Below are 110,747 nucleotides of genomic sequence, written 5' to 3' on the forward strand. Positions count from 1 at the left end.
TCAACGGTCAGGTCATCGGCGAAATGCCGGTCGCCCGTGGCATCCGGCACATACTTCACGGTGACAACGATCCTCAAGCTCACGCCGGCTCTCCTACTGCAATCGTCTTTTACTGGGCGGCTGTGCTGCTGCGTCGGTAAACGCCTCGTACCAGGCAGCATAGGCGCCTGAAGCGGACTCTTCCGGTCGGGGCGGCCCGCGCTCCGATCGAAATATTACTCGTCAGTACACCCATATCGTGCCCACTGAGCAAGCGCTTTGAACTGTGACGTTGCCAACGCTCCGTAACCGCCCGGAGCTGGGAACTCTCAGTCGCGCAGCGCGTTGAAGCGGCCCTGGTGGTAGAGGAGCGGGCGGCCCGCTCCGGGCAGGTCCCCGCAGACGGCCTCGGCGAGCACGATGCGGTGGTCGCCCGCGGGCACCCGGGCGATCACCTTGCAGACCAGCCAGGCCAGCACGCCGTCGAGGACCGGAACGCCCTCGGGCCCCTCGGTCCAGCGGGTGGGGGCGCCGAAGCGGTCGGCCCCGCTGCGCGCGAAGGTCCCCGCGAGGTCGGCCTGGTCCTCGCCGAGTATGTGCACGCCGACGTGGCCGGCCTCGGCGACGGTGGGCCAGCTGGAGGCGCCCACGCCGATGCCGAAGGAGATCACGGGCGGTTGGGCGGAGACGGAGGTGAGGGAGGTCGCGGTGAAGCCGACGGGCGCGCCGCCCGCCGCCGTGATCACCGCGACGCCCGCGGCGTGCTGCCGGAAGACGGAGCGGAGGAGGTCGGGGCCGGCCGGCAGGGCGGTGCGAAGGTCCGGGGTGACCGTCATGGAACTGTCCTTCTGCGGGAGAGTGCGAGCGGGGTCCGGGGCTGCGTCAGAAGACACGACAACGAGCGCTCGCACAGCGCGCGAGATCGACGTGGACCCGCTGGTGGAGAAGGAGTTCCGGCGGCATAAGGTCAGACTGACGATACGTGGCGCGCGCAGTCAAGTGCGTACCGTCATCTGGGAGATGCGTCACCCCGGCACCACCGTGGGTGAGGGCGTCACACCGCCGCGCCGAGCGCGGCGATGACGTCCGCCTTGCGCGGCTGGCCCGCCGCGCGGCGCACCTCGCGGCCGCGGGCGTCGAGGACCAGGACCGTGGGCGTCTTCACCACGCCGACGGCGCGGACGAGGTCGAGCCTGGCCTCGGCGTCGATCTCGACGTGCGAGACACCGGGGACCAGCGCGGCGACCTCGCCGAGCACGCGCCGGGTGGCCCGGCAGGGCGCGCAGAAGGCGCTGGAGAACTGGACGAGCGTCGCGCGCTCCCCCAGCTCCGCACCCAACTGCCGGGCACCGAGCGTCACTTCGCTCACGGTCACTCCTGTCCTCCTTTGTCCGTCGTTCATCCCTCGTCCCGGGTACAGCGCTCAAACGTCTCCGCGCATTCCGGCCAACGTGACCAGGATCTCGCGCGACGCCGGAACCAGGACTGGCCACCCGGCCGTTCTTGGGGCACGATCTGCGCAAGCCGCAATACCTACGGCTCCGTAACTTAACGCCGGGAACCGTCCCACCCAGCACGTTCCCCAGGCACTTCAGAAGGGTCCTCCCCCTCCATGGCAGAGCTCGTCTACCGTCCGGTCATCGGCGCCGCGAAAACGATGTTCAAGGCGCTCGACCTGAAGATCGACTGCAAGGGCTCGGAGAACATTCCGCGCTCGGGCGGAGCCGTCCTGGTCAGCAATCACATCAGCTACCTGGACTTCATCTTCGACGGCCTCGCCGCGCTGCCGCAGAAGCGTCTGGTCCGGTTCATGGCGAAGGAGTCGGTGTTCCGGCACAAGATCTCCGGTCCGCTGATGCGCAGCATGAAGCACATCCCCGTGGACCGTTCGCAGGGTGAGCACGCGTACCAGCACGCGTTGCAGTCGCTGCGCGCGGGCGAGGTCGTCGGGGTGTTCCCGGAGGCGACGATCTCGGAGTCGTTCACGCTGAAGAGCTTCAAGACGGGTGCGGTGCGGCTGGCGCAGGAGGCCGGGGTGCCGCTGATCCCGATGGCGCTGTGGGGCACGCAGCGGGTCTGGACGAAGGGGCGTCCGCGCAACTTCAAGCGGCAGCACATCCCGGTCACGATCCGGGTGGGCGAGGCCATGGAGGCGCCGTCCGACCAGTACGCGGGCGCGATCACGCGCCGTCTGCGCAGCCGGGTGCAGGAGTTGCTCGAAGCGGCGCAGCGGGCCTATCCGGTGCGCCCCAAGGGTCCGCACGACACGTGGTGGATGCCGGCGCATCTGGGTGGCACCGCCCCGACCCCCGAAGAGGTCAAGGCCGCCGAGGCGGGCTGAGCCGGACGACGGGCCGAACGCGCCGGGCACGGCGGCCGGTTCGGCCCTCTTCGCGTCACGGGGCGAGCGCGTCGGGAAGGCTCTCCCAGAGACGCGGGCGGTCCGGGGCGGCGCGCAGCGCGTCGAGCACCGCGGGATGCGGCGCGTCGAAGAGCCACGGGTAGTCCGCCTCGCCCGCCCCCGGATCGGGCACCCACGCCAGCCGCTCCCCCGTCAGGGAGAACCGGGCGTCGACCCCCGGCTTGTTCCCCCGGCAGTCCTGCCGGTGCCAGGCGCCGCGGAACCGCACGGCGACGAGGCCGTGCACGCACCAGCCCGTCCCCGCGTCGTGGGTGAGCCGCTGGTAGCAGAGCGCCGCGGGGATGTCCTCGGCGCGCAGCAGAGCCGTCAGGGCGTGCGCCTTCGCGTGGCAGATGCCGGTGCCCTGGTCCAGGACGTCGGAGGCCCGCCAGGTGACGCGCGGGTCGCCGCTGTCGGCGGAGTGCGGGATCGCGTCCCGTACGTGCTCGTACGCGGCGCGCGCGTACGCGTAGGAGTCGACGGACCCCTTGGCGAGGCGCGCGGCCGTCTCCCGGATCAGCGGATGATGATGGTCGACGACGTCGTCCGCCGCCAGATAGGCGGAGAGGTCGGGATTCTGCTGGATCAGCTGCATGGCACGCGAGCATAAGGACGCGGCCGACCGCCGGTCAATACTTTTACGGTCGACCGCATACTTATGCGATTGCTAACGGGCCATCTCTTCCTTGAGGGCCGCGACGAACCCGTCGACGTCCTCCTCGCGGGTGTCGAAGGCGCACATCCAGCGGACGTCACCGGCCGACTCGTCCCAGAAGTAGAAGCGGTAGTGCTTCATCAGGCGCTCGGCGACGTCGTGCGGGAGGCGGGCGAAGACGCCGTTGGCCTGCACGGGGTGCAGGATCTCCACGCCGTGCACCGCGCGCACGCCCTCGGCGAGGCGCTGGGCCATCTCGTTGGCGTGCCGGGCGTTGCGCAGCCACAGGTCCTTGGCGAACAGGGCCTCCAACTGCACCGACACGAAACGCATCTTGGAGGCGAGCTGCATGGACAGCTTGCGCAGGTGCTTCATGTGGCGCACGGCGTCCTGGTTGACGACGACCACGGCCTCGCCGAAGACCGCGCCGTTCTTGGTGCCGCCGAGGGACAGGATGTCGACGCCCACGGCGTTGGTGAACGTCCGCATCGGGACGTCCAGGGACGCCGCCGCGTTGGCTATCCGGGAGCCGTCGAGGTGCACCGTCATGCCGTGCTGGTGGGCGTGGTCGCAGATCGCGCGGATCTCCCCGGGCGTGTACAGCGTGCCCAGTTCGGTGGACTGGGTGATCGAGACGACCTGCGGCATCGCGCGGTGCTCGTCGTCCCAGCCGTACGCCTGCCGGTCGATGAGGTCGGGGGTGAGCTTGCCGTCCGGGGTGGGGACGGTGAGCAGCTTCAGGCCGCCCATGCGCTCGGGGGCGCCGCCCTCGTCGACGTTGATGTGCGCGGACTCGGCGCAGATCACCGCGCCCCAGCGGTCGGTGACCGCCTGGAGCGCGACGACGTTGGCCCCCGTGCCGTTGAAGACCGGGAAGGCTTCGGCGGTCGGGCCGAAGTGGCTGCGGATGATCTGCTGGAGATGCGCCGTGTAGTCGTCCTCGCCGTACGCGACCTGGTGCCCGCCGTTGGCGAGGGCGAGCGCCGCCAGCACCTCGGGGTGGGTGCCCGCGTAGTTGTCGCTGGCGAATCCCCTGGTGGTGGGGTCGTGATGGCGGCGGGCGTCGGTCTTCGGAGGGTTCACGGCTTCTCGGTCAGCCACAGACGGGTCCCGTTCACTTCGGCGGCGGGCCGGTCCCAGACGCCGGCGATGGCCTCGGCCAGCTCCTCGACGTCCGTGAAGCCCGCGAACTTCGCGTTGGGGCGCTCCGCGCGCATCGCGTCGTGCACCAGCGCCTTCACCACCAGGATGGCAGCCGCCTGGCGCGGTCCGGCATCGCCCCCGGCCTTGCGGAACGCGTCACCGAGGGCGAGCGTCCAGGCCTCGGCGGCGGCCTTGGAGGCGGCGTACGCGGCGTTCCCGGCGGTCGGCCTGCTGGCGCCCGCCGCGCTGATCAGGAGGTAGCGCCCGCGCGCCGAGCGGCCGAGGGCCTCCTGGAAGGCGAGCGAGGTGTGCTGCACGGTGCGGATCAGCAGCTTCTCGAGCAGGTCCCAGTCGGCGAGGTCGGTCTCGGCGAAGGAGGCGCTGCCGCGCCAGCCGCCGACGAGGTGGACCACGCCGTCGACCTGGCCGAAGTCCTTCTCCACGCGCTCCGCCCACGCACGGGTGGCCCGCAGGTCGAGGAGGTCGACGGTGTCGCCGACGACGGTGGCGCCGCCGTGCGCGTACCGCGCCTCGTCGACGGCCTCGGCCAGCCGCTCGGGGTCCGCGTCGGCGCCGATGACGGTGGCGCCGGCCTCGGCGAGCCGCTTGAGCGCGGCGCGGCCGGCGGGTCCGGCCGCCCCGGCGACCGCGATCACGGCGCCGTCCAGCGTGTCCTTGGCGGTGACATCGGTGGGGGTGTCGGTCATGACAGTCGCCTCCTGTACGGGGTCGCTCACGCGGCCACCTGCTCGGCGCCGGCCGCGGTGATGCCCTTCGTCGAGGCGATCACGGTTTTCAGCTTCTTCGAGAGGGCCTCATAGAACATGCTCAGCGGAAACTCGTCGGGAAGCACGTCGTCCACGAGCTTGCGCGGCGGGAGCGAGACGTCCAGGGCGTCGGGGCCCTTGGCCCAGCGCGAGCCCGGGTGCGGGGCGAGATAGGTGGAGACCAGGTCGTAGGCGGCGAACCAGTGCACGAGCTTGGGGCGGTCGATGCCGTCGCGGTAGAGCTGCTCGATCTCGCCGCACAGCCGGTTCGTCACCTCGGGGGCGCGCTGCCAGTCGATGTGCAGCTTGTTGTCCGTCCAGCGCACCACGTCGTGCTTGTGCAGGTACGCGAAGAGGAGCTGGCCGCCCAGACCGTCGTAGTTGCGCACGCGCTCGCCGGTGACGGGGAAGCGGAACATCCGGTCGAAGAGGACCGCGTACTGCACGTCGCGCCCCTGCGTGACGCCGTCCGCCTCCAGCTTCACCGCCTCCTTGAAGGCCGTGAGGTCGCAGCGCAGCTCTTCGAGCCCGTACATCCAGAACGGCTGCCGCTGCTTGATCATGAACGGGTCGAAGGGCAGGTCGCCGTGGCTGTGGGTGCGGTCGTGGACCATGTCCCACAGGACGAACGCCTGCTGGCAGCGGTCCTGGTCGCCGACCATCTGCTGGATGTCGGCGGGCAGTTCGAGGCCCAGGATGCCGACGGCGGCCTCCGTGACGCGGCGGAAGCGGGCCGCCTCGCGGTCGCAGAAGATGCCGCCCCACGAGAACCGCTCGGGGGCCTCGCGCACGGCGATGGTCTCCGGGAAGAGCACCGCCGAGTTCGTGTCGTAGCCCGAGGTGAAGTCCTCGAAGGTGATGCCGCAGAAGAGGGGGTTGTCGTAACGGGTCGCCTCCAGCTCGGCGAGCCAGTCCGGCCAGACCATCTTGAGGACGACGGCCTCCAGATTCCGGTCCGGATTGCCGTTCTGCGTGTACATCGGGAAGACCACCAGGTGCTGGAGGCCGTCCCGGCGCTGCGCGGCGGGCTGGAAGGCGAGGAGGGAGTCCAGGAAGTCGGGCACGGCGAAGCCGCCGTCGGCCCAGCGGCGCAGGTCCCCCACGAGCGCGTCCAGGTACGCGGCGTCGTGCGGGAGGAGCGGGGCGAGCCGACCGACCGCCGTCGCGACCCGGTCGACGGCCCGCTCGGCGTCGGCCGCCGACGGCGCGCCCTCGGCGCCGAGATCGATGGACCCGTCCTTGTCCTGCCAGGTCCTGATCTCCTCGACGGCGTCCTTGAGCACGGGCCAGGCCGGGTGCTCCACCACCCTGTCGCCCTGCCCCTGGACCGGAGGAAGCGTCTCCCCCATGGCCTTCTGCACAAGAATTTCCGTCATCTCTCATCCTCCACGGGAGAACCTCGCGTATGGACACCGTATGCATGCAAGGTTCTCTGCCACAAGAGGAGACTCGGGAAATTATCCTGCCCGACCCCCTGCATCACCGTCGTTTTTCCTGTCGCGACCGCTTGAAACGATGATCTCGACCACATCCGCGAGGGCGGTGCGGGCGTCGTCGAGCAGTTCGGGGAAGCCGAAGAAGCCGTGGAACATGCCCGGGAAGCGGCTCTCGGTGACCGGGACCCCGGCGTCCCGCAGGGCGCGCGCGTACGCCAGCCCCTCGTCGCACAGGGGGTCGCAGCCCGCCGTGACGACGTGCGCGGGCGGCAGCCCGGTGAGGTCCTCGGCGAGCAGCGGGGAGACACGGGGGTCGGCCGGGTCGCCGTCGGGGCCGAGGTACTGCTCGCGGAACCAGGCGCAGTGCGTGGCGGTGAGGAAGTAGCCGTCGGCGTTGGTGTCGAACGAGCCGGTCTTCTGCCGGGCGTCGGTCGCCGGGTAGACGAGGAGCTGGCGGGCGATGGCGGGGCCGCCCTCGTCCCGGGCGATCTGGGCGACGACCGCCGCGAGGTTCCCGCCCGCGCTGTCCCCGGCGACGCTCAGCGCCGCCGGGTCCGCGCCGAGTCCGGCGGCGTGGTCGGCGACCCAGCGCACGGCGGCGTACGCGTCCTCGACGGCGGCGGGGAACCGGTGCTCGGGCGCGAGCCGGTAGTCCACGGACACCACCACGGCCCCCGCGTCGCGGCACAGGGCGCGGGCGGTGGAGTCGTGGCTGTCGAGGCCGCAGACGACCCAGCCGCCGCCGTGGAAGAAGACGACGACCGGGCGCGGACCGGCGTCGCCCTCCGGCCGGTAGATCCGTACGGGGACGGGCGGGCCGTCGGCGGCGCCCGGTATCTCCCGGTCCTCGACGCCGCCCACGACGGGCGGGGGGAACGGCGCCGCCGGTGCGGCCGCGAGGATCCTGCGGGCTTCGGCGGCGTCGGTGACGGCGCCGCCGATGTCGGGGAAGAGGGCGGTCATCGCGTCCACGAGCGGTCGGGCTTCGGGGGCGAGGCGGTCCGGGGTGGTCACGGGGGCTCCTTCGGGGTGGGCGGCGGTGGGCGGGCGCCGGCGCGGGCGGCACCCGGGTGGTCCGGCGGGTCCCCCGCACCCTGAGGGCGCGGGACGGGCCACGGGCTCGGTCCGGGCGACGGCTCGGTACGGCCTCCTGCCCCTATCCCCGTCGCCGGAAGTGCGGAATCACTGTCTCTCCCCATTGCCGCAATGTCTCCAGGCAGGCCGACTGCGGCACGGTGCCCATCTGGATCAGGCACATGACCTCGTCGGCGCCGGCGTCGCGGAGGCGTTCGACGTGGGCGATGGCGTCCGCCGCCGTCCCGTAGGCGTGGTCGGCGCGGAAGGTGGCGGTGGCGTTCGGGCGGACCGGGATGTGCTGTTCGTGAAGGCGGGCCACGACCTGCTCGGCGGCCCTGCGCATCTCGGCGGCCTCGTCGGCGCCCTCCACGACGGCCTCGTCGGGGATCCCCGCACCGCCGTACCAGTGCCCGATGGACTGGGCGAAGAAGCGCTGGCCGCGCACGCCGACGGCCCGGGCCGCCTCCCGGTCGTCGAGGACGATCGTGGGGCACAGCACCGCGAAGTGGTCGTTGACCACGGAGGAGACCAGGCGCTCGCCGGTCCTGGCCGCCCGCGCCGCGTCGTAGGCCCGGCGCATGTCGGCGATCGACTCCGGCCCGGCGAAGCCCATCACCAGGGCGCCCACGCCGAGTTCGGCCGCCTGGCGCAGGGTCTCGGTGCGGCTGCACGCCAGGAAGAGCGGTGGGTGCGGGGTCTGCGCGGGGCGCGGCAGGATCGGGTGCGGGTCGATGTCGAGGAGCGGGCCGTGGTGCTCCAGCTCGTCCTTCTCCCACGCCTTGCCGATGATGCGCAGCGCCTCCTCGACCTCCTCGGTCGTGCGGTCCGGGTCGACACCGCACAGCGAGGTCTCCTGCCGGGTGCCGCCCCGGCCGGCGCCGAGGTCGAGCCGCCCGCCCGACAACAGGTCGAGCGTGGCGGCGCGTTCGGCGACACGCGCGGGGTGGTTGAAGCGGAACGGCATGCACACCACGCCGTGCCCGACGCGGATGCGGGAGGTGCGGGCCGCGACCCAGGTCAGGAAGATCTCCGGCGCCGACATGTGGGCGTACCACTTGAGGGAGTGGTGCTCCACCGCCCAGATCCGGTCGAAGCCCATCTCCTCGGCGAGGACGGCCTGTTCGACGCAGTCGTGGAAGAGCCGGTGCTCGCGGTCGACCGTGGGGTCGGCGAGCTGTGCCTCGAAGATGACGGAGAACTTCACTGTTCCTCCCGGGGGTCGAGCCGTGTCGGTGGAGCGTCGTCTCCCTATGACTGAAAGGTATATGACGAAGTGTCAGACAAGGGAAGGGGCGGGAGCGGGCGGAGTTCCTCCGCCCGGTGTCCCGCCCGGGGTGTGGCTCGGCGTGTCAGCCGGCGGCGAGCAGGTTCAGCGTGTCGACGACGCGGTTCGAGAAGCCCCACTCGTTGTCGTACCAGGCGACCACCTTGACGTGGCGGCCGTCGACGCGCGTCAGGGCGGCGTCGAAGACGGACGACGCGGGGTTGCCCACGATGTCGGACGAGACCAGCGGCTCCTCGGTGTACTCGAGGACCCCGGCGAGCGGGCCCTCGGCGGCGGTGCGGTAGGCGGCGAGGACGTCGTCGCGGGTCACGTCGCGGGCGACCGTCGTGTTGAGCTCGACGATCGAGCCGACCGGGACGGGCACGCGGATCGAGTCGCCGGACAGCTTGCCGTCCAGGCTCGGCAGGACGAGGCCGATCGCCTTGGCGGCGCCGGTCGTGGTCGGCGCGATGTTGACGGCGGCCGCGCGGGCCCGGCGGGCGTCGCGGTGCGGGCCGTCCTGGAGGTTCTGCTCCTGCGTGTAGGCGTGCACGGTCGTCATGAAGCCGTGCTCGATGCCGGCGAGGTCGTCGAGGACGGCCGCGAGCGGCGCCAGGGCGTTCGTGGTGCAGGAGGCGTTCGAGACGATCGTGTGCAGGGCCGCGTCGTAGGAGTCGCTGTTCACCCCGTAGGCCAGCGTGATGTCGGCGCCGTCCGACGGGGCGCTGACCAGGACCTTCTTCGCGCCCGCGTCGAGGTGGGCGCGGGCCGCCGTCGCCGAGGTGAAGCGGCCGGTGGACTCCAGGACGATGTCGATGTCGAGCTCGGCCCAGGGCAGCCGGGCGGGCTCCCGCTCGGCGAGCACCTTGATGCGGCGGCCGTCGACGACGAGCGCGTCCCCGTCGGCGGACACCGGGCGGCCGAGCCGGCCCGCCGTCGAGTCGTAGGCGAGCAGCCGGGCGAGCGCGGTGGGCTCGGTGAGGTCGTTGACGGCGACGACCTCCAGGTCCGAGTCGCGCTCCAGGAGCGCGCGCAGGACGTTGCGTCCGATGCGGCCGAATCCGTTGATGGCGATGCGGGTCATGCGGGTGACTCCCGTCGGTCCGACGGGGCCGGGGCGTGCGGGACGTCCGGCCCGTCCGGGGTGGGGTGCTGGGGTCGCGGCCCGCCCGGCGCCCTTCGGCGGCCGGTCGCGTTCCGCCCGTCCAGCGGGAACACCACCAGAGTCGCTCGCCGCGGGCACCGGCGACAGCGGCGGGAATGCCAAGGTCCGCAAGGATCCCGCCACGCCCGTCCGCGCGGTCCGCCGGGCTCTCCGAGGGGCTGTCGCGGGCACGATGAGGGGCCGTCGCGGGGCGGTGCGGGGCTGTCGCGGGGCGGTGCGGGGCTGTCGCAAGGCTGTCGCCGGACCGGGCGCAGGACCGTTGCGGAGCCACCGCCCGACCGCCCCAGAGCCGCCACGGGGCTGCCCAACGGCACGGGCTAGTCACGGACTGCCGCCCGCAGGGGGCTGGTCGGCGAGGGGGGCCTGAGGGTTGGCCCGGGACGCCCGGAGGGCTATTCGCCGCGGGCGAACGTGCGCCGGTACTCGGTCGGCGTGGTGCCCAGGATGCGCTGGAAGTGCAGCCTGAGATTGGCCCCCGTGCCCAGGCCGGCATCGGCGGCGATCTGCTCGACGGCCAGCTGGGAGCGTTCGAGGAGTTCGCGGGCCAGGTCGATGCGGGCCCGCATCACCCACTGCATCGGGGTGTACCCGGTGTCCTCGACGAAGCGCCGGGAGAACGTGCGCTCCGACACCGCCGCGTGCCGCGCGAGGACCTGGAGCGTCAGCGGGTCGCCGAGGCGGCTCAGCGCCCATTCCCGGGTGGCGGCGAACCGTTCGCCGAGCGGCTCGGGCACGCTGCGCGGCACGTACTGGGCCTGGCCGCCACTGCGGTAGGGGGCGGCGACCAGCCGCCGGGCCGCGTGGTTGGCGGCGGCCACGCCGAGGTCGGCGCGCAGGATGTGCAGGCACAGGTCGATGCCGGAGGCGGCGCCCGCCGAGGTCAGCACGGAGCCCTCGTCGACGAAGAGGACGTTCTCGTCGACCCGGACCCGCGGGTACTGCTCGGCGAGCGCCTGCGTGTAGTGCCAGTGGGTCGTGGCCCGGCGCCCGTCGAGCAGGCCCGTCGCGGCGAGCGCGAAGGCGCCCGTGGAGATCGCGGCGAGCCGGGCGCCCCGGGTGTGGGCGGCGCGCAGCGCGGCGACGACGGCCGGGGGCGGCGCCTCCCGGTCCGGGAACCGGTATCCGGGCACGAACACGATGTCCGCCCACTCCAGCGCCTCCGGACCGTGGGCGACGGCGTAGGATAGGCCGTCACCGCCGGTGACGAGACCGGGCGCGGGACCGCACACCCGCACCTCGTACGGCATGCTCGCGCGGGTCGTGAAGACCTGGGCGGGAATCCCCACGTCCAGGGGTTTCGCCCCGTCGAGGACGAGGACGGCGACGCGGTGGCGGCGGGCGGAGTCGGACACCCGTCCGAGATTACGGGTCGTGCCCGGCCCGCCGGGCGGGAGCGCGCCGCACCGCCCGGCGGGCCTGCCCTAGGCTGGGCCCCGCTTTCGTCCCCGTCGCCCGACCCCGCACCTGGAGTTCGCCGTGCCCGACGCCGTCCCCGCCTACCCGTACGCCGAGCAGCCGCAGGAGGCGCACCCGCTGCTCGCCCCGGTGCTCGGCCTGCTCGGCACGTGGCGCGGGCGGGGCCGCGGCGGCTATCCGACGCTGGACGGCGACTTCACGTACGCGCAGGAGGTCGCCTTCGGCCACGACGGGCGTCCCTTCCTGCACTACACGGCCCGCGCCTGGCTGATCGACGCGGACGACGCGCCGTTGCGGCCCGCCGCCCGCGAGAGCGGCTGGTGGCGGCTCCAGCCCGACGGCCGCGTCGAGGCCCTGATCACGCAGCCGACCGGCATCGCGGAGATCATGGCGGGCACGGCGGACGGCACGGCGGTCGCGCTGGCCACCGAGGACGTGGCGCTCACGCCGACCGCGAAGGAGGTCACCGCGACCACCCGCCGGTACACGCTCACCGAGGGCGGCACCCTCGACTTCGTGCACGAACTCGCCGCGGTGGGCCGGCCGTTGCAGCACCACCTGACGGCCCGGCTGCACCGCGCCGCACCCTAGGGCCCCTTGCGCCCGGGCCCCCCGCGAACTTCAATGCGGACGCATGCCCACACCTCGCCTCCCGCAGACCGCCTGGGCCGTGCTCGGCCTGCTCTCCTTCCCGGGCGAGCGGACCGGGTACGAGCTGAAGAAGTGGGCGGACTCCTCCCTGCGGTTCTTCTACGGAGCGCCCGCGTTCAGCCAGATCTACGCGGAGCTGCGCCGGCTCGAAGGGCTCGGCTACGTCACCTCACGGCGCTCGGGGCCCGACGAGCCCCGGGCGAAGCGGGCGTACGCGATCACCGGGGAGGGGCGGGCCGCGCTGGCCGCGTGGGCGGCGGGCACCGACGCCCCGGGCGCCGTGTCGCTCAAGCACCCGGTGCTGCTGCGGGTCTGGCTGGGACACCTCGCCGAGCCGGAGCGGCTGCGCGCGCTCGTCGCCGAGCACGTCGCGCACACCGAGCGGGAGCTGAAGGGCGTACGGGAGGCGCTCGCGCGGGCGGACGGGGTGGAGGCGTGGGCGCATCCGCAGATCGCGCTGCGCTGGAGCGAGCGCCGGCTGGAGGCCGAAGGAGAGCTGGCGCGGGGCATGTTGGCGGATCTGGCGGCGCTCGGCCCCGGTCAACCCGCGCCGGACCCGCCCACGTGCGGGTGACCTGGCCGGGCCGCGCGGCGGCCGGACGGTAGGACGGTCGGCGACCCCGTCCCGCACCACCAGGAGCGCCCGCCGTGAGCACCCGAGCCGTCCTCGTCGCCGCCCTCGTCACCGGACTGATCCTCGGGATCGCGGGAACCCGGCACGGCGACTCCGGGCACCCGGGGCGCACCGGGCAGGTCGCGGAGTCCGGCCGTTAGGCTGCGGCTGGGAGAGCCGTCACCTGGGTACGTAAGCGCGTGACAGCAGAGCCGCCGTCGACGGAAGCGAGACCGCCTTGAACTTCCTCACCATCGGGCATCGCGGAGCGATGGGTGTCGAACCCGAGAACACCCTGCGATCCTTCGTCGCCGCCGAACGGGCGGGCCTCGACCTCATCGAGCTCGACCTGCACCTGAGCAAGGACGGCGCGCTCGTCGTCATGCACGACGCCGACGTGGACCGCACGACGGACGGCAGCGGCCCGATCGCCGAGCAGACCCTCGCCGAGCTGCGCACGCTCGACGCGGGGCGCGGTGAGCGCGTCCCGGTCTTCGAGGAGGTCCTGGACGCGGTGAGCGCCCCGCTCCAGGCCGAGATCAAGACGGTGACGGCGGCCCGGGCGCTCGCCGAGGTGATGCTGCGCCGCGACCTGGTGCACCGGGTCGAGGTGATCTCCTTCCACGACGAGGCGGTCGCGGAGATCGCCCGGCTGGTGCCCGGGGTGCGGACCGCTCTCGTCGCGAGCCGCTACGGCACCGACGTCGTCCAGCGGGCGGTGGCCGTCGGCGCCACGACCCTCGTGCTGAACATCCGCCGGCTCACCCAGGAGATCGTCGAGCACGCCCGCAAGGCCGACCTGAGGATCATCGGCTGGGTCGTGAACACCCAGGACGACCTGCGCCTCGTACGGGCGCTCGGGCTGGACGGCGCGACCACCGACTATCCGGAGATCAAGCGCACGGGCCGGTTCACCGCGTAGCCCCGGCGCGGCTCAGACCAGCGGCTTGACCAGCAGCTCGAACTGGAGGTCGGGGCGCTGGGGCACGCCGAAGCGCTCGTCGCCGTACGGGAAGGGGGTCATCCGTCCCGTGCGGCGGTAGCCGCGGCGCTCGTACCAGGCGATGAGCTCGTCGCGTACGGAGATCACCGTCATGTGCATCTCGCGCACGCCCCACGCCGCGCGCGCCCGGCGCTCGGCCTCCGCGATGATCTGCTTGCCGAGGCCCGCGCCCTGGAGGGCGGGGCTGACGGCGAACATGCCGAAGTAGGCGGCGGTGTCCCGGTGCTCCAGCTGGCAGCAGGCGACGAGCGTGCCGTCGCGCTCCACGGTGAGCAGCCTGCTGTCCGGGTCCTTGACGACCGCGAGCACGCCCTCGGGGTCGGTGCGCTGCCCCTGGAGGATGTCCGCCTCCGTGGTCCAGCCGGCCCGGCTGGCGTCCCCCCGGTAGGCCGACTCGATGAGTGCCACGAGCGCGTCGGCGTCCTCGGGAACGGCATCACGGTAGGTCAGGGGGGCGGTCATGGGGGACTCTCCGATTCTCGTACGGGTGCGGGCCGGTCGGCGCCGTCGAGGTTAACCCGGGCGCACTACTGTGCGTCGGCATGGTTCATGTACTGAGCAGCAGGGTTCTGGTCCGGCCGGTCGATCCGGAGCGGTCGCGGTGGTTCTACGGCGATGCGCTGGGGCTCGCCGTGTACCGGGAGTTCGGCACCGGCCCGGAGCGGGGCACGGTGTACTTCCTCGGCGGCGGCTTCCTGGAGGTGTCGGGGCGGGCCGAGGAGGCGCCGGTGCCGCATCTGCGGCTGTGGCTCCAGGTCGCGGACGTGCGGGCCGCGCACGAGGAGCTGACGGCGGCCGGGGTGCACGTGCTGCGCGAGCCGGTGCGCGAGCCGTGGGGGCTGGTCGAGATGTGGATCGCGGATCCGGACGGGCACCGCGTCGTCCTCGTGGAGGTGCCGGCGGATCATCCGATCCGGTACCGGCCGGGGATCTAGGGGCCGCCGCGTGCCGCCGCCGGCGCGCCGTCCTCCGAACGGCGCAAGCGACGGCCCGCCCCCGTCCGGAATGTGGGCACCGGCCGGGGGCGCTGACGTGCGGCGATCCGGGTCAGGCCGGAGGATGGCGCTGATCCGGGGATTCGGCGGCGCCGATCCGGATAGACGCAACACCGGCACGGCCCTCGCAGTCCAGTCCAGGAGAAAGCCGAGATGACCGCTCCCCGGAACACGAACGCCTCCCGTCCCTCGCATGTCCCGCGGATCCTGATCGTCGGCGGCGGTTTCGCCGGGATGGAGTGCGCGCACAAGCTGGAGAAGGAGCTGAAGCCCGGCGAGGCCGTGCTGAAGCTCATCAGTCCGATGGACCACCAGCTGTATCTGCCGCTCCTGCCGCACGTCGCGTCCGGGGTGCTGACCCCGCAGTCGGTCGCCGTCCCGCTGCGCCGGATGCTGCGGCGCACCGCGATCCTGCCGGGCGGCGCGGTCGGCGTCGACCCGAAGGCGAAGGCCGTCGTCGTACGGAAGATCAACGGCGAGGAGATCGTCGAGCACTACGACCACCTGGTCCTGACGCCCGGCAGTGTCACCCGCCAGTTCGACATCCCGGGCGTCGACGAGCACGCGGTGGGCGTGAAGACCCTCGCGGAGGCGGCCTGGATCCGCGACCACGTGATCTCCCAGCTGGACCTCGCCGCCGCCAGTTCCGACCCGGCCGAGCGCGCGGCGCGCCTCCAGTTCGTGGTCGTGGGCGGCGGCTACGCGGGCACGGAGACGGCCGCGTACCTCCAGCGGCTGACGACGTCCGCCGTGAAGCGGTATCCGGGGCTCGACCCCGAGGACATCAAGTGGCACCTGGTCGACGTCGCCCCGAAGCTCATGCCCGAGCTGGGCGACCGGCTCGGCGACAAGGCCATGGCGATCCTCCAGCGGCGCGGGCTGCACGTCTCGCTCGGGGTGTCCGTCGCGAAGGCCACCGAGAGCACGGTGACGCTGACGGACGGCCGGGAGCTGCCCTGCCACACGCTGATCTGGACGGCCGGCGTCGCGCCGAGCCCGCTGGTCGCCACGCTCGGCGCGGAGACGAACCGGGGGCGGCTCGTGGTGACGCCCCGGCTGACGGTGCCGGGGCTCGACGGTGTCTTCGCGCTCGGTGACGCCGCGGCCGTGCCCGACCTCGCCAAGGGCGGCGACGCGATCTGCCCGCCGACCGCGCAGCACGCGATGCGGCAGGGCTGGGCGGCGGCCCGCAATGTGCTCGCGGCGGTGCGCGGCACCCCGCTGGCGCCGTACCGGCACAAGGACCTCGGGCTCGTGGTCGACCTGGGCGGCATCCAGGCCGTGTCGAAGCCCATGGGGGTCCAGCTGACCGGGCTGCCCGCCCAGGTCGTCGCGCGCGGCTACCACCTGGGGGCGCTGCGGACGCTGACGGCCCGGTTCCGCACGGCGGCGAACTGGGGGCTGAACGCGGTCGCCGGCGACGACTTCGTCCGCACCGGGTTCCAGCGGCACCGGCCCGCCACGCTGAAGGACTTCGAGATGACGGACGCGTACCTGTCGCCGGAGGAGATCCACGCGGCGGTCAGCGCGCAGGTCGCGGGGCGGGCGATGACGCCGCAGCGGCCCGACCTGCCGATCGCGCAGCTCCCCGAGTAGCCGCGGCCCGGCGGCGGCGCGGGCCCCTCGGGGTTCCCCCGCCGCGCCGGGCCCGCCGCGCCGCGCTCAGGCCCGGCCGCCGCCCAGCCGGCCCTCTAGCTGGAGCAGCAGTTCGCCGAGCAGCGCGGCGAGTTCGTTCTCGCGGCCGCCCGCGAGTCCCGCCAGCACCGACGCCTCGTAGGCGAGCTGGCGCGGCAGCACCTCGTCGACGAGGGCGCGCCCCTCGTCGGTCAGGCTGAGCTGTGAGACGCGCCGGTCGCGCGTGTCGGGGCGGCGGGCGACGAAGCCGCGTTCCTGGAGCAGCTTCAGCCGCTTGGTGACGGCGGCGCCGGACGCGAACGTCTCCCGGGCCAGATCGCCGGGGGTCAGTTCGCGTCCCGTGCGCCGCAGGGTGCCGAGCAGGTCGAACTCGGGGCGGGTGAGCCCGGCGCGCCGCAGCGGGGCGTCCTCGGCCTGCTGGAGCAGCGCGGCGCAGCGGTTGATCCGGCCGATGATCTCCATCGGGGCGGTGTCGACGTCGGGGCGCACGGCCTGCCACTGCCGTACGACCGACGACACGGTGTCGGCCACCGCGTGCGGCTGCGCGTCCGCGCCCTGCTCCGTGCTCATGCTTGCCCGACCTGCCCTTTCGACGGTCCCGACGGCTTCGTGCGCCGTCGGTACCCCCAGTGTCGCCGATCCGTGCCGCATGAGTGTTTCACCTGCAAAACACCGCGTGTGCTCCCCTGCGCCGCCTTAAGCCCCCGCGCACCGGGGCATCCCCTCGACAGCGGCACGAATACCGCGGACAAGCGCGGGCCATGGGCAGTAGAGGGCAAGGGGGACCCGGGGTGCACGGATCGCTGTCGGCCGCCTGGCTGCTCGTCGCGCTGTGCGCGGCGACCGGCGCGTACTGTCTGCTGCGTCTGCGCAGCGGCGTGGAGGAGCAGCGCCGCACGGCGGGCGGCGAGGCGCTGATGGGCTTCGGCATGGCGCTGATGGCGGTGCCCGCCGCGGTCCTCGCGCCGCCGCGCTGGGCCTGGCTGCTGTACGCCGTGGTGTTCGGCGGGGCGGCCCTGCGGGCGCTGTGGACGTCCCGCGCGGCGCCCGGGCATCACCTGCACCACCTCGTGGGGACGTTCGCGATGGCGTACATGGCGCTGGCGATGGCGCTGCGACCGGAGGCGCACGCCCATCACGGGGGCACGGGCGCGCCGGTGCTGACCGGGCTGCTCCTCGTGTACTTCGCCGGGTACGTCCTGTGGACGGGCGCCCGGCTGGTCCCGCCGGTCCCGGTCCCGGGGGGTGCCGTCCCCGGCGGTGTCGTCTCCGGTGGTGCCGTCCGCGGTGGTTCGTCCGGCGGCGCGGTGCCGGGGCGCACGGCACCGGGCGGTCCGGTGCCCGGCGGCTGGGGCGACCGGCCGGAACTGGCGCGGGCCTGCCGGCTGTCCATGGGGATCGGGATGCTGGCGATGCTGCTGGCCATGTGACGCCCGGGGAGCCGGCGCGCACCGACTCCGCGCGCCCCCTCCGGGACCCACCTGCGGAGCCCCGCGCGCGGCCGAACGAAACCGTGGCGTACATCACTTGACGCCTCAGGCCGTATCGGGCGTCGCGTGCGCCTCATAGGGTGACGCCCATGACGGTCCCCGTAGCGCTGTTGCTGCTCGGCACCCTCGCCGCTGTCGTCGCCCCGCGTCTCCTCGCCCGCGCCGACTGGCCCGAGCGGGAGCCGATCGTCGCGCTGTGGGTGTGGCAGTGCGTGGTGGCGGGCGTCCTGCTGTGCTGCGCCCTGTCGATGACGCTCAGCGCGGCCGCCGCCTGGAAGGCCGTGCGCGGGCACGTGTTCGCCCCGGCGCCGCACTCGGTCGTGGCGGCCTACGGGCCCGGCGGCACCGGCCCCTGGGCGGGCGCCGTCGCCGTGACGCTGGCGCTCGGCGGCGCCTGGACGGCGGCGATGCTGGTGCGCGAGGTGCACCGGGCGCGGGCGCGCAAGGCCCGGCGCCGGGCCGAACTGCTGGTGCGCGCGCCGCTGTTGCCCGGCGAGGAGCCCGGCGCTGACCGGCTCGTCGTCCTGGAGGGCGAGCGGCCCGACGCCTGGTGGCTGCCCGGACAGACGCCCCAACTGGTCATCACCACGGCCGCGTTGCGTCGCCTGAAGGGCCGTCAGCTCGACGCGGTGCTCGCCCACGAGATGGGCCACGCGCAGTGGCGGCACGACTGGCTGCTGCACTGCTCGGGCGCCCTGGCGTCCGGCTTCCCGCAGGTGCCGGTGTTCGCGGCCTTCCGCGACGAGATGCACCGGCTGGTCGAGCTGGCCGCGGACGATGTGGCCTCGCGCCGCTTCGGCCGGCTGACGATCGCGCTGGCCCTGGTCGAACTCAACGAGGACCGCGGGGTGTTCTCGGGGCCCTGCCCGACGCCGCAGGCGCACGTGCCGCAGCGGGTGCACCGGCTGCTCGCGCCGCAGTCCCGGCTGACCCCGGCCCGCCGCCTGCGCCTGACGGCGGCGGCGGCGCTCGTCCCGCTGGTCCCGCTGCTGGTGACGTTCGTGCCGGGGCTGCGGGCCCTGGGGTAGAGCGCGGCGGCCCGGGCCGCCGCGCAGGGGGACGGCGCGGGCCGCGTCGGGCTGGATCGGGCCCCGCCGCATGAGCGAGGATCGGCGCATGCACCCGGCACCGCCCGCCTCCCCGTCCGAAGCCACGCCTGCGACCCGGGGCCCGTCCGCGGCGCGCGGGCCGCTGCTCCTGCTCACCCTGCTGCTCTTCGCGCTGCTCCTGGCCCTGGTGGCGGCCCGCTGGAACCCGCTGATGGACGGGGACGCGGACCTCTCCGCCGCACTGCACCGGCGGGCCGTCGCCGAACCGGGCGTCACCCGGGCCCACCGCATCCTGTCGGACTGGGTCTGGGACCCCTGGACGATGCGCGCCCTGTGCGCCTTGGTCGTCGTCGCCCTGGTGTGGCGGCGCCGCGACCCGGTGCTCGCCGCATGGCTGGCGGTGACCTGCCTGCTCGGCACGCTGCTGCAACAGGCCCTCAAGGCGCTGGTCGACCGGCCGCGCCCGGTGTGGCCCGACCCGGTGGACTCCGCGCACTACGCGGCGTTCCCGTCGGGGCACGCGATGACGGCCACCGTCGTGTGCGGGCTGCTGCTGTGGCTGCTGCGCCGCAGCGGCACGGGCGGCGCGTGGTGGTGGACGGCCCTCGCCCTCTCCGTCGTCTCGGTGCTCGGCGTCGGCCTCACGCGGTTGTGGCTCGGGGTGCACTGGCCGTCGGACGTGGCGGGCGGCTGGCTGCTCGGGGCGTTCACGGTGCTGCTGTCCACGGCCGCGTACGAACGCCGGAAGGCCACCCGAGCGCAGTCCTGAGGGATCCGCCTCCCTTGTAAAGATATCTTTAGAAAGCTATCTTTAGATGCATGGAGGAACCCGTCGCACCGCAGCGCACCATCCACCTCGAAGACCCCCGCGCCCTGCGCGCCTACGCCCATCCGACCCGGATGAAGCTGGTCGGCCTGTTGCGCGTCGAGGGCCCGTTCACGGCCACCCGGGCCGCGGAGCTGACCGGCGAGTCCGTCGCCAGCTGCTCGTACCACCTGCGCATGCTCGCCAAGTACGGCCTGGTCGAGGAGGCGGAGAGCGACGGCGGACGGGACAAGCCGTGGCGGGCGACGGCTCATTACACCGACTGGCAGGGCGTCGAGGGCGAGGCCGCCGAGGCGCTGAGCACCACGATGGCGCAGCGCTACGTCGAGACGATGACGCACGCCCTGCGGACCCGGGGGCGGTTGACGCCCGCCTGGCGCGAGGCGGAGCAGTTCGGCGACGACGTGCTGTATCTGACGGCGGCCGAACTCGTCGATCTCACCCGGCGGTTCAAAGAACTGATGGAGCCCTACGAGGACCGGTTCGACGACCCCGCCAGGCGCCCGGAGGGCGCGCAGCCGGTGACGATGCTGCGCGTGGCGTTCCGCGACCGCCGAGAGGGGACGCCCTCATGAGCCAGCCCGCCCTGCACGAGTACGTCCACGCGGCCCGCGCCGCCGACCTGCGCGCCGAGGCCCGCGCCCACCGGCTGCGCCGGGAGGCCGCCGCCGGGCGCGGGGCGCGCGGGGTGGCGCCGGTGCGCCACCGGGTCGGCTGGCTGCTGATCGAGACGGGCCTGCGGTTCCTGCGCCCGCCGGCCCTGCCCCGCCCGGCGGGGAGGTGAGGACCCGCCCGCCACCGGTGTGGATCCGCCGTCGGAGGCGGGCGGGCGTCTAGTCGGCCTGCTGCTCGCCGGAGCGGTGCGGCCAGGAGGTGTGGGTGTACGCGTGCAGGTGGTCACGCTCGTGACCCGGTGCGAGGGTGCACCGCAGGGAGTCCCCCGGTTTGCGGATGAAGCAGAGGCCTGGGATGACGGTCCAGTCCTCCTTGTTCTGGGATCGCGCCGACGTGCTCATGCCTGTCTTACGCCCCCGCTCGGCGTGCCGGATGCACTGTTCACTCGCCAGATCGCCTTTCGTGAGGTGGCCGCCGCCGGGGGCACAGGAGTGCGAAACCCGGGGCGGGGCAGGAGGGGATCATGAAGGCTCCGGTCGTCCCCGCTGCCGCCGGCAGCCCGGCGGGCCGGTGCGTGGAGTCGCGGAAGGGCCACTGACCATTCACCCTGGACCTATGCTCAGCGCCCCGATAGTCGTCCATCCGCCGCTCGGTACCGGCGGCCGGCGGGTCACCGCGCGCGGACGGATCCTCGGCCTGGCCCACAGCGACGGCGACGTCCTGGAGTTCCTGCGGCGCGCGGGGCTCGACCACGCCGAGGCGCTGCTCGACGATCCCGCCTGGGTGAAGTGGCGCGGCGGGCGCGCGCACCACTACGAAGCGGCCTGACCGCACGCGGCGGCCCGAACGCCGGTGGCCCCGCCGTCGACACGGCGGGGCCACCGGGCACGGTCCGGCTCACGGAGGGATCAGGAGTCCGGCGTCATGACTGCGGCGGCGGCCCGTCCTGGTTCCGGTCGCCGCCCAGCTGCTCCTTGAGCTTGTCCTGGGCCGTGTCGACCTGGCTGCTGTACTTGCCCTGGGTCTTGCCGTCGACGAAGTCACCCGCCTTGTCGACGCCCTTGCCGGCTTGGTCCTCGTGCCCCTTGAGCATCTGCTTGAGCTTGTCCATCACGGACATGGTCGGCCTCCTAGGTTCGAGTCCTGGAACCAGGATGCGGTGGGGCCGCCCGTGCCGCATCCTGGGCCGCGCACCTGGGTGAGGGCGACGCCGAGCACCGAGACGACGGAGAGGGCGTGGGCCGCCCGGCACGCCGACCGCGCCCGGAGCGCCTCGATTCCCGCCGTTCCCCCGTGGGCCGCCCTCGCGGATCGCTACCTTGATTCCATGCCGAGCAACGACAGTCCCCGCCTGATCCCGACCGGTAGCTGCTGGTGCGGATGCGGGCGTGCGGTGGGTGCCGGACGGTTCTTCGCCCCGGGGCACGACAAGATCGCCGAGGCCGCGCTCATCGCCCTCGCATACGAGGGAAGCGTCCCGCACTTCCTGCACGCCCACGGGTACGGGCCGCACCGCTCCGTCACCGAGGACGCGGTGGAGAGGAAGGACTGGGTCGAGTGCGACCGGTGCACGACGCGGCCCGGCTACCGGGGCGCGCCCGCCAGCGTCGCGAACCACCGGCGCAAGTACCACTGACCCCGGCACCGCCCCCGTGACGGGGAGCGGCCCGCACCGCAGGGGGCGGCAGCGGGGTGCCCGAGATCGATGTCGCGTTTCGGGGCGGGTGCGCGGCCCGTGTTCCGCTCGTGCCTACGATGAGTCCGTGACCAAGGGAACCCCCCGGGACACAGCCCCGCTCCGGCGTCAGCGGCAAGCCCCCAGGAGTCGAACGATGGACGACCTCGCGCGATGGCTCACTCTTCAGCTCGACGCGGACACCGGCCGGGCGAGCGGCTGGCACGCTCTGGACTGCGACATCCACGCGCACCTCGAAGGCGACGCGGAGTCCGTGAAGGCGACCATGTCGATGTTCCACGAAGCGCCCGGCGCGGTCTGCGACTGCGGGATCCCGGCCCGGATGCTGCGCGAGATCGAGGTGAAGCGGCAGCTGCTCGCCCTGCACCGCCCGGTCGAGGACGCCGACGAGCCGCGGGAGCGCTGCGCCGAGTGCGGGGCGGGCCGCGGGAACGAGCCGGGCCACCCGTGCGCCACGCTCCGGCTCCAGGCCGCGGTGTACGACCAGCGCCCCGGCTACCGGGAGGGGTGGCGGCCGTGAGACCCCCGGGGCGGGACGTGTCCGCCGACCGGGCGACCCCGGCTCCGGGCGGCGCCGACACCGCCCGGAGCCGGTTCGCGGAACCGGCCGTACTCGGACGATCCCCCGCGGAGCCCGAATACGGCCGGTCCACCTCTGCGCGCCGCGGCCTTGAGGCCGGGCCCGGATGCGCTGAGTATAGTTGGCTGAGAGCCAGTCAACGCAGGAGTTAAGAATGTCCCCCCGCAGCGCATCGGTCAATGAGGAGTTGCGCCGGCGTTCCCGGGAGCGGATCCTCCAGGCGACGCTGGAGCTGGTCGGGGAGCGGGGGTACGACGCGACGACGCTCGGCGCCATCGCGGACCGGGCCGGTTCCGCCCGGGGCCTGGTCTCGTACTACTTCCCCGGCAAGCGGCACCTGCTCCAGTCCGCCGTGCACCGGCTGATGAACCGGACGCTCCAGGAGGCCCTGGAGCGGGAGCCGCGCCCGGCCGACGACGACGGGGACGAGCGGCTGGCCCGGGCCGTCGACGCGATTCTCGGGCTCGCCCGCGATCAGCCCGTGCTGATGCGCACGCACATGGCCGGGATCCTCCAGGCCGAGGGGTTCGTGCAGTGCCCGGAGCAGCAGCGGCTCGCGGCGCTGCTGCGCGACACCGTCACCCGGCACGGGACGCTGGACGTCGACCGGGACTATCCGCTGCTGCGCGCCCTGCTGATGGGCGCCGTCTTCGCCGCGCTGGTGCCGGGCGCGCCGATGCCGGTGCGGACGCTGCGGGCCGAGCTGTTCCAGCGCTACGGACTGGGGTGGGAGGCGGGCTTCCCGCCGGACGGCGGTCACCAGGACCTGCCGTCCGACGAGAGTCCCGCGCACGGCCGGGCGGCCGATTTCTCCCGCTACTTCGAGCCGCTGTCGCCGCTCGCGGCGGAGCGGGATCAGTCGAAGTAGTCCGGCTGCGTCTGGGTGTTGAGCTCGTCCAGCCGGACCCGCCGGGCCGGATCCGTGCGCCGGTCGCTGAGCTTCAGGACGTCGAAGCCCTTCACGATGTCGTTGGAGTAGATGTAGCCGTTGTAGTAGTACGCGGACCAGGAGCCGCCGACGGTGAGGGTGTCGGTGGTCAGCGGGCCCCGCTCGAAGTAGGCGATCTCCTTGGGCCGGGTGGAGTCGGTGAAGTCCCAGACCGAGACGCCGCCCTGGTACCAGGCCTGCACCATGAGGTCCTTGCCCTTGACCGGGATCAGTGAGCCGTTGTGCGCGACGCAGTTCTCGGTGTCGGCCTGGTGGCGCGGGATCTTGTAGTAGCCCCGGAAGACGAGCCGGCTCCTGTCGCCCTTGCCGACGATGTCGTAGATGCCGTCGGCGCCCCGGTTCGGTCCGACGGTCGCGTTGCAGGTGGCCGCCCCGCCGCCGCCGAGTTCGTCGGTGAAGACGACCTTCTTCGCGGTCTGGTTGAAGGTCGCCGAGTGCCAGAACGCGAAGTTGACGTTGTCCTGGACCCGGTCGACGACCTTCGGCCGCTCGGGGTCCTTGATGGAGAACAGGATGCCGTCACCCATGCAGGCGCCGGCCGCCAGGTCCTTGGCGGGCAGGACCGTGATGTCGTGGCAGCCGGTGGTCTTGGAGACGCCGGGGTTGGTGGGCGCGCCCGGGTTGCCGCCGCCGTCGGGCCCCTCGCCGGGGAAGAGGACGGGGAAGCCGACCAGGGCCGCCTTCTGCGGGGCCTTGCGCGGCACCTTGATGACGGAGATGCCGTCGTGCGGCGGCTGGCAGTCGGGGAACGAGGCGCTGGGCGAGTACGAGGAGACGTACACGTAGACGTTCTTCTTCTCCGGCACCAGTGTGTGGGTGTGCGAGCCGCACGCGGTCTCGACGGCGGCGACGTACCGGGGGTTCCGCTTGTCGCTGATGTCGAAGACCTTCATGCCCTCCCAGGACGACTTCTCGGTCGCGGGCTGGGTGGTGGAGGCGCAGGAGTTGTCGCTGCGGGAGCTGTCCGTGGACAGGAAGAGCAGGTTCCCGGAGACGGAGATGTCGTTCTGGGAGCCGGGACACAGGACCTGCGCGACGGTCTTCGGCGCCTTCGGGTCGCTGATGTCGAAGATGCGGAAGCCGTCGTAGTTGCCGGCGAAGGCGTACCGGCCCTGGAAGGCCAGGTCCGAATTGAAGCCGGGCAGCGCGTCCTTGGGGATGTTGGTGAGGTGCTCGATGTTGGCGGAGTGGGCGACCTCGTCCTGGCCGGGTGTCTCACCGGCGGCTATCGCCGCCTCGGCCTGTGCCTGCGCGCTCTTCGAGATGCCGCGCGGTGCGGTGGAGCGGTCCCCCGGGTCGGGGGTCGCCGACGCGGGCCCGGCGGCGAGCAGGGCCGCCAGGAGTCCGGCGGCGGCCGTGGCGGCTCCGAGGCGTCTTGCGCGCGTTCGGGCGAAGCTGTGCAACAGGGTCACTGTCGTCTCCCTCGTCTCCCTCGTCGATGGTGGTGTCGTTCGTTCGCGAACGGTTCACCCATCCCCCGAGTATCGTCTTCGCCATGCACAGATCAACAGATGGCAACGCACTCGTCATGAAAGTTGCTGTGCCCGCGCTGTTCGCGGCACTCGCGCTGGGCGCGACCGGCTGCGACGCGGGGGACGACGCCCGGGCCGACTCCCCCGCCCCGGCCGGGAGTTCGGTGATCGCGCCGGGGAAGCCGGGCGAGGCGGCGGAGACCCTGTCCGCGCGCGACGCGGAGGAGCGCAGGCCGGACGACCGGCCCAACTCCGCGGACGTCGGCTACGCGCAGCTGATGATCCACCACCACGAACAGGCGCTGGCGATGGCCGAACTCGCCCCGGAGCGGGCCCGGTCGGCGCGGGTGAAGCGGCTCGCCGAGCGGATCACGGCCGCGCAGGGACCGGAGATCGCGACGATGCGCGCGTGGCTGAAGAAGTACGGGAAGCCGGAGGCCCCCTCGGGTCACGGCGCGCACGACGCGATGCCGGGGATGGCGACCGGGGCGCAGTGGACGGCGTTGCGGGCGGCGCGCGGCGCGGCGTTCGACGCGTTGTTTCTGAAGCTGATGATCACGCACCATCAGGGCGCGGTGACCATGGCCACGGAGGTCAAGAGCGACGGGAACGACGTGGTCGTCGAGGAGATGGCGGACGACGTGATCGCGCAGCAGACCGCGGAGATCTCCCGCATGCGCGAGATGTCATGATCCCCGCCGTCCCCGTCCGCCCGCGCGAGTCGCCCTGACTTCCGCGCGCCCGCACGGGACGCCCCGCCACGCGCTCACGCGCCGGGTCAGCGCCGGTGGTGGCGGGGGGTCAGCAGTCCGGCGTCCCTGGCGCCCGCGATCAGCCGCAGGGACTTGCGCCGGCTGCGGCCCGTCGCGCACATGACCGCGAGGACCGGGTCGCCGCCCTCGCTCTGGGCCGCGCGGTAGGTCTCGGCGACGGCGCGGCGGCCCTCGACCCCGCGCGGCAGGGCGGCGCGGGCCCGGCGGGCACCCGACTCCCCCGCCTCCGGGGAGGCGGCGGCGGGCGCGGGGGCGGGGGCGGTGAGGTCGTGCGGGTCGGCGACGCTCCGGCAGGCCTCCTGGAGCGGACCCTCCCACCACGGCGCGAGGGAGGCGAACTCCGCCGCGGAGAGCGGCGGTTGGGCCCGTACGTCCTCGATGGAGATCCGCCCGTCGGCCAGCACGGCGAGGACGTCGATCCGCGTGCCCCGGTCGAGGGTGAGGCGGACCTGGAACCACGGTGAGGGACAGGAGCGCGCGACGTCGTCCCGGAGGGCGCCCGCCACCGACCCGTGGCCCTGGATCTCCCATCGCGGCTCTGCGGGAACGGCATCGTTCAGTCGATAGTGATCAGCGACGTCGAAGAATGAACTTTCCAGCACCAACGCACAGTAACCGTTCGATCACACTTGATCATGAACGGCACGCAGAGAGCCGTGCACCGGACCCTCCCCGCTCCCGGCGCGCGGTGCCATGCTGGGAGTCGGGGAGCATCGCGCAGCACCGGCAGAAGGAGCCGCACGTGCCGCACATCGCCGTCGTGGGTTCGGGGCCGAGCGGGGTCTACGCCGCCCAGGGCCTCGTCGAGCAGCTGCGCGTCCCCGGCCTCCGGGTCGACGTACTCGACCGGCTGCCCTGCCCGTACGGGCTCGTGCGCTACGGCGTGGCACCGGACCACGAGAAGATCAAGTCGCTCCAGGGCAGTCTGCGCAAGGTGCTGGAGGACGACCGGGTGCGGTTCCTCGGCGGGGTCGAGGTCGGACCGGCGCTGCCGCCCGCGCGACTGCTGGAGCTGTATCACGCGGTGGTGTACTGCGTGGGCGCGGCGGCCGACCGCCGGCTCGGCGTGCCGGGTGAGGACCTGCCCGGCAGCTGGTCGGCGACCGACTTCGTCGCCTGGTACAGCGCGCATCCCGACGCGCGCGACGACGGTTTCGTGCGGGGCGTGCGCGCCGCGGTCGCGGTCGGCGTCGGCAATGTCGCCGTGGATGTCACCCGGATGCTGGCCCGCGGCGCCGCCGAGCTGGCGCCCACCGACATGCCGCAGGCGGCGCTGGACACGCTCGGCGCGAGCGAGGTGCGGGACGTGTACATGGTGGGCCGGCGCGGCCCGTCCCAGGCCCGCTTCACCACCAAGGAACTCCGCGAGCTCGCCTCCCTCCCGGACGTCCAACTCATCGTCCACGAAGAGGAGTTGGCGGTCGACCCGGCCTACACCGACCCGTCGGCGCTGCCCGCCGCGAACCGGCGCAACGTGGAGGTGCTGCGCGGCTGGTGCGCCCTGCCGCGCGAGGAGCGGCGGCGCCGGATCCATCTGCGGTTCTTCCTGCGGCCGGTCGAGATCCTCGGCCGGGACGGGCGGGTGGCCGGGGTGCGGTTCGAGCGGACCCGGCCGGACGGCGCGGGCGGGGTCGTCGGCACCGGGACGTTCGAGGAGATCGGCGCGCAGCTGGTGCTGCGGTCGGTGGGGTACCGCGGGGTGCCGCCGGCGGGGCTGCCGTTCGACGCGGAGCGCGGGACCGTGCCGCACCTGGCCGGACGGGTGCTGCGCGCGGGCCGGGTGTCGCCCGGCGAATACGTCGCGGGCTGGATCAAGCGCGGGCCGACGGGTGTCATCGGCACCAACCGGCCGTGCGCGAAGGAGACCGTGGCCTCCCTGCTCGACGACGCCCCGGCGCTCGCCGCGCGGACCCTCGCCCAGGATCCGCTGGCGGGCCTCGTCGCCGCGGGCCTGCGGCCGGTCGACTGGGCGGGCTGGCTCGGCATCGAGCACGCCGAGGCCGCGGCGGGGCGCGCGCTCGGCCGCGGACCGGTGAAGATCCCGGACTGGGCGGGGCTGTTGCAGGCGGCCGCCGCACGCCCGTAGCGGGCTGCCGCCGGGTACCTCGCGCCGGATGGGGGCGGGACGGTGGTGGTCGTCCGGCGCCGCTGGTCCACGACGGCGGTCGGGCGGTCGGCGGACACCCGCCCAACGTCCGGCGCGGTGCGTCGAGTTCGGTCCCGTGAGCACCCGGCCGCATCTCCACCGGGCAGGGCGCCCGGTCGGGCCCGGGCCCCGCCCTGTTCGCGCATGGTCACGCGCACCCCCACATGGCCGGAGTGTCGTAGGCATGTGGTGGGATGGAGCGAGTAGGGGGAAGCAGACGCCGACAATGGCTCGTCTGCGTCAGGATGCCAGGACCGCGCACGACAGAGCGCGGGACGTCACGGGGGCCGGGGAGATCGATGCAGGCGGTCGGAGCGGACGATCCGGAGCGGATAGGCCCGTATCGGGTGGTGGGCCGGCTGGGCGCCGGCGGCATGGGGCGGGTCTACCTGGCCCGTTCCAAGGGCGGCCGCGCGGTCGCGGTCAAGGTGGTGCGTCCCGAGCTGGCCGAGGACCGGGAGTTCCGGCAGCGGTTCGCGCGGGAGGTCGCCGCGGCCCGCCGGGTGAACGGCGTGTTCACGGCCGGGGTGGTCGACGCGGACGCCGAGGGCGACTCGCCGTGGCTGGCCACCGCCTATGTCCCCGGCGTGTCGCTGGACGACGCGGTGGCCCGGCACGGCGCGTGGGACGTCGGTCCCGTGACGACGCTGGCGGCCGGTCTGGCGGAGGCGCTGGAGGCCATCCACACGGCGGGGCTCGTGCACCGCGACCTGAAGCCGTCGAACGTCCTCCTGGCGGCCGACGGGCCGCGCGTCATCGACTTCGGCATCTCGACGTCGACGGAGTCGAGCGCGATCACCCGGACCGGAGTCGTGATCGGGACGCCCGGCTTCATGTCGCCCGAGCAGCTGACCGGCGAGCGGGTCGGACCCGCCAGCGACGTGTTCGCGCTGGGCGCGGTCCTCGCGTTCACGGCCTCCGGATCGGGCCCCTTCGGCAGCGGCTCGGCGCAGGGCCTGATGTACCGGATCGTGCACGGCAGCCCCGAACTCGACGCCGTTCCCGCCGCGCTGCGCCCCCTGATCGCACGCTGCCTGGCCAAGAGCCCGGACGCCCGGCCGCGGATCGACGAACTCCTGGCGCAGCTGACGGACACGGAGGGCGCGACCCGTACGTCCCTGCTGTTCACGACCGCGGCCTGGCTTCCGGCGGGCGTCGCCGAGGCGGTCCGCGTGGTGCGCGACGGCGCGCCGGAGAGCCCCGCAGGCGACGCCCAGGCGCCGCCCCGCACCCCGCCGCACGGCGCGCCCGCCACGACCGGGCCGCACCCGCCGGCCCCGCACGGCGCGCCGACGCCGCCGCCCGCGTACGTGCCCACGGCGTTCGACGCCGGCCCGGGCACGGGCGCCCCCCGAGGGGTCTTCGGGCCGGCGACCCCGCCGCCGATGGCCCAGCCGACGTGGGGCACCCCCGCCCCCGGGACCTGGACGACGCCGGTGCAGGGCGTTCCCGGCCGGCCGCCGCGGGGCTCGTCGGGCCGGCGCGGCGCCATCGTGGCCGGCTCGGTCGTCGCGGGTGTCCTGGCGATCGGGCTGATCGCCTGGCAGTCGAACAATGTCTTCGACTCGTCGTCGGGCTCCGACTCCGGCTACGGCGGCTCGTCGCCGAGTGATACGTCCGGCGCGCCGTCGTACTCCGACCCGCCGAGCCCCGCGTCCTCGGCGCCCGCCCCGGCCGCGTCGGACAGTCCGTCGGCGAGCGGCCGCAAGACCGGCCTGTCCGGGCAGTGGGACGGCAACTACGTCTGCAACCAGGGCATCACGGGCCTCGCGCTCACCATCGAGCAGCACGGCGGCAGCGACGTCGACGCGGTGTTCTCGTTCTACCCCGCCCCGTCCAACCCGGAGGTGCCGCGCGGCTCGTTCGCGATGAAGGGGACCTTCAAGGACGACGTCCTCACGCTGAAGGCCACGCGCTGGATCAACCGGCCGGACAACTTCGATCCGGTCGACCTCAAGGCCACCTACGACGCGTCGACCCCCGATCACCTGGACGGCGAGATCTCCGGGGCGAGCTGCACCACCTTCTCCACCCAGCGCTCCTGAACCCAGCGCTCCTGACCGCCGCGGACGGCCGGGGGGCGCTGTCCGGGGGCGGGTCTCAGGACATGCTGCCCCGGCACACCGTCCCCGGCGCCGGGGTGCGGCCCGTGCGCAGGTAGCGGTCGACCTTCTCCACGACGCAGCGGTTCTGCGGGTAGGTGCCGTGGCCCTCCTCCTGCGCCGTCAGGAGGACGCCGACGCCGTCGCCCAGGGCGCCGGCCATGTGGCGGGCGCCGGAGTAGGGGGTGGTCGGGTCGCCTCTGCCGCCGACCACGAGGACGGGGGCCGCGCCGTCGGCGCCCACCGGGCGCGTGCGGTGCTCGCCGTGGAACGGCCAGTCGTAGCAGAGGTACACGCCGATGGACCAGGCCGCGCCGAAGACGGGTGAGGCGGCTCTGACGCGGGCCTCGTCCCGGGCCAGACGATCGACGCCGGGGCGCAGGCTGGAGTCCGCGCAGGTGATCGCGATCTGGGCGCCGCGGTTGTGATCGCGCGGCGTCGCCGCCGGGTCGGCGGCGCCGGTGGCGTCCGCGCCGCTGCTCAGCGGACGGGCGTCGTTGCGGTCGATCAGCGCGGTGAGGGCGTCGGCGAGCCGCCCCCAGCCGTCCGTGCCCCGGTCGAGTTGCTCGCTGACGGCGTGGGCGAGGCCGACGGCGTCGAGGGTGCGGCCACCGCCGGCCGGGGCGGGCTTCTTCTTCAGACGGTCGGCCAGACGCGCCATGCGCCGGGCGGCGTCCTCGGGTCCGTCGCCGGTCGGGCAGTCGTGGATCCGGGCCGCGCAGTGGGTGGCGAACCGGTCGAACGCCGCCTGGACCGCCTTCACCTGGGAGATCTGCTGCTCGTCGAGGTCCTCGGTCGGATCGACGGACGCTTCGAGGACGAGCCGCCCCACGTGCGACGGGTAGAGGTGGGCGTAGACCGCGCCGAGCGCCGTTCCGTACGAGACGCCGAAGTAGTGCAGCCGCTCGTCGCCGAGGAGGTAGCGCATCAGCTCGAGATCGCGTGCGGTGAACGAGGTGCCGACGTACGGGAGGACCGCCCCGGAGCGCGTGGCGCAGGCGGCGACGCTGTCGAAGCCGGTGTCGTGCGCGGTCTTCCCGCAGCGCACGGGAAGGGTCGCGCCGACGCCGCGCGGGTCGAAGGAGACCAGGTCGTAGCGGTCGAGGAGCGCCTCGTACTGGTTCATGAACCCGGGCAGCGCGCTCACGCCGGAGATGCCGGGCCCGCCGAAGTTCAGGACGAGCGAGCCGATGCGCCGGGCGTTCGGGCCGGTGGCCCTGCGGCGGATCAGGGCGACGTCGATCGTCCTGCCCTCCGGTTTCCGGTAGTCGAGCGGGGCCCGCATGGTGGCGCAGTCGTAGCCCGTGCGGGCGGCGGACGGCGACGTGCAGCGGGACCAGCGGAGGTGCTGGCCGGTGGTGAGCGCGGCGGGCAGGCCGGCGGGCGGGTTGTGCGCGGTGAGCTCCGTCCGCGGCTCCGGGCTCCGGTCGGACGTGCCGTGCTGGAGCCAGGTGCTGAGGACTCCGATGGCGGCGAGCAGGATCCCGGCGACGATGTACACCCCCGTCGAGGGGTACGGGCTGCGGCTTCGTCCCGGCTGTGCGCCACTCATCGAACTCCCCGCGCTCCCGCCCCTGGACGCCGGGCCCGTGTCCGCGCGCCCGTCCTCGTGATCGACCGATCGTACGACCTCCCGATCGCCGGACGGGTGCGGGGTGCGGGCCCGCCAGGACGCCTGCGGGGCTACTGCGCCGTGGTGCCGGTGGGCATGAAGGAGGGATGAGCCTCTCACGCCGCAGGGAGCGCCTGCGGATACGACGTCTCGTCCGGCGCAGCGAGACGGAACTGGACCACCGGAGATCGCGGGTGCGGCGCAGGGCGGGGCTGCGCCGGGGCGGGCTCGTCCTGGCCGTGGTCGTCGTGGCGGTTCTCGGTGTGCTGCTCCCCTGGCTGATCTGGCGCGGTCCGTACGTGCTCGACGCGAAGTACCTCGACCGGTCGAAGCTGTCGGACGGATCGGCGGCGCTGGTGACCGGGCTGCGGACCGCGCTGGTCGGTCTGGTCGCGGCGCTGGGCGCCGGCGTCGCGCTGCTGTACACCGCGCGGACGTATCGGCTGACCCGGCGCGGCCAGATCACCGACCGTTTCACCAAGGCGCTGGAGCGGCTGGGTTCGACGGACGTCTACGTCCGGGTCGGCGGCGTCCTGGCCCTGGAACAGATCGTGCGGGACGCACCCGATCAGGCGGCCGCCGACGCGGCCCGGGTGCTGGGCCACTTCATCCGCGAACGGGCTCCGCGCGCCCGCGCCGAGGGGCCGGGCCCGGAGCCGCTGCCCGACCAGCCCGACGCGGACGTGCAGGCGGCGCTCACGGCCGTGACCCGGCCGCGGTTCCGCAAGTACCTGCACACCTACGAGGAACTGAATCTGCGGGGGGTGCACCTGGCCGGGGCCGACCTTCGCCGGTCGGATCTGACCGACGGCGCCCTGGGGGGCGTGAACCTCGCCGGGGCCAACCTGACGGGCGCCACCTTGACGACCGCCGACCTCCGCCGGGCGACGCTCACCGGAGCGGTGCTGTCCGGTGGCGAACTGATGTGGGCGTTGCTGGACGACGCGGACCTGAGCGGCGCGCGGCTGGCAGGGGCCATGCTGCTCGGAGCCACGCTGCGGCACGCGAGGCTCGACGGCGCCGACTTGCGGGACGCGACCCTGGTCGACGCGCAGCTCGAAGGTGCCTCGATGGTGCGGGCGAACCTGCGCGGGACGATGCTCCACCGCGCGGACCTGACCGGGGCGACCCTGACGGGCGCCGGCGCGCACGAGGCGAGGGGCCTGACGCCCGGGCAGTTCGAGAGCGTCGGCACGGACGAGGTGGTGTTCTGGTGGTAGCGGGGGCCCGCGGACGGCTCCGGAGCACGGGTCGCGCCGGGCCGGGCCCCGGGGGTTCGTAGGCGATCTCCGGCAGGTCCCGGGGCGCGACACGTCCCGGCAACACCGGCGCAATCAACAAAACGTTCAAGGCGATTACGTTTTCGTGCTGCCGCCCCTCCCGCTGTCCCCCGGGACTCCCCTGGCCTTGGAGCACGCATGCCACAGACCCATCCTGTCGATCAGGTCCCACCCGTACGCCAGTTGGCGGCGTTCGGGATGCAGCACGTCCTCGCCATGTACGCGGGCGCGGTCGCCGTCCCGCTGATCGTGGGCGGCGCGATGAAGCTGCCGCCCGCGGACCTCGCGTACCTGATCACCGCCGATCTGCTGGTGTGCGGGATCGCGACACTCATCCAGTGTGTCGGCGTGTGGCGGTTCGGCATCCGGCTGCCCATCGTGCAGGGGTGCACGTTCGCGGCCGTCTCACCGATGGTGCTGATCGGGACGACCGGCGGCGGGCTGCCCGCCATCTACGGCGCGGTGATCGTCGCCGGGCTCGCGATGATGCTGCTGGCGCCGGTCTTCGGACGGCTCCTGCGCTTCTTCCCGCCCGTCGTGACCGGCACCGTCATCCTCGTCATCGGGCTGTCGCTGCTGCCCACCGCGGGGACGTGGGCGGCCGGTGGGGCCGGCGCGAAGGACTTCGGGGAGCCGAAGAACCTCGCGCTCGCCGCGTTCGTCCTGCTGCTCGTGCTCGGCGTGCAGCGGTTCGCGCCGCCCGCCCTCAGCCGCGTCGCGGTGCTCGTCGGCATCGTCGTCGGCACGGCGGTGGCGATACCCACCGGGTTCACCGACTTCGGCGCGGTCGGCGACGCGAACTGGGTCGGGATCAGCACGCCGTTCCACTTCGGGGCGCCGGAGTTCCACGGCGCGGCGATCGTGTCGATGCTGATCGTGGCGCTGGTGACGATGACCGAGACGACCGGCGACTTCATCGCGGTCGGCGAGATGACCGAGCGCCCGGTGGACCGGCGCGCGCTCGCCGACGGCCTGCGCGCCGACGGCTTCTCGACCGTCCTCGGCGGCGTCTTCAACACCTTCCCGTACACGGCGTTCGCGCAGAACGTCGGCCTGGTCGGCATGACGAAGGTGCGCAGCCGCTGGGTGGTGGCCGTCGCGGGCGGCATCCTCGTGGTGCTCGGCCTGCTGCCGAAGCTGGGCGCGGTGATCGCCGCGATACCGTCGCCGGTGCTGGGCGGCGCGGGCCTCGTGATGTTCGGGACCGTCGCGGCGAGCGGCCTCAAGACCCTCGCCGCGGTCGAGTTCGAGGGCACCAGCAATTTGACGGTGGTCGCCGTGTCCGTGGCACTCGGCGTGCTGCCGGTCGGGGTGCCGACGCTCTACGAGAAGTTCCCCGACTGGTTCCAGACGGTGATGGACAGCGGGATCAGCGCGGGCTGCATCACGGCGATCGTCCTGAACCTGCTCTTCAACCACCTGCCGGGGAAGGGCGGTTCCACGCCCGCCGAGCCGGTGGCGGCGGGCGACGCACCGGTCGTGCCCGCCCAGCCGGCAGGGAGCGCGCGGGCCTAGGGCCGGTCCTCCGAACTCGCCGACTCCCGTCGTCGTCCGAGGACGCGCCCTGGGAGATCCGTCAAAGGGGTGGCCGCGGTGTGCGGCCGCCCCCGCGGCACGTCCGGGCTCAGGCGGCGAGCCGCTCCTGCTGGCGGCGCGCGGCGGCCAGGACGCTGTCGAGGAGCCCGGGGAACAGGGCGTCGAGATCGTCCCTGCGCAGCCCGTTCAGCTTCGTGGTGCCGCGGTAGACCTGGCGGATCACCCCGCTCTCGCGCAGCACCCTGAAGTGGTGCGTGGTCGTCGACTTGGTGACGGGCAGATCGAAGTGCGAGCAGGACAGCTCGGCGCTGCGCGCGGCGGCCAGCTCGCGGACGACCGTGAGCCGCATCGGGTCGGACAGCGCGTGCAGCACCCCTTCGAGCCGGATCTCCTCGCGGGGCGGGTGCGCGAGCGTGCGGGTTCCGGTGGCGGGCGGTGCTGCGGTCGGCATGGCGGCTTCCCCTTCGCGTGCGGCGGCGCGCGACGACGTACGGGCAGGTCGCGCGGGGCCGGGTCCCGGTGCGGGATCTCTCTGTCGAGCGGCTCACCGCCCATTGTACGAGAACCATCGTAGTTTGACATTCGCCGTACTACGATGGTTACCGTACGAGGGGAGCGGTCGGACACCTCGTGTCCGGGCCCCGCGCACGTCGAGTCCGTATGTCGATTCCCTGTGATCCCTATGAATGGAGTGTGCCGTGAGCGCGCTGTTCGAGCCCTACACCCTCCGGTCGCTGACCGTCCCGAACCGCGTCTGGATGCCGCCCATGTGCCAGTACAGCGCCGCGCCGGAGGGCCCGCTGACCGGCGCCCCCGGGGACTGGCACTTCCAGCACTACGGCGCCCGCGCGGCCGGCGGCACGGGCCTGATCGTCGTCGAGGCCACGGCGGTGAGCCCCGAGGGCCGCATCTCCCCGTACGACCTGGGCATCTGGAACGACGCGCAGGTCGAGGCGTTCCGCCGGATCGCCTCCTTCCTGAAGGCGCAGGACACGGTCGCGGGCATCCAGCTCGGCCACGCGGGCCGCAAGGCCTCCACCGACCGTCCCTGGGTGGGCGGCGCCCCGGTCGGCCCGGACGCGCACGGCTGGCAGGCCGTCGCGCCGAGCCCCCTCGCCTTCGACGAGCGGCACCCGGTGCCCACCGAGCTGACCGTCGACGGCATCAAGGAGATCGTCGGGCAGTTCGCGGACGCGGCGCGGCGCTCCCTCGACGCCGGTTTCGAGGTCGTCGAGATCCACGGCGCGCACGGTTACCTGATCGGCCAGTTCCTCTCCCCGCACTCGAACAGGCGGACCGACGAGTACGGCGGTTCCTACGAGAACCGCACCCGGTTCGCCCTGGAGGTCACCGACGCCGTGCGCGCCGTGTGGCCCGAGGAGCTGCCGGTGTTCTTCCGCATCTCCGCGACGGACTGGCTGGACGGGCAGGAGGGCTGGACCGCCGACGACACCGTCCGGTTCGCCGCCGAGCTCCAGCGGCACGGCGTGGACCTGATCGACGTGTCGTCCGGCGGCAACGCCTCCGGGGTGCGCATCCCGGTCGGCCCCGGCTACCAGGTGCCGTTCGCCGCGCGGGTGCGCAACGAGGCCGGGGTTCCGGCCGCCGCCGTCGGGCTGATCACCGAGGTGCAGCAGGCGGAGAAGATCCTCGCGGACGGCGAGGCCGACGCCGTGCTGCTCGGCCGTGAGCTGCTGCGCGACCCGTCGTTCGCCCGCCACGCGGCCCGCGAGCTCGGCGCCGAGGTGCACGTGCCGGACCAGTACCACCGCTCGGTCTGAGCCGGAGGCGATCGTCGGGGCGGAAGGCGCCGGAGCCTCCGCCCCGACGCGTGTGCGGGCCCGCGGCCGCCCGGCATGCCCCGTGCGAGGGAGCGCCCCCGCCGCATCCCGGCGCGCTCGCGCACGCCGACCGGATCGCGGGGGTGCGCGGCGGTGGCCGCCGCCTCCGTCCGCCGCCGGTCGCGCACCTCGCGCCCCGCTGACTGCATCCGACACGGCCCGGCGAGCTGAACGCTCGTAGACACGACTTCTCCGAATCCACGGACCCGCCGTGCTTCGTCTGCTTCCGCCGTCAGAGGTGACCGATGTCAGCCGGTTCTCAGACCCACCACCCCTCGCCCGGGGATCTCGCGCTGTTCGCCCTCGACGACGAGACACCGGCCGAGGCGGCGGAGCATCTGCGGGACTGCGGGTCGTGCCGCTCGACGCTCGCGCAGTTCCGGCGCGTGACGGAGGCCGGCCGGGCCGGTGCGACCGACCCGGTGCGGCCTCCTGCCGAGATGTGGGAGACGATCCGCGACCAGCTGTGAGGGCTCAGGTGCGGGAGCCGGTCGGGGTGCCGGCGCCCGGCAGGGCGCGGCGGGCGGCGGTCGCCTCCCGCGCCGCCTCCCGGGGGTGCCGGCGACGCCAGTACGGATTGTCGTGGGGCAGCCGGCTGGACACCCTGCCGTACATCCCGAAGGTGAGGACGACGAGCCCCATGACGAAGCTGAAGACGACGTTGCTCATGCCGAAGCCGAGGATGTTCGCGCCCTTGTCCAGGATGAACACGTGGACGAAGCCGCTGAGCAGGAACAGCGTGCCGACGGCCATGTTGAGCGACGACGCGAAGTTGCCCCCGACGAAGGCTCCGGCGATCAGGGCGGCGCCGACGACGACCGAGATGAGACTGAGGACGCCGTTCGTGGACAGGCCCGCGAGGTGGCTGCCGTCCGTGTTGAAGGGGCTCAGCTGATCGGCGAAGCCCAGGCAGCCGAAGACGAGCAGCACGACGCCGCAGAACGCGGCGCCCCACCGGTAGACCTGGGACAGTTTGTGGTCGAGGGGAAGTTCGTCCTTGAGTTCCATGATGCGGGCACCTCTCTGGTCCGTCCCGTCCTGTGACCCCTCCCCTTTTGGGCGTCTCCCTTTTCTCCTCCCCGACATGGCTTCGCCCGCATTCGGGTCTTTGGTTGCACAGAAGGCGAAACGTCACTCTTTGCTCAGTCGGCCCGGCCACCAGGACGTCGGTCCGATGTCCCTGACCAGGGCGGGGACCAGCAGGGACCGGACGACCAGGGTGTCGAGGAGCACGCCGAAGGCGACGATGAACGCGATCTGCACGAGGAAGGCCAGCGGGATGACGCCGAGCGCGGCGAAGGTCGCGGCCAGCACGACGCCGGCCGACGTGATCACCCCGCCGGTGGCGACGAGCGCCTTGAGGATGCCCTCGCGCGCCCCGCGCTCCAGGGACTCCTCGCGCGCCCGGGACATCAGGAAGATGTTGTAGTCCACGCCCAGCGCGACGAGGAACACGAACCCGTACAGGGGTACGGAGGCGTCGGTCCCGGAGAAGCCGAGGACGTGCCGGAAGACGAGCGAGGAGATGCCGAGCGTGGCGGCGAAGTTCAGCGCCACCGTCGCGACCAGGATCAGCGGCATCAGCACGGAGCGCAGCAGGCCGACGAGGATGACCAGGATGATGGCGAGGACGACGGGGACGATCAGCGCCCGGTCGTGTGCGGCGGTGCGCTGGGTGTCGTACTGCTGGGCGGTGTAGCCGCCGACCAGGGCGTCGGCGCCGTCGATCCCGTGCAGGGCGGTGCGCAGGCGGGCGACGGTGGCCTTGGCGGCGTCGCTGTCGGCGGCGTCCTCCAGCGTCACGTCGACGCGGATCCTGCCGTCCACGACGCGGGTGTCCCCGGCGCCGGGGCGGCCGCCCCCGGCGGTCGCCGGGGTGGCGTCGGCGACGCCCGTGACGGCCGCGGCCCGCTCGACGGTCCGCGCCTCCTGGCGGGCGTCGGCGATGACGACGGCCGGGTTGCCGGAACCGCCGGGGAAGTGCTCGGCGAGGGTGGCCTGCGCGGCGACGGACGGCGCGTCGTTGACGAAGATCTCGTCGAGGGGCACGCCCTTGGAGTTCAGGGTGGGGGCGAAGGCGGCACAGGCCAGGAGGCCGATCAGGGCGACGGCCCAGATCTTCCGGGGGGATTGCCCGACGCGGCGGGCGACGCGCCGCCACACGCCGTGGCCGCCGCCCGCGGCCTCCGCCGGCCGGGGCCGTGCGGGCCAGTAGGCGGCGTTGCCCAGCAGCACCAGGGCGGCGGGCAGGAAGGTGAGGGTGGTCAGGACGGCGCACACGATGCCGATGGCGCCCACCGGGCCGAGCGCCCGGTTGTTGGTGAGGTCGCTGAGCAGCAGCGCGAGCAGGCCGAGCGCGACGGTGGCGGCGCTGGCGACGACGGCGCCGGTGGAGCGGCGCAGGGCGGAGCGCATCGCGGCGAACCGGTCCTCCCCCGCCGCCAGCTCCTCCCGGTAGCGGGCGGTGAGCAGCAGGGCGTAGTCGGTGGCCGCGCCGATCACCAGGATCGACAGGATGCCCTGGACCTGGCCGTCGACGCGGACGACGTCGTGGTCGGCGAGGACGTAGACGACGGCGCAGGCGACGCCCAGGGCGAAGACCGCGCCGAGGATGATCACGAAGGGGAGCAGGACGCTGCGGTAGACCAGCAGCAGGATCACCAGGACCGTGATCAGGGCGACGCCGAGGAGGAGTCCGTCGATGCCGGCGAAGGCGTCGGAGAGGTCGGCCTGGCTGGCGGCCGGCCCGGCGAGGACCGCCGTGGCGCCGGTGACCGTGCCCACCCGGTCGGAGATCCGGTCGAGCGCGGGGGCCAGGTCGTCGCCGAGGTCGGGCCGCAGCTGCACCACGCCCTGGAGGGCGTCGCCGTCCTTCGACGGGATCGCGGGCGAGACCCGGCCGACCACCCCGGGCGTGCCCTTCAGCGCGGCCAGCGCGCGGGTGGCGGCGGTGCGCTGCGCGCGGTCGAGGCTGCCCCGGTCGTCGGCGGTCCACACGACGATCACCGGCAGCGTCTCGTCCTGCTGGAAGGCCCGCTGCGCCTCGACCACCCGGGTCGACTCGGCGCTGCGCGGCAGGAACGCGGCCTGGTCGTTGGTGGAGACCTCGCCCAGCCGTCCCGCGTAGGGGCCGAGGGTGCCGCCCACGGCGAACCAGACGAGCAGCAGGGCGAGGGGCACGAGCCACCGAGTGCCTCGGGGGGTGCGGGACATGGTTCTCCCAGGGGTTCGGACGTCTCGGGATTCCAGGGAATCTCGATGCCAAAGCATCTCGATGTCAAAGTATCTTAATGATTGAGCTAAAGAGGCCCGCCGAGGGATCCTCCGCCCCTCCTTCGTCCCGGGTGCGCCGATCGGATGCGGGCGGCGCCGATCAGTCCCGCGGACCGCCGCGGGTCTCGGCGAGCTCTTCGTTGAGGACGTTCAGGAAGCGCAGGACGACGGCCAGTTCGGGCTCGTCGAAGCGGCGCCGCGCCCGCTCGGTGGCCTCGGCGAGCGGCGCGAAGTGCCGGCGGGCCTGCGCCTGCGCGCTGGGCACGTAGTGCAGGTGGACGACCCGCCGGTCGGCGCTCTCGCGGACCCGCCTGACGTGTCCCGCCCGCTCCAGCCGGTCCACGCAGGCGCTGATGGCGCCGGAGGTGAGGCCGAGGCGCCGGCGCAGCAGGCTCGGGGTGAGCGGGGTGTCGGAGTCCAGGATGGCGGCGAGCGCCTGCACGTCCGTGGGGTGCAGCTCCTGTCCGGCCGCGAAGTCGTGGATGAGCCGGTTCAGCTCGCCGTTGAGCCGGCGCAGCTCGACGGCGAGGGCGCGCAGGTCCGGGTGGGCCGGCGCGGACGCGTGGTCCGCATCGCCGGCGGCGCCGTCCGGTGCGGGCGCGCTTCGGGGTTCACGGTTGTCCACCCGCTCACCCTATCGACGCCCCCCGGGATCCCCCGCCCGGCGACCGCGCGCGCCGCTGTGCACCACCCGTGTCGCACCGGGCCGCCTCGTTCACCAATCCGCGGCCCGCGGCGCTCCGGATCATGTGTGGGACCGCGCCCGCGGTCGCCGGGGAGGAGAGGCGATGACGTCGACATCGGGGCAGGGATCCGGGAGGGCCGGACAGCGGCGCACCGCCGTCATCGGCAGCGGGGTGGCCGGGCTGACCGCGGCGCACGTCCTGGGCCGCGCGCACCGGGTCACCCTGTACGAGGCCGACGACCGCCTGGGCGGGCACGCCCACACCCACGGGCTGACCGGGTCCGACGGCGTGCGGCGCGGCGTGGACTCGGGCTTCATCGTGCACAACCGCGCCACGTACCCGAACCTGCTGCGGCTGTTCGCCGAACTCGGCGTCGCCACGCAGGAGTCGGAGATGAGCATGTCGGTGCGGTGCGAGGGGTGCGGTCTGGAGTACGCGGGCGCCCGGGGTCCCGCCGGCCTGTTCGCGCGGCCCCGCAACGCCGTGCGCCCGGCCTATCTGCGGCTGCTCACCGAGGTCCCGGCCTTCCACCGGGCGGCGCGGCGCCTGCTCGACGAGGACCCCGGCAGCACGCTCACGCTCGGCGGCTTCCTGGACCGCGAGGGCTTCTCCCCGTACTTCCGCACGCACTTCATGACGCCCGTCGTGTCGGCGGTCTGGTCGTGCGACACCGCCACCGCCCAGCTGTACCCGGCCGCCTACCTGTTCCGGTTCCTGCGGCACCACGGGATGCTCTCGGTGAGCGGCTCGCCCACCTGGCGCACCGTGACGGGCGGTTCGCGCAGCTATGTCGACCGGGTGGCGCGGGGGGTGCACGCCGTGCGCACGGGGACGCCGGTGCGGGCCGTGCGCCGCTACCCGGACGGGGTCGAGGTCACCGCGGCCGACGGCACCACCGCCGCGTACGACTCCGTGGTGATCGCCACCCACCCCGAGCAGACCCTGGGCCTGCTGGCCGACGCCACACCGGACGAGAAGACGGTGCTGGGAGCCTTCCGGTACTCGCGGAACACGACGCTGCTGCACACCGACACCGCGCTGCTCCCCCGCGCCCGGCGGGCGCGGGCCGCCTGGAACTATCTGATGCCCTCCTGCGGGGCGGGCGCCGACCGCGTCCGGGTCAGCTACGACATGAACCGGCTCCAGCGCCTTTCCGCGCCCGAGACCTACGTCGTCACGCTCGGCGGCGAGGACCGGGTAGCCCCGGACCGGGTGCTGGCCCGCATGGTGTACGAACACCCCGTCTACACACCGGAGTCGGTGGCCGCGCAGGAGCGGCTGCCCGCGCTGAACTCCGGCGTCGCGGCGTTCGCGGGCGCCTATCACGGCTGGGGTTTCCACGAGGACGGCTGCCGCTCGGGCGTGGCGGCCGCCGCGGCGCTGGGGGTGCCCTGGTGAGCGCCGCACCCGCCCTGTACGACGTCACGGTCGCCCACGTACGGACCGCGCCCCGGCGCTACACCCTGCGGCACCGCACCTACATGTGGCTCATCGACCCCGACCGCCCGCCCGAACTGCCGTTTCCGCTGCGCCCGTTGGCGCGGTTCGATCCCCGGGACCACTTCACGGGCCGGGCGCCGACCCTGCGCGCCGGGCTCGACGCGTTCCTCGCGGAGCACGGAGTCGATCTGGCGGGCGGCGACGTGCTGATGTTCGCCCATGCGCGGGTATTCGGGTACGTGTTCAACCCGCTCACCCTCTACTGGTGCCACGGCCCCGACGGCGCGCTGCGCTGTGTCGTCGCCGAGGTCCACAACACGTACGGCGAGCGGCACGGCTATCTGCTGTACCCCGACGGCTCGGGTCGGGCGACGACCGGCAAGGAGTTCTACGTCTCGCCGTTCTTCCCCGTCGACGGCCGTTACCGCATGCGCCTGCCCGCCCCGGGCGGCCGCGTCGACCTCACCGTGCGGCTGGAGCGGGAGGGCGGCCGGCCCTTCACCGCGACCGTCCGCGGCACGCGGCGGGACGCGCGGGCGCGCACCCTGCTGCGGCTGGCCGTGGGCCGGCCGTGGTCCACGCTCGCCGTGTCCGCGGCCATCCGGCTGCACGGCGTGCGCCTGTATCTGCGCGGACTGCCGGTCCAGCCCCGGCCCGCCCCACCACGATGCCCGGAGAAGCACCGATGAGAACAGACGACGCCCCCTCGACCACAGCGTTCCGCGGCACGGCGCGGACCCCCTCCGTCGACCCGGTCCGCTGGCCGGACGTCGCGGCGCCGCCCCGCGCCGCACGGGCCAGGACCGCGGTCGCCGCGGCCGTCGTGCGCCGGGCCCTGGAGCGGCTGCCGCTGCGCGTGCGGTTCGCCGACGGCACCGTGCTCGGCCGCGGCGGCCCCCTGATGGAGATCCACCGGCCGCGGGCGTTCCACGCCCGGATCGGCCGCGACGGCCTGATCGGGTTCGGCGAGTCCTACATGGCGCGCGAATGGGACGCCCCGGACCTGGTCGCCGTGCTGACCGTGCTGGCGGCGCACGCGGCCGACCTGGTCCCCGATTCCCTCCAGCGGCTGCGCGGGGTGTGGGCGCGGCGCCGGCCGGCCGCCCAGCGCAACAGCCCGGACGGCTCGCGGGAGAACATCAGCCACCACTACGACCTGTCCAACGACCTGTTCGCGCTGTTCCTCGACGACACCCTCAGCTACTCGTCGGCCGTCTTCCGCGCGCTGCCCGCCGAGTGGAGCCTGCTCGGCGACGCCCAGCGCCGCAAGGTCGACCGGCTGCTCGACCTGGCCGACGTGCGGGAGGGCACCCGGCTGCTGGAGATCGGCACCGGCTGGGGCGAGCTGGCGCTGCGGGCCGCCGCCCGCGGCGCCCGCGTCACCACGCTCACCCTCTCCCAGGAGCAGCGCGACCTGGCGCGCGAACGGATCGCGGCGGCCGGGATGGCCGACCGGGTCTCGGTCGAGCTGTGCGACTACCGGGAGGCGCGCGGCACGTACGACGCCGTCGTCAGCGTCGAGATGATCGAGGCCGTCGGCGCCGAGTTCTGGCCCGTCTACTTCCGCACGCTCGACGAGCGGCTCGCCCCGGGCGGCCGGATCGCGCTCCAGGCCATCACCATGCCGCACGACCGGATGCTGGCCAGCGGATCCACCTACACCTGGATCCAGAAATACATCTTCCCCGGCGGCCTGCTGCCGTCCGTGACGGCGGTGGCGGAGGTCGTCGACGAGCACACCGGGCTCACCGTCGCGCGCCGGGACGGCTACGGCGCGCACTACGCCGAGACGCTGCGGCTGTGGCGCGAGCGGTTCGGCGAACGCGCGGCCGAGGTCGACGCGCTGGGCTTCGACGAGACGTTCCGCCGCATGTGGACGTTCTACCTCGCCTACTCCGAGGCCGGGTTCCGCTCGGGATACCTGGACGTCCAGCAGTACCTGTTCACCAAGGAGGAGTCCGACCGATGAGCACCGCACGCCCCGTCAGGACCGGCGCCGCCCAGCGGCTCGCCGCGCTCGCCACGACCGCGCTGGGCGGGCCGCCGCCGGTCCGGCTGCGCACCTGGGACGGCGCCGAGGCGGGCCCCGACGACGCCCCCGTGGTCGTCGTGCGGTCCCGCCGGGCGCTGCGCCGGCTGCTGTGGCAGCCGGGCGAACTCGGGCTCGCGCAGGCGTACGTGACGGGCGAGATCGACGTCGAGGGCGATCTGGCCGCGGGGCTGCGCACCATGTGGGCGGCGGCGCGCGAAGCCCGGCTGCACCCGCCCCGCCTCGGCCTGGCCGACCGGGCCCGCGCGGCCCGGTCGGCGGCCCTGCTGGGCGCGGCGGGCCCGCCGCCCGCGCCGCCCGCGTCGCAGGCCCGGCTGCGCGGCGTCCTGCACAGCCGGTCCCGCGACCGGGCCGCCATCAGCCACCACTACGACCTGTCCAACGCGTTCTACCGGCTGCTGCTCGACGAGACGATGGCCTACTCGTGCGGCTACTGGGCGTCCGACGCGCCGGAGTTCGCGGCGGCCGACGCGCAGCGCGCGAAGCTGGAGCTGATCTGCCGCAAGCTCGGCCTGGCGGCGGGGGCGCGGCTGCTCGACATCGGCTGCGGCTGGGGCTCGCTCACGCTGTACGCGGCCGAGCGCCACGGGGTGCGGGTGACGGCGGTGACCCTCGCGGCCGAGCAGGCCGCCCACGTACGGGAGCAGGTGCGCGAGCGGGGGCTCGACGACCTGGTCGACGTGGTGTGCCAGGACTACCGCGACATCGAGGGCGGCGGCTACGACGCGGTCGCCACCGTGGAGATGGGCGAGCACGTCGGCGCCGCGGAGTATCCGGCGTTCGCCGCGTCCCTGTACCGGCTGGTGCGGCCGGCGGGGCGGGTCCTGGTGCAGCAGATGTCGCGCGGGAGCGCGGCGCCGGGCGGCGGTGCCTTCATCGAGGCGTACATCGCCCCGGACATGCACATGCGGCCGCTGGGCGAGACGGTGGGGCTGCTGGAGTCGGCGGGGCTCGAGGTCCGGTCGACGGAGTCGCTGCGCGAGCACTACGTGCGCACGGTGGCGGCCTGGCACCGCACGCTGGAAGAGCGCTGGAGCGACGTCGTGGCGCTCGTCGGCGAGGAGACCGCCCGGGTGTGGCGGCTGTACCTGGTCGGCGGCGGGCTGGCGTTCGACGAGCGGCGCATGGGCGTCGACCAGATCCTCGCGGTCCGGCCGACCGTCGACGGCCACGCCGCGATGCCCGCCACGGAGCGGGACTGGTACGAGGGTCTGGCGCAGCGGTGAGCGCCTGTCCCTGGGCGGAGTTCGCGGTCGGTCTCGGCTGGTCGGCCGCCGCCGCGTCGGCCGTCCTGCTGAGCACCTTCGCGGTGGCGCTGCGCAAGGGGCTGCACCGGATCGTCGACGTGGCGTGGGGGCTCGGCTTCACGGCGGTGGCCCTGGTCTCCTTCGCCGCGTCGGCGGGCAGCGGCGACACCGGCCGCCGGGTGCTGGTGACCGTGCTGACGGCGGTGTGGGGCGTCCGGCTGGCCGTGCACATCGCCCGGCGCGGCCGCGGGCACGGCGAGGACCCGCGCTACGAACGGCTGCTGGCGAAGGCGCCGGGCAGCCGGAACCTGTACGCCCTGCGCATGGTCTATCTGCTCCAGGGCGCGCTCGTCTGGCTGGTGTCGCTGCCGGTCCAGGCCGCGGGGTACGTGCCCGGGCCGATGAGCGGGTTCGCCTGGGCGGGTGGCGCGCTGTGGGCCGTCGGGATGGTCTTCGAGGCGGTCGGTGACGCCCAGCTCGCCCGGTTCAAGGCGGATCCGGCGGCCAGGGGCCGGATCATGGACCGCGGGCTGTGGCGCTACACCCGGCACCCCAACTACTTCGGGGACTTCTGCGTGTGGTGGGGCCTGTTCCTGCTGACCTGCGACGCGCCCGCGGCCGCGGCCGTCAGTGTCGTCTCGCCCCTGGTGATGACCCTCCTGCTGACGAAGGGCAGCGGCAAACGCCTGTTGGAACAGCACATGGCGGGCCGGCCGGGCTATACCGAGTACGTGGCGCGCACCAGCGGTTTCTTCCCCTGGCCGCCGCGCCGCTGACGGCGGCAGGACCAGACGGCGGGAACGGAAGGATCGGCGCGGTGCGGGAGAACGACGCGGACGTGGCGGCCCACTGGCTCTTCGGGGACCAGTTGGGCCCGCATTTCCTCACGGCGGGGCCCGGCGGCCCGCACCGGGACACCCCGGTGCTGATGGTGGAGTCGCGCGGGGTGTTCCGGCGCCGCCGGTTCCACCGGGCCAAGGCGCATCTGGTGCTCTCGGCGATGCGGCACCGGGCCGCCGAACTCGGCGACCGGGTGATCCACGTCAAGGCCGACAGCTATGTGCGGGGGGTGCGCGAGGCCGTCGGCGACGCCCCGGTGACGGTCCATCATCCGACGTCGCGCGCCGCGCTGGGGCTGGTCCGCGCCCGCCCGTCGACGCGGGTGCTGCCGGCCCGCGGGTTCCTCGTCGGCCACGACGCCTTCCGCCGGTGGGCGGCCGGGGACGGCGCCGGGCGGCTGCGGCAGGAGGACTTCTACCGGTGGGTGCGGCGCGAGCACGACCTGCTGATGGACGGCGCCGAGCCGGCGGGCGGCCGCTGGAACCTCGACCACGACAACCGGGAGCCCGCGCCGCACGATGCGGCCGACCTCGGTGTGCCCGCGCCCTACCGGCCGCGCGAGGACGACATCGACGCGGAGGTCCGCGCCGATCTCGACCGCTGGGAGCGGGAGGGCACGGTGGAGTTCCTGGGCGACGACGGGCCGCGCCGCTTCCCCGCGACCCGGCGCGAGGCGCTGGCCGCGCTGCGCCGCTTCCTCGATCACCGGCTGCCGACGTTCGGCGCGTACGAGGACGCGGTGCTCGCCGCGGACCCCGTCATGAGTCACAGCCTGCTGTCCTCGTCGCTCAATCTCGGTCTGCTGGACCCGGCGGAGTGCGTGGAGGGCGCCGAGGCCGAGTACCGGGCCGGGCGGGCCCCGCTGAACAGCGTCGAGGGCTTCGTCCGGCAGGTCGCCGGCTGGCGCGAGTACGTGTGGCAGCTGTACTGGCACCTCGGCCCTGAGCACCGGACGGCGAACGTCCTGCGGGCGCACGGCGAGGTGCCGTCCTGGTGGGAGGAGCTGGACTCCACGGGGGTGGAGGCCAGGTGCCTGTCGCAGGTGCTCGACGACGTGCGCGCGACCGGCTGGACGCACCACATCCCCCGGCTGATGGTCCTCGGCAGTCACGCGCTCCAGCGCGGCTGGGACCCGGCGGCGCTGACGGACTGGTTCCATCGCGCGTTCGTCGACGGCTACGACTGGGTGATGGTGCCGAACGTGGTGGGGATGTCGCAGTTCGCGGACGGCGGCCGGATGACGACGAAGCCGTACACCTCCGGCGGCGCCTACCTCCACCGCATGACCGACTTCTGCGGCGACTGCCGCTTCAAGCCGTCGGTGCGGGTGGGCGACGACGCCTGCCCGTTCACCGCCGGGTACTGGGCGTTCCTGCACCGGCACCGCGCCCGCTTCGAGAACAGTCCGCGGATGGCGCGGGCGGTGCGCGGGCTGGACCGGCTGAACGATCTGGAGGCCCTGCTCGAACAGGAGCGGGGCCGTACCGACTGACCGGGCTCCGACCCGGGGGGGGGCCGGAGCCTCGGGAGTCTCAGGCGGGCAGTCGCATCAGGGCCACCGGGGCGGACGTCGGCTCGGTCGATCCGCCCGCCGGTTCGACGGTGATGCCCATGCCGGACGCGCCGTCCACGGACCCGCTGAGCAGGACCGTCTGGTCGCTGCGCGCGGCGTCCATCAGACCGGCCGCCCGCATGGTGCCGCCGTCGTCGAACCAGAGCTGGTACACCTTGCCTTGGGGCGGCCGGGCCATCCCGCTGACGACGAGGACGGCCCTGTCCTGGGCGGCGGAGACGACGACGGTGCCGCTGGCTCCGTCCGCCAGCTCCGCCGAGCCGGTCCGGGCGTCGGGCGCCGCGAGCACGGTGGCGATCCGGTCGTTGCTCCGCTCGGCCTGGCGGGCCTGCTGCACGGCGTCGGCGGCGCGCTCGTGCTGCCACGCGGCGACACCGCCGAGGGACGCGGCGGCCGCCAGGCAGGCCGCCAGCGCCCAGCGCGACAGCAGGCGCCGCCGGCCGCTCGCCGCGCGGACCGTCTGGGTGGCGTGGAGCCTGCCCGGCGTCTCCTGACGCACCGTGGTGATGCGGCGCAGCACCTGATCGCGCATCTCCGGGCGCGGCTCGTCGGACGCGGCGAGGCCCAGGCGGGCGGCGGTCGCGGTCAGTTCGGCGGTCTCCTGGGCGCACGCCTCGCAGTCCGCGAGATGGCGTTCGAACGCCTCCCGTTCCTCGTCGGACAGTGCGTGCACCGCGTAGGCGCCCGTCAGCGTGTGCAGATCGGCGGTGGTCATGCCGTCACCCCCAGGCAGTCGCGGAGCCGGATGAGCCCGTCGCGCAGCCGGGTCTTGACCGTGCCCAGGGGCACGGCCAGCGCCTCGGCGACCTGACGGTAGGTCAGTCCTCGGTAGTAGGCGAGCGTGACGGCCTGCTGCTGGATCTCGGTGAGGGTGCGCAGGCAGCGGCGCACCTGCTCGCGTTCGAGGCGCGCCTCGACCTGCTCGCTGACCTGGTCGTACTCGGGTGTGTGGTCCAGGAGTGCGGCTCTGCGGTCACGTGCGGCGGCCGCGTCGGCGGAGCGGACGCGGTCGATGGCGCGGCGGTGGGCGAGGGTGAGGATCCAGTTGATCGCGGTCCCCCGGTCGGGGCGGAAGCGCGGAGCGGTGCGCCAGACCTCGACGAGGATCTCCTGGGCGACCTCCTCGGACTGCGCGCGGTCGCGCAGCACGGCGCGTACGGTACCGAACACCGGTCCCGCCACGGCGTCGTACACCGAGGTGAAGGCCTTCTCGTCGCCCAGGGCGACGCGCCCCACCAGCTCCTCGAGGTCCGGCTCGTCGGCCGGACGACCGCCGATGTGCACGGCTTCTTTCACTGGGCCCTCCGTGGTCGCTGCATGTCCACGATTAATCCGGAGCCCGTACGCGCGCGGATTGGTCCCGGGACCGATCCGGACCCGGCGCGGCTACGGATCGGTGATGAGGGGTCGGCCTGCGGGATCGACCGGATGACGGGCGCGAGCGGCGCCCCGCACGAAGGGAGCGGACACGGATGACGGTGGACGGGCACGGGGCACGGTCGGCGCGGGCGGCCGCGCTGGTGCCGGGGAGGGTTCCCTCCCCGGTGCGGGGCGCGGTGCTGTTCCTGCACGGCGGGCGGGCCGACAGCCGTGCTCCCTCGCGGCCGTGGCACGCGGCGGGGCTGCGGCTGCGGCCGTTCGTCGGCGCGGTCGCGGCGGCGCTGCCGGGCGACGACGTGCTGCTCGCGCGGGTGCGCTATCGCGTGCGCGGCTGGAACGGGGCGGCGGCCGATCCGCTGCACGACGCCGACCGGGCCCTCGGGGAGCTCGCGCGGCTGGTGGGGGACGTGCCGGTGATCCTGGTGGGTCATTCGATGGGGGGCCGGGCGGCGCTGCGGGTCGCGGGCGCGCCGTCGGTGGCGGGCGTCCTGGCGCTGGCTCCGTGGTGCCCGGACGGCGAGCCGGTGGCCCAGCTGCGGGACCGGGACCTCGTGGTGCTGCACGGCGACCGGGACCGGGTGACGGATCCCGTGGCGTCCCGCGCGTTCGTGGCGCGGGCGGCCGCGGCCGGTGCGCGGGCCGAGTTCCGGGGTGTGGCGGGCGGGGACCACGCGATGCTGCGGCACGCGGGGAGCTGGCAGCGCACGGCGGGGGCCGTCGTCGCGGGGATGCTGGCCCGCTGACGCCGGGGCGCCGCCGTACCGTGCGGTGACGTGACGCCGGTGACGTGACGCCGGTGGCGGGCGGCGGTGGCGGGCGGCGCTGGTCGAGGGTGGCGCGGGAGGGGCGGCGGTCAGCGGGGGTCGGCCGCCAGGAGGACGACCGCCTCGCGCAGGCCCGCCGGCTGGACCGCCCGCTCGACGGTGGCGCCGCGCCAGCCGGGCCCGGCGAGATGGAGTCGGGGCTGCTGCCGGGCGCCCTGGGGTCCCCAGGTCGACTGGAGGAGGTGCTGGGCCAGCGGGGTGCTCGCCAGGGAGCGGGCCTGCGACCAGAGCATGACCGCGGCCGGGCCGGTGCGGCGCACCGTGGAGACGAGGGCGTCGGCGGGGACGGCGGCGCCCAGCATCCGGGCGGGGCGGCCCGCCTGGAGCAGCGCCGCGTGCACGGCCTCCAGCGGCAGGGTGTGCTGTTCCCCGGGCACGCACGCCAGGAGTACGGGGTTGTCGTCCCTGGCCGGTCCGGGCAGGCCGAGCAGGAACGGGGTGTTGCGCAGCGCCGTCGACACGTGCCAGGACAGGAGGTGCTCGACCTCGACGTACCGGTCGCCGGAGCTCTCCCACTTCCGGCCGACGGCGTGCAGGGTCGGCATCATGAGTTCTTCCCAGGCGGTGATCACCCCGTGGGCCCGGACGAAGGCGTTCAGCCGTTCCTGCACGGCCGCGGAGTCCAGGCGCAGGGCGGCCCGGATGAGTCCGCGGCACTCGGCCCGGACCACGCCGGGCGGCACCGGCGGGGTGTCGGCGTCCGACGGGGCGTCGTCCGCGCGCTCGGCGGCGGGGGCCGGTGGCTCGGCGCGGGTGTCCGCGGCGCTCCCCTCCGGGTGCCCGGCCCGTTCCCTGACGACCCGCGCGGCCTCGGCGGGCGGCACGCCGGAGGCGGTCAGCCGGCACATCTCCTCGATCATGGCCACGTCGCGGGGTGACCAGCGGCGGTGCCGGCCCTGGTCGCGGCGGGCCGGGCCGAGGTCGTAGCGCCGGTCCCATGAGCGCAGGGTCGTGGGCGAGATGCCGAGCCGCCGCGCCAGCGACCCGGAGGTGATGCCGGCGCCGTCCGTCGTCGTGGGGCGCCGGGCCGGTGCCGCCGGAGCGTCTCGGGAGTCCATCCGGCCACTATATCGATGCGTAACCGCTGCGTGCGCGCCCAAAGGACGCCATGGGTGTCCGCCTCGCCCCCCTGACTCCTCGAACTCGCGGCCGTGCACCAGCACTTCCGCGATCCGGTGCCACCATTCGGCAAAGCGATGCGTATTCGATGCGAGTCGAAAGAGGGGGCGTCCGCTGGTCAAGGTGGAGCCCACTTCGTCGGCCAGAGAAGGGCTCGGGTCCATGCGCGCTCAAACGATTTCACGGACGTCGGCTTCGCGCGGAGACCTGTGGGCCCCCGTCGAGGAGTCCCTCGCCGATGAAGAGCTCGCCGCGGGACTGCGCAGCGGCCGGGAGGCGTGCCTGGAGGCCGCGTACCACCGCTGGGGCACACTCGTGCACACCCTCGCCCACCGGTCCCTCGGCGACGCGCGCGAGGCCGAGGACGTCACCCAGCAGGTGTTCCTGGCCGTCTGGCGCGGCCGGGACGGCTACGATCCCGCGCGCGGCGCCCTCGCGGGCTGGATCGTCGGCATCACGCGGCGCAAGGTCGCCGACGCGCTGCGCGCGCGGACCCGGCGCTCCGATCTGGCGTCCGCCGCCGAGGCCGTCCTGAGTCTGGCGGCCCCGGCCGGCGACGACGCCCCGCAGCGCACGCTCGACCGGGTGGTGGTGGGCCACGAGCTGGCCCAGTTGCCGACCACCCAGCGCCGGGTGCTGGAGCTGGCCTTCTTCGCCGATCTCACCCACACCCAGATCGCGCAGGTGACCGGCTGGCCGCTGGGCACCGTGAAGAGCCACTCGAAGAGGGGGCTGCACCGGCTGCGCCTGCGGCTCATGGGCACCGAACTCAACTGACCCCCGGGCTCCCGCCGCCGTCCCCGTCCGCCGCGCCTGCGGCCTCGGCGTCGGCCGTCAGGCGCTCCGCCGCCTTGGTGATGTTGTAGGTCATGCCGCCGAAGACGAGGGCGTGGAAGGGGGCCACGCTCCACCAGTAGGCGTGTCCCGCCAGGCCGTGCGGGTGGAACAGGGCGCGCTGGAGCAGCACGGTCCTGCCCTGCCGGTCGTGGCCGACCCGCATCTCCAGCCAGGCCAGGCCGGGCAGCAGCATCTCGGCGCGCAGCCGCAGGCTCCTGCCGCGCTGGATCTCCTCCACGCGCCAGAAGTCGACGACGTCGCCCAGGCGCAGCCGGGTGGCGTCCCGGCGGCCCCGGCGCAGGCCCACGCCGCCGACCAGCCGGTCGATCCAGCCGCGCACGGACCAGCCCAGGCCGAACGAGTACCAGCCGTGCTCGCCCCCGATGCCCTCGATCACCGTCCACAGTGCCTCGGGGGTCGCCTCGGTGCGGCGGGCCCTGCGGTCGGTGTAGAGGCTCCCGCCCGCCCAGTCGGGGTCGGTGGGCAGCGGATCGCTCGGCACCCCGGGGACGGCGGCGGCCGACCAGTGGGTGCTGACCTGCGCCTCCTTCACCTGGCGCAGCGCGAGCCGCAGCGCGTCGTCGAACGGGATCGGGGTGCCGGGCGGATCGGGCACGTACCGCGCGATGTCGTGCTCGGCGCAGACGACCTCGTGCCGCAGCGACTCGGCGAGCGGCCGGGCGATCCCCCGCGGGACCGGGGTGATCAGCCCGATCCAGTGGCTGGACAGGCCGGGGGTGAGCATCGGCACGGAGAGGATCATGCGGTGGGGCAGGTCGGCCACGCGCGCGTACCGCTGCATCATGTCGCGGTAGTTCATGACCTCGGGCCCGCCGATGTCGAACGCGCGGGACACCTCGGCGGGCAGGTCGGCGCAGCCGACGAGATAGCGCAGCACGTCCGCGACGGCGATCGGCTGGATGCGGGTGCGCACCCAGCGGGGCGTCACCATGACGGGGAGGCGTTCGGTGAGGTAGCGCAGCATCTCGAAGGAGGCGGAGCCCGAGCCGATGATGACGGCGGCGCGCAGCACCGCCGTGGGCACGCCGGACCGCAGCAGGATGCGGCCGACCTCGGTGCGCGAGCGCAGGTGGGGTGAGAGGTCGGGCTCGGGGACGTCGCTGGGGGTGAGGCCGCCCAGGTAGACGATGCGGCCCACGCCGGCCTGCGCGGCGGCGTCGGCGAAGGTGCGTGCGGCCCGCCGGTCGGTCTCCTCGAAGTCGTCACCGCTGCCCATGCCGTGCACCAGGTAGTAGGCGACGTCGGCGCCCTCCAGGGCGGCGGTCACGGACGACGGGTCGAGGACGTCGCCGCGGACGATCTCGACCTGGGAGGCCCATTCGAAGTCGCGCAGCTTCTCCGGCGTCCGTGCGAGGCACCGGACGCGGAAGCCCTTGGCCAGCAGTTCCGGGACGAGACGGCCGCCCACGTAACCGCTCGCGCCGGTCACCAGGCAGAGGCGTCCGTCGTCCGCCGGGGTCTGTTCGGGGGCCGACCGTTCGTCGGGGGAAGAACTCATGGTCGGACACGTACCCCGCACAGCGGCGGGCGTGCGCCGCTATACGGGTACGGGCCGGGCGATCGGGTCTCCACTCCCGTCACAGGGCGTCGGCGAGGCGCTCCACCTGGTGCGGGTCGGCGCCGTGGCAGTAGAGCATGACCTCGTCGGCCCCGAGGTTCGCGAAGGCGGCGATCGCGCCGCGGATCGCGGCCGGGGTCGTGAGGAGTCCGGCCACCATGCGGTCGGCCATGCCGGTGAAGCCGTAGTACGCGTGCAGGCGGGCGCGGGCGTCGTCGACCACGTCCTCGGGGCCGAGCGCGACGTTGACCTGCGCGACGATGCGCGGTGCGCCGGCGCGGCCGTGGTCCTTCCAGAATCCGCGGGCGATGTCGAAGAGGCCGCCCGCCCAGGACGGTGGCGCGGCGGCGAGGAAGCCGTCGCCCCAGCCGGCGACGCGTTCGATCGCGGCGGGCTTGAATCCGCCGAAGAGCACCTCGGGTCCGCCGGGCCGGGCGGGCGCCGGACCGATCGGGCCGACACCGTCGCCGTACGGCTCGCCGGACCACAGGCGGCGCATGAGCGCCAGCTGCCCGTCGAGGCGGCGGCCCCGGGTGCGCAGGTCGGTGCCGGCGGCCCGGTGGTCGTCGTCCCGGCCGCCGACACCGAGGCCGAGGACCAGGCGGCCCCCGGTCATCCGGTCCAGGGTGGCGCTCTGCTTGGCGAGGAGGGCGGTGTCGCGCAGCGGGGCGAGCAGCACCTCGGTCTGTACGCGGACGCGGGAGGTGGCGCCCGCCAGCACGGCGAGCGCGACCAGGGGCTCGGGGTTGTCGTAGACGAGCCGGTCCAGCAGGCCGAGCGTGCTGAACGGCCCGTCGTCGGCGCGCCGGGCCCAGGTGAGCAGGGTGGCGGGGTCCGCGATGGGCAGGCCGATTCCGACATTCATGGGGCGTTCCTCCAAAGGAAGGGTCGACAACGTCAGCTGCCGCCCTCCCGGCACCTCAGCGAGGTGGGACGTGCCCGCTCTGCGGCGTCCTTCCGGGGCACGTCTCGTCGAAGTGCTCCGAACCCTAGGGCGGGACGGTCCGACCGGACCACCCGTTTTTCCGCGCGACACTCCGGAACACCGGTGCTGACCTGCGGCGATCGGTTCCGGGCGGCCGTTGTCAGTGGGGGGGTGCACACTGGCGGACACCTGGGGACAACGACGTTTTCGGAGGTGTTCGGCATGACTGACGTGCTGCTCGCGGTGGGTACACGCAAGGGGCTCTTCCTGGGCCGCACGGGCGGGACGGCCGGGGCGTCGCGCACGTCGTGGACGTTCGACGAGAACCCCTGCTTCAACGCGCAGGCGGTGTACTCCGTCGCCATCGACACCCGGGGCCCGGCGCCGAGACTGCTCGTGGGCGGTGACAGCGCGCACTGGGGCCCGTCCGTCTTCCACTCCGACGACCTCGGCAGGACCTGGACCGAGCCGGCGGCCCCGGCCGTCAAGTTCCCTCGGGACACCGGGACTTCGCTGGAGCGGGTGTGGCAGCTGCACCCGGCGGCGGCCGAGCCGGACGTGGTGTACGCGGGCACCGAGCCCGCCGCTCTGTACCGCTCGCGGGACCGCGGCGAGACGTTCGAGCTGTGCCGCCCGCTGTGGGAGCACCCGACGCGGTCACGCTGGGTGCCGGGCGGGGGCGGCGAGGGGCTGCACACCGTGCTCACGGACGCCCGGGACCCGCGGGCGCTGACGGTGGCGGTGTCGACGGCCGGGGTGTTCCGCTCGGCGGACGGCGGCGAGAGCTGGGACCCGGCGAACGCGGGGGTGTCGGCCGTGTTCCTGCCCGACCCCGACCCGGAGTTCGGGCAGTGCGTGCACAAGGTGGCGCGGGACGCCGTCGACCCGGACCGGCTGTACTTGCAGAACCACTGGGGTGTGTACCGCAGCGACGACGCGGGGGGCCGCTGGACGGACATCGGGGACGGCCTGCCGTCGACGTTCGGCTTCGCCATGGCCGCGCCACCCGCACCGCGCGGACACGGCCTACACGTTCCCGATCACGGCGGACGCCGACCGGGTCCCGGCCGACCGACGCTGCCGCGTCTTCCGCACCCAGGACGCGGGCAGGAGCTGGGAGCCGCTGAGCCGGGGCCTGCCGACGGGCGACCACTACGGCGTGGTGCTGCGCGACGCCCTGTGCACGGACGACGCCGACCCGGCGGGCGTCTATTTCGGGAACAGGAACGGGGAGGTGTACGCCTCCGCCGACGACGGCGACAGCTGGCGCCGCCTGGTGTCCCATCTCCCCGACGTGCTGTGCGTGCGGGCGGCGGTGGTCGGCTGAGGAGGACGCGGCGACGAGCGCCCTACGGCAGGCGCCAGTCCACCGGTTCCAGGCCCTGGCGCTGGAGCAGTTCATTGGCCCGGCTGAAGGGGCGCGAGCCGAAGAAGCCGCGGTCCGCCGACATCGGCGAGGGATGCGCCGACTCGATCGACGGTAGGTCGCCGAGCAGCGGGCGGAGGTTGCGGGCGTCGCGGCCCCACAGGATCGACACCATCGGCCTGCCCCGGGCCACCAGCGCGCGGATCGCCTGCTCGGTGACCTCCTCCCAGCCCTTGCCGCGGTGGGCGGCGGGTTTGCCGGGGGCCGTGGTGAGCGCCCTGTTGAGGAGGAGCACGCCCTGGCGCGTCCACGGCGTCAGGTCGCCGTTGGAGGGACGCGGCAGGCCCAGGTCGGCGTGCAGCTCGCGGAAGATGTTCTCCAGGCTGCCCGGCAGCGACCGCACCTCGGGGGCCACGGCGAAGCTCAGCCCGATCGCCATCCCCGGTGTGGGGTAGGGGTCCTGACCGACGATCAGGACCCGTACGTCGTCCAGGGGTTGCTGGAAGGCGCGCAGGACGTTCGCGCCCGACGGGAGGTACGTGCGGCCCGCCGCGATCTCGGCCCGGAGGAACTCCCCCATCGCCGTGATGCGTCCGGCCACCGGCTCCAGGGCCTGCGCCCAGCCTGCTTCGACAAGTTCGTGCAACGGTCGTGGTGCCACAGTGCGTCACCCTACTGGCCCACACGGGCCGCCGTGTCCCACGGGGTCGACGAGGGCCGCCCGGCCGGGCGCCCCGTCCGTCGGGTGCGACCCCCGCCCGGGGGCGCACCGCCGCCGGCGCTAGTCTTCGTCGTGTTCGAGGTCATCGAGCCGGTCCCGCGCGGCGCCTTCGCGCGGACGGCCCACACGAAGGCGGGGAGCCCCTTGTGTCCGGCGATCGAGCCACTCCGCCCCTGCGGCCGGAGGCTGCCGTGAGCGGCACCCGGGTGCTCGGCGTGGATTCGGGCGGCTCCGGACTGCGGGTGGCGCTGGCCCGCGCCGACGATCTCGCGGGGGCCGCCACGGCCGTGTCCCGTACGCCGGTGCGCACGTCCGCGGCCGGGATCGACGCCGCCGACATGATGGAGCGGATCCGCACCCTGGTGCGGTCGTTGCCCACCTTCCCCGACGACCCCGCGGAGCCGATCGCGGCGGTGGCCGTCGGCGCCGCCGGGATGGCGACGCTCGGCGACGGCCTGCGCGCCGACCTGCCCGACGCCCTCGGGCGCGAACTGGGCGTCCGGCGGATCGCGTTGGCCGGGGACGCCGTGACCGCGTACGCCGGAGCGCTCGGCCAGCGGCCGGGAGCGGTGGTCGCCGCGGGCACCGGCATGATCGCCCTCGGCAGCGGTCCCACCGGCTGGCGGCGGGCCGACGGCTGGGGCCATCTGCTCGGCGACAGCGGCGGCGGCGCGTGGATCGGGCGGGCCGGGCTCGACGCGGCGCTGCGGGCGTTCGACGGCCGGCGCGGAGGGAGCGCCGCACTGCTCGCGCTCGCCGAGGAGCGGTTCGGGCCCGCCGGTGACCTGCCGGGGCTGATCTATCCGCGGACGGACCGGCCCGCCGCGCTGGCCTCCTTCGCGCCCGACGTGGCCCGGTGCGCGACGGACGGCGACCCGGTCGCCGCCGAGGTGCTGCGGCTGGCCGCCGGGCACATCGCGGAGGCCGCCGCCGCGGTGTACCCGGTGGACGGCGGGGACGTCGCGCTCACCGGCGGCCTGTTCAGGATGGGCGAGCCGCTGCTCGCCCCGCTGCGCACCGAGCTGGCCGCCCAGCTGCCCGGGGCCACCGTGGTGCCCGCGGCCGGTGATCCGCTGCACGGCTCCCTGGTGATCGCCGCGGCCCTCGCCGCCGACCGGCTGCGGCTCCCCCGCGACGGCCGCCTTCTTTCGGTGGCCGGAGGGAGCCGCCGGCGGCCGGCGGCCGTCGCGGGGAGTTGACGGGGACCCCCGCGGACCAGGGAGCTTGAACCATCCGCAACCGCCCATCCGTAACTGAACGGACAATCAAGGACGGATACCGCTCAGCTGGGCCCTGACCGAACATCGGGGCCGGTCGAGCCAGTAGCATGCGGCGCCATGAGCTCCCCCCAAGGGCCTGCTTCCGGCCTGCCTGTACGAATGCCGCGACCCCGACAGCCCGGACGGCACCGCCGCCCGGAACCGGTGGCCGCCCCCGAGGGCGCACCGTCCCTCGTTCTCGCGGTGCCGGGCACGCCCAGCGCCGCGACGCGCATGCTCGCCGACGAGGTCGTGAGCATCGCCCGCTCCGAGCTGCCCGGCCTGGACGCGCGGGTCGCTTTCGTGGAGGGGGAGGTCACCGACTTCCCGGTCTCCGCCGAGTTCCCGTCCCTGGCGTCCGTGCTCGCGCACGCCGCGAAGGAGCGCACCGGCCGCTACGAGCAGGCGCTCGCCGCCGGTGTCGAGGGGGTCAGGGCGCCCGAGGGTCCGGTCGCGGTCGTCGTGCCGCTGCTCGCCGGTCCGGACAACGCGCAGGTCCGGCGGATCCACCAGGGCATCGCCGACAGCCGGGTCGCCGCCGAGCTGACCGATGTGCTCGGCCCGCACCCGCTGCTCGCCGAGGGCCTGCACGTGCGGCTGTCGGAGGCCGGACTGGCCCGCGCCGACCGTGCCCGGCTGTTCACCGTGGCCACGGCCGCCGACGGGATCGTCCTCGCGACGGTCGGCGGCGAGGAGGCCGTGCAGGCCGCCGGGATCACCGGCATGCTGCTCGCCGCGCGGCTCGCCGTGCCGGTGATGGCCGCCGCGCTCGACGCCGAGGGGTCCGTCACCGCGATCGCCGAGCAGCTGCGCGGGTCCGGCTCGCAGCAGTTGGCGCTGGCGCCGTACCTGATCGGGCCCGAGCTGGACCCGTCGGTGCTGGAGGCCGCCGCGAAGGACGCCGGGTGTGCCGCCGCGGAGCCGTTGGGGGCGTATCCGGCGATGGGGAAGCTGGCCCTGGCCAAGTACACGGCCGCGCTGGGCATCACGCCCCAGCCGGTGGCCTCCGGCGGCTGACCGGAGCTTTCCGCGGGGCTCGGGCGGCGCCCGGGCCCCGTTCTGCTCCGTACCCGCCGTCCGGGTCGCCCGGCCGGGGGCGGCGGGTACGGGGTGACGCGGGGACCTAGCCGAACACCACGCAGGAGGCGGCCTGCACCCGTACCGAGCCGCCCCGTACCGGCACGCCCGTCTCCGGGGCGACGGTGAACCAGGTGACGTCGCCGGAGCGTTCGTTGGCCGCGTACAGGAAGCGGCCCGAGGGGTCGATGGCGAGGTCGCGGGGCCAGTGGCCGCCGCAGGGCACCGTGGCGAGGAGGGTGGCGCTCTCGCCCGTCGGGTCCAGGGAGAAGACCGAGATGACGTCCTCGCCGCGGGTGGCCGTCCACAGGAAGCGGCCGTCGGGGGCGACGACGACCTCGGAGGGGAAGGCGTCGCCGTGCGTGGCGTCGCCGGGCAGGACGAGGAGTTCGGTGAGCGGCTTGAGGGAGCCGTCGGCGGCGTCCCAGCGGCAGACCGTGAGGGTGGGCGTGAGTTCGTTCAGTACGTAGAGGGTCGCGCCGGAGGGGTGGAAGGCGAGATGGCGCGGGCCCGAGCCGGGGCGCAGGGCCGTCTCGTGGTGGAGGGTGAGCCGGCCGTCGGCGAGCGCGCAGACGCGGACCGAGTCCGTGCCGAGGTCGACGCTGACGGCCCAGCGGCCGCTCGGGTCGGGCAGGACCTGGTGGGCGTGCGGGGCCTGCTGACGCTGCGGGTGCGGGCCGGAACCGGTGTGGTGCAGCACGTCGCGCCCGGCCGCGTCCGGGACCCCGTCGGCGCGCAGCGGGAGCACGCTCACGCTGCCCGAGTTGTAGTTGGCGGTGAGGACCCGGTCGCCCCAGACGGCGAGGTGGGTGGGGCCCGCGCCGTCCACCGGGACGGGCTGCGCGGCGAGCCGTACGGGCGTGGTGTCGGTGCGGAAGGCGGCGACGGTCCCCTCGCGGGTCTCGCTCACCGCGTACAGCACCTGGTCGGCGAGGGCGAGGTAGGAGGGGTCGGGCAGGGTGTCCGTGGCGCCGAGGACGGTCAGGGAGCCGTCCCTGGTGTTCCGTTCCGCCGTGACGACGCCGGGGCCGCCCGCCGCCGTGAACGACCCGATGTACGCCCGTGCCTGACTGCCGCTCACTGCGTCCCCTCTCTGCCGCGGGCCGGGTGCCCGACGCGGCCGACGGTAGCAGTCGGTCTAGACCAGGTCGCGTCGCGGAGGGCGGTGCCGCGCCGGGACCGGCTCCTCGCCGCGCGCCCGGGCGCGGGCGTCGGGATGGTGGACGTACGCGGGGGTGCGCCGGACGTCGTCGTAGGTGCGGTGGAAGACGGGGGTCGTCGCGCCGGAGAGGGGCGGCACGATCCACGACCAGTCGGCGCCGACCGCCCGGCCGTGGGACTCCTCGCGCGCGAGGTGGGTGAGGAAGCGGACGGATTCGGTGTGGTGGTCGGTGATGGTGACGCCGGCGCGGTCGAAGGAGTGCAGGACCGAGCGGTTGAGCTCGACGAGGGCCCGGTCCTTCCACAGCGAGCGCTCGGTGCCGGTGTCGAGGCCGAGCCGGCGGGCGAGGCCGGGCAGCAGGTCGTAGCGGTCGGTGTCGGCGAGGTTGCGGGCCCCGATCTCGGTGCCCATGTACCAGCCGTTGAAGGGGGCCGCGCCGTAGCGGACGCCGCCGATCTCCAGGGACATGTTGGCGAGCGCGGGGACCGCGTACCAGCGCAGGCCGAGGTCGGCCCACCAGGCGTGCTCGGGGTGTTCCAGGGGGACTTCGAGGATCGCGTCCGGGGGCAGCGGGAAGAGGCGGGGGCCGCGGTGCGGGGCCTCCTGGACGACGAGGGGCAGGACGTCGAAGGGCGTGCCGGCGCCGCGCCAGCCGAGGCGCCGGGCGTACGCGGTGAGGCCCGTCGTGGCCGGGTCGCCGATGACCTGCCCGTCGCGCCCGACGTGTCCGGCGTAGCGGATCAGCTGCTCGTTCCAGATGCGCGGGCCGGGGCGGCCCGGCCGGTCGGGGGCGAAGACCGTGATGAGGGGGCGGACGCGGCCGCCCGGCGCGGCCTGCCGCAGATGGTCGGCGCAGGCCGCGGCGATCTCGTCGGCGGAGCCGAGGTGGCGCAGGTCGCGGACGCGCAGGGAGCGCCAGTACAGGCGGCCTATGCAGCGGTTGGCGTTGCGCCAGGCGACCCGGGCGCCGTGGGCGAGTTCGCGCGGGGTGTGGGTGTACGTGCCGGTGGCGGCGAGTTCCGCCGTCACCTCGGCGATGCGGCGGGCGGGGTCGCCGAGCGCCTCCTCGGCGTGGTGCCGGCGGATGAACGCGGTCGCCGCCCGCCCGGTGTCCTCCGGGTCCGGGTCCGGGTCTGGTTCCGGGTCCGGGTCGTGCCGCGGCCGGTCGTGGCGGGCGCGGACGGTGCGGGCGGCGGCGAGCCAGCCCTCCACGTCCGGCGACGTCTCGTTCCCGCGCAGGTTGCTCGGCATGGCGCACCCCCAGTGGTTCGGTGGTGACGGCGCCCGGCCCGCTCCCGCGCGGCCGGCCCGGTCCGCGGTCCGGCCGTCCCACGGCGCGGACGCCACCTCCGGTGCCCGCGCCGGTGCGAGACAACCACACCGGCGCCGCGGCGGGCAGGAGGTCACGCACGTACGGGGAGCGTGCGGATCTGCGCAGCGGCGCGCGGCCGTGGTTACGCGCCGAGGGGCGCGCGGGCGGCTCCGCGCAGCGGCACGGCGAGTTCGACGAGGGCCCGCTCCAGGGCGTGCAGATGCGCGAGCACGGGCAGCTCGGCGTCGGCGGTGTGCGGCGCGGGGACCACGGAGTGCGGGTACCGGGCGGGCACCGTGAGGGCTTCGACCGCGCTCTCGACGCGGCGGCAGGCGGCGGCGAGCCGGGCGTCGTGCGAGGCCTCCGGGTCGGCGGCGACGGAGGCGAGGCCGCGGACCTCGTGGGCGCAGGCGTCGAGCAGGGCGAGCACCTGGCGGGCGCGGCCCTTGCGGTGGCGCAGCGGGCTGAAGGGGTGCACGAGCGGGGCGAGGGAGAGGCGGACGCGGCCGAGGACGGCCTCCAGTTCGGCGACGCGCGGGGCGGGGTCGGCGTCCTGGCCCGCGAGCCGGGCGGCCGCTTCGGCGGTGCAGGCGTGCACGCAGCGCAGCGCGCGCTCGACCCAGGCCTCGGTGACGGAGTGCGTGGTGACGGGCAGCACCAGGACGACGGCGAGGGCGGCGCCCAGCGCGCCGACCGCCGTCTCGGCGACGCGCAGCGCGAGCAGGGCGGGGTCGAGGACGCCGAGCAGCCCGTAGAGCATGCTGGCCATCACCGTCACGGCGAGCATCATCCACGTGTAGGAGACGTGGGCGGTGTAGAAGATCCCGAAGACGCTGACGGCGATCACCGCGGCGGCGACGGCCGGGTCGTGGTGGAGCGGTACGGCGACGGCGAAGCCGAGCACGATGCCGAGGACCGTGCCGAGGAAGCGGCGGAAGCTGCGGACGACCGTCTCGCCGCGTGAGGTCGTGGCGACGAACACCCACCAGGTGGCGCCGACGGCCCAGTACCAGCGCTGGTCCGACAGCAGCTGTCCGGCGGCGAGCGCGAAGCCCGCCCCCACGGTCGCCTGGACGGCCTGCCGGGTGGTGATCCGGCGCAGTCCGGTGCCGCCGGTCGGCGCGGCGACGGCCGCCGGGGCCGGCAGCCGCCGTTCGTAGCACCAGACGCCGAACCGGACGGCGGCTGCGGCGCCGAGCGACAGGAGCACGGACGCGTACAGCTCGGGGAGCCGGGCCGGTACGACGTGCAGGAACTGCGCCGCGAAGAAGGTCATGAACCCGAACACGCCGAGCGAGTGGCCGCGGGGTCCCCAGCGCCGGGCGTACACGCCCGCGCCGACGACGGCGAGGAACGCCAGGTCGCGGGCGACGGGGAGGTCGTGCAGCAGCGCGGCGAGGGCGAGCACGGGCAGGCCGACGGCGGGCAGCAGCGCCGTGGTGACCGCCTGGCCGCGCACGGTCGGGTCGGTCACGGTGAACAAGGCGAGCAGTGCGGCGAGCCCGCCGGTGACGGCCGCCGTCAGGGAATGCCCGACGGCCCCGCACAGCAGTACGGCGAGGCCGATGCCCAGCACGGCCCGGCTCGCGAACCGCAGTCGCGTGCGGCCCGGGTCCGGCGCCACGAACGCCCTCTTCAGCACGGTTGCCCCGCCCCTCCTCGTCGGTGTCCGGTCCCGTGCGCAGGTCCGTCCCGTGCGCACATGAGAAAGGCGCCGCGGAGACCTTTTACCGGTCCGCAGCGCCATCGACACCTGTATTTCAGCAGTTCGGTGGCGGGTGGTTCAACAGAGGACGAAAGTACTGGGCCAATGGCACAGCAGGGCTCGGCGCCCGTCGGCCGCTGCCGGGCCAACGGTCCATCGCGGCGGCGCCGGGCGGCGGAGCACCGGCCGGGCCGCCGCCGGTCAGGAGGCGGGGGTGCGGATGGCGATGAGGGTGATGTCGTCCCGGGTGTCGCCGAGTTCGGCGGCCAGTTGGGCGCAGAGCTGCTGCAACGGCAGGCCCTGGTGGGTGTCGAGGTGCTGGCGCAGGCGGGTCATGCCGGTGTCGAGGTTCTGGGTACGGGACTCGACCAGGCCGTCGGTGTAGAGGACGAGGGTCGATCCGGGCGGCAGCGGCCTGCGCGCGGTGGGGCGCTCCCGGGTGGGCCGCAGGCCCAGGAGCATGGCGTGCGGGCCTTCCAGGTAGGTGCTGCTCTGGTCCGTGGCCAGCAGCAGGGGCGGCGGGTGGCCCGCCACCGACCAGGACAGCTCCCAGGTGCCGTCGTCCTGGGGGTGCAGGCGGGCGAGGACGACCGTCGCGGAGTCGGCGAGGCTGAGGAGCGCCTGGGCGGTGTCCAGGCGCCGCAGGATCTGGCCGGGCTCCTCCTCGGGCCGGTCGACGGACAGGGCCCGGAGCATGTTGCGCAGTTCGCTCATGCGGGAGGCGGCCTTGATGTCGTGCCCGGTGACGTCGCCGATGACCAGGGCGATGTCGCCGTCGGGCAGGACGAAGGCGTCGTACCAGTCGCCGCCGACCTCGGCGGCCTGCTGGGCGGACTGGTAGTGGGCGGCCAGCTCCAGCCCGGACACGTCGGGCAGGTCGGTGAGCAGGGCGCGCTGGAGGGTGGCGGCGATGTCGGCCTGGGCCGCGTGCAGCCGGCTGTTGTCCAGGCCGAGCGCGGTCCTGCGGGCGACCTCCTCGGCGAGGAGCCGGTCGCTCTCGTTGAACGGTGGGCTGCCCGTGGCGCGCACCAGCGTGAGCGCGCCCAGGGTCGTGGCGCGCAGCCGCAGCGGCACGACCAGGACGTCCTCGGCGTCGAGCAGGCTCAGGACGTCGGACGCGGGTCCGGTGGCCGGTGCGGGCAGGTGCTGCATCGCGGCGCCCTGCCGGATCCGCGCCAGGGCCGCGCCGTGGGCCGGGTTCTCCGGCGCCCGGGCGTTCCAGTCGCCCTCCGGGAGGACGCCGGGCACGTGGTGGGCCCAGGCGGTCCGGCGTGCGGCGCCGCCCTCGACCAGGTCGATGAGGGCGCTGTCGGCGAGCCGGGGCACCAGTTGGCGCACCAGGCGCTCCAACGCCTGCCGGGCGTCGAGGGTGCTGACCATCGCGAGGGTGATCTCGCTGAGCCAGGTGATCTCCGCGAGGTCGTACTCGGCCTGCTCGCGCATGGTCTCGCTGTGCGCGTAGCGGTCGGCGCGCCGCTCGGCCCGCTCGCGCTGCGCGGAGGCGTCGTGGAAGACGACCACCGCGCCGGCGCCGTGCCCGGCCTCGGGCGGCAGCGGGACGGCCGACCACCACACCGGCAGTGCGGTGTCGTCGGCGCGCATCAGCACGGCGCGGTCGCCGCTGATGCGCTTGCCCTGCGCCACGTCGGTGAGGATCGGGCGCTGTTCCCGCAGGCCGTCGCTGTTCACGGTTCTCGGGTTGAGGGCGGCGTGCGCGTTGATGCCGATGAGGGTGCCCGGCGCGTAGCCGAGCAGTGTCTCCGCCCAGGGGTTGCAGGCGATCACGGTGCCGTGGGCGTCGACGGCGTAGACGCCGGCCCCGGCCGCGTCGAACAGGGTGGACATCAGCGCCTCGCCGGCCAGGGGGACCGCGGGGACGTCCTTGTCGAGGTCGTTCTCCACATCCCGTATTGTGCCCACTTCCCGTCGCCCGCCGACACGGGGGAACGGTCCGCCGTCCTCATCCGCGGTCCTTCTCCGTCGCAGCGGACACGTCGGCGTAGGTGTCCACCACGGCGTGCACGCCGGTCAGTTCGAGCAGCCGGTGCACCTGGGCACTGGCCGCGGCCAGCCGGACGGCGCCCTGCCGGGCCTCCGCCGCCCGGACCGTGTGGACGAGGACGCCGAGTCCCGCTGAGTCCATGAACGTGACGCCGGACAGGTCCCACACGAGATGGACGCGGCCCGCAGCGACCAGTTCGTCCGCGGCCTCCCGCACCGCCGGCACCATGGCCAGGTCGAGCTCCCCGGTGAAGGCCAGCACCGCCCATCCGCCGGCGTCGCGGGAGCGTTCCACGCGGGACATCGGAACCACCACGGCGGCCCCTCCTCATCTGGGATGTTCCGATCATCGCACCTCGGCGCGGTCGGCGGTCGCCCGGACGGGGCTCACAGCCATCGCCGGGCCGCCTCGACACTGTCCCCGCCGCTGGTGTTGAAGGCGATCGCGGCGCGCGGCGCGTGGCGCCGGATCAGGTTGACGAGCTGTTCGAAGAGCGGGAGCAGTGGCTCCGCCCTGCGGATCCCGCCGCCGATCACCACGACGTCCCACGGCCGCTCGCTCAGCGCCGTGACGAGCGTGGACCCGGACGACGCGTCGTGCACGAGCAGGGTCATCGCCGCGTCGATGCCGTGCTCGGCGAAGCGGGCCAGTTCGGCGTCGAGCGCCGCGCGCAGGGCCGCTCCGTCGACGCCGGGGATGGCTCGCGGGTCGTATCCGACGACAAGTACAGAGGGCATGCGGCCAACCTACCGAGGCCCGCCCCTGGCGTGGTCCGCGGCTACCGTGGGACGGTCCCGCCGCCGCAGGAGAGGAAACCCCCGGATGGCTCCGTCCCCGGCCCCCGCCGCCGCGCGCCACGGGCTGCTGCTCGGCGGTGTCGGCCGCTACACCGACCCGTGGCACCCCTTCGCCGACACGAACCGGGCCCTGAGGGGCGTGGCGCGGGAGGCGGGCGTCGCGCTGGAGCAGGCCGCGGACGTCGATGCCGCGCTGGCCTCCTTGGCCGCCGGGGCGCTGCCGGAACTCGTCGTCGTCAATCTCGGGCAGCCCGGGGACGGCGGTCCGGTCCCGGGCGGCGCCCCGGCCGCGGCCGGGCTCGCGCGGCTGCTGGGGAGCACGGTGCCGGTCCTCGCCGTGCACTCCTCGGCGACCTGCTTCCCGGACGACGCGGTCTGGGAGTCGGGCCTCGGCGGCACCTGGGTGCGCGGCACCACGATGCATCCGCCGTACGGCCGCGCCCACGTCCTGGTCACCGACGCCGGGCATCCGGTGACGGCGGGCCTCGACGCCTTCGATCTGGACGACGAGCGGTACACGCACCTGCGCCACGACCCGGGCGTGCGGGTGCTGCTGGCCCACGAGCACGAGGGCCGACGGCATCCGTTGCTGTGGGTGCACACCCGCTCCGGCGGCGGGCGCACGGTGTACGACGCGCTGGGTCACGACGGCCGTTCGTACGCGTGCGGGGCGCACCGCGGCGTGCTGCGGCGCGCCCTCGCGTCCCTGCTCGGCTGATCCGCCGGGCGCCGGGCGCCGGGCCGGGGGGATCAGAGCGTGGCGGCGAACGGGTCCCGGTCGAGCGGCACCGCGCGGACCTCGCCGGCCCGGCTCCCGACGAGCAGGGTCTCCCCGGTGGCGGCGGCGCGGTCGATGGTGATCAGGACGTCCAGGACGTGGTGGCCCAGGTCGCCGGTCGCGATGTGCGGCGTGCCGGTGCGGATGGCGCGCGCCATGTCGAGGACGCCGAGGCCGCGGCCCTCGCCGAGGCCGACGGGGGCGACCGGCTCCCAGTGCGGCGCGTCGTCCTCGCCGGGGCCGCGGGTGATCCGCACGTCCCCGGTGAACCGGTTGGGGTCGGGGACGACGAGGGTGCCCCCGGTGCCGTTGATCTCCACGACGCCCGCGCGGACGAGGGACGCGTCGAAGCTGAAGACGCTCTGGGCGACCGCCCCGCTCTCGAAGCGGGCGAGGGCGGCCACATGGGTGGGGACCTCGACGGGGAACTCGGTGCCGGCGCGCGGCCCGGTGCGGACGGTGCGGACCGCGCGGCCGGTGGAGGCCACGGCGGAGACCTGGGTGACGGATCCGAAAAGGGTGATCAGCGTCGTGAAGTAGTAGGGCCCCATGTCGAACAGCGGTCCGGCGCCGGCGGCGAAGAGGAACTCGGGGCTCGGGTGCCAGGCGTCGGGGCCGGCCGTCTGGAAGACGGTGTAGGCCGAGAGCGCCGTGCCGATGTCACCGCGTTCGATGGCCCGGCGCGCGGTCTGGACGCCGGGGCCGAGCGCGGTGTCGGGGGCGACGCCGACCCGCAGACCGGCCGCGGCGGCCTGGTCGAGCAGGGCGCGCGCGGAGGCGAGGTCGACGGCGATCGGCTTCTCCGACCACACGTGCTTGCCCGCGGCGACGATCGCGGAGCTGACCTCGGCGTGCACGGCGGGGACGGTCAGGTTGACGACGATCTCGACGCCGTCGTGCGCGAGGACGTCCCGCGTCGTGCCCCAGGCGGGGACGCCGTGCCTGCGGGCCTGTTCCTCGGCGCGCTCCGCCATCAGGTCGCCGATGACGACGACGTCGACGTCGGGGATCCGCGCGAGGGTGGTGAGGTACTGCTCGCTGATGTTCCCGGCGCCGATGATGCCGACGCCGACCGGGCCCGACCGGCTGGTGGGCGGCGTCATCGGACGCTCCCCTGCGCGCGGAGGTGGGCGATGGATCCGGCGATGCCCTCGAAGATGTCGCCGGCGTACGCGTCGAACTCCACGATCGCGTAGGCGGCGTTCGGGGCGGCGGCCAGGGCGGCGTCGACCGCGATCTCGCCCCGGCCCGCCGGCACCTGCCGGGTCAGGGCGATGTCGAAGGGGGCGCCCGAGGTGAACGGGTCGTCGACGACGGCGCCGTCCTTGATGTGCAGGGCGGTGACCCGGTCGCCGAGCCGGCCGAGGAGCGCGACCGGGTCGTTGCCGCCGGCCGAGGCCCAGTACACGTCCAGCTCCAGCCCGACGGCGTCGTCGAGGCGGGCCACGAACCATTCGTAGGCGCTGAGCCCGTCGACGGTGGGGGTGAACTCCTGCGAGTGGTTGTGGTAGCCGACGCGCAGGCCGTGGTCGGCGGCGATCACCGCGGCGTCGTTGAGGAGCGTGGCGGTCTGCTGGATCCGCTCGGCGTCCGCCCACCGATCGGCGTGCACCATGGGCTCGTAGACGGTCTCCAGGCCGAGGGTGCGCGCCGCGGCGAAGGTCCGCTCCAGCGCCTCCCGCCCCTGGCCGGGAGCGGCGATGCCGGCGTGTCCGGTGCGGGCGGCCAGGCCGTGCCGGGCGAGCGCGTCGGCGAGTTCCCGGGGCCGGTCCACGAAGTCGAACACCTCGACGTTGCGCAGTCCGGTCGCCGCGAGACGGGCGAGCGTGCCGTCCTCGTCGGCCCTGAGGGCGTCGCGTACCGAGTACAGCTGGAGCGACAACTGGGGGTGGGACATGGCTGGTCTTTCCGATCGTCGGGCTGCGGGAGGTGACCGGGCGCGTGGGGCCCCGGCGGCGGGCAATCGCTCGTGATGCTCGAAATGACGGCGCCAGGGCCCCTTTTGCGGCGAGGACTTTCGTTCAGATTAAGCTAAAGCCTGCCCGCTGCCAAGGTCACTGCTCCTCCTCCGGTCGGTCAGGCGGCGGGCCGGGGCTCGATCCGGAACAGCTGGTCGCCGACCTGCCCGACGAGGTCGCGTCCGTACCGGATCAGCTCGGGCCGGATCCCGAACCGCACAGCCGCAGCGGGCAGTTGCACCCGCCCGCGCCAGCGCACCGCACCGCTGTCGAGGTCCAGGCCCACCAGGTTCCCGGCCGGGTCGAGGTAGTACGCCACCCTCGCTCCGAGGTCCACCGCGGGCTCGGAGGGCAGCTCCCCCCGCTCGGCTCCGTGCGGGTCCTGGCGCAGGGTGAGGCCCAGGTCGCGCGACCACAGGCGGCGCCCGTCGGACGCCGCCCTCGCGAGGGCCTCACCGCGGGACTCCCCCAGCAGGATGCCGTCGTGGACCGCGCTCCCGGGGTGCCGGTCGGCCCGGTGCCGGGTGACCGCGCCCGACTCCGTGTCGACGCGGATCAGGGTGACGGGCCGGGTGTCCCCCGGCGAGAAGCCGCCCTCGGGCACCCCGACCAGCAGGACGGTGCGGCCGTCCGTCCCCAGGTACGCGGTCTGCCCCGGGAGGGTCGCGACCGTCCTCGCCTCGCCGGTCGCCGGGTCGAGCCGGACGACGGTGCTGCGCTGCGGCGCCCTCTCGCTGTCCGGTGAGCAGGTGAGGAACGGCACCCCGGTGACGGCGATCCGCTCGCAGTCCGCCTTCTTCCACGCGTACGTCCAGAGCGTGCGGCCGGTCCTGTCGTCCAGGGCGGCGACCTTCTTGAAGGTGGGGGTGTTGGCGAGGACCCCGCCGTCGAACAGCACGGCGGAGAAGCGGTCGCGGCTGTCGTCGGCCAGCCTGTGCCGCCAGAGCACCTGACGGCTGGTGACGTCGCGGGCGACGACGTCGCTGCCCGGACTCGACGATCCGGGGGCGTGGTCGGCGTATCCGAACAGGATGCCGTCGCGGACGCCGGGCAGGGCCGTCGCGGACGATCCGTCGGCCGCCCCGGAGCGCTCCTTCCAGGAGACCTTCCCGGTCCGGGCGTCCACGGCGAGCGCGTCGTAACGGGCGCCCTGGCAGTAGACGGTGGCCGCGTCGGTGGTGCAGGCCCGCCAGTCCGCGCCGCCGGGCAGCTCCGTCCGCCACCGCAGCGTGCTGGTGGTGCTCGTGCCGGACGCGGGCGGCTGGGTTCCCCGGTGCGTGCCGCCGCCGGTCAGGAGCACGGCCGACACCGTGACGGCGGTGAGGGCGAGTGCGGCGCCGCCCGCCCGCGTGACGTTCCGGCGCCGGCGACGGCGCACCACACGGTCGGCGACGCCCGTGGGCGCGGCCGGGTCGTCGGGGGTCCAGCCGTGCAGGACCTCCCGGATCGCGCGGTCCAGCTGCTCGGCGCTCATGAGTGCGCTCCTCTCGGGGTGCCGCCGCTCACCACGGCGATCGGCTGCGGTGCGGGCGACGCCAACTCCGGGGCGAGAGCGCGCAGTCGCGCCAGGGAGCGGTGGGTGGTGCTGCGGACGGTGCCGACCGAGCAGCCCAGGGTGCTCGCGACCTCGGTCTCGGACAGGTCCTCGAAGTAGCGCAGGACCAGGACGGTGCGCTGGCGGGGGGTCAGCCGGGCCAGGGCCTGCGCCACGGCGATCCGCAGGTCGGCGGCGGTGGTGCCGTCGGCGACGCCGGGACCGTCCGGCGGCGCGGCGAAGGTCGGCTCGCGGTGCGGCCTGCGCAGCCGCCACCTGCTGACCTGGTGCCGGTACATCACCGTGCGCACGTAGCGCTCGGGATCCTCGACGTGCCGCCAGCGGTCCAGTGCCTTCATCAGGGCGGTCTGCACCAGGTCCTCGGCCTCGTGCCGGTCGCCGCCGGTGAGCAGGTTCGCCACCCGGAGCAGGGCGCCCCAGCGGGAGTCGACGAACTCCCGGAATCTCTCGTGGTCGTGCGGGTCCATGGGCCCCTCCCGTTTCTCGACTCCCCTAGGGACGCGCGGACCTCCGGCGATCTATGTCTGCCGCGGCTCCTGTCTTTCGTCGTCCCCCGCGGCGTCCTCCCCTACGGCACGTGCGGTCCGCCCAGGTAGCGGCCGTCGGAGGCGTAGGGCCAGGCGTTCGCGACGCAGCCCCGCAGGCCCTTGATCTGCTGCATCATCGCGGGGGCGGGCGCGCCGGCCCGGGGGCAGGTCTCGTGGCCGTGGCCGATGCGGTGGCCGACCTCGTGGTTGACGACGAGCGCCCGGTACTGGCCGATGGGGCCGTCGAACTCGGGGGAACCCAGCAGCCACCGGCGCAGGTTGACCACGACGGTCCGGCCGACGCTGCAATTGACCTCGCCGTGCGTGTCCAGGCCCGCCGAGCCGCACAGGCAGTCGACGGTGCGCGGGGTGGCGATCTTGATGACGAAGTCGCGGGGGCCCGCACTCACCAACTGGAAGGAGTCCACGCCGTCGCCGACCCAGCCCCGCGCGTCGCCGAGGATGCCGGAGATCTCGCGGGCGGCGGCGTCGGCGGCGATCCCCGAGCCGTCCTCGACCTGGACCTGGTAGCGCCGCAGCCGGGGTCCGGTGCCTACCCGCGCGCCGTCCGCGTGCGCCGCGCCGAAGGTGCCGGGTCCCGCGCCGGGGACGGCCCCGGACGGCTCCGCGGCCCGCACCTCGTTCCGCGCGGCGCCGGCGCAGTGGGCGGCGGTGCGGGCCTCGCCGTGCCGCCAGTACGTGTAGCCGGCGGCGCCGCCGACGGACAGGGCCACGGCGATCCCGAGCAGCACGCTCAGCAGTCCCGCCCGTCTTCGCATCCACCGCACCGACGCGGCTCCGTGCCCTCGCACGTCCGGACCCCCCTGTGGTTCAGACCAGTTCACCGTGTCTGAGGGACGCGCGGTGAGGGGAGACGGTTGCCTGTCGCACGCGAACGCGTAGCCGGGGTGCCCTCTGGGCAGGTCCCCAGCGGCCGGGCGGTCCGGCGACGGGTGGGAGGGCGCATGGCGGGGGCCGGGGAACACGTCGGAGTGACACTGTCGGCGCGCGGGATCGGGCTGCGCCTGTCCGGCACCCCGGTGCTGTCCGGCATCGACGTGCCGGACGTCGGGCCGGGGCAGGTCCTGGGGATCGCGGGCGGCAGCGGCGCGGGCAAGACGCTGCTCCTGGAGGTGCTCGCCGGGCTGCGCGTCCCGGACACCGGCCGGGTCCGCGTGCGGGCGTCGCCGGACGCGCTGCGCCACGGGTTCGTGCCGCAGGACGACATCGTGCACCGCGCGCTGCCGTTGCGCATCGCCCTGGAGTACGCGGCCCGGCTGCGCGGCACCGACCCGGCCGACGTGCCGCGGGTCCTCGACGAGCTGGGGCTGACGCCGTTCGCGGAGCAGCCGGTGCGGACCCTGAGCGGCGGGCAGCGCAAGCGGGCCAGCATCGCCATCGAGCTGCTGTCGCGGCCCCGGCTGCTCCTCCTCGACGAGCCGACGTCGGGGCTCGACCCGCTCGCCGGGGCGCAGTTGACGCGGTACCTGCGGCGCCTCGCCGCCACCGGGGTCACCGTCGTGCTCACCACGCACACCCCCGCCGATCTGCTCCGCTGCGACCAGGTGCTGTTCATCGCGCCGAACGGCCGCCCCGGCCCGTCGGGCGCCCCCGCCGACCTGCTGCGGTCCTCGCCGGACGGCACCCTGGAGGCGCTGTACCCGGTGGAGGCGGCGGCGCGGACCCCGGCGGACCCCGCCGACGCCACAGACGGCGCAGACGACGCAGACGACGCAGACGACGCAGACGTCACAGACGACACGGACGGCGCCGAACCGGTGTCCGTCGCCGCCGTCCCGGTCACGGGCGGGCCGCGGCAGTGGGCCGTGCTCACCGGGCGCGAGGTGCGGCTGCTGCGGCACGACCGGCTCACCGCCGCCATCACCGTCGGTTCGCCGCTGGTCATCATCGCGATGTTCGCCCTGCTGTTCCGGCCGGGCGTCTTCGACCCGGACCACCCCTCGCCGGCCGCGTCGGCGATGGTGCTGTTCTGGATCGCGTTCGGCGCGTTCTTCTTCGGGCTCGCCTACGGACTGCCGCAGATCTGCGGCGAGTTGCCGGTCCTGCGCCGCGAGCGCCGGACCGTGCTGCGCCTCGGCCCCTACCTCCTCGCCAAGCTCACCGTCCTCGGGCCGGTGCTGCTGTTCGCCGACGCGCTGCTGCTGGTGGTGCTGCGGGCGCTGGACCGGCTGCCGGCGGCCGCGCCGTCCGTGCACGTCTCGCTCTTCGTGACGACGGCGCTCGCCTCGTTCGCGGCGCTCGCTCTCGGCCTGTGCTGCTCGGCGCTCGTCTCGGAGCCGAGCCAGGCCGCCCTCGTGCTGCCCCTGCTCTGCTTCCCGCAGGTGCTGTTCTCCGGGGCGTTCGTGCCCGTGCCGCGGATGGCGGCGGGCGGGCGCTGGATCAGCGTGGCGATGACCAACCGGTGGGCGTTCGAGGCGCTGGGCTCCGGCGCGGACCTGGAGCGGCTGTGGCGCGGCGGCGGCGCGGAGGGCCGGGCGCTGCTCGCCTCGTACGCGGACAGCTTCGGGCGCCCGCCCTGGTACGGCTGGGCGGTGCTGGCGGGCTGCGCCGTCGGACTGCTGGGCGTCGCCCGGCTGGTGCTGGGCCACCGCTGCCCGGCGGCGCGGCACCGGGTCAGCAGGACAGCCGCGGGGCGAGGGCGCCCCTGAGCGGTGTCGCGGCGGCGAACGTGGCGCGCAGGAAGTCGAGGAACCGGTCGATGTCCGCGGGCACGTTCGCGACGCCGGGCGAGACCCGCACGGCGCCGCCCGAGGGCAGTCCGAGCCGTTCGATGTAGCCGTCGATGGTCTCGGCGCGCCCGCGTCCGCTGCCGGTGCGGCGCAGCAGCCGGGGCGCGATCGCGAAGGCCTCCTCGCCGGCGCCCGGGTTGCAGAAGCAGCCGGTGCGCACGGAGATCCCGGCCGCCGAGCACTCGCGGGCGACGATCCGCTCGTCGACGACCGCGCCGTGCCGGTCAAGGACGTTCAGGGCGACCGTGCCGCCGCGTCCCTCGGTGCCGTGCGGCCCGTAGACCCGCACCAGCGGCCGTCCGTCGCGGTGCGCGAGCGCGGCGAGGCCGTCCAGCAGGCGGGCGGTGAGGGCGGCGACGTGCCCGGCGACCCGGTCGGCGCCGATCGCGTCGAACCAGTCGAGGCCCGGCACGATCTGCGGCACCGCGTGGAAGTCGGGCGTGCCGTCCTCGAACGCGGCGGGCGCCTGCGCCATCCGGTGCCAGCGGGCCTGCGCGCTGACCACCTGGATGGTGCCGCCCGCGAACCAGGGCCTGCGCAGCGCGGCCAGCGCCTCGCGCCGCGCCACCAGGCTGCCGACGCCGGACGGATAGCCGAACACCTTGTACCAGCTGGCCACGGTGAAGTCGGCGGGCGTGCGGCGCAGCGACAGCGTCCCCGTCGGCAGGTACGCGGCCGCGTCGAGCAGGGTGTGCCAGCCCGCCGCCCGGGCCCGCTCCACCCACTCCAGCGGGTGGCGCACGCCGCTGAAGTTGCTCTGCGCCGGGAAGCAGAACAGCCCGCGCCGCCGCGACCCCAGCGCGTCGCGCACGGCCGCGCCGTCGGCCCGCAGTTCGGCGCCGGCGAACGGCACCAGCCGCACCCGCGCGCCCGCGGCCCGGGCGAACTCCCGTACGCCGTTGACGGAGTTGTGGTTGTCCTGGGTGAGGAGCAGCGCGGGTCCCCTGCGGCCGCGGAACGGGTAGGCCTCCCCGACCAGCTTCACCGCCTGTGAGGCGTTGGCCGTGAAGACCACCGTGTACTGCGCCGGGTCCGCGTCCAGGAAGCGCAGGACCCGCTCCCGCGCGGCCTCGATCAGGGCGGTGGAGGCGGCGGAGGCCGGGCTCTCGGTGTGCGGGTTGCCGAACGCGGCGCCGCGCAGCCGGGCCGCGTGCGCGTCGACGAGGCGGCGTGGCACCGGGGTGGCGCCGGTGTGGTCCAGGTAGATCTGCCGCGTCTCGTCCAGGTATCCGAAGTCGTCGGCGCGCAGCCTGCCGAAGTACTCCCCGCCCCGCTCGTCCCGCCCCATGGCAAGCGCCCCCCTGTCCGTCCGTCCCGCCGGTTACCTCGCCCCTCCTGGCCGCAATATCTGCCGCCCACGGCCGGTTGTCCAGAGCGCCCCGGAGGGCGCACCGATGAGTTCCGGGGTGTTCTGGAGTCATGACTCCCGACCGTTCCGTTCCTCTCGTTTCCTCTCGTTCCCTCTCGTTCCCTCTCGTTCCCTCTCGTTCCGAGCGCCCGGAGGCACCATGTCCAGCACCGAGCACGCCCTGCCGCCCGTCGTCTCCGCCGCAGCCTGGGAGAAGGAGCTGGCGGCACTGCGGGTGCGGGAGAAGGCGGCCACCCGGGAACTCGACGCGATCGCCGCGCAGCGCCGCCGGCTGCCGATGGTCGAGATGCCGGACTACGTCCTGGAGGGCGCGGACGGCCCGGTCCGGCTCGCCGACATCTTCGACGGGCATCCGCAGCTCATCGTGTACAGCCACATGTGGCACGACGGCGCCGCGTGGCAGTGCGGCGGCTGCACCGGTTTCACGTCCCAGTTCACCCGGCTCCTCGGACTGGAGAAGTTCGACGCCCGGTTCGTGATCGTCACGCAGGGCCCGATCGGGGAGGCCCTGGCCTACCGGCGCCGGGTCGGCAACCGGATGGACTGGTACTCCACGGAGCACAGCTCCTTCGGTTCCGACGTCGACGCCCCGCCGGACGGCGGCTTCGGGGTGAACGTGTTCCTGCGCGACGGCGACACGGTCTACCGGACCTGGCACACCAACGGCCGCGGGACCGAGCAGCTCAGCCATCTGTTCCCGCTGCTGGACATCCTGCCGTACGGGCGTCAGGAGGACTGGCAGGACTCCCCCGCCGGATGGCCCCAGGGACCGGCGTACCGCCGCTGGGCCTCGCCCCAGGAGATCGCGGCCGCTTACGGCGAAGAGGATTGAGCCGCCCGAATCGAGGTAGGCGTCCGGTCGCATCAGGCCCGAGGGAGCCAGACCTCCCGGAGTCGAACAGGATCAGCGTGACCGAGCGACCGAACGAATCGTCGAGTTGTCGTGAGCCCGAACCGTCCCCCGCGGGGCGGTGGCCGGGCCCGTCGGCGCGTCCGCGGGACGTGTCGGGAGGAAGGTGCCGGAGGCGGTTCCGGCACGGCTGCCACCGGCCCCGGGGGGCGTCGGGGTGACGGCCACCACTCCGCCGTCGCTCGTCATCGACGTCGTCGACACCGGCGACGCGGTGCTGATCCGGGTGCGCGGCGAGATCGACCTGCGGACCGGTCCCCGGCTGGAGCGGGCGCTGGCTCCGTTCCACGCGCGCAGGTGCGAACTCGACCTGGGAGAGGTGCCGTTCACCGACTCGACCGGGGTGAACCTGCTGGTGCGGCACCACCGGGAGGCGGCGCGCGCCGGGGGCGCTCTGCGGCTCGTGTCCGTCGCGCGGCCGGTGCTGCGCATCCTGCGGCTCACCGGGACCGACGCGCTCCTGCTGCCCGGGGGCGGCCCGCTCGGGGCGCAGGACCCGTCCTGAGCCGCCTCAGTCCCAGGCCGGTCCCCGCACCACGTGGTGGGGCGAGCGCCCGGCCCGGGCGTCGGCGAGGGCCGCGTCGACCGGGGCGGACTCGGGCCAGTTGCTCGCCGACAGGCTCTCGCCGGTCTCGGTGACCACCCGGCCCGCTCCGGCGTCGACGCGGGTGAAGGTGCCGGTGACGACGGCCGTGACGGCGTCGTCGAGCAGTTCGAGGATGCCGTCCGAGCCGTCGTCGCACGCGTCGCAGCCGCAGTCCGGCACCGTCTCCACCGGGACCGCCGGCTCGCCCGCGCCGATCAGCAGCACGGTGCGCGGTACGCCGTCGATGGCGCCGAAGCCGAAGACCAGGGGCAGCGCGTCCGCGCGGGCCGGCCGCAGCACGACCGCCTCGGCGGGCGGCGGGTCCTGCGGGTACCGCCACAGGCCCGCCGGGTCCGCGCCCGGGTCCACCGTCGCCAGGCCGAGGCCGCTCAGCGCCCGGATCCAGGCGTCGGCGCGGGCGGCGAGGATGCGGTATCTGCCCGGGTCGGTGCAGCGCGAGTACTCGTCGTCGAGCGGGGCCCGGTCGGGGTGCGGGTCGGCCCAGCCGGGGGTGTCCGCGCCGGTGTCGGCGAACGCCCCGTCGACGGCCGCCCGCAGCTCCTCTTGATCCATGGCCGCACTCTAACGCTGCGGGGTGAGCCGCCCGAGCACGCGCCGCATCGCCTCGCGCACCGCGTCCCGCGCGCTGTCGGAGTGGTCGGTCCCCTCGAAGCCGTGCGGCGCGGACGGTACGTCGACGACCTCGACCGGTGCGCCGCCTGCGTCGGCGGCCGCGAGGAAGGCGCTGACCGTGGCGGCGATCGCGGACGTCTCCCGGCCGACCCGGACGAGGACGAACGGCGGTGTGCCACCGCGCGCGACCACCTCGGCGGGCCTGAACCGGGCGTCGTCGACACCCCAGCCGGGCAGCGGGGCCATGATCGGGTAGGTGGCGGCCAGGCAGCGCAGCCACGGCGGGCGCGCGCTCAGCCAGGGCGCGGTCAGCGGCCCGCTGCCGGACAGGAACCACAGGGCGATCCGGTCCGCGTCGACCCGGGGGTCGGCGCGCACCGCGGCCACCGCCGCCGCCAGGTCCGCCGCGGCGGCCGGGTAGGCGGTCACCGCGTGCAGCCGGTGGTCGAGCGTCACACCGACCACGCCCCGGTCGGCGGCGAGCCGGGCGTAGCCGACGAGGGTCGGCCAGTCGCGGGGCGTCGGCTCCGCCCCCGCGGGCACCGGCCCGCCGTGCACGAACACGATCGCGGGCCGCGGTGTCCCGTCGGCGCCCTCGGGGACGTAGAGGTCGAGGTCGCCGCGCCGCTCGCGGGGCCGTTCGGTGACGTCGAGGAGGAAGGGCCCGAGGTGGCCGGCGGTGCCCGGGTCGCCGGGCGCGCGGTCGCCGCCGCTGTCCACCAGGCTCTCCCCCTCCCCGGCGGCCGCGGCGAGCAGCACCCGTGCGAGCCCGTCCGGGTCGGACAGCATCGGCCAGTGCCCGGTGGGCAGTTCGAAGAAGGTGACGCCGGGCCGGGCCAGCGCCTTGACCGTGGGGTCGCCGAAGTCGAGCAGCATGCGGACGGTGGCGAGGGTCGCGCCGTTCTCCGCGCACAGCACGCCGGTGGTCGGCGGCAGGGGGGCGCCGGACAGGCGCAGCGGACGCAGCAGGGTGGCGAGCGGCTGCGGGGCGGCGAGGGCGGTGAGCCGGTCGAGGGCCGCACCGGGTACGCCCGCGGTGCTGCCCCAGCGCGGCCACGCGTCCCGGGCGGGCGGCGGGAGCACGGCGTCGGGGTCCGCGGCGGCGCCGAGCCGCTCGCGCAGGTCCTGGTCGGGCAGGGCGGCCAGGGGCGGCACGCCGTCGGCGACCGGGGCGGTGTCCACGTGGACGATCCGGGCGACGCGCCCCGGGCGCAGGTCGGCGGCGCCCACCGCCGGGTACACGCCGTAGTCGTGGGCGACGAGCACGAGGTGCGGTGCGTCGTCCTCGGCCGCCGCGTGGATGGCGTCGATGACGCCGACGAGGGCGGCGACGTCCGCCGCGAGGTCGGCCCCCGTCCCGGCCCGCAGCCCGGGCAGGTCGACCGGATGGGCCCGCGCGCCCTCGGCCGTGAGCCGGGCGGCCGTCTCCCGCCACACGTGCTCTCCGGTGAACAGCCCTGGCACCAGCACGAATTCGGTCATCGGACCCACTCCTCGGGACGCTCGCGGTCGCGGCCCGGTCCGTCGCCGGGCGGCGTTCGCGGGTACGTTAGGAACTCCCCCAGAGGGAGGTTCAAGTGATGCCGGGTGCCGGGTCCGACGGTCTGTGGAGCATCGGTGAACTGGCCGGGCACGCCGGCACCACCGTGAAGACGGTCCGCTTCTACTCCGACAGCGGTCTGCTGCCGGAGCGTGCGCGCAGCGCCGGTGGACATCGCCGCTACGCCCCGGACGCCCTGGACCGGCTGCGACTGATCCGCTCCCTGCGCGGGCTGGGCCTGCCGGTCGCGCAGGTGCGGCGCGTGGTCGACGAACAGGCGGGGGCGCAGGGCGTGTTGGAGGGGGCCGTCGCGGAGCAGCTGCGCGCGCTCGGGTCGCGGCTGAGCGCGCTGCGCTGGCAGGAGGCCGCGCTGCACCTGGTGCACGGCTGCCCGCCGCGGGAGCGCGCGGACCGGCTGCGGCTCGTGGGCGCGCTGGGGTCGCCGCCCAGCACGGACCCGCTGGTGCGGTTCTGGCGCGGGTGGCTGCCGCCGCGCATGCCGGCCGCGTCCCGGAGGGCCTTCATGGAGGTGGCCGTTCCGCAGCCGCCGGACGCACCGGCCCCGGCGCAGGTGCTGGCGTTCGCCCGGTTGTGCGCTCTGGTGTCCCGGCCCTGCGACGGTTCCGCCGCGCCCTCCCAGCCGGCCGCCCACCGTGCGGCGGGCGCCCGTGAGTCGGCGCTGCTGTACGCCGGGCTGGCCGAGGCCTACGACCTGGCGGCCGTGCGGATGCGCGCGGGCGCCGCGCCCGGTGCCGGGGAGGCGCTGGACTGCTTCGTGGCGACGTACGCGCGGGTGGCGGGCTGTCGCGACACCCCCGGCTTCCGGCGCGGGCTCGCCCGGCGGCTCGCGGCGGATCCCCGGCTCGACGGTTACTGGGCACTGGTGGCGGAGCTGATCACCGTGCCGGGCGGGGTGCCGGAGCCGACGCCGGGCGGTGCGCACGACTGGCTGCTCGCCGCGCTGGAGCGGCAGCCGGCGGCGTGAGCGGCCGGCCCGGCCGGCGGCGGCGTCAGCGGGCGTCGACGAGCTGGTAGAGGTAGATGAGCCGGCTGTCGTCGTCGGGCATGGCGTTCACGTCGTCGGAGGGGGCGTCGATGCGGAACCAGAACGCGGGTGCCCCGGCCCCCGTCAGTTCGCCCTTGTCCTGCATCCGGGCGAGTTCGTCGAGGAACGGGTTCACGGCGGGCTTCCCCGTGCCCAGGCGGGTCGCGAGGCGGCCGCCGACGACCGTCCTGAGGTGCCGCGTGTCGATGAGGACCTTCGTCGCGGCGCCGGTCGCGCTGGACGGCAGGAAGCGGGGCGCGGCGCCGTCGCAGTCGTAGCGGCCGAGGACGAGGCCGACGAGCGTGGGGCTCTCGCCGCCCATGCTGACGGACTCGATCTTCGCGTAGGGGCCCTGGCCGTCGTGGTCGCAGACGGACCCGGTCGGCGGCTTCTGCCGGTGGGCGAACGTCCAGCCGCCCGAGCGCGCGCCGCTGTTGGGGGAGGTGCTCGTGGCGGCCCCGGCGGTCGGGGAGGAGGCGGACGCCGAGGGCGGCGCGGAGGGGGTGGCGGACCCGGACGGCTCGGAGGGGCGGCTGGCGGCCGTGCCCGGTGTACGGGTGGGCTTGGCGTCGGCCTCGCTCCGGTCGCAGGCGGTCAGGGCCAGGGCCGTCGCGACGGCCCCTCCCAGCGCGCAGGCCCGCAGGCTGTCGCGGAGCACTCTCTGGCGGTTCACACGCATGGTCGGTTCCCCCGGTGTCGTGCGCACGGGCTGCCGTGCGCCGTGGTGGTGTCGGTGCCGGGGGAAGCGTGCCCGGGGGGCGGAGGGGTCCACACACACCGTGCGGGAACGTGACAGACCGTTACAAAGCCAGGACATCGCGGCTTTTCGGATCGTCGGCGGGTGGGGGCGGGGTGCCGCGCGGCGCCCGCTCCCCCACCCTGACCGACGTCAGCCGGCCGTGACCAGTTCCAGGCCGTCGGCCACGACGCGGCCGTCGTGCAGGACCGTGCGGTCGGTGCCGCGGTCCATCACGGCGCTGGACGGCGTCTCGCCGTCGACGAGGAGGAGGTCGGCGCGGTCGCCCACGGCGAGGCCGGGACGGTCCGCGACGCCGGCGAGCCGGGGCACGTCGTGGCTCATGATCGCGGCGCCGCCCATGCTCGCCACCGCCAGGCACATCTCGATGTGCTCGTCGCGGCGGAAGTTGTTGGTGAAGGCGAGCTGCCACGTGCGGTCGAGCAGGTCGCAGTTGCCGTACGGGCTCCAGTAGTCGCGCTGCCCGTCCTCGCCGAGACCGACGCGCACGCCCGCCTCGGTGAGCTGGACGAGGGAGAGGTGGCCGCGCCCGGCGGGGGCGACGGTCGCCATGGCGATGTCCAGCTCCGCGAACTCCTCGATGAGGCGGCGGCTGGTCGACTCGTCGACGGAACCCAGTTCGTAGGCGTGCGACATGGTGACCTTGCCCTGCATGCCGAGCGCGCGGACGCGCTCCAGGATCAGGTCGGTGGAGAACACGCCCAGCGCGCCGGGCTCGTGGAGGTGGATGTCGACCTCGACGCCGTACTTCTCGGCGAGCCCGAAGACGACGTCCAGGTGTCCCTTGGGGTCGCGGTCCAGGGTGCAGGGGTCGATGCCGCCCATCACGTCGGCGCCCGCCTTGAGCGAGGCCTCCAGGTAGTCGGCGGTACCGGCCTCGCGCAGGATGCCGGCCTGCGGGAACGTCATGATCTGGACGTCGGCGAGGTGCCCGTGCTTCTCCTTGGCGGCGACGACCGCCTCGAACTTCTCCAGCTTGCAGTCGACGTCGACCTGCGCGTAGGTGCGCACCCGCGTCGTCCCGCGGGCGATCATGCGCTCCAGGGTGCCGGCGACCCGCTCGGGCAGGTCGATCTCGGCGTCGCGCCAGTTCTCGCGGTCGTTCATCATCATCGTCCACACGCCGGGCCCGCCGGTGTGCGGGCGGAACGGCAGGCCGATGCGGGTGGAGTCCAGGTGCACGTGGACGTCGCTGAAGGACGGCAGGAGCAGTCGGCCGCGGCCCTCGACGACGTCGCCGGCGGGCACCGCCGCCGGGTCGTGCGGGCGGATCGCGGTGATGCGGGTGCCGTCGACGGTCACGTCGCTGCGCTCGCCGCCCCAGGGGCGTACGTCACGGATGAGCATGTGGTGCAACTTCCTTACTTCGGTGGGGTGCTGACGGGTCAGTGGGTCGAGACGGCCCGGTCGGCGAAGTGGCAGGCGGGTCCTTCGCCGTCCGGCACCGGTGGGGTCTCCCCCGCGCAGCGCGCCTGCTCGGCCTCGCCGAGGGTGGGGCGCAGCGGGCACCGCGTACGGAACACGCAGCCGGACGGGGGGTCGGCCGGGGTGGGCAGGTCGCCGGTGAGACGGATCCTGCGGCCCCGGTCGGCGTCCGGGTCGGGCTGGGGGACGGCGGAGAGCAGGGCGCGGGTGTAGGGGTGGCGGGGGTCGTCGAAGACGTCCCGGGTGGCCCCGCTCTCCATGACTTTGCCCAGGTACATGACGGCGACGCGGTCGGCGAAGTGCCGGACGACGGACAGGTCGTGGGCGATGAAGAGGTAGGAGACGCCGGTGTCGGCCTGGATGTCCTGGAGCAGGTTGACGACCTGGGCCTGGACGGAGACGTCGAGGGCGGAGACCGGCTCGTCGCAGATGATCAGGCGGGGTTCGAGGGCGAGCGCGCGGGCGATGCCGACGCGCTGCTTCTGGCCGCCGGAGAACTCGTGCGGGAACCGGTTGTAGTGGTCGGGGCGAAGACCGACCCGGTCCATCAGTTCCCGTACGCGCGTCCTGACGCCGCCGGGCGGGTCGATGCCCTGGGCGTGCAGCGGGGCGGCGATCGCGGCGCCCACGGTCTGCCGGGGGTTGAGGGACGAGGTCGGGTTCTGGAAGACCATCTGCACCTGGCGGCGGTACTCCTGCGCCTCGGCCCGGTTCAGCGCGCCGACGTCGCGGCCGTCGAGCAGGACGGTGCCCGAGGTCGGTTCCAGCAGCCGCATCAGGAGCCGGCCGGTGGTGGACTTGCCGCAGCCGGACTCGCCGACGATGCCGAGGGTCTGTCCGGCGCCGACGGAGAAGCTGACGCCGTCGACGGCCTTGACCGGGGCGCCGCCCCGGCCCAGCAGGCCGCCGCGCCCGCGGAAGTGCTTGGTCAGGCCCCGCGCCTCCAGGAGCGGCGGCTGTTCGGTGGTGGTCATCGCACGGCCTCCTCGGCGTCGGCGAGGGTCTCCAGGTGGCACCGGGAGGGGTGGTCGGCGCCGGTGGCGGCGCGGAACGCGGGGCGTTCGGTGTGGCACCGGCCGTCGGGCACGCGGTGGGTCTGCGGGCAGCGGTCGGCGAAGAGGCAGCCCCCGGGCAGGGCGAGCAGCGAGGGCGGGAACCCCGGGATGGGGCGCAGCCGTTCGCTGTCGTCGCCGAGCGTCGGCATGGAGGCGAGCAGGCCCTGGGTGTAGGGGTGGCGCGGGTCGCGGAAGAGCTCGCGCACGCTGCCCCGCTCCACGCACTGGCCGCCGTACATGACGGCGACGTGGTGGCAGACCTCGGCGACGACGCCGAGGTCGTGGGTGACGAGGACGACGGAGGTGCCGGTCTCCTGCTGGAGTTCGCCGAGCAGGTCGAGGATCTGCGCCTGGACGGTGACGTCGAGGGCGGTGGTCGGTTCGTCGGCGATGAGCAGTTCGGGTTCGCAGACCAGCGCCATGGCGATCATGGCGCGCTGGCGCATGCCGCCGGAGAACTCGTGCGGGAAGGCGCGGGCGCGCCGCCGGGGGTCGGGGATGCCGACCCGGCCGAGCATGTCGACGGCGACGTCGAGGGCGGCCTTGCGCGACACCCGGTTGTGCACCCGGTACGCCTCGGCGATCTGGGCGCCGACGGTGTGGAAGGGGTGCATCGCGGAGAGCGGGTCCTGGAAGATCATGGCGATCTTCTTGCCGCGCCAGGCCCGCATCCGGTCCTCGGACAGGGTGTTGAGGTCGGTGCCGTCGAGCAGGATCTCGCCGGTGACCTCGGCGCGGGTCTCCTTGAGCAGCCCCATCAGGGCCTGGCTGGTGACGGTCTTGCCGGAGCCGGACTCGCCGACGATGCCGAGGGTCTCGCCCCGGTTCAGGGTGAGGTCCATGCCGTTGACGGCGTGCACGGGCCCGTCGTCGGTGGGGAAGGTGACGTGCAGGTCGCGGATGCGCAACAGGGGGTGGTCGGTGACGGTGGTCATCAGGCGGCCCTCACTCGCGGGTCGATGACGGCGTAGACGGCGTCGACGACGACGTTGGCGACGATGATGAAGAAGGCGGCGAGCAGGGTGATCGCCATGGTCACGGGTAGGTCGCCGGCCTGCGCGGCGCGCACGGCGGTGAAGCCGACGCCGGGGACGGAGAAGATCTGTTCGGTGAGGACGGCGCCGCCGAGCAGCAGCCCGATGTCCAGGCCGAGCATGGTGACGACGGGGGTCAGTCCGGCGCGGGCGCCGTGCCGGACGACCATCACGGTCCTGGACAGGCCCTTGGAGCGGGCGGTGCGCATGAAGTCCTCGCCGAACGTCTCCAGCATGGAGCTGCGGGTGACGCGGATGTACTGGGCGCTGAACAGCACGGCGAGCGCGACCCACGGCAGCAGGTAGTTCTCGAACCAGCCGCCGAACCCGGCGTCGCCGAACGGTGAGGTGATGGCGTTGGTGGTGAACGGCAGCAGGTCGAACGTCGAGACGAAGACGAGCAGCAGGAGCAGCCCGGTGACGGGGATCGGCAGCGAGACGCCGACGGAGGCGCCGCCCACGATCAGCTTGTCGACGAGCTTGTTCTTGCGCAGGGCGGCGAGCGTGCCGAGGGTGACGCCGACGACCGTCCACAGCAGGATCGCGCCGACGGCGACGGACACCGTGTAGGGCAGGGCGCGTTCCAGGACGGCGGTGACGTCCTCGTTCGTCTGGAACGACTTGCCGAAGCAGGGCCATTCGCACAGCGTCTGCGCGCCGGCCGCGCCGACGGTCCGCGCGTGGAAGAGGCCGGACATGTAGGTCAGGTACTGGGTGAGGAACGGCTTGTCCATGCCGAGGGCGACGCGCGCCTCGGCGACGCGCTCGGGCGTGCACTCCTGTCCGCAGGCCGCGGCGGCCGGGTCGGCGGGCCCGAACTGGAAGAGGGTGAAGGTGACGAAGCTGATGACGATCAGCAGGACGACGGTGGCGCCGAGGCGCCGGAGCAGAAAGGCGGCCATGGTCACCCCTTCTTGGACGTGACCGAGACGGTCGACAGGTCGATGGAGCCGAAGAAGTAGCCGACTTGCGCATTGCGCACGCGGGATCCCACGACGCTGCGGGTGACGCTGCGGATCAGCGGGACGAGCGGGTAGTCCTGCATGCCGCGGTCGAAGAGCGTCGCCCACTTGCGGCCGAGCTCCTCGCTCGTGCCGTTCTCGCCGCGCAGTTCGTACATGGCGCGGGCGGTCTTCGGGTCGTAATAGCGGGGGATGTTGGAGAAGCCGAAGCTCTTGCCGTCGACGCTCGGGCCGAGGTTCGGGTCGACGGTGGTGCGCACCGAGCCGCTGTCGGCGCCGCCGCACCAGCCGCTGCGGGCGATGTCGGGCATGTTCTTCCCGGCGAGCGTCGTGTAGTAGTTCGCGGCGGGGATGGCGCGCAGTTCGAGGTCGATGCCGATCTGCTTCAGGTTCTGCTGGAGCGAGGTGCCCATGTTCTTGTAGCGGGGCGTCGCGTCGGCGTATCCGTAGACCAGCTTCTTCGGGTAGTCGCGGCCCTTGAGCAGCTTCTTCGCCTCCGCCACCTTGGGCTGGCCCGCCGGGTCGAGGTCGGTGTGCTGGGTGACGTAACCGCGCTGGTCGGCGTTGATGTACGACTGCGTGAGCTTGCCGAAGCGGGCGCCGCCGTACTGGAGGTGGATGGCCTTGCGGTCGATGGCGACGGCGATGGCCCTGCGCACGACCGGGTCCTTGATGGACTCGGTGTTGAAGTCGAGGACGTCGGTGCAGCCGATGAGGCCCGACGCGGTGCGCCGCGCGACGTCCGCCGTGTCCAGCTCGGCCGCGTCCGACGCCTGGAGGCCGCCGGCGCTGTCGAGCGTGAGGGCCGTGGGGTCGGAGTCGGCGAGCAGCTGCTGGCTGATGGTCGACTGGGCGGTGGAGAGGCTGAAGGTGAAGGTGTCCGGCAGCGCGGTGCGGTTCGGGTCGGTCGCCGGGTCCCACCGCGGGTTGCGCACGAGCCGCATGGAGCGGCCGCGGTCGTAGCGCTCGATCTTGTACGGGCCGGTGGACACCGGGTGGTTGGTGTAGTCGAGCTTGGTGTCCTTCGCCCGGGGCACGGGCGCGGTGTTGGAGCGGGAGACGAGCGCGGGGAACTCGGCGAACGGCTGCTTCAGCTTGAAGACGACCGTACGGGCGTCGGGGGTCTCGATGCCCTTGAAGTCGCCGGATCCCTTGGCGTAGGGGCCCTTGTAGCCGTCGTCCGACAGGGCGGAGTTCAGCTCCTGCGGCGCCTGGGTGTAGACGTCGCGGGCGTAGGTGCGCTCGACGCCGTACTTGACGTCCTGGGCGGTGATCGGCGCGCCGTCCTCGAACTTCAGCCCCTTCTTCAGGGTGTAGGTCCAGGTGAGGCCGTCCTTGGAGACCTTGCCGAGGTCGGTGGCGAGGTCGGGCACGATCTTCGGGGGCTTGCCCGCCTCCTCCTTGGCCATGGTGAGGGTGCGGTAGTAGAGCTGCCCGACGTTCGCCGTCTGGACGTAGTTGCTGTTGCCGGGGTCGAGGGTCTGGAAGTCGGTGGACATCAGGACGTTGACGTTGCCGCCCCTGGTCGTGTCGCCCTCGCCGACCTTCACGGCCTCGAAGGCGTCGGCCGGGGCGCGGGAGCCCGAGCCGGGCGCGGGCTTCGCTCCGCCGCAGGCGGTGAGGGTCAGCCCGGCGCTCACCGTCAGGGCGAGCGCCGCCACGGTGCGTCGATTCACTGCTGCTCCTGGGGTTCGTGGCGTGCGTGGACGTGGTCAGCCACGGGAGGACTTGGGGTCGAGGGCGTCGCGGACGGCGTCGCCGAGCAGGTTGAAGGCCAGCACCGTGAGGACGAGCGCGCCGGCGGGGACGGCGAGGAACCAGGGGTCGGTCAGGTACCAGTTGCCGGCCTGGGCGGCGTTGAGCATCTGGCCCCAGGAGGGGGTGGGGTCCTTGACGCCGACGCCGAGGAAGGACAGGGCGGCCTCGGCCGTGATGTTCGTGGGGATCATCATCGTGGCGTAGACGAGGACGACGCCCATCACGTTGGGGACGATCTGCTTGACGATGATCGTGCGGTGCGAGGCGCCGTAGGCGCGGGCGGCCTCGACGAACTCCTGCTCGCGGATGGACAGCACCTGCCCGCGCACGACGCGGGCGAGATAGGCCCAGCCGAAGAAGCCGAGGATGATCACCAGCGAGGCGATCGGCAGCAGGCTGCCGTCCCCGAGGGCCGTGTCGCCGAGCCGGGACTGGAGGATCGGCGTCAGGGACAGCACCAGCAGCAGGTGCGGGAAGGCCAGGAACAGGTCCATGACGCGGCTGATCACCATGTCGACCTTGCCGCCGAAGTAGCCGGCGGCGGCGCCGAGCAGGGTGCCGAGGACGACGGAGACGACGGTCGCGAGCAGCGCGATGACCAGGGAGACCTGGGCGCCGTGCGCCATGCGGGCGAAGATGTCGCGGCCCAGGCCCGGTTCGACTCCGAGCCAGTGGTCGGCGGACGGGTAGCGGTAGTAGGGCAGCGGCAGCCCCGGGGTGCCGTAGTCGTCGAGGACGTCCGGGCTGGTGCGCGTGGTGTACGGGTCCTGGCCCTCCAGCGCGCTGAGCAGCGGGGCCAGCGCGGCGAAGAGGATCATGAGGACCACCACGGCGAGCGCGGCGAGCGCGATCCTGCTGCGCCGGATGCGCAGCCACGCGGTGCCGAGCAGGGAGCGGGCGGCGACCGCCGGGGCGGCCGAAGCCGCCCGCTCGGCCGGGGAGTTGGGCTCGCCGCCGGCGTCGGCGCCGGAAGGCGGCCGGGCGGGCAGCACGGGGGAATCCGTCACGTCGCGTGATCCATTCGGCGTTCGGGGGAAGGTTGGCGGGACGGTATACCAAGAAGGCGATGGCGCGAAAGAGGTGACCGGATTTTGGTATACCGAGGGTCGCAACAGTGGTGCCAAACGGGTCATTTCGCTGAAGAGTTGTCCCTGCGGTGAGTGATCCCCTGCCCGCTCTTCCCGAGTCGGTATACCAACTCGTACGATCAGGGACCGCCGGACAGCGCCGGCGTCCGCCCGCTCGGAATCCGAACCCCAGGAGGCACAATGCGCACCCGCTGGCGCGCCCGGCACATCCTCGCCCACCAGGACGGCGGCCACGCGCTGCTGCGGGACGGCGAGGTGGTGTGGGAGGACGACCGCGTGCTGTACGTCGGCCCCCGCTGCGCGGGCGCGGTCGACGAGGACCGCGACCTGGGCGAGTCCCTGGTCATGCCGGGCCTCATCGACCTCGACGCGCTCACCGACGTCGACCATCTCGTCCTGGACTCCTGGGCGGGACCGGAGCGGGCCAAGGGCCTGCAATGGTCGCTCGACTACTTCGCCCGGCGCCGGCACGACGTGTTCACCCCCGGGGAGCGGACGACCATCCGCACCTACGCCCTCGCCCAGCTCGCGCTGCACGGCATCACCGCCTACATGCCGATCGCCTCCGAGGTGCACAGCCGCTGGGCGGAGCCGTACGACGAACTCGTCGCGATGGCGGACGTCTCCCGGCGGATCGGACTGCGCGGCTATCTCGGCCCCGCCTACCGCTCGGGCGTCAACGTCGTCCTGCCCGACGACACCCGCGAGGTCGCCTTCGACGAGGCGGAGGGCCGCTCCGGGCTGCGCGACGCCGTCCGGTTCCTGGACCACCTCGACGCGCTGGGCGACCCGCTGCTCACCGGCGTCCTGCTGCCCTGCCGCATCGAGACGCTCACCGAGGACCTGCTCGCGGAGACCGCCCGGATCGGCCGCGAGCGCGGGGTCCTGATCCGGCTGCACGCACTCCAGGGCCTGGCGGAGCGCGACATCATCCAGCGGCGCCACGGCCTGACGCCGATCGAACTCCTCGACAAGCACGGCCTGTTGGCGCCGAACCTGCTCATCCCGCACACGGTGCTGCTGGACCGGCACCCGGCCGTCCACGGCGCGGACCGCGGCGACCTGGACCGGCTGGCCCGCAGCGGCGTCTCGGTCGTCCACTGCCCCCAGACCTCCCTGCGCTACGGCGAGATGCTGCACTCGTTCCGCGCCTACCGCGCGGCGGGCGTGAACCTGAGCCTGGGCACCGACTCGTTCCCGCCCGACCTGATCCGCGGGATGGACGTCGGCGTGCACCTGGCGAAGATCGCCGACGGCCGCTCGGACGCGGCGCCCGCCGAGCACTACGTGGAGGCGGCCACCCTGGGCGGCGCCCGTGCCCTCGGCCGCGACGACCTGGGCCGGATCGCGCCCGGCGCCCAGGCGGACCTGGTCGCGTTCTCCCTGGACGACATCCGCGACGGCGTGCTCGACGACCCGGTCCGCACCTTCCTGCTCAACGGCACGGCGCGCCAGGCGACGGACTCCGTGGTCGCCGGCCGCCCCGTGCTCGTCGACGGCGGCCTGCCCGGTCTCGACCTGGACGTCCTGCGGGCCGACGCCCAGGCCCTGTTCGAGCGGATGCGCGCCGCCTACAGCGAGCGCGACAGCCGGCGCCGGGACACCGCCGCGCTGTTCCCGCCGACGTTCCCCGCGTTCCGCGGGGCCGGCCGGGAGGACGGCGCGTGACGCTGGCGGAGCTGACCGAGCCGCCCGGCGCCTCGCACGTGGAGCGCACCGAGGAGCTGATCCGGTCCGGCATCCACGCGGGCACGTACCGGCCCGGCTCCTGGCTGCGCGAACGCGAACTCGCCGAAGCGCTCGGGGTCTCACGGGTCCCGGTGCGCGAGGCCCTGCTGCGGCTGGCGGCCGAGGGGCTCGTGGTGCTGGAACCGCGCCGGGGCGCGCGGGTGCGCCGGCTCACCCTGCGCGACGTCGACGAACTCTTCGACCTGCGGCTGAGCCTGGAGGTGTTCGCGGCCCGGCGCGCCGCCGAACTCGTCGGGCGCGGCGGCGGCATCGACGGCCTGCGGGCGGTCATGGTCGCCGCCGAGACGGCCACCGGGCGCGGCGACGCGGCGGCGATCGCGGCCGCGAACACGGCCTTCCACGCCGAGCTGATCACCATGACGGGGAACCGGCTGCTCCAGTCGTCGTTCCAGCCCTCGCGCGGCCTGATGCACTGGCTGTTCCGCATCACCGCCACCGAGCGCGGCGCCGAGCAGCACTGCGCGGAGCACCGCCAGATCCGGGACGCGATCGGGGCGGGCCGGCCGCGGCTCGCCGAGGCGCTCACCTTCGCCCACATCGACGTCCGGCGGGCGCCGGTGATGGCGGCCCTCGCCGCGGTGCTGCCCGCGGAGTGACCTCCCGGCCGGACGCAATCCCGTGTCCGGCGCGCCGGGCGCGGGCTACCCTTCGACCGGAGGGGGCGCCGTGCCCGGCGGCGTACGGGAGGGGACACGCGATGACGGACGCGGCGGCGCAGCCCTGCGCGCCTTGGGAATCGGAGCTCGCCTCGGTCGTGGTGCACGCGCGCGGCGCGGTGTGCCGACGGCTCGCCCGGGGTGTCGTGCCCGCCGACGGCCGGATCCGGGTGCGGGGTCTGCCGCGCGTCCTCGATCCGCTCTCGCTGCGCGCCGAGGTCGTGTCCGGCGGCGGGCCGCGGGTCACCGGCGCCCGGCTCGCCGTCGAGGCGGAGCCGGTCGCCGCCGACGCCCCCCGGGACCTGGCCCGCGCGACCGAGCTGCTGGCCGAGGAGCTGCGCGCCACCGAGGTCCGCCGGGACCGGCAGCTGCGCCGGATCGAGGAGATCGCGGGGCTGCGGCCGGTCCCGCTGCCGCGCCGCCGTGACGACCCGCACCGGCGCACCCCCGTCGGGGCGTGGCTGCGGCTCGCCGACTTCGTGGACGAGCGGCTGGCGGCGCTGCACACCGGACTCGACGCGCTCGACGAGCGGGTGCGCCGCGTCACGCACGAACTCGACGCGGCCCGCGACCGGTTGGCGCGCTTGGCCCCCGACGCCCCGCCGTCCTCGGTGCGCACCACGGTCGCGGCCGACCTCACCCTGACCGGGCCCGGTACGGGCGACGGCGCCGGGCCCGTGGACATCGAGATCGAGTACCGGGTGCCCGGCGCGGTGTGGGTGCCCTCCTATCGCCTGACGCAGCGTCAGGACGAGGCGGGGGGACGGCTCGTGCTGCGCGCCTCGGTGGCCCAGCGCACCGGCGAGGACTGGACCGGCGTGCGCCTCGGGCTGTCCACCGCCGATCTGCACCGGCCGACCGGGGTGCCCGCGCTGCGCTCGGTGCGGATCGGGCGCCGCCAGCCCGCCCCGGCGCCGTCCGGCTGGCGGGAGCCGCCGACCGGTCTCGCCGGGCTCTTCGCCGGGTACGACGCGGCGGGACCGAGCCCCGCCGTGCACCCGCGGGCCCTCTCCCTGGTCGGCCACGCCCCCGAGGCACCGCAGGCCCCGGCGTACGGGGCCGCCGCCCCGCTGGCGGCGGGAGCGCCCCGCTCGCGCGCCGCCGGCCGGGCGAAGGCGCCCGGCGCCCTGCCGCCCCCGGCCGCGCCCCCGGCACCGGCGCCCGTCGCACCCGGCGCGGCCCCGCAGGCCGCGGCCGGGGCATTCGGCGCCGCGCAGCCGCCGCCCGGGCCGCCGGCGCCGAGCGCCGCCGCACTCGACTACGCCGACCTGGTGCTCGCCGGCCCCGACGCGCCGGGCGGCGGCCGGGGCCTCCTCACGCCGGGGAGCCCGCCGGACCCGGTGGTCGCCGAGTACCGGCGCCGCGCCGAGTCGGTGGCCGCGCTGCCGCTGCCCGCCCGCGCGGTGCGGCCACGGGAGTCGGCCGGCTCCTTCGACCACCGCTACGACGCCGAGGGCCCCGCCGACATCCCCGCCGACGGCACCTGGCACACCGTCACCGTCGCCGAACTCCCGGTCGGTCTGCGCACCGAGTACCTGTGCGTGCCGTCCGTCGAGGAGACGGTGTACGCGACGCTGGTGCTCGGCAACGCCACCGACCGGGCGCTGCTCGCCGGGCCCGTGGACGTCACCGTCGACGGCGAGCACCTGCCGACGGCGCTGCTGCCCACCCTCGCCCCGGGCGGCACCGGCCGGGTCGGGCTCGGCCCCGCCGAGGCGGTCCGGGTCAGCCGCCGTACCGACCTGCGGGAGTCCACGGCCGGACTGCGCTCGACCACCACCGTCCTCGACCACCGCATCCATGTGGAGCTGGCCAACCGGCTGGCGCGGGCGGTCACGGTGGAGGTCCGCGAGCGCGTCCCCGTCACCGCGCAGGCCGACGTCCGCGTCGAGGAGCGGGCCGACTGGACGGTCCCCGAGGACGGCGGCGGGGAGAACGAACCGCACGTGCCCGGCACCCGGGTGTGGCGGGTGGACGTGCCCGCGGGCGGCGCCGCCGTGCTCGACGGCGGCTACGAGATCCGGATCCCGGCCGCCAAGGCCCTCACCGGCGGCAACCGCAGGAGCTGACCCCTCATGACCACCTCTCCCACGACACCTTCCGGCACCCCGCCCACGCCTCCTCCCGGCACGACTCCCCCGGCCCCTCCCGCCGCGCCCGCCGGTACGCCCGACGGGGCCGTGGCGCCGCCGGGTCCGGGCCTCGTGCCGCTGCCGGTGACCGCGGTGACCCTGCTGGAGGACCGCGCGCACGTCGAGCGGACCGCCGCCCTCCAGCTGGCCCCGGGTGTCCAGCGGTTGCGTCTCGGGCCGGTCAGCGCGCTGGCCGTCGACCGCAGCCTGCACGCCGACCTCGCCGACGGCCCCGGCGACGCCGCGGTCCTCGACGTCCGGGTGGTGCGGGCCTGGACCCCGCGCAGCCCCGAGCCGCCCGCCGACGACGATTCGCCGCTGCGCCGCCGGGTGCACGCGGTGGGCGAGGAGGTGCGCACGCTGGAGCAGCGCCGGGACCGGCTGCGGGCCCGCCTCGATCTGCTGAGCCGGCTCGCCGCCGACCTCCTGCGGGAGATCGGGGAGGGCGCGGGCTTCGGCGAGGCCGAGCCCGACCGCTGGTCGGCCGAGCTGGACCGGGTCGACACCGAGCGCGCGACGCACGAGGACGACCTCGGCGGCGTCGAGAACCGGCTCGGCGCGCTCCGCTCCGAACTGGGCTTCGCGCAGAGCGCGTTGGACGCCGCGGAGGAGGAACCACCCGAGCTCACCGCGCACGTCGAACTGACCGTGCGCTCCCCGGTGGCGGGTCCGGCCCGCCTGCGTCTGGGCCACCTCACCCCGTGCGCCCTGTGGCGCCCCGCCTACCGGGCGACGCTCGACGGCGGGGAGCTGACGCTGCACACCGACGCGATGGTGTGGCAGCGCACCGGCGAGGACTGGGCCGGCGTGCGCCTGACGCTGTCGACCGCCCGCTCGTCCCTCGCCACCGGCCCGCCCCGGCTGGCCGAGGACCGGCTCACCCTGCGCGACCGGTCGGCCGCCGAGCGCCGGACCGTGGAGATCGAGCTGCGCGAGGAGGAGATCACCGACGTCGCTCCCGCCCCGGTGGCCGGCCTGCCGGGCGTGGACGACGGCGGTGAGGTACGTGTCCTGCGCGCGCCCGCCACCGCCTCGGTGCCCGGCGACGGGCGCGCCCACCGCGTCCCGCTGACCACGGCCCTCTCGCCCGCGTCCCGCCAGTACCTCTGCGCACCGGAACTCTCCCCGCTGGTCACCGAGGTGGTGCGGTTCACGAACACCAGCGGCCACGCGCTGCTCGCCGGTCCGGTGGAGCTGATCCGCGGCAGCGGCTTCACCGGGCGCGCCGCCCTGGACTTCACCGCACCGGGCGCCGCCCAGGAGCTGGCGTTCGGCAGCGCGGACACCTGCCGGGTGATCCGGGAGAGCGAGGAGTCCCGCGCCACCACCGGCCTCGCGCAGCGCACCGTCGTCACCCGCACGGTCCGGCTGCACCTGTCGCGGTTCTCCGCCCCGGAGGAGACCGGTGAACAAGTGGTCGTGGTGCGCGAGCGGATCCCGGTGTCCGAGGTGTCGGACGTCGAGGTGCGCCTGCGCAAGGAGTCGTGCTCCCCCGCGCCGGACGCCCTCGACGCCGAGGGCATCGCCCGCTGGGACATCGCCCTGCCGCCCGGCGGCCGGCGCACGGTGACGCTGGTGTACGAGGTGTCGGCGAGCGCCAAGGTGAGCGGCGTGTAGGACTGGGCGGGCCGGGGCGCGCGAGGAACGCGTCGGCCTCCTCGATCGCGCGCCGCTCGCGCTCCGGCGGGTCGCCGATGCGGATCGGGCGCTGTTCGGGCATCAGGCGCTGTTCGGACCGTCCGCCCGCCCGCTCCCGCTCCCGCTCCCGCTCCCGCTCCCGCTTTCGCGGGAAGTCCGCTGTCGGTTCGGGGATCGGCCGGTCCGGCCGCGCGGCTCCGGAAGCCGCCGCCCCCGGGAGGGCGCCGGTTCATGTGCGGTGGACCGGCCGGTGTCGCCCGGGGCCGCCGGGGCCGGGCCGTCGCTCGCGGGGGTGGGGGTACGGCGGGTAGGGGTACGGCGGGTGGGGGCACGGCGGGTGCGGGTGCCGGGCAGCAGCTTCAGGGTGAGGAGGCCGGCGCCCAGGATCAGCGCGGCCTGGACGTTCAGGGCGGGGAGGGTTCCGATCAGGCCGCTGAGCACGCCGGCCGCGAGCATGCCCAGGGCCTGGAGCCCGTCGGAGAGCCCGAGGACGGAGGCCATGACCCGGCCGCGCACGGACAGCGGCGCCGACTCCTGGACGAGGGAGAGCCAGGCCGCGGCGAGCCACACCGCGGGAACACCGGCGGCGGTGAACAGCGCCACGTAGACGCCGAGGCCGAGCGAGGTCACGGACATGTTCCAGGTGAGCGCGCTGAGCGCACCGAACACGAGGACGCCGACGCTCAGCAGACGGGGCTCCCCCAGGCGCCGGGTCAGCAGCCCGGCGGTCGCGGTCCCGGCGAAGCCGCCCACCGCCTGCACCCCGCGCAGCAGGCCGGCCTGCGCGTCGCCGCCGTGCAGCAGGTCGGTGACGAAGAGGAGGAACAGCACGACGAACATGCCCTGGGCGACGGCCAGCAGCGCCACACACACGAAGGTCCCCCGCAGGGCGGGCACGCCGCGCAGGGTGCGCAGCCCCTCGCCGACGCCGTGCCAGAACCGGGTGCTCGCCGCGCTCTCCCGGCGCGCGCCGGTGCTCGGCGGGATCGTCGAGGCCAGAGCGGCGGCGACGAGGAAGGCGCCCGAGCCGAAGGCGAGGACGTACGGCAGCCCCGCCGTGCTCAGCAGCAGACCGCCCAGGGGGCTGCCGACGAGCCTTCCGAGCGACACGTTGAGGCCGATCGCCGCGTTGGCGCCGACCAGTTGCTCCTCGGCCACGATCGTCGACAGGGTGACGTTCTTCACCGACTCGAAGGCGACGGTGAGGGCCGCCTCGGCGGCGGTGACCAGGTACACCAGCCACAGATCGCCGGGGTCGTCGACCAGCAGCAGCAGCGGCAGCAGCGCGGCCTGTCCCACGCCCACCAGGACCAGGAAGCGGCGCTGGTCCCAGCGGTCGACGAGGGCGCCGACGACCGGGGCGACGACCAGGCTCGGCAGCAGTCCCAGCAGAGCGACGACGGACGTGACCAGCGCGGAACGCGTCAGTTGCAGTACGTAGAGCGGCAGCGCCAGCTGGAGCACCCACTTGCCGGTCTCGGTCAGCAGGCCGGAGATCCACAGGCGGGCGAACGCCGCGTCCCGTAACGGATGCGGAACGGCCGGGCCGGGGCCGGTCATTCGCTCCGCCCCGCCGCGTCGAGCCTCGGGAAGAGACGCACCCCGGTGTAGGCCAGCACCGCTCCTTCCGGCGGATCGTCCCGGACGGCGGCCAGGTAGGGCCTGAGCAGGGTGTCGATCTTCTCCGCCAGCTCCCGGGCCTCCTGCGGGGTGGCGCGCAGGACATAGCTGTCCAGTCGGGCCGCGGCGAGCCACTCGGGGTCGAGGGTGTCGCGCCGGGTCAGGAAACGGCGGGTGAGCTGGTCCTCCTCCGCGAGGCCGCCCGCGATGAGGGCGTCCTGCTCGGCCATGGTGGCGGGGTCCGCGCTCATCTCACCGAAGTCGAGACCGACTTGGGACGCGCGCCAGGGGCGCTCGCGCTGGTTCGTGGCGTCGGCCGCCTCGACCAGGCCGTACTCGGCCAGGTGCCGCAGGTGCCAGCTGATGTTGGACGCGCTCGATCCGACCTCGGCCGCGCACTCGCTCGCCGTGCGCGGGCCGACCGCCATCAGGTACTGGAGCAGCGCCAGCCGCAGGGGATGGGCCAGGGCCCGCAACTGCCGGGAGTCCTTGATCCGCCGCCGGGGCGGTGGTTCCTGTCCGTCGACCATCTGAAAGAACCCTTTCGAAAGAGTCCTTTCATTGTGGCGCGCGGCGCGGGACCTGTCCATGGGCGGACCGGCACGCCGCGCTTCACGGGTCCGCCGCCCTTCCCAACTGGCGTGTGGGATCGTCGCGTTGCCCGCGGGTCCGCGCTCCCCGCGCCCGTCCGGCGCTCCCCGGGCCGGCCGGGTGTCCGGCCTGTCCGCATCCTGGCGTGACCGCCGGGCGGGCGGGCCGACGCGATATGCTGATGCAGATAGTGCAAGCCAGTTGCAGAACGAGGAGGGTCATGGCTACTCGGGCGACCGACACCGGGACGAACCAGAGTGTCGAGCGGGCGGTCTCGGTGCTGCGCGCACTGGACTCGGGCCGCGCCGAGCTGCGCGTGTCCGACGTCGCCGAGCTCACCGGCCTCGGCTCGTCCACCACGTCCCGGCTGCTGTCCACCCTCGAACGCCTGGACATGGTCGAGCGGGACCCCGTGAGCAATCTGTACCGGCTCAGCCTCGGCATCCTCCCGCTCGCGACGACGGCGGCCAATCGCCACCCCGTGCACCGCGCGGCCCGGATGGTCCTCCAGGACCTCGCCGCCCGCACCGGCCTCGGCGCCAATGTGGCCGTGCGCCGCGGGACCGAGCTGATGTTCCTGTGCAACTTCGAGGGCACCCGCGCCCCCAAGTCGTACACGCAGGCCGGGCACACCGCGCCGCTGCACGCCACCAGCATCGGCAAGTGCCTGCTCACCGGGCTCACGCCCAAGGAGCGGCGCAGGCTGCTGCCCGAGCCGCTCGCCGCGCACACGGACTACACGACGACCAGCCACGAACTGCTGGACACCGAGCTCGACTCCGTGCGCCGCTCCGGGTACGCGACCGAGGCCGAGGAGCGCGCCCTGGGCCGGGCCTCGCTCGCCGCGCCGGTCCGCGACGCCTCGGGCGACGTCGTCGCCGCCATCTCGCTGTGGGGTCCCACCTCGCTGCTGGGCGAGCACGGCGCCGACACCGAGGGGCAGCGGCAGGCGCTCACCCGTGAGGTCATCGAGGCCGCCGACGCCATCAGCCAGGCGCTCGGCGCGCTCTGACGGGGAACGGGAAGGGAGAAGGGGCCCGGCCCCGGTCGGTCGACCGGGGCCGGGCCCCTTCCGGGATTCCGGCGTCCTGTTTCCCCTACGCGCCGAACGCCTTGAACGCGATCACGTGGGCCCGCGCGGCCCCGTGCGTGGCGTCGACCACGAGCCGCAGCGCGTCGGTGCGCACCGGCCCGCCGTCCGGGGCCGCGAGCGGGTGCACGCGGTGGCGGCGGCGGTTGCCGGTGACCGTCAGCAGGGTGTGCCAGGTGCCGTCGGCGGCGCGGGACTGGAGGCGGTAGTCGCGGACCAGCTCCGGCATCACCTCGAACGGGGTGCGGTGCCGGTGGAGGTTGTTGAGGTACTCGTCGACGTCGTCGTCGAAGACCACGCGGACCTCGGTGAGCCGCTGCTCATGGTCCCAGTCGAGGCGCAGCCACTCCTCGTCGGCGGCCGGCCCGGAGACCCACATCTGCGGGCCGCCGTACGCGCGCTGGAATCCGCCGACGGCCCGCTCCGGGCGGAACGCGTCGGTGTCCGGGGCCGCCCGGAACGCGAAGGTCTGCCGCCGCAGTCCGCGGGCCTGCCACTCCAGGACCAGCTGGCCGTCCTCCTCCGGGATGTCGTGGTCGACGGCCGCGTCGCCCTCGACCCGGCTGCGCAGCGCCAGCACGCCGTCGGTGCGCTCGGGCAGGAGGACCAGCGCGGCGGCGGGCTCGGCCCGCACCACGACCACGACGTTCTCGGGGTGCGGCGGGCGGTGGTCGAACCGGGCCGCGACCCAGTGCGGGCCGCCCGCGGGCACGGTCACGGTGGTGGTCCGCAGGTGGTCGACGGGGACCGCGTTCTCGGGGCGGCCGGTGCCCCACAGCTCCACGGTCAGCTCGCGCTCCGCGCCGTCGTCCGCGCCGTGCACGAGCAGTTCCACGGTGTCCAGGGCCGGGTCCGCCGGGAGGAGCAGCGCCAGGTCGCGGGTGAGCGGGGAGGGCGCGCCGGGTGCCCGGACCGTCGGCTCGGCGGCCAGCCGCGCCAGGTGTCCCGCGGCGCTGACGCGGGCGGTGCGGGCCAGGTTGTCGGGGTCGTCGTCGGCGAGGCCGATGACGGAGGCGTCCTGGCGCAGCAGGGCGCGGCGCACCAGTTCAGGGCGCTTGGTGGCGAGTTCGCGCGGGCTGAGGCTCTCGGCGACGCAGAGCGCGGCGGCGGTGCCCGCGGCCTCGCCGATCGTGGCGCAGGTGGCCATGACGCGGGTGGCGCCGAAGGCGATGTGGGTGGCGGAGATGTTGCGCCCGGCGAACAGCAGGTTCGTGACGTTCGCCGAGTACAGGGAGCGCAGCGGGATGTGGAAGACGCCGTCGGCGTAGCGCTGGCGGGCGCCGGGCTCGTCGGCGTACATGCCCTGGACGGGGTGGAGGTCGACGGACCAGCCGCCGAAGGCGATGCGGTCGGGGAACTGGCGCTGCTCCAGGATGTCCTGCTGGGTGAGGACGTGGTCCCCGAGGAAGCGGCGGTACTCCCGCTTGCCGGGCAGGGAGCCGACCCACTCCAGGGTGAGGTGGGCGGCGTCGGGGAACTCGCCGGAGTTCTTGATGTGGTCCCAGATGCCCATGATGACGGCCTGGAGTTCGTCCCGGATCCGCTCGTTGTCGTGGACGGTGTCCAGCTCGCCGCCCCACTCGATCCACCAGTAGTCGCAGCCGTTGTCCCCGGTGCGCAGGACGCGGTTGCGCAGGATGGGCGTGGTCGTGAGGTCCCGGGCGTAGGCGGGCGGCACGAACTTCACGGGCCGGCCGGCGTCCTTGGTGTGGAACAGGATCGTGGAGCCGAGCAGCGCCTCGTCGCCCTCCTCGGGGGCCCAGGGCTCGTCGAACTCGGCGCGGGACTCGCGGCCGATGCGGTAGCGGGCGCCCGCGAGGTGGCCGAGCAGGCCGTCGCCGGTGCAGTCGAGGAACTGCTGGGCGTGGAAGGTGATGCGGCGTTCGGAGCCCATCATCCAGCCGGTGCAGGAGTGCACCTCGCGTGCGTCGTCCGGGCCGCTCGCGTCGACCTCGCGCACGTCGGTGTTGAGGTAGAGGTCGATGCCGGGCTCGGCGAGGACGGCGTCGAGGACCACCTGGTCCCAGTAGTAGGGGTTGCCCTCGGGGTTGCGGAACTGGTTCTCGGTGTACAGCTCGCCCATGACGCCGGTCTCGCGCGCCCATCGGTGCACGCCGTGCGCGGTGGCGCCGCAGACCCAGACGCGGACCTCGCTGCTCGCGTTGCCGCCGAGCACCGGGCGGTTGTTGACCAGCGCGACGCGTCGGCCGAGCCGGGCCGCGGCGATGGCCGCGCAGGTCCCCGCCAGGCCGCCCCCGATGACGGCGATGTCGTAATGGACCTCTTCTTCCCGCACGGAGCGGCCTCCTTGGTGTGGCGCGCTGTGAAGCGATGGCAGCGCGGATCTCCCCGCCGCAGCGGGACGGCCTTGAACGTACATCACATGCATATTGTGCAACCACTGTTCAGTCAGTGGGATCCGTTGTAAGTTTCCGACGCAGCCGCGGACACGGCTGGTACGAGCCGCATTTCACGTTCATGGCAGGTGGGGCGAGTTCGCCGGTCCTGCGCAGAACCGGCGATTCACCGACCAAAAGGGTTGACGCCGTCGCACGATATGGAGAACGATCCCGCATGCTGCAACTTGCGTTCAATGGAGCATGGATGGCGTTCACCCAGGGCCCCGGCGCTCCCGCCCCGTTCGAGAGGACACACCCATGAGTACGGCCGCACCTCCCCGGAAGGCCACTCCACCCGGCGAGCGGACCGGCGGACGGCTCTCCAACGGCGCGTTCGCCCTCCTGCTCACCGCGCCGGGACTCGCCCTCTTCGCGGCGATCATCATCTATCCGCTGATATCGGCCCTGTTCACCGGCTTCTTCAAGCAGGACCTGCGGCTGCCGGGCCGCGAGTTCGTCGGCCTGGAGAACTTTACGTACTGGCTGGACGGCGACTTCCTCACCATCCTCAAGCAGACGCTGATCTTCACCGTCGGCGCGACGGTGGTCCCCTTCGTGCTCGGCTTCGCCCTCGCCCTCGCCCTGAACACGGGCCTCAAGGGCAGCGGCTTCCTGCGCGGCCTCTTCCTCTTCCCCTGGGTGATCCCGGGCGTCGTGGTCTCCTTCCTCTGGATGTGGATCTTCAACGCCAACTACGGCGTCCTGAACGGCGTCCTCATGAAGGCCGGCCTCATCGAGGACTCGGTCTCCTGGCTCGGCCAGCCCGGCACCGCCATGCTCGCCGTGATCATCACGAAGACCTGGGCGAGCTTCCCCTGGATGATGGTGATGCTGCTCGCCGGCCTCCAGACCGTCCCCAGGGAGCTGCACGAGGCGGCCTCGATGGACGGCGCGGGCTCGATCCGCCGCTTCTTCGCCGTCACCTGGCCGCAGGTGCGCGGAGTGGCCTCGATCGTGCTGCTCCTGGAGTTCATCTGGAACTTCCAGCACTTCGACACCATCTACGTGCTCACCGGCGGCGGCCCCGCCGGATCCACCGAGACCTTCGCGACCGCCGTCTACCAGACCGCCTTCAAGGGCTTCGACATCGGCCGCGCGACCGCGCTGGGCGGGCTGTGGATGCTGCTCCTGCTCGTGCTCGTCGTCGTCTACCTCAGGATCACCGAGCGGAAGGGCGACGCCCGATGACCACCACGACCACCCTGACCTCCGCACAGCCGGCCGGCGCGGACCCGCTGCCCGGCGCCGAAGCGTCCCGCACGCCCGCCGCCGCCACCGGGCACACCGCGCGCCGCCGGATCCGCAAGGACGTGCTGCGCTCGCGGATCGCCGCCTGGACCGCCGTCGTCGTCATCGGCTGCTTCGGACTGCTCCCGGTGTACTGGCTGCTGGCCACCGCGCTGAGCACCCCCGAGTCGACGTTCCAGTTCCCGCCGAAGCTGATACCGACCGACCTGACGCTCAGCAACTTCACGGCCCTCGCCGAGAACGACCAGTTGATCAAGTACCTGGTCAACTCGATGATCGTCGCCACCATCACGGCCGTCCTGAGCGTGGTCGTCGCCACGTACATGGGGTACTCGTTCTCGAAGTTCCGCTACCGCGGCCGCCGTTCCCTGATGCACATGGTGCTGGCCTCGCAGATGTTCCCGCAGGCGCTGCTGCTGGTCACGCTGTACGCCGTCTTCTCCAGCTTCGGCCTGCTCAACACGTACACCGCGCTGGTGCTGTCGTTCACCACGTTCACGATGCCGCTGTGCGTGTGGATGCTGAAGGGGATCTTCGACACCATCCCGGACGCCCTCCTCGAAGCGGCCTCCATCGACGGTGCCTCCCGCTGGCGCACGCTGCACTCGATCGTGGCGCCGCTCGCCGCGCCCGGCATGATCGCCGCGGGGCTCTTCGCCTTCGTCCGCGGCTGGAACGACTTCATCTTCGCGGTGACCCTCGCCGACAAGGAGAAGCAGACCCTGCCGCCCGGCCTGGTCTCCACCTACATCGGCGAGTTCCAGACCGCGTGGCCCGAGCTGATGGCCGCCTCGCTCGTCGTGTCCGTCCCGGTCGTCGTCGCGTTCATGTTCCTCCAGCGCTACCTGGTCGGCGGCATGACCGCGGGCTCGGTCAAGTAGCCGCCCGCCCCGCCCGATCCGGCCGAGCCACCCCATCCGGCCGATCCGCCTCATCCGGCCGATCCACCGGATCCGCCCGATCCGCCCGATCGGCGGACGCGAACCCTCCGCCGTTCCCGCGCGGGTCCGCCCGCACGCGCCCCCACACCTCCCTTCCGTCCCACTCCCCCATGGAGACACCATGACCACCACTGGCATCAGCCGGCGCGGCGCCCTGCGCATGTTCGGCATCGGAGCGCTCGGTGTGGCCGGCGCAGGCGTGCTCGGCGCCTGTGCCCCGTCCGGCGCCAGCACCTCCTCCAACGGCGGCGACACGAAGTCGAAGAACTTCGACTTCACCTCCTGGTCGCTGAACGAGGAGGCCGCCAAGCCGTCGATCGAGAAGATCATCAAGGCGTGGGAGGCGGAGCAGAAGTCGAAGATCCGCGCGGTCTCGTACCCGTACAACGAGTACCTGAGCCAGCTCACCCTGAAGCTCGGCGGCGGCGAGACGACCGGCGCGGTCCACCTGGACATCGCCTGGCTCGCCGCGGTGGCGCAGATGGGCAAGCTCGCGGACCTCGGTCCCGTGGCGGGCAAGGGCGGTTACACCGATGTGGCGCTGGACAGCGGCAAGTACGACGGCACGCAGTACGGCCTGCCGTGGAACACCGGCTCGATCGGCCTGATAGCCAACTCCAAGCTGCTGAAGAAGGCGGGCATCGACGAGCAGCCCGCCACCGTCGAGGAGTTCGAGGACGCGCTGCGTGCCCTCAAGGGCCTGGGCGGCGGGGTCGTGCCCTACGCGGCGGCGACCAAGGTCGCGCAGCTCAAGGACATCTTCCCGTGGATGCAGACCTTCGGCTGCAAGCTCCTCGACGGCGACAAGGTGACCATCGGCGACGACGCCTCGATCGACGCGGTGACCTGGTACAAGAAGCTGCACGACGCGAAGCTGATCGCCGCCGACGTGGACCGCTTCGACGCGCGCGCCCTGTTCAGCCAGGGCAAGGCGGCCTTCTACGACGACGCGATCATCGGCAAGGGCGTCACGTCCGCCCAGTCGAAGGACAAGACGCTCGCCGACGCGATGCGGCCCGTGCCCCGCCCGGTGCTGCACGCCGGCGACACCCCGCAGGCGCTGCTGTGGGGCGGCGTCATCGCGATCGTCAAGGGCAAGGGCCAGGACGCGGCGACGGACTTCGCGCTGCACGCCACCACCGATCCCGGGACGATCGCCCAATACTTCGTCGAGCGCGCCCTGCCGCCGTCGACCACGGCGGGCCTGGCCGACCCGAAGGTCGCCGAGGACACGTTCACCACCGAGTGGACCGAGAAGATCACCAAGACGGCGACGGGCAGCCCGTTCTGGCGGTTCGCGCAGAACGCCCAGATCGAGGAGGCCGTGGCCAAGCAGGTCCAGGCCGTCCTGGTCGGCAAGTCCAAGCCGAAGGCCGCGATGAAGGCGGCCGCCGAGGAGGTCTCCGACCTCATCAAGCGCTGACCGGCACGCGCACGGGCCCGGTGGACGTCGCACGGCCGTCACCGGGCCCTTCGCCGTCCGGCCCCGCGGCCCCGTGCCCCCGGCCCCGTGCCCCGCACCGCCGCGCCCCGCACCCTTCACCGCGCACCGCACGCACCGCACACACCCGCACCGCACCGCACCCGCGAAGGAGTTCACCATGAGACGCCCCACGGTCCGTCCGTACGCCGTCGCGACGGCCGCCGTCGCCGCCCTGCTGATGCCCGTATCGGCCGCGAGCGCCGACGGCACGGCGCGTACGGCGAGCACGGCGGCGACGGCGGTCGAGAAGGTCCCGTACGCGATGGACTCCTCGAACCAGGCCGCCTGGTGGACGCCGGCCGCCACGTACAAGGGCCGCGGCCAGTACACGTACTTCGCGTTCAACGAGCCGGGGAGCACCGCCGCCACGCACCGGCCCGCGATCGCCCGCCGCGATCCGGACGGGGTCTGGAGCCGGCTGCCGCTGCTCGACAGCGACGGGCAGCAGGCCGAGTTCGCCGACGACAACGGCCACAACCAGCCGTCCGTCGCGCGCGACGGCAGCGGACGGCTGCACGTCTTCACGTCCATGCACTGCGACACCTGGCGCTACTACCGCACGACGGCGCCCGGCACGGACGTCACCAGCCACGCCGGTGAACTCCCGGACCAGGGGCAGGGCATCACCTACCCGGTGCTGACCACCGCGCCCAACGGCGACCTCTACCTGGCCGCCCGCGTCGGCTGCGGCAACTCCCAGCGCGACGGCAGGCTCTACCGCTGGAACAACGCGGCGAGCACCTGGAGCGTGGTGGCCACCTTCGGTTCGGCGCTGAACCGGTCCGTGTACCCCGACGACCTGACCGTCGACGCCGCCGGCCGGGTGCACCTGCTGTACGAGTGGGCCAAGGCACCCGCGTCGGCCTGGCGCCACCAGCTCTCCTACCTGCGCTACGACCCCGCGACGGGCGGGTTCGCCGACCACGACGGGACCGCGGTCACCCTGCCGACCACGCCGGACACGTCCGACGTCATCCAGGGGCTGACCACGGGCGAGGAGTGGAGCATCGACAACGCCGGGTACACCGGCGCGAGCGTGCAGAGCGCGAAGCTGACGCTCGACGGGGACACTCCCAAGGTCGCGTACCGCTACCGGTCGGCCGACAGCGGCGGCGACTTCCGCGTCTACTACGCCTACCCGAGCGGCACCGGCTGGCTGCGCAAGACGGTCTACGCGGGAGGGCAGACCACCGCCGCGGTCGGCATCACCTGGGACGCGACGGACGGCAAGCGGATCTACTACGTGACCTCGTCCGGCACCGACCGGGTGTTCGCCGCGACCCAGGCGGCGGACGGCTCCTGGACCGCCCGGTCGGCGGCGCCCGGCGTGAGCGCGGACCGGCTGGCAGTGCGCCGCGACTCCGACGGGAACGACGTGCTGTACCTTCCGGACACAGCACACGGCTCCCTGTACTACGGGGTTCGCTGACCGTCCCCGTCCTTCGCCGGCCCGGCGGCGCGGCGACCGACGAGTCCCGCCCCGCCGGGCCGTCTTCCTCAGGGAACGCTCCGGTGACGGAGCAGGACGCGGGCGAGGGGATGAACGGCATGGACCAGGAACACGGCACACAGGAGTCCGGCCAGGGGCGCGGGCGGGACTCCGGCCAGGATCATGAGCCGGACCATGAGCCGGACCGCACGAGCGCCGTCCGCACGGTCCCGGCGCCCGTCGCCCGGGTGTTCGCGGTGCTGGCCGACCCGGCCGCGCACGGGGCGATCGACGGGACCGGATGGGTGCGGCGGCCCGTCGACCGGGCGCCGCTGACCGAGCCGGGGCAGGTCTTCCGCATGGGCATGTACCACTCCGGCCACCCCGACGGCACGTACGTGACGGCCAACCGGGTCCACGTGCTCGAACCCCCGCACGCCATCGGCTGGTTCACGGGCACCGAGCGGGACGACGGCGGGCTCGACTTCGGCGGCTGGTTCTGGCGCTACGACCTCGCGCCGCTGGGCCCGGACCGGACCCGGGTCACGCTCACGTACGACTGGTCGGCCGTGCCGGACTCCGTCCGGGAGTACCTGACCTTCCCGCCGTTCCCTCCGGGACACCTGACCGACTCGCTGAGCCACCTGGCCGCCCTCGTCGCCCGGGAGGGCCCGGAGAGCTGACGCACTCCCGTCTCGACCGGGCCGCGCCTTGTGTGATGGCATGAGCGTCCAGGTCCCGTGGAGGTGACGGTGCTCGGCAGGAACACGCGGTGGGTCGTGGGCGCGCTGGCCCTGGTCTGCCTGGTGCTGATCGGTCCCAGCGCGACCCGCGACGACCTCCCGGACGCCGAGCCGCTGCCCGCGGGCGCCGCCGCGAAGATCGTGCCGAACCGGGTCATGACCTGGAACATCTGCAATCCCTGCGGCGCGAAGGAGAACGCCGGCCGCGCCGCCGACATCGCCACCTACGCGCCGCAGGTCATCGGCCTGCAAGAGGCGTGCGTCCGGGACGTCGAGCGGATCCGCGACTATCTCAGGCGCCTGTACGGGCTCGTCTACCACGTCACGTACGGCTCGGTGCTGCGCAACTGGAGCCGCTGCGGCGGGCTGCCCTGGCACGCGGGGGGCTACGGGCAGGCGATCCTCTCCGCGGCGCCCGCCACGGACGGCGTGACGAAGGAGTACCCCGACGGCGGCTCGGAGGACCGCGGGTTCATGGCCGTCACCACCGAGGTGGACGGCCGCCCGGTCCGCGTCTTCAACACCCATCTCGCCGAGCGCCGTCAGGAGGCGGTCCGGGCACGGCAGGTGCCGGTGCTCGCCGAGGAGATCGCCCGCCACGACCGGGCGATCGTGCTCGGCGACTTCAACGCCGTGCCGGACTCCCCCGAACTCCGCCCGATCCGGCCGCTGGCGACCGACGCGGACCCCCGGTGCAGGCCCTCGGCGGGCGGCGCCTGCGCGCCGACGACCGACTGGCAGAGCAAGTTCGACTACGTGTTCCTGCGCGGTATCGCCTCCCGCGCCCACCACGTGCGGCCGAGCGCGCACTCCGACCACCACATGTTCTACGCCGACCTGAGCCCGCTCTGACCGCACCCGCCGATCCCACGCTCCGATCGCACATGTGACCGGCATGCGGACAGGCGGACGGTGACATTCCGTTTGGTGCTTACGATTCCGCGAACCGTCCCCGCACCCTCCGGAAGGCGCTCGTGAGCTCCACCCCTCCCCCACCCGCCCTGTCCGTCGCGGCCCCCGCGGCCGCCCCCTCGGTGGCGATCCGCTCCGCCGCCGACGTCTCCGACCTGGTCAACTCCGGTACCGCCCGTGGCCGCCACGCCAAGATGATCGTGGTCATCGCGCTCGGCGGCATCTTCCTCGACGCGTACGACCTCAGCTCGCTCGCGTACGGGCTGCCCGACATCACCCGGCAGTTCGGCCTCGGCTCCGCGATGGCCGGTACGGTCACCGCCTCGATCAGCGTCGGCTCCCTGCTCGGCGCGCTGCTCGGCGGCTGGCTGGTCGACCGGATAGGCCGGTACCGCGTCTTCATGGCCAACATGCTCTTCTTCGTCGTCACCGCACTGGTGTGCTCGGTCGCGCAGGACGTGTGGACGCTGATCGCGGCGCGGTTCGTCATGGGCATCGGCGTCGGCATGGACATCCCGGTGGCCATCGCCTTCCTCGCCGAGTTCTCCCGGCTGCGCGGCAAGGGCGGCAAGGGCTCGCGCACGGCCGCCTGGTCGCCCGCCTGGTACACGGCCACCAGCGGCTGCTACCTGGTGATCATGTTCCTGTACTTCGTGCTGCCGGACGCCCATCTGGGCTGGCTGTGGCGGTTCACCGTCGGCTTCGGCGCGGTGCCCGCGCTGATCGTGATGCTGCTGCGGCGCCGCTACATGAACGAGTCGCCGACCTGGGCCGCCGAGCAGGGCGACCTGGAGGCCGCCGCCCGGATCCTGCGGGAGTCGTACGGGGTGGACGCACGCGTCGCCGACGACGCCCCGGCCCGGACGCCGCGCCCGCCCCGGCCCGGACTCAGCGCCTACGGGCGCCTGTTCACGGGCCCGTACCGCGCCCGCACCGTCCAGTCCGTCGCGGTCGGTCTCGCGGAGACCTTCGGCTACAACGCGGTCGCCTTCGGCCTGCCGATCATCATCGCCACCCTGATGACCCAGGGCCCGCTGACCACCATCGCGTCCTCGTTCACCCTGAACCTGGTCTTCGCCCTGACCGGTGGCCTGCTCGGCGTCCGCTGGGCGTCGACGCGCGGCGCCTGGCCGATGATGACGCTGGGCTTCGCGATCCAGTTCGTGGCCGTCACCGTGCTCGCCGTGATCGGGGAGCCGTCCGGCACGGCCGTCGTCACGGCGGGCATCCTCATGCTCGGCGCCTTCATGTTCGCCCAGGGCTTCGGGCCCGGCGCGCACATCATGAGCTACGCCTCCCTGGGCTTCCCGACGTCGATGCGCGGGGTCAGCATCGGCTTCAACCAGGCGGTGCTGCGACTCGGTTCGACGCTGACGCTGTTCTTCTTCCCGATCCTCAGCACCGGCCTCGGCACGCACGTGTATTGGGTGATCCTCGGCGCGCCCGCCCTCGGCCTGGTGGCGCTCCTGGTGAAGCGGTGGGAGCCGGTGGGCTTCGACGCGGACGCGGAGGAGCGGACGCTGACGGCGCCGTGAGACCGGCGGGAGGCCGGCGCGGGCGCGCACGGCAGGGCGCGCGGGACCCGGGGGCACGGGAAATGCGATCGACAACCGTCACCGCGTGGGGCACCCTGCTCGCGATGACCAGAATCGATGACACTCCCCCCGCGTGGGACGAGCGCACGCAGCTCACCACGTTCCTCGACTACACGCGGGACACCGCCCGCGCCAAGTGCGACGGCGTCGCGGAGGAGCACGCCCGCACGGCACTCCTGCCGCACTCGCCGCTGATGACCATGAGCGGCCTGATCAACCACCTGCGGTGGGTCGAGTACTACTGGTTCCAGGTGGTCTTCCTCGGCGAGGAGGACCTCGGGCCCTGGACCGACGAGGACCCCGACCGGGAGATGCGGATCGCCGTCGACATCCCGCTGGCGCGGTTGCTCGACGAGTACGGCGCGCAGAGCGCCCGGTACCGCGAGCTGGTCGCCGGGACCGCGCTGGACACGCGGGCCCGGGGAACCGTGCGGAGCGGGACGCACGTCGATCTGCGGTGGATCCTGCACCACCTCACCGAGGAGACCGCCCGGCACAACGGGCATCTGGACATCCTGCGGGAACTGCTCGACGGCACCCGGGGGAACTGACACCGGCCACCGGTGGGGCCAGAGGGGCAGCGGTGCCCAAGTGGGGTTCCGGGACGCCGAGTTGACCATGTCATGAGCGTGTAACGGTGATCGGCGGGCTCTCGCGCCCCTCCCCGGCTCCTGGCAGACTGGCAGAGATGCTCTGACCGCCTCGGGGGAGGAACCGGACGGCATGACAGCGACGATCACCGTGCGGGTCGAAGGACCCGTCGGCCTGGACGAGCCCGAGGAACTCCGCGCCGACCTGGCCCGCGAGACCGTGCTCCCGTGGCGGCTCGAAGAGCTGGACGAGGACCGGGACACGCTCGACGGCGGGACGGCCGCGGCCCTGCTGACGGCCGTCCTCACCAGCGCCACCGGCGCCGTGGTCCAGGCGGCGGCGCAGCGCGCCATCGACGCCTGGCGCGGGCGCCGGCTCGACCCGCCGCCCGTCACCGTCGTCGTGCTCCGGCCCGGCGAGACGATCGCGCCGCCGGACGGCACTGGCGCCGGTGCCGGTGCCGGCGACGAGGGCGAGGGCGACCGGCCCGCCCTTCCCGAGGGGAGCTGAGGGCGATGGCCGTCCGGGCCCTGGTGATCGGTGTCGGCACCTACGGGGCGGACTCGGGGATGAGCGGCTATCCCACGATCGAGACCAGCGCCCGCGCCTACGGGGACGCGCTCGCCCGGGACCCGCGGTGGGGCGACGCCGCCTGCTCGGTGATCCTGTCCGGCGACGACGCCTACTCGGCGAACGGGGTGATGCGGGCCCTGCACGACGCCGCGTCGGCGGGCGAGGGACCGGACGACACCCTGCTCGTCGTGTACGTCGGGCACGGCGCGTACTGGAAGGACGTCCCCGGCGGCCAGGTCCACTTCGCCGTCGGTTCCTCGTACAAGAACGAGCCGTGGACGTGGCTGTCGTCCTGGTACGTGTATCGGGCCATCCGGCAGAGCAGGGCCGGTCTGAAGGTCCTCATCACCGACTGCTGCTACTCGAACCTGCTGCCGCACCTCGGCCCGGAGTCGCCCCTGCCCGGCATCCTGGGCACCCGCTCCGACGGCACCTGCGTCTTCAGCGCGGTCAGCGGCAATGTGCACAACGCGTCGGCGGACGCCTGCGCCAACCTGCCGAGCCCGCTCGACGGGTGCACGCCGTTCAGCGGCCACCTGCTGAACGTGCTGGGGCAGGGCATGTCCGAGCACGACGACGACCTGACGCTCGGCGCGCTGCGGGCGGGCATCGACGAGGACATGCTGTCGTGCGGGGTGCACGACGCGCCGCGGATGCTGCTCAACGACGCGTCGGAGGCGGCGTCGTTGTTCACCAACCACGCCAAGGGGCGCCGCCCGGCCGGCCGTGAACCGCAGACCGAGGACGACTGGGTGCGCGAGCTGCGGCTGTACGGCGAGCGCAAGCTGCGCAGCCTGATGCTGAAGCCGGCGCTGGCGGGCCGGGTCGTGGTCCGGCTGAAGTCCGGCGACGAGCAGAGCCGCGACCTGGCGAGCCGGGTCGAGCGCCGCGCCGCCACGCTGCTGTCGAACCCGGTGGACTTCGTCCGCTACTGGGGTGAGATCGAACCGGCGCTCCTGGGCGGCGGATGACCCGGCCCGACGGCGCCGACGGCGGCGCCCGCCGCACCCATCTGCTGTTCCAGCCGGATGTGGCGAAGCTGCTCACCGAGGACTACGCGTGGGTGACGCAGGTCGACGGGCCGCAGTTCGCCCGCATCCTGGAGCAGATGCGGTCCACCCGCAGCGAGGCCATGGCGATGCGGGCGCTGCACGCCTTCGCGCTGCGCCGGGGCGTCGCGGACCTCGTGGAGCTGGCGGACGGCTTCGACGCCCGCGACGCCGTCATGATCATGGCGACGGCGGCGCTGGCCCGGCCGGTCAGCGAGGCCGCCGAACTGGCGATGCTCCAGCGGGAGATGGAGGCCGGCCGGCCCAGCGCCCCGATCACGGCGAGCATCGTGCACGACGTGGCGTGCCAGCGCACCGCGTTCGACGTGGCGGTCTTCGTGCGGGTCGTGCGGGACCGGTTCCCGCGGCTCGCGGACCGGACGGTGGCGGTGTTCGGCGGACCGGACTCGGGCCGGACCAATCTCGACAAGGCGCTGCTGCACACCGCGCTGCTCGACGAGAAGTGCCCGGTCCAGGCGGACCGGCTGCTCGAACTGACCCTGAACGTCGTCGCGTCGCACGCGCCGGGCGACGCCGAGGGGCAGGACGAGGAGATCGCCGACCTCGCGGGCGCGTTCCTGCACCTGAGCCCGCACGGGCAGGTCCTGGAGACGTGGGCGCAGACGCAGTTGAGCGCGCCGGACGCCCGTCAGGTGGACCGGGCGCGCAGGCTGATCGCCCGCCTGATCGCGCGCCGCGGCTCCGGTCACGACGCGCTGGCCGCCCACATCGGCCGCACCGCGCAGCCGCGGGACGTGGTCAAGCTCTGCGCGCTGCTGACCGACGCGGAGAAGTCGCCCGTCAAGTGCGAGCTGCTGCGGCGGCGGGCGGCCGGGCAGCCGGACGTGCAGGGTCTGGCCAAGCTGGTGTCGCTGTGGCACCGGGACCCGGTGCTGAAGCCCGGCACGCCGGATCTGCTGGCCGACATCGTGACGGTGCCGGCCGGCCCGGGCGGCGCGCCGCGTTCCCTCGACGTCCTCGCGCAGCTGTGCGACTGGCTGAACGAGGAGGAGGGCGGCGACCAGACCTGCGTGGCGCTGCTGTGCCACGTCGCGGCGGTGCAGGTGCGCGGGCGTTCCGGCGCGGAGCTGACCGAGCTGCTGGACCGCATCACCCGCACGCGTGAGCGGACCCGCGCCGCGACCGAGGTGGGGCTTCAGCTCGCGCTCGCCGTGATGGGCCCGGACGGCGACCGGGCCGGGTTCGTCGACTGCCTGGCCGTGCTGCACGAGGGGCG

At 74.2% G+C, this 110,747-nt stretch carries 105 protein-coding genes and 2 pseudogenes (1 of these 107 running past the window's edge); 55 read left to right on the top strand and 52 right to left on the bottom strand.

Annotated elements, in window-relative coordinates:
• The 3 genes and pseudogenes from ACIP5K_RS29995 to ACIP5K_RS30005 form a co-directional block, all read right to left on the bottom strand.
• Nucleotides 1–83: pseudogene (locus ACIP5K_RS29995) on the bottom strand (electron transfer flavoprotein subunit beta); the annotation flags it as partial.
• A gap of 225 nt (nt 84–308) precedes the next feature.
• Nucleotides 309–815: a flavin reductase family protein gene (locus tag ACIP5K_RS30000; protein WP_401414553.1), complete on the bottom strand. Its 507-nt coding sequence runs from the start codon at nt 813–815 to the stop codon at nt 309–311.
• Between the two features lie 218 nt (nt 816–1,033).
• The gene (locus ACIP5K_RS30005) at nt 1,034–1,381 is read right to left on the bottom strand and encodes a TlpA family protein disulfide reductase (RefSeq protein ID WP_401414555.1); all 348 of its coding nucleotides are present in this window, start codon (nt 1,379–1,381) and stop codon (nt 1,034–1,036) included.
• A gap of 210 nt (nt 1,382–1,591) precedes the next feature.
• Here ACIP5K_RS30005 and ACIP5K_RS30010 point away from each other — a divergent pair, with 210 nt between their 5' ends.
• Nucleotides 1,592–2,320, top strand: a complete 729-nt coding sequence (locus ACIP5K_RS30010) for a lysophospholipid acyltransferase family protein (RefSeq protein WP_401414557.1) — start codon at nt 1,592–1,594, stop codon at nt 2,318–2,320.
• A gap of 55 nt (nt 2,321–2,375) precedes the next feature.
• Here ACIP5K_RS30010 and ACIP5K_RS30015 read toward each other — a convergent pair whose 3' ends face one another.
• The 8 genes from ACIP5K_RS30015 to ACIP5K_RS30050 all read right to left on the bottom strand — a co-directional run bounded on the left by ACIP5K_RS30015 (nt 2,376) and on the right by ACIP5K_RS30050 (nt 11,239).
• A complete protein-coding gene (locus tag ACIP5K_RS30015) occupies nt 2,376–2,975 on the bottom strand; it encodes a transglutaminase family protein (RefSeq protein WP_401414559.1) in 600 nt (199 codons plus the stop codon).
• A gap of 72 nt (nt 2,976–3,047) precedes the next feature.
• On the bottom strand, nt 3,048–4,118 hold the full coding sequence (locus tag ACIP5K_RS30020; RefSeq protein WP_401414561.1) for a threonine aldolase family protein: 1,071 nt from the start codon (nt 4,116–4,118) through the stop codon (nt 3,048–3,050).
• Entirely contained in the window at nt 4,115–4,885 is a 771-nt protein-coding gene (locus ACIP5K_RS30025) for an SDR family NAD(P)-dependent oxidoreductase (protein ID WP_401414563.1), read from the bottom strand. Before ACIP5K_RS30025 ends, ACIP5K_RS30020 begins: the two co-directional genes overlap by 4 nt.
• 26 nt (nt 4,886–4,911) lie before the next feature.
• On the bottom strand, nt 4,912–6,321 hold the full coding sequence (locus ACIP5K_RS30030) for a DUF6421 family protein (RefSeq protein ID WP_401414565.1): 1,410 nt from the start codon (nt 6,319–6,321) through the stop codon (nt 4,912–4,914).
• 81 nt (nt 6,322–6,402) lie between these two features.
• Entirely contained in the window at nt 6,403–7,344 is a 942-nt protein-coding gene (locus tag ACIP5K_RS30035; protein ID WP_401414844.1) for an alpha/beta hydrolase, read from the bottom strand.
• 193 nt (nt 7,345–7,537) lie between these two features.
• A complete protein-coding gene (locus tag ACIP5K_RS30040; RefSeq protein ID WP_401414567.1) occupies nt 7,538–8,662 on the bottom strand; it encodes an LLM class flavin-dependent oxidoreductase in 1,125 nt (374 codons plus the stop codon).
• 145 nt (nt 8,663–8,807) lie between these two features.
• Nucleotides 8,808–9,806, bottom strand: coding sequence for a type I glyceraldehyde-3-phosphate dehydrogenase (gene gap / locus ACIP5K_RS30045; RefSeq protein ID WP_401414569.1), 999 nt, complete (start codon nt 9,804–9,806; stop codon nt 8,808–8,810).
• A gap of 473 nt (nt 9,807–10,279) precedes the next feature.
• Nucleotides 10,280–11,239 carry a GlxA family transcriptional regulator gene (locus tag ACIP5K_RS30050; protein WP_401414571.1) on the bottom strand — a complete coding sequence of 320 codons (960 nt, stop codon included), beginning with the start codon at nt 11,237–11,239 and terminating at the stop codon, nt 10,280–10,282.
• 124 nt (nt 11,240–11,363) lie between these two features.
• On the opposite strand from ACIP5K_RS30050, the gene ACIP5K_RS30055 reads away from it, so the two are divergent.
• The 4 genes from ACIP5K_RS30055 to ACIP5K_RS30070 all read left to right on the top strand — a co-directional run bounded on the left by ACIP5K_RS30055 (nt 11,364) and on the right by ACIP5K_RS30070 (nt 13,489).
• Nucleotides 11,364–11,894 (top strand): FABP family protein, encoded by a 531-nt coding sequence (locus ACIP5K_RS30055; protein WP_401414573.1) that lies wholly within the window; start codon nt 11,364–11,366, stop codon nt 11,892–11,894.
• Between the two features lie 43 nt (nt 11,895–11,937).
• Nucleotides 11,938–12,528: a PadR family transcriptional regulator gene (locus tag ACIP5K_RS30060; RefSeq protein WP_401414575.1), complete on the top strand. Its 591-nt coding sequence runs from the start codon at nt 11,938–11,940 to the stop codon at nt 12,526–12,528.
• Between the two features lie 74 nt (nt 12,529–12,602).
• Nucleotides 12,603–12,728, top strand: coding sequence for a hypothetical protein (locus ACIP5K_RS30065; RefSeq protein ID WP_401414577.1), 126 nt, complete (start codon nt 12,603–12,605; stop codon nt 12,726–12,728).
• 77 nt (nt 12,729–12,805) lie between these two features.
• Nucleotides 12,806–13,489, top strand: a complete 684-nt coding sequence (locus ACIP5K_RS30070; protein WP_401414579.1) for a glycerophosphodiester phosphodiesterase — start codon at nt 12,806–12,808, stop codon at nt 13,487–13,489.
• A gap of 12 nt (nt 13,490–13,501) precedes the next feature.
• On the opposite strand, the gene ACIP5K_RS30075 is transcribed toward ACIP5K_RS30070, so the two are convergent.
• The gene (locus ACIP5K_RS30075) at nt 13,502–14,032 is read right to left on the bottom strand and encodes a GNAT family N-acetyltransferase (RefSeq protein WP_401414581.1); all 531 of its coding nucleotides are present in this window, start codon (nt 14,030–14,032) and stop codon (nt 13,502–13,504) included.
• Between the two features lie 80 nt (nt 14,033–14,112).
• Between ACIP5K_RS30075 and ACIP5K_RS30080 the strand changes: the two genes are divergently transcribed.
• On the top strand, nt 14,113–14,505 hold the full coding sequence (locus tag ACIP5K_RS30080; protein WP_401414583.1) for a VOC family protein: 393 nt from the start codon (nt 14,113–14,115) through the stop codon (nt 14,503–14,505).
• Between the two features lie 213 nt (nt 14,506–14,718).
• Nucleotides 14,719–16,161 carry an NAD(P)/FAD-dependent oxidoreductase gene (locus tag ACIP5K_RS30085; RefSeq protein WP_401414585.1) on the top strand — a complete coding sequence of 481 codons (1,443 nt, stop codon included), beginning with the start codon at nt 14,719–14,721 and terminating at the stop codon, nt 16,159–16,161.
• Nucleotides 16,162–16,227: 66 nt separating this feature from the next.
• Here ACIP5K_RS30085 and ACIP5K_RS30090 read toward each other — a convergent pair whose 3' ends face one another.
• Nucleotides 16,228–16,770 carry a MarR family winged helix-turn-helix transcriptional regulator gene (locus ACIP5K_RS30090; protein ID WP_401414587.1) on the bottom strand — a complete coding sequence of 181 codons (543 nt, stop codon included), beginning with the start codon at nt 16,768–16,770 and terminating at the stop codon, nt 16,228–16,230.
• A gap of 221 nt (nt 16,771–16,991) precedes the next feature.
• Here ACIP5K_RS30090 and ACIP5K_RS30095 point away from each other — a divergent pair, with 221 nt between their 5' ends.
• The 5 genes from ACIP5K_RS30095 (at nt 16,992) to ACIP5K_RS30115 (ending at nt 20,349) form a co-directional block, all read left to right on the top strand.
• A complete protein-coding gene (locus ACIP5K_RS30095) occupies nt 16,992–17,630 on the top strand; it encodes a DUF5134 domain-containing protein (RefSeq protein WP_401414589.1) in 639 nt (212 codons plus the stop codon).
• Nucleotides 17,631–17,779: 149 nt separating this feature from the next.
• Nucleotides 17,780–18,718, top strand: a complete 939-nt coding sequence (locus ACIP5K_RS30100) for a M56 family metallopeptidase (protein ID WP_401414591.1) — start codon at nt 17,780–17,782, stop codon at nt 18,716–18,718.
• Nucleotides 18,719–18,806: 88 nt separating this feature from the next.
• A complete protein-coding gene (locus ACIP5K_RS30105; RefSeq protein ID WP_401414593.1) occupies nt 18,807–19,508 on the top strand; it encodes a phosphatase PAP2 family protein in 702 nt (233 codons plus the stop codon).
• A gap of 50 nt (nt 19,509–19,558) precedes the next feature.
• Nucleotides 19,559–20,140: a winged helix-turn-helix domain-containing protein gene (locus tag ACIP5K_RS30110; protein ID WP_401414595.1), complete on the top strand. Its 582-nt coding sequence runs from the start codon at nt 19,559–19,561 to the stop codon at nt 20,138–20,140.
• A complete protein-coding gene (locus tag ACIP5K_RS30115; protein WP_401414597.1) occupies nt 20,137–20,349 on the top strand; it encodes a hypothetical protein in 213 nt (70 codons plus the stop codon). Before ACIP5K_RS30110 ends, ACIP5K_RS30115 begins: the two co-directional genes overlap by 4 nt.
• A gap of 49 nt (nt 20,350–20,398) precedes the next feature.
• Here ACIP5K_RS30115 and ACIP5K_RS30120 read toward each other — a convergent pair whose 3' ends face one another.
• Entirely contained in the window at nt 20,399–20,581 is a 183-nt protein-coding gene (locus tag ACIP5K_RS30120; RefSeq protein WP_401414599.1) for a hypothetical protein, read from the bottom strand.
• 214 nt (nt 20,582–20,795) lie between these two features.
• Here ACIP5K_RS30120 and ACIP5K_RS30125 point away from each other — a divergent pair, with 214 nt between their 5' ends.
• Nucleotides 20,796–21,008, top strand: coding sequence for a hypothetical protein (locus ACIP5K_RS30125; protein WP_401414601.1), 213 nt, complete (start codon nt 20,796–20,798; stop codon nt 21,006–21,008).
• Between the two features lie 94 nt (nt 21,009–21,102).
• On the opposite strand, the gene ACIP5K_RS30130 is transcribed toward ACIP5K_RS30125, so the two are convergent.
• A complete protein-coding gene (locus ACIP5K_RS30130; protein WP_401414603.1) occupies nt 21,103–21,300 on the bottom strand; it encodes an antitoxin in 198 nt (65 codons plus the stop codon).
• 207 nt (nt 21,301–21,507) lie between these two features.
• Between ACIP5K_RS30130 and ACIP5K_RS30135 the strand changes: the two genes are divergently transcribed.
• From ACIP5K_RS30135 to ACIP5K_RS30145, 3 genes are all read left to right on the top strand, one after another.
• The gene (locus ACIP5K_RS30135; protein ID WP_401414605.1) at nt 21,508–21,816 is read left to right on the top strand and encodes a hypothetical protein; all 309 of its coding nucleotides are present in this window, start codon (nt 21,508–21,510) and stop codon (nt 21,814–21,816) included.
• A gap of 196 nt (nt 21,817–22,012) precedes the next feature.
• Nucleotides 22,013–22,396, top strand: coding sequence for a DUF6221 family protein (locus ACIP5K_RS30140; RefSeq protein ID WP_401414607.1), 384 nt, complete (start codon nt 22,013–22,015; stop codon nt 22,394–22,396).
• 214 nt (nt 22,397–22,610) lie between these two features.
• Complete coding sequence (locus tag ACIP5K_RS30145; RefSeq protein WP_401414609.1) at nt 22,611–23,324, top strand: TetR/AcrR family transcriptional regulator; 714 nt, start codon at nt 22,611–22,613, stop codon at nt 23,322–23,324.
• On the opposite strand, the gene ACIP5K_RS30150 is transcribed toward ACIP5K_RS30145, so the two are convergent.
• Entirely contained in the window at nt 23,312–24,817 is a 1,506-nt protein-coding gene (locus ACIP5K_RS30150) for an LVIVD repeat-containing protein (protein WP_401414611.1), read from the bottom strand. The genes ACIP5K_RS30145 and ACIP5K_RS30150 overlap by 13 nt on opposite strands.
• An 83-nt stretch (nt 24,818–24,900) precedes the next feature.
• Here ACIP5K_RS30150 and ACIP5K_RS30155 point away from each other — a divergent pair, with 83 nt between their 5' ends.
• Complete coding sequence (locus ACIP5K_RS30155) at nt 24,901–25,569, top strand: DUF305 domain-containing protein (protein WP_401414613.1); 669 nt, start codon at nt 24,901–24,903, stop codon at nt 25,567–25,569.
• A gap of 86 nt (nt 25,570–25,655) precedes the next feature.
• On the opposite strand, the gene ACIP5K_RS30160 is transcribed toward ACIP5K_RS30155, so the two are convergent.
• Complete coding sequence (locus ACIP5K_RS30160) at nt 25,656–26,252, bottom strand: DUF6214 family protein (RefSeq protein WP_401414615.1); 597 nt, start codon at nt 26,250–26,252, stop codon at nt 25,656–25,658.
• 140 nt (nt 26,253–26,392) lie between these two features.
• Between ACIP5K_RS30160 and ACIP5K_RS30165 the strand changes: the two genes are divergently transcribed.
• A complete protein-coding gene (locus ACIP5K_RS30165; protein ID WP_401414617.1) occupies nt 26,393–27,736 on the top strand; it encodes an NADP oxidoreductase in 1,344 nt (447 codons plus the stop codon).
• Nucleotides 27,737–28,095: 359 nt separating this feature from the next.
• A complete protein-coding gene (locus ACIP5K_RS30170; RefSeq protein ID WP_401414619.1) occupies nt 28,096–29,841 on the top strand; it encodes a protein kinase in 1,746 nt (581 codons plus the stop codon).
• Nucleotides 29,842–29,896: 55 nt separating this feature from the next.
• Here ACIP5K_RS30170 and ACIP5K_RS30175 read toward each other — a convergent pair whose 3' ends face one another.
• Nucleotides 29,897–31,450, bottom strand: a complete 1,554-nt coding sequence (locus ACIP5K_RS30175; RefSeq protein WP_401414621.1) for an alpha/beta hydrolase — start codon at nt 31,448–31,450, stop codon at nt 29,897–29,899.
• Between the two features lie 167 nt (nt 31,451–31,617).
• On the opposite strand from ACIP5K_RS30175, the gene ACIP5K_RS30180 reads away from it, so the two are divergent.
• On the top strand, nt 31,618–32,730 hold the full coding sequence (locus ACIP5K_RS30180; RefSeq protein WP_401414623.1) for a pentapeptide repeat-containing protein: 1,113 nt from the start codon (nt 31,618–31,620) through the stop codon (nt 32,728–32,730).
• Nucleotides 32,731–32,928: 198 nt separating this feature from the next.
• Nucleotides 32,929–34,305 (top strand): nucleobase:cation symporter-2 family protein, encoded by a 1,377-nt coding sequence (locus ACIP5K_RS30185; protein WP_401414625.1) that lies wholly within the window; start codon nt 32,929–32,931, stop codon nt 34,303–34,305.
• A gap of 109 nt (nt 34,306–34,414) precedes the next feature.
• Here the strand turns inward: ACIP5K_RS30185 and ACIP5K_RS30190 are convergent, their stop codons facing one another.
• On the bottom strand, nt 34,415–34,777 hold the full coding sequence (locus tag ACIP5K_RS30190) for an ArsR/SmtB family transcription factor (protein ID WP_401414627.1): 363 nt from the start codon (nt 34,775–34,777) through the stop codon (nt 34,415–34,417).
• A gap of 247 nt (nt 34,778–35,024) precedes the next feature.
• Here ACIP5K_RS30190 and ACIP5K_RS30195 point away from each other — a divergent pair, with 247 nt between their 5' ends.
• Nucleotides 35,025–36,107, top strand: coding sequence for an NADH:flavin oxidoreductase/NADH oxidase (locus ACIP5K_RS30195; protein WP_401414629.1), 1,083 nt, complete (start codon nt 35,025–35,027; stop codon nt 36,105–36,107).
• Nucleotides 36,108–36,412: 305 nt separating this feature from the next.
• Nucleotides 36,413–36,637: a hypothetical protein gene (locus ACIP5K_RS30200; protein WP_401414631.1), complete on the top strand. Its 225-nt coding sequence runs from the start codon at nt 36,413–36,415 to the stop codon at nt 36,635–36,637.
• A gap of 4 nt (nt 36,638–36,641) precedes the next feature.
• On the opposite strand, the gene ACIP5K_RS30205 is transcribed toward ACIP5K_RS30200, so the two are convergent.
• The 3 genes from ACIP5K_RS30205 to ACIP5K_RS30215 form a co-directional block, all read right to left on the bottom strand.
• Nucleotides 36,642–37,175: a DUF4383 domain-containing protein gene (locus tag ACIP5K_RS30205; protein WP_401414633.1), complete on the bottom strand. Its 534-nt coding sequence runs from the start codon at nt 37,173–37,175 to the stop codon at nt 36,642–36,644.
• Between the two features lie 123 nt (nt 37,176–37,298).
• Nucleotides 37,299–39,380, bottom strand: coding sequence for an MMPL family transporter (locus tag ACIP5K_RS30210; protein ID WP_401414635.1), 2,082 nt, complete (start codon nt 39,378–39,380; stop codon nt 37,299–37,301).
• A 160-nt stretch (nt 39,381–39,540) separates the two neighbouring features.
• Nucleotides 39,541–40,065, bottom strand: coding sequence for a MarR family winged helix-turn-helix transcriptional regulator (locus ACIP5K_RS30215; protein ID WP_401414637.1), 525 nt, complete (start codon nt 40,063–40,065; stop codon nt 39,541–39,543).
• Nucleotides 40,066–40,228: 163 nt separating this feature from the next.
• Between ACIP5K_RS30215 and ACIP5K_RS30220 the strand changes: the two genes are divergently transcribed.
• Genes ACIP5K_RS30220 through ACIP5K_RS30245 form a run of 6 tightly spaced genes read left to right on the top strand, consistent with a single transcriptional unit; the run spans nt 40,229 to nt 47,195 of the window.
• Nucleotides 40,229–41,524 carry an NAD(P)/FAD-dependent oxidoreductase gene (locus ACIP5K_RS30220; RefSeq protein WP_401414639.1) on the top strand — a complete coding sequence of 432 codons (1,296 nt, stop codon included), beginning with the start codon at nt 40,229–40,231 and terminating at the stop codon, nt 41,522–41,524.
• Nucleotides 41,521–42,255, top strand: a complete 735-nt coding sequence (locus tag ACIP5K_RS30225; RefSeq protein WP_401414641.1) for a DUF1365 domain-containing protein — start codon at nt 41,521–41,523, stop codon at nt 42,253–42,255. The genes ACIP5K_RS30220 and ACIP5K_RS30225 overlap by 4 nt, the downstream gene beginning before the upstream one ends.
• Nucleotides 42,252–43,535: a class I SAM-dependent methyltransferase gene (locus ACIP5K_RS30230; RefSeq protein WP_401414643.1), complete on the top strand. Its 1,284-nt coding sequence runs from the start codon at nt 42,252–42,254 to the stop codon at nt 43,533–43,535. Before ACIP5K_RS30225 ends, ACIP5K_RS30230 begins: the two co-directional genes overlap by 4 nt.
• Entirely contained in the window at nt 43,532–44,842 is a 1,311-nt protein-coding gene (locus ACIP5K_RS30235; RefSeq protein WP_401414645.1) for a class I SAM-dependent methyltransferase, read from the top strand. The genes ACIP5K_RS30230 and ACIP5K_RS30235 overlap by 4 nt, the downstream gene beginning before the upstream one ends.
• Nucleotides 44,839–45,639 carry a DUF1295 domain-containing protein gene (locus ACIP5K_RS30240; protein ID WP_401414647.1) on the top strand — a complete coding sequence of 267 codons (801 nt, stop codon included), beginning with the start codon at nt 44,839–44,841 and terminating at the stop codon, nt 45,637–45,639. The genes ACIP5K_RS30235 and ACIP5K_RS30240 overlap by 4 nt, the downstream gene beginning before the upstream one ends.
• Nucleotides 45,640–45,680: 41 nt before the next feature.
• Nucleotides 45,681–47,195, top strand: a complete 1,515-nt coding sequence (locus tag ACIP5K_RS30245) for a cryptochrome/photolyase family protein (protein ID WP_401414648.1) — start codon at nt 45,681–45,683, stop codon at nt 47,193–47,195.
• A 40-nt stretch (nt 47,196–47,235) separates the two neighbouring features.
• Here ACIP5K_RS30245 and ACIP5K_RS30250 read toward each other — a convergent pair whose 3' ends face one another.
• A complete protein-coding gene (locus tag ACIP5K_RS30250; RefSeq protein WP_401414650.1) occupies nt 47,236–47,991 on the bottom strand; it encodes an anti-sigma factor domain-containing protein in 756 nt (251 codons plus the stop codon).
• Complete coding sequence (locus ACIP5K_RS30255) at nt 47,988–48,572, bottom strand: sigma-70 family RNA polymerase sigma factor (RefSeq protein ID WP_401414652.1); 585 nt, start codon at nt 48,570–48,572, stop codon at nt 47,988–47,990. The genes ACIP5K_RS30250 and ACIP5K_RS30255 overlap by 4 nt, the downstream gene beginning before the upstream one ends.
• Nucleotides 48,573–48,748: 176 nt before the next feature.
• Between ACIP5K_RS30255 and ACIP5K_RS30260 the strand changes: the two genes are divergently transcribed.
• Entirely contained in the window at nt 48,749–49,399 is a 651-nt protein-coding gene (locus ACIP5K_RS30260; protein WP_401414653.1) for an alpha/beta fold hydrolase, read from the top strand.
• A gap of 110 nt (nt 49,400–49,509) precedes the next feature.
• On the opposite strand, the gene ACIP5K_RS30265 is transcribed toward ACIP5K_RS30260, so the two are convergent.
• On the bottom strand, nt 49,510–50,538 hold the full coding sequence (locus tag ACIP5K_RS30265) for a MerR family transcriptional regulator (RefSeq protein ID WP_401414654.1): 1,029 nt from the start codon (nt 50,536–50,538) through the stop codon (nt 49,510–49,512).
• 223 nt (nt 50,539–50,761) lie between these two features.
• Here ACIP5K_RS30265 and ACIP5K_RS30270 point away from each other — a divergent pair, with 223 nt between their 5' ends.
• Entirely contained in the window at nt 50,762–51,376 is a 615-nt protein-coding gene (locus ACIP5K_RS30270; RefSeq protein WP_401414656.1) for a sigma-70 family RNA polymerase sigma factor, read from the top strand.
• Here ACIP5K_RS30270 and ACIP5K_RS30275 read toward each other — a convergent pair.
• Together ACIP5K_RS30275 and ACIP5K_RS30280 are read right to left on the bottom strand one after the other, a co-directional pair.
• Nucleotides 51,369–52,955, bottom strand: coding sequence for an SDR family oxidoreductase (locus ACIP5K_RS30275; RefSeq protein ID WP_401414658.1), 1,587 nt, complete (start codon nt 52,953–52,955; stop codon nt 51,369–51,371). The two genes, ACIP5K_RS30270 and ACIP5K_RS30275, sit on opposite strands and share 8 nt — an antisense overlap.
• Nucleotides 52,956–53,034: 79 nt before the next feature.
• On the bottom strand, nt 53,035–53,880 hold the full coding sequence (locus ACIP5K_RS30280; RefSeq protein WP_401414660.1) for an LLM class flavin-dependent oxidoreductase: 846 nt from the start codon (nt 53,878–53,880) through the stop codon (nt 53,035–53,037).
• A 282-nt stretch (nt 53,881–54,162) separates the two neighbouring features.
• On the opposite strand from ACIP5K_RS30280, the pseudogene ACIP5K_RS30285 reads away from it, so the two are divergent.
• Nucleotides 54,163–55,267 (top strand): annotated as a pseudogene (locus ACIP5K_RS30285) (WD40/YVTN/BNR-like repeat-containing protein).
• A gap of 22 nt (nt 55,268–55,289) precedes the next feature.
• On the opposite strand, the gene ACIP5K_RS30290 reads toward ACIP5K_RS30285, so the two are convergent.
• The gene (locus ACIP5K_RS30290; protein ID WP_401414662.1) at nt 55,290–55,967 is read right to left on the bottom strand and encodes a uracil-DNA glycosylase; all 678 of its coding nucleotides are present in this window, start codon (nt 55,965–55,967) and stop codon (nt 55,290–55,292) included.
• Nucleotides 55,968–56,218: 251 nt separating this feature from the next.
• Between ACIP5K_RS30290 and ACIP5K_RS30295 the strand changes: the two genes are divergently transcribed.
• Together ACIP5K_RS30295 and ACIP5K_RS30300 are read left to right on the top strand one after the other, a co-directional pair.
• Nucleotides 56,219–57,226, top strand: coding sequence for an N-acetylglucosamine kinase (locus ACIP5K_RS30295; RefSeq protein ID WP_401414663.1), 1,008 nt, complete (start codon nt 56,219–56,221; stop codon nt 57,224–57,226).
• A 138-nt stretch (nt 57,227–57,364) separates the two neighbouring features.
• Complete coding sequence (locus tag ACIP5K_RS30300) at nt 57,365–58,303, top strand: sirohydrochlorin chelatase (RefSeq protein WP_401414665.1); 939 nt, start codon at nt 57,365–57,367, stop codon at nt 58,301–58,303.
• A gap of 106 nt (nt 58,304–58,409) precedes the next feature.
• Here ACIP5K_RS30300 and ACIP5K_RS30305 read toward each other — a convergent pair whose 3' ends face one another.
• The 6 genes from ACIP5K_RS30305 to ACIP5K_RS30330 all read right to left on the bottom strand — a co-directional run bounded on the left by ACIP5K_RS30305 (nt 58,410) and on the right by ACIP5K_RS30330 (nt 65,281).
• Nucleotides 58,410–59,444, bottom strand: a complete 1,035-nt coding sequence (locus ACIP5K_RS30305) for a lactonase family protein (protein WP_401414667.1) — start codon at nt 59,442–59,444, stop codon at nt 58,410–58,412.
• A gap of 57 nt (nt 59,445–59,501) precedes the next feature.
• The gene (locus ACIP5K_RS30310; RefSeq protein WP_401414669.1) at nt 59,502–60,776 is read right to left on the bottom strand and encodes a nitric oxide synthase oxygenase; all 1,275 of its coding nucleotides are present in this window, start codon (nt 60,774–60,776) and stop codon (nt 59,502–59,504) included.
• A 203-nt stretch (nt 60,777–60,979) separates the two neighbouring features.
• A complete protein-coding gene (locus ACIP5K_RS30315) occupies nt 60,980–62,479 on the bottom strand; it encodes an FUSC family protein (protein ID WP_401414671.1) in 1,500 nt (499 codons plus the stop codon).
• Nucleotides 62,480–62,743: 264 nt separating this feature from the next.
• Nucleotides 62,744–64,444, bottom strand: coding sequence for a SpoIIE family protein phosphatase (locus ACIP5K_RS30320; protein ID WP_401414673.1), 1,701 nt, complete (start codon nt 64,442–64,444; stop codon nt 62,744–62,746).
• A 58-nt stretch (nt 64,445–64,502) separates the two neighbouring features.
• Nucleotides 64,503–64,847, bottom strand: coding sequence for an STAS domain-containing protein (locus ACIP5K_RS30325; RefSeq protein WP_401414675.1), 345 nt, complete (start codon nt 64,845–64,847; stop codon nt 64,503–64,505).
• An 83-nt stretch (nt 64,848–64,930) separates the two neighbouring features.
• The gene (locus ACIP5K_RS30330) at nt 64,931–65,281 is read right to left on the bottom strand and encodes a hypothetical protein (RefSeq protein WP_401414677.1); all 351 of its coding nucleotides are present in this window, start codon (nt 65,279–65,281) and stop codon (nt 64,931–64,933) included.
• 85 nt (nt 65,282–65,366) lie between these two features.
• On the opposite strand from ACIP5K_RS30330, the gene ACIP5K_RS30335 reads away from it, so the two are divergent.
• Nucleotides 65,367–66,059 carry a ThuA domain-containing protein gene (locus tag ACIP5K_RS30335; RefSeq protein WP_401414678.1) on the top strand — a complete coding sequence of 231 codons (693 nt, stop codon included), beginning with the start codon at nt 65,367–65,369 and terminating at the stop codon, nt 66,057–66,059.
• Between the two features lie 32 nt (nt 66,060–66,091).
• Here the strand turns inward: ACIP5K_RS30335 and ACIP5K_RS30340 are convergent, their stop codons facing one another.
• From ACIP5K_RS30340 to ACIP5K_RS30360, 5 genes are all read right to left on the bottom strand, one after another.
• Complete coding sequence (locus ACIP5K_RS30340; RefSeq protein ID WP_401414680.1) at nt 66,092–67,222, bottom strand: Gfo/Idh/MocA family protein; 1,131 nt, start codon at nt 67,220–67,222, stop codon at nt 66,092–66,094.
• Nucleotides 67,219–68,016 carry a sugar phosphate isomerase/epimerase family protein gene (locus tag ACIP5K_RS30345; protein ID WP_401414681.1) on the bottom strand — a complete coding sequence of 266 codons (798 nt, stop codon included), beginning with the start codon at nt 68,014–68,016 and terminating at the stop codon, nt 67,219–67,221. Before ACIP5K_RS30345 ends, ACIP5K_RS30340 begins: the two co-directional genes overlap by 4 nt.
• A gap of 179 nt (nt 68,017–68,195) precedes the next feature.
• Nucleotides 68,196–69,551 (bottom strand): PQQ-binding-like beta-propeller repeat protein, encoded by a 1,356-nt coding sequence (locus ACIP5K_RS30350; RefSeq protein ID WP_401414682.1) that lies wholly within the window; start codon nt 69,549–69,551, stop codon nt 68,196–68,198.
• A complete protein-coding gene (locus ACIP5K_RS30355; RefSeq protein WP_401414683.1) occupies nt 69,548–70,099 on the bottom strand; it encodes a SigE family RNA polymerase sigma factor in 552 nt (183 codons plus the stop codon). The genes ACIP5K_RS30350 and ACIP5K_RS30355 overlap by 4 nt, the downstream gene beginning before the upstream one ends.
• A gap of 101 nt (nt 70,100–70,200) precedes the next feature.
• On the bottom strand, nt 70,201–70,938 hold the full coding sequence (locus ACIP5K_RS30360) for a DUF3152 domain-containing protein (protein WP_401414685.1): 738 nt from the start codon (nt 70,936–70,938) through the stop codon (nt 70,201–70,203).
• Nucleotides 70,939–71,151: 213 nt separating this feature from the next.
• Here ACIP5K_RS30360 and ACIP5K_RS30365 point away from each other — a divergent pair, with 213 nt between their 5' ends.
• Complete coding sequence (locus ACIP5K_RS30365; RefSeq protein ID WP_401414687.1) at nt 71,152–72,828, top strand: ATP-binding cassette domain-containing protein; 1,677 nt, start codon at nt 71,152–71,154, stop codon at nt 72,826–72,828.
• Here ACIP5K_RS30365 and ACIP5K_RS30370 read toward each other — a convergent pair.
• Nucleotides 72,794–74,197, bottom strand: a complete 1,404-nt coding sequence (locus tag ACIP5K_RS30370) for an aminotransferase class V-fold PLP-dependent enzyme (protein WP_401414688.1) — start codon at nt 74,195–74,197, stop codon at nt 72,794–72,796. The two genes, ACIP5K_RS30365 and ACIP5K_RS30370, sit on opposite strands and share 35 nt — an antisense overlap.
• A gap of 220 nt (nt 74,198–74,417) precedes the next feature.
• Between ACIP5K_RS30370 and ACIP5K_RS30375 the strand changes: the two genes are divergently transcribed.
• Both ACIP5K_RS30375 and ACIP5K_RS30380 read left to right on the top strand, forming a co-directional pair.
• Nucleotides 74,418–75,110 carry a DUF899 domain-containing protein gene (locus tag ACIP5K_RS30375; protein ID WP_401414689.1) on the top strand — a complete coding sequence of 231 codons (693 nt, stop codon included), beginning with the start codon at nt 74,418–74,420 and terminating at the stop codon, nt 75,108–75,110.
• Between the two features lie 235 nt (nt 75,111–75,345).
• On the top strand, nt 75,346–75,693 hold the full coding sequence (locus tag ACIP5K_RS30380; protein WP_401414691.1) for an STAS domain-containing protein: 348 nt from the start codon (nt 75,346–75,348) through the stop codon (nt 75,691–75,693).
• A 6-nt stretch (nt 75,694–75,699) separates the two neighbouring features.
• On the opposite strand, the gene ACIP5K_RS30385 is transcribed toward ACIP5K_RS30380, so the two are convergent.
• Both ACIP5K_RS30385 and ACIP5K_RS30390 read right to left on the bottom strand, forming a co-directional pair.
• Complete coding sequence (locus ACIP5K_RS30385; protein ID WP_401414692.1) at nt 75,700–76,347, bottom strand: DUF6226 family protein; 648 nt, start codon at nt 76,345–76,347, stop codon at nt 75,700–75,702.
• Between the two features lie 9 nt (nt 76,348–76,356).
• Nucleotides 76,357–77,889 (bottom strand): alpha/beta hydrolase, encoded by a 1,533-nt coding sequence (locus ACIP5K_RS30390; protein ID WP_401414694.1) that lies wholly within the window; start codon nt 77,887–77,889, stop codon nt 76,357–76,359.
• A 98-nt stretch (nt 77,890–77,987) separates the two neighbouring features.
• Between ACIP5K_RS30390 and ACIP5K_RS30395 the strand changes: the two genes are divergently transcribed.
• Nucleotides 77,988–78,932 carry a MerR family transcriptional regulator gene (locus tag ACIP5K_RS30395; protein WP_401414695.1) on the top strand — a complete coding sequence of 315 codons (945 nt, stop codon included), beginning with the start codon at nt 77,988–77,990 and terminating at the stop codon, nt 78,930–78,932.
• 25 nt (nt 78,933–78,957) lie between these two features.
• On the opposite strand, the gene ACIP5K_RS30400 is transcribed toward ACIP5K_RS30395, so the two are convergent.
• From ACIP5K_RS30400 to ACIP5K_RS30430, 7 genes are all read right to left on the bottom strand, one after another.
• Nucleotides 78,958–79,671 carry a hypothetical protein gene (locus ACIP5K_RS30400; RefSeq protein WP_401414697.1) on the bottom strand — a complete coding sequence of 238 codons (714 nt, stop codon included), beginning with the start codon at nt 79,669–79,671 and terminating at the stop codon, nt 78,958–78,960.
• 210 nt (nt 79,672–79,881) lie between these two features.
• Nucleotides 79,882–81,096 carry an amidohydrolase gene (locus ACIP5K_RS30405; RefSeq protein WP_401414699.1) on the bottom strand — a complete coding sequence of 405 codons (1,215 nt, stop codon included), beginning with the start codon at nt 81,094–81,096 and terminating at the stop codon, nt 79,882–79,884.
• A gap of 38 nt (nt 81,097–81,134) precedes the next feature.
• Nucleotides 81,135–82,148 (bottom strand): ABC transporter ATP-binding protein, encoded by a 1,014-nt coding sequence (locus tag ACIP5K_RS30410; RefSeq protein WP_401414701.1) that lies wholly within the window; start codon nt 82,146–82,148, stop codon nt 81,135–81,137.
• A complete protein-coding gene (locus tag ACIP5K_RS30415; protein WP_401414703.1) occupies nt 82,145–83,164 on the bottom strand; it encodes an ABC transporter ATP-binding protein in 1,020 nt (339 codons plus the stop codon). Before ACIP5K_RS30415 ends, ACIP5K_RS30410 begins: the two co-directional genes overlap by 4 nt.
• Nucleotides 83,164–84,165, bottom strand: a complete 1,002-nt coding sequence (locus ACIP5K_RS30420) for an ABC transporter permease (protein ID WP_401414704.1) — start codon at nt 84,163–84,165, stop codon at nt 83,164–83,166. Before ACIP5K_RS30420 ends, ACIP5K_RS30415 begins: the two co-directional genes overlap by 1 nt.
• A gap of 2 nt (nt 84,166–84,167) precedes the next feature.
• Complete coding sequence (locus ACIP5K_RS30425) at nt 84,168–85,901, bottom strand: ABC transporter substrate-binding protein (protein ID WP_401414705.1); 1,734 nt, start codon at nt 85,899–85,901, stop codon at nt 84,168–84,170.
• A gap of 36 nt (nt 85,902–85,937) precedes the next feature.
• Entirely contained in the window at nt 85,938–86,975 is a 1,038-nt protein-coding gene (locus ACIP5K_RS30430) for an ABC transporter permease (RefSeq protein WP_401414845.1), read from the bottom strand.
• A 276-nt stretch (nt 86,976–87,251) separates the two neighbouring features.
• Between ACIP5K_RS30430 and ACIP5K_RS30435 the strand changes: the two genes are divergently transcribed.
• The 4 genes from ACIP5K_RS30435 (at nt 87,252) to ACIP5K_RS30450 (ending at nt 93,225) form a co-directional block, all read left to right on the top strand.
• Nucleotides 87,252–88,739 carry a chlorohydrolase family protein gene (locus ACIP5K_RS30435; protein ID WP_401414706.1) on the top strand — a complete coding sequence of 496 codons (1,488 nt, stop codon included), beginning with the start codon at nt 87,252–87,254 and terminating at the stop codon, nt 88,737–88,739.
• Nucleotides 88,736–89,416, top strand: a complete 681-nt coding sequence (locus ACIP5K_RS30440; protein WP_401414707.1) for a GntR family transcriptional regulator — start codon at nt 88,736–88,738, stop codon at nt 89,414–89,416. Before ACIP5K_RS30435 ends, ACIP5K_RS30440 begins: the two co-directional genes overlap by 4 nt.
• 101 nt (nt 89,417–89,517) lie before the next feature.
• Nucleotides 89,518–91,545, top strand: a complete 2,028-nt coding sequence (locus ACIP5K_RS30445; RefSeq protein ID WP_401414709.1) for a DUF4139 domain-containing protein — start codon at nt 89,518–89,520, stop codon at nt 91,543–91,545.
• Nucleotides 91,546–91,551: 6 nt separating this feature from the next.
• Nucleotides 91,552–93,225 carry a DUF4139 domain-containing protein gene (locus ACIP5K_RS30450; protein WP_401414711.1) on the top strand — a complete coding sequence of 558 codons (1,674 nt, stop codon included), beginning with the start codon at nt 91,552–91,554 and terminating at the stop codon, nt 93,223–93,225.
• 102 nt (nt 93,226–93,327) lie between these two features.
• Here ACIP5K_RS30450 and ACIP5K_RS30455 read toward each other — a convergent pair whose 3' ends face one another.
• On the bottom strand, nt 93,328–94,806 hold the full coding sequence (locus tag ACIP5K_RS30455) for an MFS transporter (protein WP_401414712.1): 1,479 nt from the start codon (nt 94,804–94,806) through the stop codon (nt 93,328–93,330).
• Nucleotides 94,803–95,396: an ArsR/SmtB family transcription factor gene (locus tag ACIP5K_RS30460; protein WP_401414713.1), complete on the bottom strand. Its 594-nt coding sequence runs from the start codon at nt 95,394–95,396 to the stop codon at nt 94,803–94,805. The genes ACIP5K_RS30455 and ACIP5K_RS30460 overlap by 4 nt, the downstream gene beginning before the upstream one ends.
• Nucleotides 95,397–95,677: 281 nt before the next feature.
• On the opposite strand from ACIP5K_RS30460, the gene ACIP5K_RS30465 reads away from it, so the two are divergent.
• Nucleotides 95,678–96,469 carry an IclR family transcriptional regulator gene (locus ACIP5K_RS30465; RefSeq protein WP_401414715.1) on the top strand — a complete coding sequence of 264 codons (792 nt, stop codon included), beginning with the start codon at nt 95,678–95,680 and terminating at the stop codon, nt 96,467–96,469.
• Between the two features lie 85 nt (nt 96,470–96,554).
• On the opposite strand, the gene ACIP5K_RS30470 is transcribed toward ACIP5K_RS30465, so the two are convergent.
• Nucleotides 96,555–98,843: an FAD-dependent oxidoreductase gene (locus ACIP5K_RS30470; RefSeq protein WP_401414717.1), complete on the bottom strand. Its 2,289-nt coding sequence runs from the start codon at nt 98,841–98,843 to the stop codon at nt 96,555–96,557.
• A gap of 361 nt (nt 98,844–99,204) precedes the next feature.
• Between ACIP5K_RS30470 and ACIP5K_RS30475 the strand changes: the two genes are divergently transcribed.
• The 11 genes from ACIP5K_RS30475 to ACIP5K_RS30525 form a co-directional block, all read left to right on the top strand.
• Nucleotides 99,205–100,134 (top strand): carbohydrate ABC transporter permease, encoded by a 930-nt coding sequence (locus tag ACIP5K_RS30475; RefSeq protein WP_401414719.1) that lies wholly within the window; start codon nt 99,205–99,207, stop codon nt 100,132–100,134.
• Nucleotides 100,131–101,075, top strand: coding sequence for a carbohydrate ABC transporter permease (locus ACIP5K_RS30480; RefSeq protein WP_401414721.1), 945 nt, complete (start codon nt 100,131–100,133; stop codon nt 101,073–101,075). Before ACIP5K_RS30475 ends, ACIP5K_RS30480 begins: the two co-directional genes overlap by 4 nt.
• A gap of 181 nt (nt 101,076–101,256) precedes the next feature.
• The gene (locus tag ACIP5K_RS30485; RefSeq protein WP_401414722.1) at nt 101,257–102,558 is read left to right on the top strand and encodes an ABC transporter substrate-binding protein; all 1,302 of its coding nucleotides are present in this window, start codon (nt 101,257–101,259) and stop codon (nt 102,556–102,558) included.
• Between the two features lie 178 nt (nt 102,559–102,736).
• A complete protein-coding gene (locus ACIP5K_RS30490; RefSeq protein WP_401414723.1) occupies nt 102,737–104,047 on the top strand; it encodes a BNR-4 repeat-containing protein in 1,311 nt (436 codons plus the stop codon).
• 83 nt (nt 104,048–104,130) lie between these two features.
• Nucleotides 104,131–104,730 carry a polyketide cyclase gene (locus ACIP5K_RS30495; RefSeq protein ID WP_401414725.1) on the top strand — a complete coding sequence of 200 codons (600 nt, stop codon included), beginning with the start codon at nt 104,131–104,133 and terminating at the stop codon, nt 104,728–104,730.
• Nucleotides 104,731–104,799: 69 nt separating this feature from the next.
• Nucleotides 104,800–105,642: an endonuclease/exonuclease/phosphatase family protein gene (locus tag ACIP5K_RS30500; protein WP_401414726.1), complete on the top strand. Its 843-nt coding sequence runs from the start codon at nt 104,800–104,802 to the stop codon at nt 105,640–105,642.
• Nucleotides 105,643–105,764: 122 nt separating this feature from the next.
• Entirely contained in the window at nt 105,765–107,237 is a 1,473-nt protein-coding gene (locus ACIP5K_RS30505) for an MFS transporter (protein ID WP_401414728.1), read from the top strand.
• 104 nt (nt 107,238–107,341) lie between these two features.
• Complete coding sequence (locus ACIP5K_RS30510; RefSeq protein ID WP_401414729.1) at nt 107,342–107,848, top strand: DinB family protein; 507 nt, start codon at nt 107,342–107,344, stop codon at nt 107,846–107,848.
• A gap of 172 nt (nt 107,849–108,020) precedes the next feature.
• Complete coding sequence (locus tag ACIP5K_RS30515; protein ID WP_401414730.1) at nt 108,021–108,398, top strand: hypothetical protein; 378 nt, start codon at nt 108,021–108,023, stop codon at nt 108,396–108,398.
• 5 nt (nt 108,399–108,403) lie between these two features.
• Nucleotides 108,404–109,432: a hypothetical protein gene (locus ACIP5K_RS30520; RefSeq protein WP_401414732.1), complete on the top strand. Its 1,029-nt coding sequence runs from the start codon at nt 108,404–108,406 to the stop codon at nt 109,430–109,432.
• Nucleotides 109,429–110,747: the 5' portion of a hypothetical protein gene (locus ACIP5K_RS30525; RefSeq protein WP_401414733.1), read on the top strand. Its footprint extends 355 nt past the window's final position; the window shows 1,319 of its 1,674 coding nt (coding positions 1–1,319); its start codon is at nt 109,429–109,431; the stop codon falls past the right edge of the window. The genes ACIP5K_RS30520 and ACIP5K_RS30525 overlap by 4 nt, the downstream gene beginning before the upstream one ends.

The organism is Streptomyces sp. NPDC088785 (genome assembly GCF_044750685.1).
Lineage (GTDB): Bacteria > Actinomycetota > Actinomycetes > Streptomycetales > Streptomycetaceae > Streptomyces.

Excerpts from the sequence above, each read along its gene's own strand:
- ACIP5K_RS30490 (WP_401414723.1), top strand. The coding sequence starts at position 102,737 with ATGAGACGCCCCACGGTCCGTCCGTACGCCGTCGCGACGGCCGCCGTC.
- ACIP5K_RS30445 (WP_401414709.1), top strand. The coding sequence starts at position 89,518 with ATGACGGACGCGGCGGCGCAGCCCTGCGCGCCTTGGGAATCGGAGCTC.
- ACIP5K_RS30435 (WP_401414706.1), top strand. The coding sequence starts at position 87,252 with ATGCGCACCCGCTGGCGCGCCCGGCACATCCTCGCCCACCAGGACGGC.
- ACIP5K_RS30390 (WP_401414694.1), bottom strand. The coding sequence starts at position 77,889 with ATGACCGAATTCGTGCTGGTGCCAGGGCTGTTCACCGGAGAGCACGTG.
- ACIP5K_RS30110 (WP_401414595.1), top strand. The coding sequence starts at position 19,559 with ATGGAGGAACCCGTCGCACCGCAGCGCACCATCCACCTCGAAGACCCC.
- ACIP5K_RS30330 (WP_401414677.1), bottom strand. The coding sequence starts at position 65,281 with ATGCCCTCTGTACTTGTCGTCGGATACGACCCGCGAGCCATCCCCGGC.
- ACIP5K_RS30015 (WP_401414559.1), bottom strand. The coding sequence starts at position 2,975 with ATGCAGCTGATCCAGCAGAATCCCGACCTCTCCGCCTATCTGGCGGCG.
- ACIP5K_RS30220 (WP_401414639.1), top strand. The coding sequence starts at position 40,229 with ATGACGTCGACATCGGGGCAGGGATCCGGGAGGGCCGGACAGCGGCGC.
- ACIP5K_RS30155 (WP_401414613.1), top strand. The coding sequence starts at position 24,901 with ATGCACAGATCAACAGATGGCAACGCACTCGTCATGAAAGTTGCTGTG.
- ACIP5K_RS30080 (WP_401414583.1), top strand. The coding sequence starts at position 14,113 with ATGGTTCATGTACTGAGCAGCAGGGTTCTGGTCCGGCCGGTCGATCCG.
- ACIP5K_RS30190 (WP_401414627.1), bottom strand. The coding sequence starts at position 34,777 with ATGCCGACCGCAGCACCGCCCGCCACCGGAACCCGCACGCTCGCGCAC.
- ACIP5K_RS30385 (WP_401414692.1), bottom strand. The coding sequence starts at position 76,347 with ATGGATCAAGAGGAGCTGCGGGCGGCCGTCGACGGGGCGTTCGCCGAC.
- ACIP5K_RS30200 (WP_401414631.1), top strand. The coding sequence starts at position 36,413 with ATGTCAGCCGGTTCTCAGACCCACCACCCCTCGCCCGGGGATCTCGCG.
- ACIP5K_RS30280 (WP_401414660.1), bottom strand. The coding sequence starts at position 53,880 with ATGAATGTCGGAATCGGCCTGCCCATCGCGGACCCCGCCACCCTGCTC.
- ACIP5K_RS30030 (WP_401414565.1), bottom strand. The coding sequence starts at position 6,321 with ATGACGGAAATTCTTGTGCAGAAGGCCATGGGGGAGACGCTTCCTCCG.
- ACIP5K_RS30345 (WP_401414681.1), bottom strand. The coding sequence starts at position 68,016 with ATGTCCCACCCCCAGTTGTCGCTCCAGCTGTACTCGGTACGCGACGCC.
- ACIP5K_RS30335 (WP_401414678.1), top strand. The coding sequence starts at position 65,367 with ATGGCTCCGTCCCCGGCCCCCGCCGCCGCGCGCCACGGGCTGCTGCTC.
- ACIP5K_RS30090 (WP_401414587.1), bottom strand. The coding sequence starts at position 16,770 with ATGAGCACGGAGCAGGGCGCGGACGCGCAGCCGCACGCGGTGGCCGAC.
- ACIP5K_RS30180 (WP_401414623.1), top strand. The coding sequence starts at position 31,618 with ATGAGCCTCTCACGCCGCAGGGAGCGCCTGCGGATACGACGTCTCGTC.
- ACIP5K_RS30370 (WP_401414688.1), bottom strand. The coding sequence starts at position 74,197 with ATGGGGCGGGACGAGCGGGGCGGGGAGTACTTCGGCAGGCTGCGCGCC.
- ACIP5K_RS30075 (WP_401414581.1), bottom strand. The coding sequence starts at position 14,032 with ATGACCGCCCCCCTGACCTACCGTGATGCCGTTCCCGAGGACGCCGAC.
- ACIP5K_RS30415 (WP_401414703.1), bottom strand. The coding sequence starts at position 83,164 with ATGACCACCGTCACCGACCACCCCCTGTTGCGCATCCGCGACCTGCAC.
- ACIP5K_RS30350 (WP_401414682.1), bottom strand. The coding sequence starts at position 69,551 with ATGAGCGCCGAGCAGCTGGACCGCGCGATCCGGGAGGTCCTGCACGGC.
- ACIP5K_RS30115 (WP_401414597.1), top strand. The coding sequence starts at position 20,137 with ATGAGCCAGCCCGCCCTGCACGAGTACGTCCACGCGGCCCGCGCCGCC.
- ACIP5K_RS30310 (WP_401414669.1), bottom strand. The coding sequence starts at position 60,776 with ATGCCGAGCAACCTGCGCGGGAACGAGACGTCGCCGGACGTGGAGGGC.
- ACIP5K_RS30120 (WP_401414599.1), bottom strand. The coding sequence starts at position 20,581 with ATGAGCACGTCGGCGCGATCCCAGAACAAGGAGGACTGGACCGTCATC.
- ACIP5K_RS30460 (WP_401414713.1), bottom strand. The coding sequence starts at position 95,396 with ATGGTCGACGGACAGGAACCACCGCCCCGGCGGCGGATCAAGGACTCC.
- ACIP5K_RS30210 (WP_401414635.1), bottom strand. The coding sequence starts at position 39,380 with ATGTCCCGCACCCCCCGAGGCACTCGGTGGCTCGTGCCCCTCGCCCTG.
- ACIP5K_RS30475 (WP_401414719.1), top strand. The coding sequence starts at position 99,205 with ATGAGTACGGCCGCACCTCCCCGGAAGGCCACTCCACCCGGCGAGCGG.
- ACIP5K_RS30125 (WP_401414601.1), top strand. The coding sequence starts at position 20,796 with ATGCTCAGCGCCCCGATAGTCGTCCATCCGCCGCTCGGTACCGGCGGC.
- ACIP5K_RS30510 (WP_401414729.1), top strand. The coding sequence starts at position 107,342 with ATGACCAGAATCGATGACACTCCCCCCGCGTGGGACGAGCGCACGCAG.
- ACIP5K_RS30360 (WP_401414685.1), bottom strand. The coding sequence starts at position 70,938 with ATGCGAAGACGGGCGGGACTGCTGAGCGTGCTGCTCGGGATCGCCGTG.
- ACIP5K_RS30410 (WP_401414701.1), bottom strand. The coding sequence starts at position 82,148 with ATGACCACCACCGAACAGCCGCCGCTCCTGGAGGCGCGGGGCCTGACC.
- ACIP5K_RS30400 (WP_401414697.1), bottom strand. The coding sequence starts at position 79,671 with ATGCGTGTGAACCGCCAGAGAGTGCTCCGCGACAGCCTGCGGGCCTGC.
- ACIP5K_RS30250 (WP_401414650.1), bottom strand. The coding sequence starts at position 47,991 with ATGACCACCGCCGATCTGCACACGCTGACGGGCGCCTACGCGGTGCAC.
- ACIP5K_RS30395 (WP_401414695.1), top strand. The coding sequence starts at position 77,988 with ATGCCGGGTGCCGGGTCCGACGGTCTGTGGAGCATCGGTGAACTGGCC.
- ACIP5K_RS30270 (WP_401414656.1), top strand. The coding sequence starts at position 50,762 with ATGCGCGCTCAAACGATTTCACGGACGTCGGCTTCGCGCGGAGACCTG.
- ACIP5K_RS30205 (WP_401414633.1), bottom strand. The coding sequence starts at position 37,175 with ATGGAACTCAAGGACGAACTTCCCCTCGACCACAAACTGTCCCAGGTC.
- ACIP5K_RS30485 (WP_401414722.1), top strand. The coding sequence starts at position 101,257 with ATGACCACCACTGGCATCAGCCGGCGCGGCGCCCTGCGCATGTTCGGC.
- ACIP5K_RS30455 (WP_401414712.1), bottom strand. The coding sequence starts at position 94,806 with ATGACCGGCCCCGGCCCGGCCGTTCCGCATCCGTTACGGGACGCGGCG.
- ACIP5K_RS30230 (WP_401414643.1), top strand. The coding sequence starts at position 42,252 with ATGAGAACAGACGACGCCCCCTCGACCACAGCGTTCCGCGGCACGGCG.
- ACIP5K_RS30010 (WP_401414557.1), top strand. The coding sequence starts at position 1,592 with ATGGCAGAGCTCGTCTACCGTCCGGTCATCGGCGCCGCGAAAACGATG.
- ACIP5K_RS30235 (WP_401414645.1), top strand. The coding sequence starts at position 43,532 with ATGAGCACCGCACGCCCCGTCAGGACCGGCGCCGCCCAGCGGCTCGCC.
- ACIP5K_RS30520 (WP_401414732.1), top strand. The coding sequence starts at position 108,404 with ATGGCCGTCCGGGCCCTGGTGATCGGTGTCGGCACCTACGGGGCGGAC.
- ACIP5K_RS30185 (WP_401414625.1), top strand. The coding sequence starts at position 32,929 with ATGCCACAGACCCATCCTGTCGATCAGGTCCCACCCGTACGCCAGTTG.
- ACIP5K_RS30025 (WP_401414563.1), bottom strand. The coding sequence starts at position 4,885 with ATGACCGACACCCCCACCGATGTCACCGCCAAGGACACGCTGGACGGC.
- ACIP5K_RS30005 (WP_401414555.1), bottom strand. The coding sequence starts at position 1,381 with ATGAACGACGGACAAAGGAGGACAGGAGTGACCGTGAGCGAAGTGACG.
- ACIP5K_RS30480 (WP_401414721.1), top strand. The coding sequence starts at position 100,131 with ATGACCACCACGACCACCCTGACCTCCGCACAGCCGGCCGGCGCGGAC.
- ACIP5K_RS30085 (WP_401414585.1), top strand. The coding sequence starts at position 14,719 with ATGACCGCTCCCCGGAACACGAACGCCTCCCGTCCCTCGCATGTCCCG.
- ACIP5K_RS30450 (WP_401414711.1), top strand. The coding sequence starts at position 91,552 with ATGACCACCTCTCCCACGACACCTTCCGGCACCCCGCCCACGCCTCCT.
- ACIP5K_RS30420 (WP_401414704.1), bottom strand. The coding sequence starts at position 84,165 with ATGGCCGCCTTTCTGCTCCGGCGCCTCGGCGCCACCGTCGTCCTGCTG.
- ACIP5K_RS30465 (WP_401414715.1), top strand. The coding sequence starts at position 95,678 with ATGGCTACTCGGGCGACCGACACCGGGACGAACCAGAGTGTCGAGCGG.
- ACIP5K_RS30000 (WP_401414553.1), bottom strand. The coding sequence starts at position 815 with ATGACGGTCACCCCGGACCTTCGCACCGCCCTGCCGGCCGGCCCCGAC.
- ACIP5K_RS30130 (WP_401414603.1), bottom strand. The coding sequence starts at position 21,300 with ATGTCCGTGATGGACAAGCTCAAGCAGATGCTCAAGGGGCACGAGGAC.
- ACIP5K_RS30325 (WP_401414675.1), bottom strand. The coding sequence starts at position 64,847 with ATGTCCCGCGTGGAACGCTCCCGCGACGCCGGCGGATGGGCGGTGCTG.
- ACIP5K_RS30135 (WP_401414605.1), top strand. The coding sequence starts at position 21,508 with ATGCCGAGCAACGACAGTCCCCGCCTGATCCCGACCGGTAGCTGCTGG.
- ACIP5K_RS30140 (WP_401414607.1), top strand. The coding sequence starts at position 22,013 with ATGGACGACCTCGCGCGATGGCTCACTCTTCAGCTCGACGCGGACACC.
- ACIP5K_RS30035 (WP_401414844.1), bottom strand. The coding sequence starts at position 7,344 with ATGACCGCCCTCTTCCCCGACATCGGCGGCGCCGTCACCGACGCCGCC.
- ACIP5K_RS30275 (WP_401414658.1), bottom strand. The coding sequence starts at position 52,955 with ATGAGTTCTTCCCCCGACGAACGGTCGGCCCCCGAACAGACCCCGGCG.
- ACIP5K_RS30145 (WP_401414609.1), top strand. The coding sequence starts at position 22,611 with ATGTCCCCCCGCAGCGCATCGGTCAATGAGGAGTTGCGCCGGCGTTCC.
- ACIP5K_RS30105 (WP_401414593.1), top strand. The coding sequence starts at position 18,807 with ATGCACCCGGCACCGCCCGCCTCCCCGTCCGAAGCCACGCCTGCGACC.
- ACIP5K_RS30060 (WP_401414575.1), top strand. The coding sequence starts at position 11,938 with ATGCCCACACCTCGCCTCCCGCAGACCGCCTGGGCCGTGCTCGGCCTG.
- ACIP5K_RS30265 (WP_401414654.1), bottom strand. The coding sequence starts at position 50,538 with ATGGACTCCCGAGACGCTCCGGCGGCACCGGCCCGGCGCCCCACGACG.
- ACIP5K_RS30355 (WP_401414683.1), bottom strand. The coding sequence starts at position 70,099 with ATGGACCCGCACGACCACGAGAGATTCCGGGAGTTCGTCGACTCCCGC.
- ACIP5K_RS30405 (WP_401414699.1), bottom strand. The coding sequence starts at position 81,096 with ATGCTCATCCGTGACGTACGCCCCTGGGGCGGCGAGCGCAGCGACGTG.
- ACIP5K_RS30340 (WP_401414680.1), bottom strand. The coding sequence starts at position 67,222 with ATGACGCCGCCCACCAGCCGGTCGGGCCCGGTCGGCGTCGGCATCATC.
- ACIP5K_RS30170 (WP_401414619.1), top strand. The coding sequence starts at position 28,096 with ATGCAGGCGGTCGGAGCGGACGATCCGGAGCGGATAGGCCCGTATCGG.
- ACIP5K_RS30100 (WP_401414591.1), top strand. The coding sequence starts at position 17,780 with ATGACGGTCCCCGTAGCGCTGTTGCTGCTCGGCACCCTCGCCGCTGTC.
- ACIP5K_RS30260 (WP_401414653.1), top strand. The coding sequence starts at position 48,749 with ATGACGGTGGACGGGCACGGGGCACGGTCGGCGCGGGCGGCCGCGCTG.
- ACIP5K_RS30375 (WP_401414689.1), top strand. The coding sequence starts at position 74,418 with ATGTCCAGCACCGAGCACGCCCTGCCGCCCGTCGTCTCCGCCGCAGCC.
- ACIP5K_RS30515 (WP_401414730.1), top strand. The coding sequence starts at position 108,021 with ATGACAGCGACGATCACCGTGCGGGTCGAAGGACCCGTCGGCCTGGAC.
- ACIP5K_RS30175 (WP_401414621.1), bottom strand. The coding sequence starts at position 31,450 with ATGAGTGGCGCACAGCCGGGACGAAGCCGCAGCCCGTACCCCTCGACG.
- gap (WP_401414569.1), bottom strand. The coding sequence starts at position 9,806 with ATGACCCGCATCGCCATCAACGGATTCGGCCGCATCGGACGCAACGTC.
- ACIP5K_RS30300 (WP_401414665.1), top strand. The coding sequence starts at position 57,365 with ATGAGCTCCCCCCAAGGGCCTGCTTCCGGCCTGCCTGTACGAATGCCG.